Origin of the sequence: Arthrobacter sp. MYb23, from assembly GCF_002979775.1 — a bacterium.
Classification (GTDB): domain Bacteria; phylum Actinomycetota; class Actinomycetes; order Actinomycetales; family Micrococcaceae; genus Arthrobacter.
Genome location: NZ_PCPR01000003.1, coordinates 57,672 through 173,014 on the forward strand (window position 1 = coordinate 57,672; position 115,343 = coordinate 173,014).

A 115,343-nucleotide genomic window follows, 5' to 3' on the forward strand; every position below is an offset into this window, starting at 1 on the left:
CGCCCCACCATGACCCCGCAAGCAGTTCAGCCTCTGGCCGTCATGGTGGCTGATTGTGTCCCGGTTCTGCTCGTTGGTACCGGCCCGGGTGACAGTCCCGTCCTGGCTGCTGCCCATGCCGGGCGTCCCGGTGTCGCTTCAGCGGTGGTACCTGCTACCGTCGCGGAAATGCGACGCCGGGGAGCTGTGGATATCAGCGCTTGGCTGGGGCCCTCCATTTGTGGGTCCTGCTATGAGGTCCCGGAACAGCTGCGTGCTGAAGTGGCAGCAAAGAATCCAGAGACCTGGTCTTCCACCTCGTGGGGAACGCCTGCCCTTGACTTGCCGGCGGGTGTCCGGGCCCAGCTGGCCGCGCTGGATGTCCCCGTGGAGTATTCGGGGGAATGCACCCTCGAGAACGACTCCCTTTTTTCCTACCGGCGGGATTCCCTGACCGGTCGATTCGCAGGTTTGGTGTGGACGCATGACTAGCTTTGAAGATGGCGACGAACAGCGGGAAGAGTCAACTGGCGACCCCCGCGCCGCTGAACTCGCTGACCGGCTGGGGTTGGTGCGGCAGCGGATTGAGTCGGCCGCCCGTGCTGCAGGTCGTAGTGATCTGCCCACACTGATGGTGGTGACCAAGTTCCATCCCGCGGATGATGTCCGCCGCCTGGCAGCCCTTGGCGTGAAGGACGTCGGTGAGAACCGTGACCAGGAAGCAGCCTCCAAAAGTGCTGAACTTTCAGGGATTGACGTCCGGTGGCATTTCATCGGCCAGCTTCAGAGCAATAAGGCGAAGTCCGTGGTCCGGTACGCCGCCTCGGTCCAGTCCGTTGATCGTCCGCAGCTTGTGGAGGCTTTGGCCAAAGCGGTCGCCCGGGAGAAGGATGCCACCGGCCGCGGTGATCTTGACTGCTTCATCCAGGTCAGCTTGGACCACGACGCCGGGGCGCACCGGGGTGGCGCCAGCCCCTCGGATGTTGAGCTGCTTGGCGAAAAGATAGCGTCGGCGGACGGACTCGTATTGTCCGGACTGATGGCTGTGGCACCGTTGGGGGTTGATCCGAATGCCGCGTTTGAGCGGCTGGCGGGGATTTCCGAGGCGCTCCGGGCACTGCATCCGGCCGCAGTGGGAATTTCTGCCGGAATGAGCCAGGACCTGGAAGCCGCGGTGAGGTTCGGGGCGACACACCTGAGAATTGGCTCCGATATTCTCGGTTCCCGTCCAGCCGTGGGGTAGCGTCAAAGTATTGGAATGACGGGCCGGGGTTCCAATATGTCAAGTCATGGCGGCCCGCCTACTGCAGAAACGATAGGAGTGCACCATGGCTGGCGCTCTGCGCAAGACAATGATCTATCTTGGGCTCGCCGACGGCGATGAACACTACGAATCTGAGCAGTCCGTCGCCACGCACCACGATGAAGAACGCCCCCAGGCACAGGAAAGGGAAGAGCGCCGTGCGCCTGCTCCCGTCCGGGAAGTTGTCCGTGAAATGCCCACTGTAGATGCCGAAGAGGAATACCGCGCACCCGTGACACCCATCAAGCGTGCGGCGTCCAGCCGCGAAGATGCCTCGGGCCTGAGGCAGATCACCACCGTTCACCCGCGTTCTTACAATGATGCCAAAGTCATCGGTGAGAGCTTCAGGGATGGCATTCCGGTCATCATGAATGTCACTGACATGGGCGAATCCGATGCCAAGCGGCTTGTGGACTTCTCGGCCGGCCTCGTGTTTGGCCTCCACGGCAGCATCGAGAGGGTGACCAACAAAGTCTTCCTGTTGTCGCCGTCGTACGTTGAGGTCATCGGGGATGACAAAAAGGCCAGCGAAACGCAGGCCAGCTTCTTCAACCAGAGCTGACAATAGTTTTTTGCGGATGCCAGGCGGGTCAACCCGCCTGGCATCTGTGTTGCAATAGTAAGGACCGATCGGCATTCCGGAACAAGTGGGAGATCTGAGCTAACTCGTGGGCATTGTTTTCGGCCTTATCTATATTGTGTTGTTGCTGTTCTTCATTGCCCTGATCATCCGACTCATCTTTGAATGGGTCCAGATGTTCGCCCGCCAGTGGCGGCCCAGGGGTGTGGCGTTGGTTACAGCCCATGTGGTCTACTCCGTTACTGATCCTCCGCTCAGCAGGCTCAGGAAGCTGATACCACCCCTTCAGTTGGGTGGAATATCCCTGGATTTGGGGTTCTTGATCCTGATTATTGCCGTGAGCATTGCCATGGCAGTGACGAGGAGCTTGGCGTAGCTGCTCCGCGGAACCGGGGCCACCGATGGTCCATAGGCCGCAAATTCTCCAAATCAACACGATGGTGTTGAATTGGAGGAACAAGATGATATTTAGGTACCGTAGTTTTGAACGGCCGGAAGGCCTACTGACTAACTAGACCAACGAGGTGACCAGATGGCTTTGACGCCAGAAGACGTTGTCAACAAGCGCTTTCAGCCGACCAAGTTCCGCGAAGGCTACGACCAGGACGAGGTTGATGACTTCCTCGACGAGATCGTGGTGGAACTTCGCCGCTTGAACCAGGAGAACGACGAACTTCGCAAGAAGCTCGGCGAAGCCGGCTCGGCCGTTCCCGCTGCAACTGCTGCGGCTCCGGTCGTCGAGAAGGTTCCGGCCCCGGTCAAGGTTGACAAGGAAGCTGAGGCGAAGGCTGAAGCCGAAGCCAAGGCCGCAGATGCAGCCAAGAAGAAGGAAGCCGAGCAGGCTGCAGCCGCTGCTGCAGCGCCCAAGGCTCCCGCTGCAAGCAACAGCGTCACCCCGTCCGCTGAGTCCGCTGCGGGCCTGCTGGCCATGGCGCAGCAGATGCACGACAAGCACGTTTCCGACGGCGCACAGCAGAAGGAAAAGATCATTGCCGAGGCTCAGATCGAGGCTTCCAGCCTCGTCAACGACGCCCAGGAGAAGTCCCGCAAGATCCTTGGTGCCCTTGAGCAGCAGCGCTCCGTTCTCGAGCGGAAGGTTGAGCAGCTCCGAGGCTTCGAGCGTGACTACCGTTCACGCCTGAAGGCTTACATCGAAGGTCAGCTCCGCGACCTCGACGCCCGTGGTTCCGTCGCTGCCCCTGAGGTTGGCGAAGCAACCGCTGACGTTTAGCAAGTATTCTGAAAGCCGGTGGCTGAGGACTCCTCGGCCACCGGCTTTCGCTGTTAAAGACTGACAGCGGTTAAAAGCTGACTGCAGCCCGCACGCTTCCCGAATGAAAGCACTATGACCGACGACTTCACCGCTGACGCCACAGAGCCGACGCCTGCCGAGCGCCGTAAGTGGCGTCCTGCCATGCTCTGGCTCTTCGCCGGCTTCGCCGTGTTCGCTTATGTTTTTGACCAGCTCACCAAACTCTGGGTGACCAGCACCATGACGGAGGGGGAGCGCATTCCGGTGCTGCCGCCTTTACTGCATTGGTACTACATCCGTAACTCGGGAGCTGCGTTTTCCATCGGGGAGAATGTGACGTGGATCTTCACGATCGTCATGGCAGCCGTCTCCGTGGCGATTCTTTTTCAGCTGCGGAAGTTGGGCTCGGCCTGGTGGTCACTTTCCCTTGGGCTGCTTTTTGGCGGCGCACTCGGCAACCTGACCGACCGTTTGTTCCGTGAGCCGTCCTTCGCCATGGGCCATGTGGTGGATTTCATTCAGTTGCCGAACTTCGCCATTTTCAACATCGCAGACTCCGCGGTGGTGTCCGGCGTCGTCATTATCTGTCTTCTGACCCTGAGGGGAGTGGGCATGGATGGAACGCGTCACGTGGCCGGCCCCAAAGCAGCCAAAGATGCCAAACCTGCCGAACCTGCCAGTGGCACCACCGGGGAGCCCACCGGTGAGTAAATCCGTGGTGATTCCCGAAGAGCTGGCCGGGGTCCGTGTTGACGCCGGTTTGGCACTGCTCCTGGACATTTCCCGGTCCGCCGCGGCCCTGCTGATTTCAGAGGGAAACGTCACCATCGACGGTGTTGCGCTGGGTAAATCGGCCAAGCTCGTCGCTGGCGCATTGCTTGAAGTCACGGTTCCTGAGCGGCCGGATCCCCTGGAAATCGTGGAGGAAGTTGTGGAAGGCCTGAAGATCCTGCTGGATGACGAGGATTTCGTTGTCATCGACAAACCCGTGGGGGTCGCAGCCCACCCTTCACCCGGCTGGGTTGGGCCCACAGTAGTGGGTGGCTTAGCCGGTGCCGGATACAGGATTTCCACGTCAGGGGCGCCAGAGCGTGCTGGGATCGTTCACAGGCTTGATGTGGGGACGTCCGGTGTCATGGTGGTGGCCAAGACCGAGCACGCCTACACGGTGTTGAAGAAGGCGTTCAAAGAACGCACTGTGGACAAGGTCTATCACGCAGTTGTTCAGGGTTTGCCCGATCCCCTCCAAGGGACCATTGATGCCCCGATTGGACGCCATCCGGGCCACGATTGGCGGTTCGCTGTCATCGAGGACGGTCGGCCCTCAGTGACCCACTACGAGGTCATGGAAGCATTCGGCAAGGCAACACTGGTGGAAGTGCATCTGGAGACCGGACGCACCCACCAGATCCGCGTCCACTTCTCAGCATTGCGGCACCCCTGTGCTGGAGATCTCACGTATGGCGCGGATCCGCGTCTCGCAGCGACCCTGGGGCTCACCCGCCAGTGGCTGCACGCCCGCCAGCTTGGTTTTACCCACCCCCGCACGGGCGAGTGGGTGGAAGTCAGCAGCGAATACCCCGCAGATCTCCAATACGCGTTGGATTTGCTCGCTACCGGTTCCGCCTAGGACAACCTCGCCGCCCGGGTCCGAATTCTGTCTGACCCGGGACGGTAGACTGTCGTGGTGACTTCCAGCAATGATTCGTTCGTCCATCTGCACACCCACACCGAATACTCCATGCTGGATGGAGCTGCGAGGCTCGGTGAGCTGTTTGATGAAACCGAACGCTTGGGGATGCCCGCCCTGGCCACCACGGACCATGGATATCTGTTCGGTGCATTCGACTTCTGGCGCAAAGCCACGGACAAGGGCATCAAGCCGATCATCGGCGTCGAAGCCTATGTAACCCCCGGCACTGCCCGCGGTGACAAGGAACGCGTGCGCTGGGGCGACGAAAGCCAGCGCAAGGACGACGTCTCCGGTGGTGGCTCGTACACCCACATGACGCTCCTGAGCTACAACAATGTGGGCATGCGGAACCTCTTCAGGGCTTCTTCCATTGCTTCCCTGGACTCCGTCTTTGGCAAATGGCCGCGGTTGGACCGGGAACTGCTCAATACCTATTCCGAGGGTCTGATCGCCACCACGGGTTGCCCTTCCGGAGAAGTCCAGACCAAACTGCGTCTCGGCCTCTACCGCGAGGCTGTGGAGGCTGCAGCAGAGTTCCGCGACATTTTTGGGGCGGAGAACTACTTCTGCGAACTAATGGACCACGGCCTGGACATTGAGCGGCGCGTGACCGGCGACCTCCTGCGCTTGGCCAAGGAACTCAACCTCCCGCTGGTGGCCACCAATGACCTCCACTACACGCATGAGCACGATGCCAAGGCTCACGAAGCGTTGCTGGCCATTCAGTCCGGTTCCACCCTCCTGGAACCAACGTATGACAACGGCGGTTCCCGTTTCGCGTTCTCCGGCAGCGGCTACTACCTGAAGTCTCCGCAGGAGATGCGGGAGCTGTTCCGTGATCACCCGGAAGCCTGCGACAACACGCTGCTCATCGCCGAGCGCTGTGAAGTGTCGTTCAACACCGGGGCCAACTACATGCCGCGTTTCCCTTGCCCTCCCGGGGAAGACGAGACCTCCTGGCTGGTCAAGGAAGTTGATACGGGCCTGAAGTACCGCTATCCCCAAGGCATTCCTGACAAGGTCCGGAAGCAGGCGGACTATGAGCTGGGCGTCATCACCTCCATGGGGTTCCCCGGGTACTTCCTGGTGGTTGCCGACTTCATCAACTGGGCCAAGAACAATGGCATCCGCGTAGGTCCCGGCCGTGGTTCCGGTGCAGGTTCCATGGTGGCCTATGCCATGCGCATCACCGACCTTGACCCGCTGCAGCACGGCCTGATCTTTGAACGCTTCCTCAACCCGGACCGCGTTTCCATGCCTGACTTCGACGTCGACTTCGATGATCGCCGCCGCTCCGAGGTGATCGACTACGTCACCAAGAAGTACGGCGATGAACGTGTGGCCATGATCGTCACCTACGGAACGATCAAGACCAAGCAGGCGCTCAAGGACTCCTCCCGTGTGCTGGGCTACCCGTTCAGCATGGGCGAGACGCTCACCAAGGCCCTTCCGCCTGCCGTCATGGCCAAGGACATTCCTCTGGCAGATATCCAGAACAAGGAATCAAAGCGGTACAGCGAAGCAGGGGATTTCCGGCAGCTGATTGCCACTGACCCCGAGGCCGCCAAGGTCTTCGAGACCGCGTTGGGCATTGAGGGCCTGAAGCGCCAGTGGGGTGTCCACGCTGCCGGCGTCATCATGTCCTCGGACCCCATCATCGATGTCATCCCCATCATGCGCCGTTTCCAGGACGGCCAGGTCATCACCCAGTTCGATTACCCGACGTCTGAAGGCCTCGGCCTGATCAAGATGGACTTCCTGGGCCTCCGAAACCTGACGATCATTTCGGACGCCCTGGAGAACATCAAGATGAACCGGGGCGTTGACCTCGATCTTGAAAATCTGGAACTCGACGACGCGCCCTCCTACGAACTCCTGGCCCGTGGTGACACCTTGGGTGTGTTCCAGCTCGACGGTGGACCCATGCGGTCCTTGCTCAAGCTGATGAAGCCTGACAACTTCGAAGACATTTCAGCAGTCCTTGCGCTTTACCGGCCCGGTCCCATGGGCGCCAACGCCCACACCGACTACGCCTTGCGCAAGAACGGGATCCAGGAAGTCATTCCCATCCACCCGGAGTTGGAAGAACCGCTCAGGGAAATCCTTGGCGGGACCTTCGGCCTGATCGTGTATCAGGAGCAGGTCATGGCCGTAGCCCAGAAGCTGGCCGGCTACTCACTTGGCCAGGCAGACATTCTCCGCCGTGCCATGGGTAAGAAGAAGAAGTCCGAGCTGGACAAACAGTTCGCCGGCTTCTCCCAAGGCATGCAGGACAACGGCTACTCCATGGCCGCCGTCAAGACCCTCTGGGACATCCTGCTCCCATTCTCCGACTACGCCTTCAACAAGGCACACTCGGCAGCGTACGGCGTGATCTCCTACTGGACGGCCTACCTGAAGGCGCACTATGCGCCGGAGTACATGGCCGCCCTGCTCACTTCAGTTGGTGATGACAAGGATAAGTCCGCTATCTACCTCAATGAATGCCGGCGTATGGGCATCACCGTCCTGCCGCCGGATGTCAACGAGTCCTCGTTGAACTTCACTCCTGTGGGCACAGACATCCGCTTCGGCATGGGTGCCATCCGTAACGTGGGCGTCAACGTGGTGGATGCCATGGTGACCGCCCGTACTTCCGAGGGCAAGTACACGTCCTTCAAAGACTTCCTCCTCAAGGTGCCGGCCGTGGTGTGTAACAAGCGCACCATCGAATCGCTGATCAAAGCCGGAGCGTTCGATTCGCTGGGCCACCATCGGCGTGCCCTGGCGATGATCCACGAAGAAGCCATTGACTCGGTGATCACGCTCAAGCGCAACGAAGCGATTGGCCAGTTCGATCTTTTCGCGGGCTTTGAAGACCAGGAGCCCGAAGCGTCGCTGACCACCGAGATCCCGGACTTGCCCGAGTGGGAGAAGAAGGACAAGCTGTCCTTCGAACGGGACATGCTGGGACTTTACGTTTCAGATCACCCCCTGCAGGGGTTGGAGGGCGTCCTTAGCCAGCACGCGGAACAGTCCATTACGTCGATCATCGGCGAGGATGGACCGCACGACGGCGCAATCGTCACCATTGCCGGCATGATCACCTCGCTGAGCCGAAGGATCGCGAAAGCCAGCGGAAATGCTTACGCCCGAGCGGAGATTGAGGACCTTGGCGCTTCCATGGAAGTCATGTTCTTCGGGCAGGTGTACGGGCCCATTGCCTCAGTCCTGGCGGAGGATCTGATTGTTGTGGTCAAGGGACGCCTGCAGCGACGCGACGACGGTGCGGTCACTCTCAACTGCATGGAGCTTTCCGTTCCGGACCTCAGCGAAAGCGTGAACGGTCCCGTGGTGATCACCATTCCCACGTTCAAGGCCACCGAAGCGGTGGTAACGGACCTGCGTGACGTGCTGCGCACTCACCGTGGGAACTCCGAGGTCCGGCTCAAGCTCATGGGGGATACCAAGGTGGAAGTCATGGGCCTGCCCGTTCATATGCGGGTCAACCCGAGTCCATCGCTCTTCGGTGATCTCAAAGTCCTGCTGGGTCCGGCCTGCCTGGATAACTAGCCTGCCTGGGTAACCAGAGGGGTGGCTGGTGCGCCCGGTCAGATCTCGTAGTCGAGCGGGGCAGGCTTGCTGTAGCCGCCGCTGTGGTAAAGCAGGGGAGTACCGTCGTCGCCGACTTGCCCGTCAACAACCTCCACCACCACTACTGCGTTGTTCTCGAAAGACAGGCGCATCTGGATCCTGCCCACGAGCCAGCCGCTGACGTCCTTGAGGATGGGGACGTCGTGGGGGCCCGGCTCCCAGTGGTCGCCGTCGAACCGGTCGCGGGTCCGCGCGAAGCGATTGGCCAGGGCCTGGTTGTCCAACCCCAGCATGTGGACTCCGATGTACTCCGCGTTGGCCACGGCCGGCCAGGAACTGGAGCTCCTGGCCATATTGAAGGTGAAGCGGGGTGGCTCTGCGGACAGGGAGGCCACGGAGGTGGCGGTGAATCCAAACGGGCTTCCGTTGAGGTTTGCCGTGATGATCGCCACGCCGGCCGCATGCCGACGGAACATTTCCCTGAAAGTCTGATCGAAGCCGGATGGTTCGGTTGACACGTGGGTATTCTCCTGAACTGTGGCGGTACATCTCACCTTCAGGGTATTCCTCCCATCCTGTGAGACCCACATTTTGTTGAGTAGGCGTGAACCTTTGTTAATGTGAGTTGCATGACCGAGCCAACAATGCACGCCCCCGCCGTGGCAGAACCGAAATCCATCGTGAAGCCGCGGGCGTCGAAGGACGTTCTTTGGCTGGTCCTTCCGGCTGCTTTGGGCGTGGTGGCCGGGGTGATCTGGTGGCTGCTTGCTCCGGGCGGGCTGAACCTGGTCTCCGGCAATCCGGATCTGGCGAACGCGGCCAATCCTGATTCCTGGCTTCCGCGGGACCTGGTTCTTGGAGCTTTGATGTTGCTGGCAGGCTGCCTCACCGGCGTCATGCTTGACGGCAAGCTGCAGGGTGAGGGTTCCGGACGACGTTTGGCCTTTGCCCTTGTTGGCGGCGCCGTGGGAGCTCTCATCGCGTGGCTGGTTGGTTTGCTTACCGCCCAGGTACTGGGTCCAGCCCCGGACCCGGCCCTTGGCCCGGGGTTTGGTTTTACTCTTCGCTCTTACGCCGTGCTGGTTCTGTGGCCTGCTGCGATCGCCTTCATCACGTTCGTCCTGGCGCTGTTCGGGGTTCTGTCAAAGAAGCCCGTAAAATAGCCGGGTGACCACTTCCTCGGATACTTCTGCCCCCTCCACTGACGCCCTTGACTTCCGGAGCATCGATTTCCGGGGCCGCCACCTCTCCTTGGCGGAGCTGCGGGAGGCCGTGCCCAGGGCGCAGCATCAGACCATGGCAGACGCGGAGCAGAAGGTCCTGGACATCATTTCCGAGGTCCGTAGCCGGGGGTTTGCCGCCCTGGGCGAACTGGCAAAGAAGTTCGACGGCGTGGAACAGTCCCACCCCAGGGTCCCGGCAGAGGCACTCACCAGGGCCCTGACCGAACTTGATCCCAAGGTGCGGGCCGCCTTGGAGGAGTCCATCAAACGCGCCCGGCAGTTTGCTGACCAGCAACGCCCTGCCAACGTTGATGTTCAACTCGGCGACGGCGCTGTCGTCAGCCAGAACTGGATCCCGGTGGGGCGCGTCGGGCTCTACGTCCCAGGTGGACTCGCGCCCTTGGCGTCATCGGTCATTATGAACGTGGTCCCCGCGGTTGCTGCCGGCGTCGAGTCCATTGCGCTGGCCTCTCCGCCGCAGAAAGACTTCGATGGCCTGCCGCACCCCACCATCCTGGCCGCCGCGAAGCTCCTGGGCATCAACGAGGTGTATGCAATCGGTGGTGCGCAGGCGATTGTTTCGTTTGCCTACGGCATCCCGGGAAGCGGAGATGAGCTGCCCCTTGAGCCTGTTGACGTGGTCACGGGACCCGGCAACATTTTCGTGGCCACAGCCAAGCGGCTGGTCAAGGGTGTGGTGGGCATTGACTCGGAGGCAGGAACTACGGAGATTGCCATTCTCGCCGACGCCACTGCACACGCGCCCTTGGTGGCTGCCGATCTCATCAGCCAGGCAGAGCATGATCCCAAGGCAGCTTCTGTCCTGGTGACGGACTCGCCTGAACTGGCTGACGCCGTCGTGCTTGAACTGGCGCGGCAAGCCGGTGCCACCAAGCACAGGGCCCGCGTTCTTGAGGCGCTCTCCGGACCGCAGTCCGGTGTGGTGCTGGTGGATGATCTTGAGCAGGGCATTGCGGTCTGCAACGCGTACGCCGCTGAGCACTTGGAAATCATGACGGCGGACGCAGCCGCTGTTGCGTCGCGGATCCGTAACGCCGGGGCGATTTTCGTGGGCGATTTCAGTCCGGTGAGCTTGGGCGACTACTGCGCCGGGTCCAACCACGTACTGCCCACCAGCGGGACGGCGGCCTTCTCATCGGGGCTCAATGTCACCACCTTCCTCCGCGCAGTCCAGGTCATCAATTATGACCGCGCCGCTTTGGAGCAGGTCAGCGGACACATAGTGAGCCTGTCCGGCGCTGAAGACCTCCCTGGCCACGGTGACGCTGTCCGTATCCGGTTCACTCAGGAGCCTTAACCACTACATATAAGGGTGCCCACTACTACATGTAGTAATTACACGCTTGTCATTACAGGACGGCTGACCGTAAACTGGTGCCGGAAGTGAATCTTCCGGCACCTTTTGCGTATCCGGCGTCCTGCCGCATTCGATTCGGTGCCGGAGCTGTTAGGGGAGGCCCAGCGTGTATTGTCCGTTCTGCCGGAATCCCGACTCCCGCGTCGTTGACAGCCGCATGGCTGACGATGGCTCTTCCATTCGACGCCGCCGCCAATGTCCGGAATGTGGACGCCGCTTCACCACCGTGGAGACCACCAGCTTGTCTGTCATCAAGAGGTCGGGCGTGGGCGAACCGTTCAGCCGGATCAAGGTCATCAGTGGAGTGCGCAAGGCATGCCAGGGGAGGCCCGTCACCGAAGACGACCTCGCCATGCTGGCCCAGGAAGTCGAGGAGAATATTCGTTCCTCAGGCGCGGCGGAAATCGATGCCCACGAGGTTGGCCTGGCGATTCTGGGTCCGCTGAGAAAGCTTGATGAAGTGGCGTACCTTCGTTTTGCGAGCGTCTATCAGGCGTTCGAGTCTTTGGAAGACTTTGAGTCAGCCATTTCGCTGCTCCGCCATGAGGCAGAAGAGGCCAAAGCAGGCACCCAAGAAGCCACAGGTTCGGAAAAGAGCCAACTCTAGCTCCGGTGGCGGCAGCGGAGGGGAAGCCGCAGCCGCCACCGGCACCAATCCTGGACCGGCGTCATCGCCCGCCGGACACCGGGAGCACCGCTCCCGTAATGTAGCCGGCGCCGTCGGACATGAGCCACATCACTGCATCAGCCACCTCTTCAGGTTCAGCTCCACGACCCATCGGAATGGTGGGGTTCAGTCTCTCCACCCGGTCCGGCATACCGGCAGCTGCATGGAGGCCGGTGTTGGTGCTTCCGGGGGCAACGGCGTTGACGCGGATGCCCTGCTTGGCCACTTCTGCTGCCAGACCCACGGTCAGGACGTCAACGGCGCCCTTGGTGGCTGCGTAGTGGACCCATGTGCCGGGGGAGCCGGCTTTGGTGGCTGTGGAGGAGATGTTGATGATGGATCCGCCGCTGCCGCCGTTGTGCGTGGAGAGCCTCCGCACCGCTTCCTGGCACATGAAGATCATGCCGGAGACGTTGACGTCAACAACGCGCTGGACCGTTTCGGCCGGTACTTCCACCAAGGTGCCGATCAGATTCCCGGTGATAGCGGCGTTGTTGACGACGGCGGTCAGTGCACCCCAACCGGCAGCGGCGTCGAACAAGCGTCCGACGTCGGCGGGTTGGCTGACATCGGCCTGGACGCTGCGGGCACTGCCGCCTAGAGCCAGGATGTGGTTGACCACAGCCTCTGCGCCTTCGCTGTCAACAGAGTAATTGACGACGACGTCATAGCCGGCGGCCGCCGCGGCCTTTGCCACGGCGGCACCGATCCCGCGGCTGGCGCCGGTGACGATTGCGACTCCCGGTTCGTCGCGCCGGGAAGTAGCCCGGTCCTCGGCCATGCCGCGGCTACTTCGCGAGTTTGTGGTGCAATGCGACCTCAAGCGCGGCGCCCACGATCCCGGCGTCGTTCTTCAACTTTGCCGTGACTATTTTGGTCCTCAACTGAAGGTGCGGGAAGTACTCGTCGGAGCGCTTCGAGATGCCGCCGCCCACAATGAAGAGTTCCGGGGAAAACAGGAACTCAACATGCTGGAGGTAGCGGTTCAACAGGACGCCGTACTCATCCCAGCTCAGGCCATCGCGTTCGCGGGCAACAGCCGAGGCCTTGGTCTCGGCGTCGTGTCCGTCCACCTCCAGGTGGCCGAGCTCGGCGTTGGGGACCAACTGACCGTTGAAGATGAATGCCGATCCGATCCCGGTACCCAAGGTGATCACCAGGACGGTGCCGTCCACACCTTCGCCGGCGCCATAGCGGGCTTCGGCGAGGCCTGCTGCGTCGGCATCATTAATGACCTCTACGGGACGGCCCAGGCGCTTGGTGAAGGTGGCATCGATGTCGGTGCTGAGCCAGGTCTTGTCCACGTTGGCCGCGGAGTTGACCACGCCGTGCTGGATGATGCCGGGGAAGGTCACGCCCACCGGTGTGTCCGCTGCCGGGGCGTCGGGACGGCTGGAGAGTTCCTCCACGATTTGGGCAACTACCTCAGCCACAGCCTCCGGAGTGGCGGGTTGCGGAGTGGGGACGCGGAAGCGATCGCCAATCAGCTTGCCCTTCTTCAGGTCGACAATGCCGCCCTTGATGCCGGTGCCACCGATGTCGATTCCGATCAACGGGGCGTTCTTGTGGGTCTTCTCATCCTTCTTGGACAATGCATTTCCGATCATGGCAGGAGGGGATGGGCATGGCACAGCCGCCCGGGCTGCGGGGACCTTCCGTAAGCTCAGGGCTCAGGGAAGGGTAAGGATTTCCGCGCCGGTCTCGGTGACCAGCAGGGTGTGTTCGAATTGGGCCGTGCGTTTGTGGTCCTTGGTGACAACAGTCCAGTCATCGGACCACATCTCCCATTCGATGGTGCCGAGGGTCAGCATGGGTTCGATGGTGAAAACCATGCCTGCCTCGATCACTGTGTTGTACGCCGGGGCTGCGTCGTAATGCGGAATGATGAGGCCGGTGTGGAAGGCCTCACCCACGCCGTGGCCGGTGAAATCCCTGACCACGCCATAGCCGAAGCGTTTGGCATAGGACTGGATTGCTCGGCCGATTACGTTGATTTCGCGGCCAGGGGCCACGGCCTTGATGGCCCGGTTGAGCGACTCCTGCGTACGCTCAACCAGCAGACGGGATTCTTCATCCACGTCGCCAACCAGGAAAGTGTAATTAGTGTCCCCATGCACTCCGTTGATAAAAGCGGTGATGTCAATGTTCAGGATGTCGCCATCCTGGACCACGGTTGAGTCGGGGATTCCGTGGCAGATGACTTCGTTGAGGGAGGAACACAGCGATTTGGGGAACCCGCGGTATCCGAGCGTGGAGGGGTAAGCATGGTGGTCCAGAAGAAACTCGTGTCCCACTCTGTCCAGCTGGTCCGTGGTGACACCGGGCTGGAGGTGCTTGCCTACCTCAACGATCGCTTGCGCGGCGATCTTTCCCGCGATCCGGATCTTCTCGATGGTCTCGGGAGACTTCACCTCGGAGCCGGTGAACTTGGCCGGTGCCTTCTTGCCTACATACTCCGGCCTGGGAATGGACGCCGGGACGGGACGTTCAGGGGTGATGGTTCCCGGGGTGAGGGCGCCAATGGGTGCAGTCGAAGCAAGAGAAGGCATAGATTGATCATATAAGGCACACAAGAGACGCAAGTAACAAAGTGTGGCCGGGTTCCCGTGACCCCGCCAACGTTACGCGTCGAAGGGCCCCGGACGGAGGAGGAGACGTGACGGAGTACTGGTACAACGTCAAAACGCACGAGATCGAAGAGGACGCGATGTCCGATTGGACCCAGCTGATTGGCCCCTATAAAACAAGGGAAGAAGCTGAGCACGCCTTGGAGAAGGTCAAATCACGCAATGACGCCTGGGACGCCCAGGACGACGACTAGCCGCGCGGGTAACGGGTCCGGGCGACTGGAAGGCTGCGGCTAGAAGGAGTGCTCCGGTCCGGGGAACTGACCGGATCGGACATCCTCCCCGTAGGCGGCCGCGGCGTCACTCAGCGTGGTGCGAAGATCTGCGTACTGCTTGACGAACTTTGCCATCTTGCCGCCACGCAACCCTGCCATGTCCTGCCACACAAGAACCTGCCCTGTGGTGCTCTTGCCAGCCCCGATACCGACCGTGGGTACCCGCACTGCGGCATCCACGGCTGCTGCGGTCTCGGCAGGCACCATTTCCATGAGGACACTGAAAGCGCCCGCGTCCTGCAGCGCGAGTGCATCATCCACGAGCCGCTGGGCGTCATCGCCACGGCCCTGGACGCGATAGCCGCCGAGGGAATGTTCGCTTTGGGGAGTGAAACCGATGTGGGCCATGACCGGGATTCCTGCTTGGACCATGGCTTTGACAGTCTCGGCGTAGTAAGCGGTTCCCTCAATTTTGACGGCGTGCGCCAGTCCTTCCTTGAGGAACCGGACGCCGGTGGCGACGGCCTGGCCGGGGGAAACTTCGTAGCTGCCAAACGGCAGATCCGCCACTACCAACGCGCGCTTGGCCGCCCTGCTCACCGCCCGCGTCAAGGGCAGGAGCTCGTCCACCGTGACGGGAAGGCTCGTCTCATTGCCGAACACGTTGTTGGAAGCGGAGTCGCCCACCAGCAGGACTTCGATTCCGGCCTGATCAAAGATCTCCGCGGTGTACTGCTCATAGGCGGTCAGCATGGCAAAGTGCTCGCCGTTGTCCTTGGCCTGCTGAAGGTGGTGTATCCGGACCCGGCTGACTGGCTTCCTGCCGCTGGTCGACGGCACAGGGGCAGCGCCTGCAGGTCCCGTGCCGTAGGGTGCGGGAACTTCGGCGGGCGTGGTGGACTCAGGAAGGTTGCTCGGGGCCATGGATAGAGCCTAAGCGGTGCCGACGGCGGCTGCCACCAGTGTGCCGGGCGTCACCTTATGTAAACGCTGTGTTACGCGCAGGCACTGCTGCGGCATTAGCTCGGAACTCTTAGTAGAGTGAAGGCTGAACTGTCGTGGCTTCTCTCCAATGAAACCAGCGGCATGGACACCGAATCGGAAAAGAGGCCCTATGGACCGCCAGCAAGAGTTCGTTCTGCGGACGATCGAAGAGCGTGACGTGCGCTTCGTACGCTTGTGGTTCACCGACGTCGTGGGTTCCCTTAAATCGGTGGCGCTAGCGCCGGCGGAAGTTGAGGGTGCCTTTGAAGAAGGCCTTGGCTTTGACGGGTCCGCCATTGAAGGCCTGGCCCGCGTGTTCGAGTCGGACATGCTCGCGCAGCCGGACCCGTCCACCTTCCAGATCCTGCCGTGGCGTGGAGAGACAGAGCAGACGTCCCGCATGTTCTGCGATGTCCTCACTCCCGACGGTGAGCCATCTGCCGCGGACCCCCGCAACGTCCTCAAGAGGACCCTTGCGAAGGCCGCTGACATGGGCTTTACCTGCTACACCCACCCTGAGATTGAGTTCTACCTGCTGAAGTCCAAGGACCTGGGTCCGGACGGCGCTCCCGTGCCCGTGGACGAAGGCGGCTACTTTGACCATGTACCGGGTGGTGTAGCGCAGGACTTCCGCCGCACAGCGGTCACCATGCTCGAATCCGTCGGCATCTCGGTGGAGTTCAGCCACCACGAGGCCGGCCCTGGCCAGAACGAGATCGACCTCCGCTATGCGGATGCGCTTCAGACCGCGGATAACATCATGACGTTCCGGACGGTCATCAAGGAAGTGGCCCTTCAGCAGGGTACGTACGCCACCTTCATGCCCAAGCCGTTCACGGACCACCCCGGTTCAGGCATGCACACCCACTTCTCGCTCTTTGAGGGCGACACCAACGCATTCTTCGAAGCCGGCGCCGAGTTCCAGCTGTCCAAGACGGCGCGCCAGTTCATTGCCGGAATCCTCAAGCACGCTCCTGAATTCACCGCCGTCACCAATCAGTTCGTCAATTCCTACAAGCGCCTCTGGGGTGGCGGCGAAGCCCCCAGCTACCTGAGCTGGGGCCACAACAACCGCTCGGCATTGGTTCGCGTTCCGCTGTACAAGCCCGGCAAGGGCCAGTCGGCGCGCATCGAATACCGTGGAATCGACAGCGCAACCAACCCGTACCTGGCTTACGCCGTGCTGCTGGGTGCCGGTTTGAAGGGCATCGAGGAAGGCTACGAACTTCCCGCCGCAGCTGAAGACGACGTATGGTCGTTGACCACCGCGGAGCGTCGGGCCATGGGGCACGCACCGTTGCCGGCCAGCCTCCACGATGCCATTCGAGCCATGGAAGAATCCGAACTGGTGGCTGAGATCCTGGGAGAGCAGGTGTTCGAACACTTCCTGCGCAACAAGCGTGCGGAGTGGCAGGACTACCGCCTCCAGGTCACCCCGTACGAGTTGCAGCGCAACCTCGGCATTCTCTAGGCCGGGCCAATGAGCCTTGCGCGTCGGCTCATCTCAGCCGGATTCAGTGACCTCGAAAAAGGCGAACGGTTCCTCGCTGCCCCGGAACTTGAAGGGATAGACGAGGACGCCCTGTTCGCCGGGCTTTCCTTGTCCGCAAGCCCGGATACCGCCCTCCAGTCTTTGGTCCGCCTGATCGAGAAGAACCCGGGGCTGAAGAAGCTGGCCGCGGCTGATCAGGACATCAGCGAGCCCATGTACCGGCTCCTGGGTGCCTCCGAGGCTCTGGGTGAGTTTCTCATGCGGCGGCCGGAGCATCTGGATGTGTTCAACGTCCGGGTCAGTCCGGAGCCGGTTCAGGCCTCCAATGAAGAGCTTCGGGCCGGTCTGCTGCGCTCCGTGAAAGCCGAGCCCAATGCACAGCGCCCGGTGGCCGGAATGACAGGGCTGCCAGCCTACGCGGCCCTGCGGAGTGCGTACCGCCGTGGTTTGACAGAGCTGGCCATCAAGGACATCTGCGCTGCATCACCAACGGACTTCATGCCCGCGGTGGGCGCAGAGTTGGCCGACCTCGCAGGGGCCGCCATCGAGGCTGCCCTCGCGGTGTCCCGGGCCGAAGCTGAGGCCCAGTTCGACGCGGCCGAAATTGCCGACGTCGGGCTTGCCGTCATGGGCATGGGCAAATGCGGCGCCAGAGAACTGAACTACATTTCCGACGTCGACGTCATTTATGTCATCGAAGCAGGGGAGTTGGACGACGCCCGCGCGTCCACCATCGGCACTGCTCTTGCCTCCGGTATCTCCAGGGCCATCTCTTCCTCCGCGCCGGAACCGGGACTGTGGGAAGTTGACGCCAACCTCCGTCCAGAAGGAAAGTCCGGCCCGCTGGTTCGCACGCTGCCCTCGCACTTGAGCTATTACGCCCGCTGGGCCGAAAGCTGGGAGTTCCAGGCCCTGCTGAAGGCGCGGACCATTGCCGGTGACCGGGACCTGGGCCAGCGCTACGAGAAGGCTGTGGAGCCTCTGGTCTGGGCCTCCGCAGGCCGTGAGGGTTTTGTGGAGTCGGTTCAGGCCATGCGCCGCAGGGTGACCGATTACATTCCGGCGGCCGAGGAACAGCGCCAGATCAAGCTGGGGCGCGGCGGACTCCGCGACGTTGAATTTACGGTTCAGCTGCTGCAATTGGTGCACGGAAAGTCTGACGAGTCACTTCGTCGCCGGGACACCACCTCCGCCATCGCTGCCTTGTCTGCCGGCGGTTACATCGGACGGACGGATGCCGCGGCCTTTGACAACGCGTACCGCTACCTGCGCCTGCTGGAACACAGAATCCAGCTCTTCCAATTGCGTCGGACACACCTCATGCCTGTTGCTGAGGATGCCCAGCGCTTCCTTGCCAAGGCCGTCCTGGGGCCGTTCGCCCTGGAGCGGCCGCACCCTGACCAGCTGATGGCCACATGGCAAAAGACCAAAAAAGCTGTCCGTGAGCTCCATGAGCGGATCTTCTACCGTCCGCTGCTCAACACCGCAGCAAAGCTGAGCAGCGAGGACGCGAAGCTCAGCCCCGAGGCTGCCCAAGGCCGTCTCGCCGCACTTGGCTACGTGGACCCTCAAGGTGCCATGCGGCACATAGAGGCACTCACCGCAGGCGTCAGTCGACGCGCTGCGCTGCAGAGGCAGCTCTTGCCGATCCTCTTGGGATGGCTTGCCGAGGGTGTTGATCCCGACGCCGGGCTCCTCGCCTTCCGCAGGGTCAGTGAAGCCCTCGGAACCACTCATTGGTACCTCGGTCTGCTCCGGGATTCTCAAGCGGCCGCCGAGCGGCTCTGCCAAGTGCTGGCCAATTCCCGGCTGATTTCGGATCTGTTGGAAGTTTCTCCGGAGTCCGTTGCCTGGTTGGGCAGTGACAAGGACCTGGTGCCGATACCTTTTGAAGCCCAATGGCAGGAGATCCGGTCCAAGCTCTCCCGTCACGCGGATCCCGAGAGTGCCATGAGGCTGGTCCGGCTGATCCGGCGTCGGGAGATCCTGCGGACCGCGATTGCGGATAGCGCCGGGTTGCTCGATCAGGATGCCGTGGGGTTGGCCTTGTCCGAAACGGATCGGGCGGCGGTTCTCGGGGCTTTGCATGTGGCGGAGGGCGTCATCGCGGCGACTGGGCCGTTGAAAACCGATGTGCTGGTGGTGGCCATGGGCCGGCAGGGTGGCCGGGAGATCGGCTACGGCTCAGACGCGGACGTCATCTATGTACACCGTGCCCGCCCCGGATTCAGTGATGCGGAGGCCCAGGAACAGGCGACCACCATTGTGGCCAAGGTATCGAGCTTCCTCACCCAGCCGCTCAAGCCCGCCATCATGGCCGAACGAGTGCTCATGGTGGACGCCGACCTCCGTCCGGAAGGCAAGAACGGCGCCATGGTGCGGTCCTTGGATTCGTATGCGGAGTACTACCGGCGGTGGTCCCTTATCTGGGAAGCGCAAGCCCTCCTGCGGGCCCGCCCGATGGCAGGCTCGGATGAGCTTGCCGCTGACTTTCTCCGTCTCATTGATCCCCTTCGGTACCCGGAGCAACTCGCGGACAACGATCTCCGGGAGATTCGCCGCGTCAAGGCGCGGGTGGAGTCCGAGCGTCTGCCTCGCGGCGCTGATCCAGCCCGGCACGTCAAGCTTGGCCGGGGCGGCCTGAGCGACGTTGAATGGCTGGTCCAGTTGATTCAGCTTCAGCACGCCGGAAAACACCCGGAGTTGCGGACATCGTCAACCCTGGATGCACTGGCTGCTGCGGAAAAGTTGGATTTCATCGCCGAAGACGACGCCACGCTCCTGCGGGAGGCATGGCGGCTCGCCAGCCGTATCCGCTCCGCCAACGTCATCGTGACCGGCCGCGCCTCGGACCTGCTGCCCTCATCCCGTAAGGACCTGGAGGCTGTGGCCCGCTGGTGTGGCTACCAACCTGGAAACGCAGGTCATTTCGAAGAGGACTATCTACGGCTCAGTCGCCGGGCCCGGGGCGTTTTTGAGAAAGAGTTCTACGGCCACTGAAGCGTGGCCGCGGATGCCTTTTCACGGGCGTGCCGCAGCATGGCCACAACCTGGGCTCCGGGCGTGAGGGCCCCGTCAACGACGTAACCTTCTTCGCGGTCCCGGAGCGTCTCCACCATCCGCTGCCGCCAGGACGGCAGGTCTCCGAGATTGGCGGGGTCGTCGGCGAGGTTGTGCCGTTCCTGGGGATCGGCGTCGAGGTTGAAGAGTTCTTCCGTTCCCTCGCCGGACCCCCAGATGTATTTGTGGTGGCCATCCGTCAGCCAGTGCAGGTTCTGGCCCCAGTACACGTGTTCGCCATGAAGGACCTCCCGCACCGCTTCGCTGCTCTCGCCCCGGACGATGGGTGCCAGCGACCTTCCGTCCACGGAGTCCGGGATGGGAAGCCCCGCAAGGTCCAGCAGGGTAGGCATGATGTCCCTGAGTTCCACCACGTGATCCACCACCGCGCCACGTGCGGCTTTCGGGGCGGCCGGAGAATTGGCGATGATGAACGGTACGCGGGAGGAACCTTCGTACGGCACAGCTTTTCGGAACATATGGTGATCGCCCATCATTTCGCCGTGGTCGCTCGTGAACGCAAGCACGGTGTTTTCGTGCAGGCCGAAGTCTGCCAGGGACTCTTTGATGCGGTTGATCTGTAAGTCAATCTGGGCCATGAGGCCGTAGTAGCCTGCCCTGGCCCGATGGACTACGCGGTCCGGGATTCTGCCGTAGCTGGCCTGATAGTTTCCGTCCTGTCGATGGTCATCCCAGTGCTGTTCCCAATCGCCTTCCACAGCTTCATAGGGCGGTATGTTGAGGTACTGCTCGAAGGCCCACGACGGCGGATCGTACGGCGGGTGCGGGCGGTGGAAGGAAAGGTAGAGGAAAAAAGGTTTGACGGGATCGCGCCTGTGCATCCACTCGATGGCTTGGGTGCCGATCCAATGCGTAGGATGCAGGTTTTCGGCCTTGTCCCAGGGGCGGGCGACAATTGAATTGCAATTGACGCCGTGATCGAAGTACTCCACGTCCGGGCCCATCCCTGGTTGGCGGCGGAGCCACGGAACATAATCGTCAAATTTTGCGAAATGCTGCTGGTGTTCCTGCCTGGCATGGTGCAGATATCCGTCATGGAGGATGACGTCGTCAAAGTCGAGCCTGGAGCGTTCCGGCCACACATGCATCTTCCCGATGGCTTGGGTGTGGTAGCCGCCCTTCCGGAATTCGCCCTGTACCGTCACGGGATGGACTGCATGGAACGGCACGCCGTCGTTGTAGCCCACGCGGCCATGCCGTTCCTGCGATTGCCCGGTGAACAGGGCCACGCGGGCTGGCACACACGATGGTGTAGCAGAATAGCCCTTGGAAAACCTGACACCGTTACGGGCAAGGTCATCGAGGTGGGGTGTCTCCACATAGGGATGCCCGTCCGCGGACAAGCAGTCGCCCCTCCACTCATCAACGCAGATCAGGATGACGTTGGGCTGGTTCATCGGAAGTGGTCCCTTCATGGCACTAACGGTTGTGACAATCCTAAGAGGAGAAACACGAAAAATGCTTGAACATGACTCAGAAGAAGCATTTTCAATCGAGAGTGATCACTCTGAGCGCGGCGATATTTGGCTGATTCCCCTCAAAATGCTCGACGGCGACGCCCGGGCCATTCACCTTGGCGCGGTAGCGGAGTTGGCTGTTGAACCGGGGCAGCGGGATTTCGTAGGCGAACCATTGCGCATGATGCTGATTTCCCTGGAAGAGGAATCCCGATTCCCGTACGTCATTGAGTCGGGGGGAGTCGCGGTTGGCGTTCTCACCCTCCAGTCCGCAGCTGCCACGCTGGCGGGTTGGCCCGATGACGAGTCCGTGTGGTTGTTGCGGGGATTCCTCATCGACTCAAAAAGCCAAGGACGCGGACTCGGCACCTTGGCTGCGCGGGCGGCATCCGAGGAGGCGCGCAAGCTGACGTCCAGGCTGGGTGGCGGACAGGCCGGCGTCGTACTTTCCGTCAATGAGCGCAATCCCGCAGGGCTGGCCGCGTACACAAAGGCGGGGTTCGTGGATTCCGGACGATATTTGGGCGGCAGTGCGGGACCGCAGCGGACCATGTACAAAGCCTTCGCGTGACCATGGCGTCCGGACCCTCATCAGTCTTGGTCCAGCGGGGGCTGGGTGACATCCACTGCCCCAAAGCTAAGTATCCTTATAGACTTCTTTTGTCTCTGATCTCAATGCATAGGGGAAGTACATGGAATACAACGGAAATCCGTCTGAGAGGGCCATTCCTGCCGGAGAGCTGGACAGGCGTCACGTGGGCCATTCTGTGAGCTTTCAGCCCAACGAGTTCACCGTCGTCTTCGGGACGATCGCGGGTATCGCCAGGACCGAAGCACTTGTGTACCTGTCACTGGCTGGCGTATCCGGCGGTACTCATCTGAAAGACGAATACGATCTTCCCATCGATAAGAACGTCTACCTTCAGTTGGACCCGCTGGGTAGCGCGGAAAAGGGGATTTCGGATGCCGCCAGTTTCGTCAAGGACAAGTTGGACGAGATCAGCAAGAACCTTAGGGACCGCGACCAAGGCAGATCCGAGTAATCCACACATCAAAAAGAGGCCAGCCTCAGTCCGTTGGGACTGAGGCTGGCCTCTTTACTGCGTGGTGATATTAGACGCCGTAGTAGAGCTCGAACTCGTAGGGGTTCGGGCGCAGTGACAGCGGGCGGATCTCATTCTCGTACTTGTAATCAATCCAAGTATCGATCAGGTCCTGGGTGAAGACGCCGCCGGCCTGGAGGAACTCGTTGTCCTCGCGCAGGGCCTCAAGGGCTTCTTCCAGGGAGCCCGGAGCCTTGGGGATGTCCTTGGCTTCCTCGGCCGGGAGCTCGTAGAGGTCCTTGTCGATGGGAGCCGGGGGTTCAATGCGGTTGCGGATGCCGTCGATGCCGGCCATCAGCTGGGCAGCGAACGCCAGGTACGGGTTGGACGAGGGGTCCGGAGCGCGGAACTCGATGCGCTTGGCCTTCGGGTTGGTGCCCGTGATCGGGATGCGGATACCAGCGGAGCGGTTGCCCTGCGAGTAGACCATGTTCACGGGGGCTTCGAAGCCCTTGACCAGTCGGCGGTACGAGTTGACCGTCGGGTTGGTGAAAGCAAGGACTGCGGAGGAGTGCTTCAACAGGCCGCCGATGTACCAGCGAGCCATGTCGGAGAGGCCCGCGTAGCCCTTCTCGTCATAGAACAGCGGATCGCCGTTGCTCCACAGCGACTGGTGGCAGTGCATGCCCGAGCCGTTGTCACCGAAGACAGGCTTCGGCATGAACGTGACGGACTTGCCCCAAGCATCTGCAGTGTTCTTGATGATGTATTTGAACTTCTGCAGGTCATCAGCAGCCGCGGTCAGCGTGGTGAACTTGTAGTTGATCTCAGCCTGGCCGGCGGATCCAACTTCGTGGTGGGAGCGCTCAACCTCGAGGCCGGCCTTGTCCAGTTCGATGCACATGGCGTCGCGAAGGTCGGCCTGCTTGTCGGTGGGGGAGACCGGGAAGTAACCGCCCTTGACGGGGGTCTTGTAACCGAGGTTTCCGCCCTCTTCCTTGCGGCCCGTGTTCCAGTGAGCTTCTTCAGAGTCGATCTTGTAGAAGCTGCCCTGCGGGGAGGACTCGTACTGGATGTTGTCGAAGACGAAGAACTCGGCTTCGGGAGCAAAGAAGGCGGTGTCGGCGATGCCTGTTGATGCCAGGTACGCTTCAGCCTTCTCTGCCACGCCGCGGGGGTCGCGGTGGTAAGGGTCACCCGTGCGGGGGTTCACGATGGAGAAGTTCAGCGCGAGAGTCTTCTCGATGCGGAAGGTGTCGATGAAGGCCGAGGTCACATCCGGGATGAGCTGCATGTCGGACTCGGCGATGCCCTGGAAGCCGCGGATGGAAGATCCGTCGAAGAGCTGGCCGTGGACGAAGAAATCGAGGTCGACGCTCTTTGCCGGCACGTTGAAGTGCTGCTGGACACCAGGGAGGTCGGTGAAGCGGATATCGACGAATTTGACGTCTTCGTCTTTGATGAACTTGAGGACTTCGTCCGCAGTCTTGAACATCTATGCTCCTTATGCATATCAAGTAACAGGCCCGGAAGGCCGCGTGGTGCAGCCCATTCCAAGGGGCCGGAGACACAAAGAGATCCCCGTGCCATGGTGGCTGGCAACTCATACCACCATAGGGAGATGGGATTTCCCGGGGGTGTCAGTATTGTTTCCGGCAGGTTACAGAATCATCTGTTGTGTAAACGGTAGTCGGCTGTCCGGTGTCCAGTCCATCCGGGTCCGGTGGGCGAACACCCCGGGGCGTTGAGCGCCGGCCATTGTTCCGGAGGGCCGTCACCAGGCAGGCCAGCCGTTAGGCTTGGACTGTGGTAGATCGAAAAGACATAGGCTCCTGGTTGAGCGGCCCGGATACTTCCGGAATCTCCAAGTATCCCGGTGAACGGCTGGGCTTGCCCGAATCCGGTCCTGGCTCCATGGCGCGGGCCGGGCGCCGCATCCTGGGCATCGTTGTGGACTGGACCATCGCCTTGGTGATCAGCAACTTCGCCTTCGGCGGTGACTCATGGGCCACCTTGGCCATTTTTGCTGCAGAGCAAATCCTCCTGATCGGAACACTGGGATACAGCATCGGACACAGGATCGCCGGTATCCATGTGGTCCGCCTCGGCGGTGGCCCCGCAGGGCCTTTGGCCGCTGTGGTGCGGACCATCCTTCTCTGCCTGGTCATTCCTGCAGTGGTGTTCGACCCCGACCAGCGCGGTTTGCATGATAAAGCGATGAACACCATCCTCATCAGGATGTAGCGCACCTTGGGCTGCGGGCTCGGCGATAGAGCAACCCCAACGCGACAGAGCAATCCCAACAAAAAAACCGCCCCTGTCTCTCAATCAGAGAGACAGGGGCGGTTTCAGTTTGTGGATCAGCGTCCGCGAGCGGCCTTGCGGTCCGGACGGGCCTTGTACGGGTCAATGCCCTTGGGGATCGGCAGGCGGTTTCCAAGAGAGTTAATGCGCTTTGATACTGCGTTAACTTCCACCTTGGTGAGTTCATTCTTCAGTTTGCCCATGGTCTTGGCCAACTTGTTCAGCGGCACCTGGCCTTCACCGCGACCGGATTCCATAACGTGGATGGTCACATTGGGCAGGATGCGCGCGAGACGCTTGCGCTCGGCGTCCACCAGAGGCTTGACGCGGTGCGTGGGCCCTTCGCTGACCAGGACGACGCCAGGACGGCCAATGGCCATGAAGACAGCGTCTTGAGTGCGGGGGTTGACGGCAACCGGCTGATCCTGGGTTACCCAGCCGCGGCGAAGAGTACCCAGCGCTGCACCGGAAGCTCCGGGCTGGTTCTCAATTTGAGCGAAAGCGGCCTTCTCAGCCCGGCGGGAAAGAATGAAGACCGCAGCGAGCAGACCCAGTGGGATGCCAATGATGAGGCCGGTAACCCAGTTCTCCAGCAGGAAGCCGACGAGGAGGGCCACGGCAACCACGGCAAGGAATGCCAGCAGCATGACCCACACAACCTGCGGATCATTTCGCCGGGTCATTTTGAAGACTTCAGCGATCTGCTTCAGCTGGCTCGGCTTCTTGGCCTTGGCTTCCTTGGGCTTGCGCTTGAACAGCCCACGCTTGGGTGCGTCGGCCGAGGGGGTCGAATTGCTGGAATCAGAGGAGTTCGCCATAGTGCCTTAATTCTACGTGATGGACGCCGAAGGACCGGACGCCATGACGTAGGCATCCGGTCCTTCAATAGTGCTTGGTGGTGCCGCGAGTGGTGTTTAGCCGTGGGCGGCGAGGATGGTGGAGGCTTCCTGGCGGGTGGTGCCGGAGTCCTGGATGCCGTCGGCGATGTGGGCGAGTTCGGCGGGGATGTCGCGGCCCTTCTTCCGCATCGCGGTGGCCCACAAACGCCCGGCACGGTACGAGGACCGCACCAAGGGACCGGACATGACTCCGAGGAACCCGATTTCCTGGGCTTCTTCCTGGAGGTCAACGAACTCCTGGGGCTTGACCCACCGGTCCACCGGCAGGTGCCGCTCGGACGGGCGCAGGTACTGGGTGATGGTGATCAAGTCACACCCGGCCCCGTGCAGGTCCCGCAGTGCTTCGGAGATTTCCTCGCGGGTCTCGCCCATGCCCAGGATCAGGTTGGACTTGGTCACCATGCCCAAGTCCCGGCCCTGCGTAATGACATCCAAGGACCGTTCGTAGCGGAACGCCGGACGGATCCGCTTGAAAATCCTCGGTACGGTCTCCACGTTGTGCGCGAACACCTCGGGCTTGGAATCACAGATCGCCGCGATGTGCTCGGGCTTGCCGGAGAAATCGGGGATCAGCAACTCCACCCCGGTGCCCGGGTTCAGTTCGTGGATCTTCCGGACCGTTTCGGCGTACAACCAGACACCCTCATCGGCGAGGTCATCACGGGCCACGCCGGTCACCGTCGCGTACCGCAACTGCATCGCCTGGACACTGCGGGCCACCTTGGTGGGTTCGAACATGTCCACCGGGGAGGGTTTACCAGTATCGATCTGGCAGAAATCACAGCGCCGGGTGCACTCGGACCCGCCGATCAGGAACGTCGCTTCCTTGTCTTCCCAGCACTCAAAAATGTTCGGGCAACCGGCCTCCTCACACACCGTGTGCAGGCCTTCCTTCTTCACCAGGTTCTTGAGCTGAACAAACTCCGGCCCCATCTGGACCTTGGCCTTGATCCACTCAGGCTTACGTTCAACCGGGACCGCCGAGTTACGCTGCTCAACGCGCAGCAACTTACGGCCTTCAGGTGCCAAGGTCACTGGAGTGCTCCTTCGGGTGTGGAAACGAGTGCTTCTTCATGCTTGCTGAATTCTTCAACGAAGCGGTCAACGATGTCGGCAGGGTTGATGGTCCGGCCGGATTCCAGCGACATGGTGGTGACGCTGGCGTCGGTGATGCCGCAGGCGATGATCTGCGCATAGGGTGCGAGGTCATTGCTGCAGTTGATGGCCACGCCGTGCATGGTGACGCCATCCAGGACACGAATGCCGATCGCGGCGATCTTGCGGTCAGGTCCCTTGTCGTCAGCCAGGATCCAGACTCCCGCCCGGCCCTTCACCGTGACGGCCTTGATGCCGTAGTCGTCCATCACGGCAATCATGATGGCCTCAAGACGTTCCACGTAATCGCGGATGCCGGCGCGGTTCTTGAGTTTGAGGATCGGGTAGGCAATAAGTTGCCCTGGGCCGTGCCAGGTCAGTTTCCCGCCGCGGTCCACGGGCACTACGGGAGTGCCGTCAAAGGGGCGTTCGTGGTCCTCCGTGAGTTTGCCGGCCGTATAGACGGCGGCGTGCTCAAGGATCAAGACGGTGCTGTTCTTCTCGCCCGCAACAACTTTGTTGTGGATTTCGCGTTGCAGGTCCCAGCCCTGCATGTAATCAACGAAGTCCGGGGCAAGACCCAGTTGTGAAAACTCAAGAGTCATGGGTTCAAGCTTAGACCCAGCAGGAGACTGGCCCTGGTTTTGTGGTGAAGCTCTCAGTCGCATCCCGGGTGGTCGGGATGGGGCCGCAGGCGAGGAAGCGCCTGTGGATAACTTCTGCGCAATCTCCCGCATTCCGGTACACCTTGTTTATGGAAACTCTGGACACCCCCGAGGCCGTGGCTCCCCACGTTCCGGGCTATTCGATAACCCGTCCGCTGGGGCACGGCAGCAGCTCGACTGTTTGGCTTGCCACGAGAAATAGGGACGGTGCGCGTTTCGCGGTCAAGTGCGCCAGGCCTGGTCCCGGCACTGGCGGGTCAACGGAATCGGCCGGGATCCCTGAGGACGCAGCCCGCGAGATGAAGCTTCTCTCCGGACTTAAGCACCAGCACCTTATCCGCGTCCATGAAGTCCTCCAGCTGGGCGGGACGGGCGGGGGAACCCTGGGGATCGTCATGGACTACGCAGCGGGAGGTTCGCTGGCCAACCTCATCTCCGCAAGAGGGAAGCTCCGGATCGGAGAAGCTGTGACTATCCTGACACCCCTTGCCCAGGCCTTGGACTACCTGCATGCCAGCGGCGCGGAACATGGGGATGTGTCACCTGGAAACGTCTTGCTGACGGCGGAAGGGATGCCTCTGCTGGCAGATCTCGGCGTTGCCGCCACGGTGGGCGACAAGCCTCGCGGCCCTGGAGTCGGAACGCCGGGATTCATGGAACCCCCGGGGCTGGCTTTCGGTGACGACGACCTTTCCCGGGACAACCTACAGCCGCAACGCGACGTCTATTCGCTCGGGGCAGTGGGGTGGTACTGCTTGACAGGCACAACGCCGGGGCCGGAACAGGATCGCCCACCCCTGTCACTTCTGGTGCCTGAAGTACCCAAGGCCTTGGCCGCGGCCCTGGAGGCTGCCTTGGATCTGGATTCCGGAATTCGTCCCTCGGCCAGGGAACTAGGCACCGCGATTTTTAGAAGTGCTGCTCCCGAGGCCCTTGACTTGTCCGGCGTCGTGCACGAGTCGGTGATCCCTGAGTTGCTGACCAGGCGTGAGACATTGGGGCGTGGACCCCGCCGTCCAACCGGGTGGTTGAAGACATGGTGGAGACTGTTGCCGTCCCTGCGCAGGGCGCGGCTTCCAGCTTCACGCCGTTCGCGTGGTCAACGAGGCCGTCCCGGTCGAGGGGTGGCCCGCAGGCTGGTTCTCATGGTGGCGATGGTGGCGCTGATTGGCGTCCTGTCATGGATCTCCTGGCAGCAGAACGGACCAACGACGGCGATGATGCACCAATCAGCGACGGACACCGGCGCTGCCGATTCCGGTGAGGCGGATCTTCGGACCGCCAGCGATCTCCCCGCCACCCCTGTTCTTCCGCAGGCGCTTTCTGAAGGTCTTCTATCCGAGGATACCTTGGTTGCCGTTGCGGCGTTGTCAGCGGTGCGCGACATCGCTTTGGGAGAACGGCGCCTGGATCTTTTGGAGGCCGTCAATGCGCCAGGTTCGCAGGCCGAGGCCAGTGATAAACACTTGGGAGACTATCTGCGTGGCGCTGGAACAGCGTTCGAAGGTCTGCGGACAACGTTGACTGCACTGACCCTGGAGGGACCTCCGCAAGCAGACCATGTGCTGGTAACGCTGACTGCCACTACGTCTGGATATAAGGAACGACTGGCCTCAGGGGAGGTTGTCAGGACCGAAATGGCCGGACCACCACAACAACTAGCGCTGGATGTGGTTCGTTCTGAGGGACGCTGGCGAATTTCAGGAGTCCTGGGCGCCGTTCCCTCAAAGTGATGACAAAGGAGAGCGATGACCGGGACAGGCCACGACCAGCCCGGGCCAGGGATTCGTTAGTCGCTCTTTTCCTGTCGTAGCCATTCCATGGCGTCCGAGAGGGTGGGATGCAACCAACTGAAGCCGGCTTCCTGCAACCGTGCGGGCTCCATTCGCTGATTGGCCATGACGAGCTCGTCCGCCAGCCCACCCAGAACCAGTTTCAGGGCTGGTCTGGGCACGCGAAGGAAGGCTGGCCTGTGGAAGGCTTTGGCGAGTTCCGCAACGATCGTATTGACGTCAGCACTTTCCGGGGCGCAAACATTAGCCGGGCCTTCAAGGCTGGCTGTCATCAGGAATGCGAGGGCGCGGGCTTCGTCGGCCAACGTGATCCACGGCCAGTACTGGCGGCCGTTGCCGAACGGTCCTCCCAGCCCCAGCTTCAATAAGGGCAGCAGCGGCCCCAGCGCCCCGCCGTAGGTGCTGAGCACAACGCCGGTCCGGGGAGTCACCACTCTAACTCCCGACGGCGCTGTCCTGGCCATTCGCTCCCATTCAAAGGTCAGATGCCCCAGCACGCCGGTGCCTTGGCCTGCATCTTCCCGCAGGACCCCTTCGCGGGAAGCGCCATAAAAGCCCGAGGCGGATTGGCTGATGAAGGTGGCGGGCGGTGTGCCGAGTCGCCGCATGGCAGCGGTCAGGGTCTGCGTGGGCCGGAGGCGGGATTCTGTGAGAACTTGTATCCGGCGTTTTGTCCACGGGCGGTCACCGATGCCCGCGCCGGATAGGTTGATCACAGCGTCGGCTCCCTCCAGGACAGCTTCATCAAGCTCACCCTTGGCCGGGTCCCACGTCCATTCGAGTGCCGCTTTGGCTGGGCGCCTCACCAGCCGGACAACCTCATGGCCTTCAGACGTCAACTGCTCGGACAAGGCCGTCCCGATCATTCCCGAAGCTCCGGACATCACGATTCTCATGACCCATCTCACCATGGCGAACGCTTGTGGTGGAAACGACCGGCGGATGCCGCAACTGAGGGGTGCCTCTTGACTATGATCGAACAATGACCTCCTCCAGCTACCTCCGTTTCCCGCATGTGCACGGCGATCTGGTCACCTTCGTGGCCGAAGACGACGTCTGGATCGCACCCCTTTCAGGCGGCCGCGCCTGGCGGGTTTCCTCCCAGCAGCTTCCGGCCAGGAACCCGCGGTTCACTCCGGACGGAGGGAAGTTGGTCTGGACCACTGTTGTGGGCACATCACCGGAGGTGGTCACGGCAAACGTCGACGGCGGCGGGTACAGGCAGCTGACCTACTTCGGGCACAGCACCACCAAGGTCAAAGGCTTCACACCCGCAGGGAACGTGGTGGTAACGAGCGCCTTCCAGCAAGCCGAAAGCCGCCACACTCACGCGTACAGCCTCCCTTTGGACGGCGGCGCCGCCGTCGAACTTCCCTTCGGCCCGGTGGAGTCGGTCGCCTTTGGTCCCGAAGTTGGCGACGAGAAGCCCGTTGTCCTGGCAAGTGTGCTCTCCCGGGAGCCCGCATGGTGGAAGCGCTACCGTGGCGGCACCGCCGGGAAGCTTTGGATCGATGCTGACGGCAACGGCGAGTTCGAGCGGTTGGTCAAGGAGATCGACGGAAACCTGACCGACCCCCTGTGGATCCAGGGGCGGATCGCCTTCCTGTCGGATCACGAGGGTTACGGAAACCTTTATTCGGTGCTCCCCGATGGTTCCGGACTGCGCCGCCACACGGATCACGAGGATTTCTACGTCCGGCATGCCAGCACAGACGGTTCCAGGGTGGTTTTTGAGTCGGCAGGCGAGCTCTGGATGCTGCCGTCATTGGATGCCGAAGCCGAGCCAGATAAATTGGAGATTACTCTTGGCTCCGCATCACCGGGCCGCCGCCCCGCGCCACTCAAGGCTTCAGCCCACTTGGGAGACGTGTTCCCGAACGTCACCGGAACTGCCAGCGCCGTGGAATCTCACGGCACCATCCATTGGCTCCGCCACAAGGATGGACCTTCACGGGTGGTTGAGGCGACACCGGGTGTCCGCGCGCGGTTGCCCCGACCCCTCACTGACGGACGGATAGCCTACATCGCAGACCACGGGGGAGTGGAAGCGTTGTATATCAAGCGCATCGCGGCCCGCCTTGTGCCCGTGGTGGTTCCCACCATCAAGGCTGAACAACCCGCGCCCGCTGCAGAAGAATCAGCTCCTCTGCCGAAGCCCGTTTCCGCCTCCAACGTGCTGGGACAAGCAACCGCTCCCGCGCAGCCCGGCACCCGGGATACGCCGGCAACCGGATCGCAAGCTCAGGCCAGCCCGGGGGAGGCAGCCGACGCCGAACCATCCGCAGACACCGTTGGCGGGACCGGTAGGCCCGTAGTTCCGGCGGCTTCGGAAGACTCCGCGGATCTCCGTTGTGAATTCCCTGCCCCTACCCGGACCAGTGCCTTGGAAGCCAGCCCTGATGGCCGCTGGATTGCTGTGGGCACGTCCTTCGGCGACGTTTTCGTTGCCGATACCACTACGGGAACACTGGCGCGCCTTGTCAGCGTCGGCGAAGGCAGCATTGAGCAACTCGCGTGGTCCAGCGACTCACAGTGGCTCGTCTGGTCCGAGCCAGTGACGTCCTTCGGTTCGCGGAGCAAGCTCCGGATCGCCCGCCCGGCAGAGCCCGACTCGGGCATTATCGATGTCACGGACGGACGCTTCTGCGACGAGTCGCCAAAATTCACGCCGGACGGAAAGTTCCTGGCTTTCCTGTCCAACAGGAGCTTCGACCCCGTGTACGACGGACACTCCTTCGACCTCTCCTTCCCGAGCCCCATCAAGCCGTACATGGTTGCGTTGGCTGCGGATACGCCGTCACCGTTTGGGCCTTCCATAGACACGCTGGAGGACGCCTCACCCTCCGTGGCTGCAACAGACGCGGCCAAGGCCGACGACGACGGCGAAGCGCCAGCTGTGCGCGTGGACCCGGACGGGCTCGCCCACAGGGTGATCGCTGTGCCGGTGCCCCAGGGGAACTACTCCGAGCTGGCTGTAGGTGACGGCGCTTTGCTGTGGCTTGACACCGAACTTTCGGGTGTCATGGGCGATGGCCGGGGAACCCTCCAGGACAAGAAGACAGCGCCGTCCCTGGTCCGTTACGACCTCGCCAAGCGCAAACCGCTCACACTCGTCAAAGCAGTGGACAGCTACCGCCTTTCGGGTGACCTTAGCCGCATTGTTTATGTACTCGACAAGCAGGTGACGTCCGTCCCTTCGGAGAACAAGGTGGAAGAAGATTCCGCAGAACTTGTGAAGGTGGAGCTCAACAGGATTCGGGTCACCATGGACCCCGTGGCTGCCTGGGGACAGGCCTTCGATGAGGCATGGAGGCTGCAGAGGGACTTCTTCTGGACCGCCGACATGGCTGGCCAGGATTGGGACTCCGTGCACAAGCGCTACCGTCCCATTGTGGACAGGCTCGGTTCCCACGATGACCTGGTTGACCTGCTGTGGGAAATCCATGGTGAATTGGGAACGTCGCACGCCTATGTCAAGCCGACGGCTGTCACCGAGCCCGGGCGAAACGGCCAGGGCAGGCTGGGAGCAGAGTTCCAGCTCGGCGCCAAGGGGTGGGAAATTACGCGGATCCTCGCAGGAGAGTCTTCCGACCCCCTGGCCACGTCACCGTTGACGCGTCCCGGGGCGGATGCCAAGGTGGGCGATGTCCTTTTGGCGATCGACGGCGTCGGGCTTTCGGCGGTCTTGACTCCGGCAATGCAGCTGGTGGGTTCGGCAGGCAGGACCGTTGAGCTGACGCTCTTGAACGGTGAAGGCCATGGTGGAGCTGCCGGTGCCCAACGACGGGTTGCGGTGGTTCCCGTGCGTGACGAGGAAAGGCTGCGATACCAGGATTGGGTCAGGGCCAACCGACGTACAGTCCGTGAGGCGTCGGATGGCAAATTCGGCTACCTGCATGTCCCGGACATGATGGCCAACGGCTGGGCGCAGCTCCACCGCGACCTCGACACGGAGACGGCTTTGGACGGCCTGATTGTGGATGTACGGCGCAACCGCGGTGGACACACCTCGCAGTTGGTTGCCGAACTGATCGGGCGCAAGGTGACGGGGTGGAGCATGCCGCGCGGTGAAAAGCCGCGGACCTACCCGCACCATGCGCCACGTGGACCGGTAATTATCCTTGCCGATGAATTTGCCGGATCCGATGGAGACATCATCACCCAGGTGTCCAAGTTGAGGGGCATCGGCCCCGTCATTGGTACTCGGACGTGGGGCGGCGTAGTGGGCATCGATAATCGCTTCTCACTTGCCGATGGCACCGGTGTGACGCAGCCTCGATACGCCACGTGGTTCAGTGGCGGGATCGGTTGGGACGTGGAAAACCGTGGTGTGGAGCCGGATATTGAGGTACTTTTCCCGCCTCATGCCTACGCGGCCGGGACTGATCCTCAGCTGGAGTACGGAATTGGTGCGCTCAAGGAAATGATCCAGGAACTCCCCACCGACCGTCCACCCTTGCGTGAGGGCTACCGCAAGCTTCGCCCGGCACCGCTTCCGTCGCGTCCCCGGAAGAGCTAAGAGACACGCGTAGGAAGGCGAAGAGCCCCGACACTCCCTCAGGGAGCGTCGGGGCTCTTCCATGTTTCCAGGGCGGTGATATTCAGCCCTGCGTCATGCTATGCGGCGAGGGTGGCATCCAAAGTGATTTCGATGCTGGCCAGAGCACCGGAAACCGGGCAACCGGTCTTGGCGTCTTCAGAGATGCGGCGGAAGTCTTCCTCGGAGAGACCCGGAACCTTTGCGGTCATGGTCAAGTGGCTGCCGGTGATGCCGGTTCCGGGAACGAAGATAACGTCAGCTTTGGTGTTCACTTCTTCTGCCGTGAATCCTTCGCCTGCCAAAGCGTGGCTGAACGCCATGGAGAAGCATGCGGAGTGGGCCGCGGCGATCAGTTCTTCGGGGCTGGTCTTGCCGCCGGACTGCTCGGTGCGTGCCTTCCAGGTGACATCGAACGTGCCCAGTCCTGAGCTGTCCAGCGTTGTGTTGCCGGCACCCTCAATCAGGTTGCCGTTCCAAACCGTGTGTGCGGTGCGTGTTGCTGCCATGTCCACTCCTTGGGATCGTTGTGAGTCGGCAACCAGCCTTCGGCAGGTGCCACCGGGATCAATCCTATGGATTTGCCCGCCGGACCGCACGGCCATTCCGCTGACGGTGGATTGTGACCCCTAGACTGGCGCAATGGATACCGAAGAACTCACACAGTCCGGGAAAAACAGCGGCCCCAGAATCGCGTCCATTATGATCAACGCCGTGGATGCCGCCCGCCTGTCATCATTCTGGTCAGAGCTGCTGGACATGCCCGTGTCAGCCGAACACGAAGGTTTCATCTGGCTACGGCCAGCTGAACCTGGCCATCCGCAACTGGCATTTCAACAAGTCTCAGCACCCACGGAGGGGCGACGCCGCCTGCACCTGGACCTTCACGACGCCGACCCCTCAGCGCTGCGGCGCAAAGCTGAGACTTTGGGAGCTGCTTTTGTTGAGGAGCACAACATCGGAGATTTTCACTGGGACGTTATGCAGGATCCCGAGGGCAACGAGTTCTGTATAGCCCAGGACTAGTCGGCCTGCAGGCCCGGGACTAGTTCCAGAGGGTGGCAATGGCGATGTTGACCAACGCCAGGCCACCTACGCCATGGGCCAGCCCGGTGGAAACCGGCTCGCCGTTCTTCACCTTCCGCGAGCCGATAACCGCGAGAACAGCGACGGCCACGCCAATGGCGAACTTAACACCCAGCTTGAAGTAGTTGGGATCGGCGTCCGGCAGCAAGGGAAACAGGCCCATCATGGCGATGCCTGTGAGGAGCTGAAGGAAGGCGCCGTCGCGCTGGCGGGGGTGGACTGTTGGCGTCTTGAGAGTGGCGATCCAGTAGCCCACAATCATGGCTGCGCCGACGATGTGCAAGAACACCAGAATGTTGAAAAGAATACTCATGGACCCAGCTTATCCAGTTGGTTCTACGTCCCGTAGCAAAGCCACGCGGACGCCCTCAGGCAGGGGGTACATACAGCAGAAGGGCAGGTTACCGATGTCCGGTAACCTGCCCTTCTGGTTCAGCAAGCTGTGCTTATTGGCGCCTAAGTCTTAGAGACCGAGGTCTGCTTCGAAAGCACCTTCTTCAAGGCGGGCCTTGAGTGTCTGCAGGAAGCGTCCGGCATCCGCACCGTCAACCAGGCGGTGATCGTACGTCAACGACAGGTACATCATGGAACGGATGGCAATCGAGTCGTCGCCATTCTCGTCGGCAACCACGACGGCGCGCTTGACGATCGCGCCGGTTCCGAGGATGCCCACCTGAGGCTGGTTGATGATCGGGGTGTCAAACAGTGCACCAACAGAACCGATGTTGGTGATGCTGAAGGTGCCACCGGAAAGCTCGTCCGGGCCGATCTTGCCGTCGCGGGTACGGCCTGCGACATCGGCGATCTTGCTGGCCAGGCCGGCGAGGTTGAGGTTGCCGGCGTCGGAAATGACGGGAACCAAAAGGCCCTTGTCGGTGTCGACCGCGATCGCCAGGTGCTCGGCGTTGTGGTACGTGATTTCCTGCTTCGACTCATCGTAGGCGGCGTTCAGCTTGGGGTGCTGCTTCAGGGCTTCGGCAACAGCCTTGGCGATGAACGGCAGGAACGTCAGCTTGACGCCGTTCTGGGCCTGGAACGAGTTCTTGGCCTTGAGACGGAGCTTGGCGATCTTGGTCATGTCGACCTCGTGCACCTGGGTCAGCTGAGTGGAGACCTCAAGGGACTCGCGCATGCGGCGGGCAATAACCTGGCGGATACGCGGGGCCTTCTCGGTGGTGCCACGCAGAGAGGACGCCACTACGGGGGCAGCGGCCTTGGCGACCGGAGCTGCTGCGGCCGGAGCAGCAGCAGGGGCAGCAGCTGCCTGCTTGGCTTCCGCTGCAGCCAAAACATCCTGCTTGCGGATGCGGCCACCGACGCCGGTGCCGGAAACCGAAGCGATGTCCACGCCGTGCTGGTTGGCAAGCTTGCGAACCAGGGGAGTGACATAACCGGATTCCGAGGAGCCTTCAGCCGCGGGAGCAGCTGCGGGTGCCGGTGCGGCAGCGGGAGCCGGAGCAGCGGGAGCCGCGGCAGGTGCCGGTGCGGCAGCGGGTGCAGGAGCTGCAGGAGCGGGAGCGGCGGCGGGTGCCGGAGCGGCCGGAGCTGCTGCGGGCGCCTCGGCTGCGGGAGCAGGAGCGGCTGCCGGGGCAGCTGCACCGGAACCGATGACGGCCAGAACGGAGCCAACCTCAGCGGTCTCGTCCTCGCTGACACGGATTTCCTGCAGCGTGCCCGCTACCGGGGAAGGAATCTCGGTGTCAACCTTGTCGGTGGAAACCTCCAGGAGCGGCTCGTCAACCTCGACGGTGTCGCCCACGGCCTTGAGCCAGCGGGTGACAGTACCTTCGGTGACGCTTTCGCCCAGTGCAGGGAGGGTTACTTCATGGCCTTCGCCACCGGAAGCAGCGGGGGCCTCAGGGGCAGGTGCTTCTTCAGCTGCGGGGGCAGCAGGAGCCTCTGCGGGTGCAGCCTGCTCGGCGGGAGCAGCGGGTGCTTCCTCAGCCGGTGCGGCCTCAGTTGCAGAGCCGGAGCCGTCACCGATCCGGACCAGGGGGGCGCCAACTTCGGCCGTCTCGTCTTCAGCGACGAGGATTTCTTCGATGACGCCAGAGATCGGAGAAGGGATTTCAGTGTCTACTTTGTCGGTTGAAACCTCGAGCAACGGCTCGTCGATCTCCACCCGGTCACCAACCTGCTTGAGCCAGCGGGTGACGGTTCCTTCGGTGACACTCTCACCGAGGGCGGGCAAGTTAACGGATTCAGACATGTCGTCCCCGTTCTCCTTATTGATCTTTGTGCGGATGAATTCTGCTGGTCCGGGTCAGGTGCATGCGGCATATTTCGCCGCATGCACCTGACCCGTGGGTCTTGGTAAGACTTAGCCGTGGAGAGCTTTGCCCGCGAGGGCAAGGTGGGCTTCGCCCAGGCTTTCGTTCTGGGTGGGGTGGGCGTGGACCAACTGGGCCACGTCCTCCGGGTAGGCTTCCCAGTTCACGATCAGCTGGGCTTCGCCGATCTGCTCGCCCATGCGGGAGCCGATCATGTGGATGCCCACCACGGGGCCATCCTTCTGGCGCACGAGCTTGACGAGCCCGCCGGTGCCGAGGATTGAGCTCTTGCCGTTGCCGGCCAGGTTGTATTCCTGGGTCTGCACCTGGTCGTCGCCGAATTTCTCCTTGGCGGCCTTTTCGGTGTAGCCCACCGTTGCGATTTCAGGCTCGCAGTAGGTGACCTTGGGGATGTTGATGTCCTCGACGATTGCCGGGTTCAGGCCGGCGATTTCCTCGGCGACGAAAATGCCCTGCTGGTAGCCACGGTGTGCAAGCTGGACACCGGGGACGATGTCGCCAACGGCGTAGATGTTGCCGACGCCCGTGTGGAGGCGTTCGTTGGTGATGACGAAGCCGCGGTCGATGGTGATACCGGCTTCTTCGTAGCCGAGGTTGGCGGTCACGGGACCACGGCCAACAGCAACGAGCAGGAGGTCGGCTTCGAAGGTCTGGCCATCAACCAAGGTGACCTTGACGCCGTCGTCGTTCTGCTCAACACCCTGGAAGAAGATGCCGGTGGTGAACTTGATGCCGCGCTTCTTGAATGCACGCTCAAGGTTCTTGACGATCGCGGCGTCCTCGTTGGGGACCAAGGAGGGGAGGCCCTCAATGATGGTGACGTCCACGCCGAAGGACTTCCAGACGGAAGCGAATTCGACACCGATGACGCCGCCGCCCAGGACAATGGCGCTCTTGGGGATGTAGTCCATGGTCAGGGCCTGGTCAGAGGTGATGACCTTGCCGCCGATTTCAAGGCCGGGCAGTGAACGGGAGTACGAACCCGTGGCCAGGACGATGTTCTTGCCAGTGTAGGAGGTGCCGTTCACGACGACGGTGTTGTTGCCCTGGAGCTTGCCTTCACCCTCGATGACGGTGATGCCCTTGGACTTGATAAGTCCCTGGAGGCCCTTGAACTTACCGGCAATGATGCCGTCCTTGTACGCGTTCACTGCCGACATGTCGATGCTGTCGAGTGTGACGTTCACGCCGTACTTGGCGGAATCGCGTGCATGGTCGGCAAGTTCAGCCGAGTGCAGGAGTGCCTTGGTGGGGATACAACCGTTGTGCAGGCAGGTTCCGCCGAGCTTTGCCTTTTCCACAAGGCCAACGGTGAACCCAAGCTGAACGGCCCGCAGGGCGGTGGCGTAGCCGCCGCTGCCGCCACCGAGTACCAGGATGTCGAATTCTTGCGCAGTTGCCTGATCGGCCACTAAAACGCTCCCTCGCGTGAATGATGACACGGGACTGGTGTCATCTGGTCTTTGGAACTTGTTCTGCCGTGATTATGCCAGCACCTAAGTTCTCTTGCATTTGTGACTATCGAGTTCACCTTAGCGAACCACCTACCCATGCTCCACCCTCTGCGGGCGTTTTGGGGAGCGCTTGTGTCGAGACTCACGTTCACTTGTGACACAGCGCTACACCCCGCATAATTCCGGGGTTGTGCAGGCCCTCGCCGGGGATCCGGCAGGGGCCTGCGCAACCCGGAAGGGCAGAGCGGTGCGTTAGGCGGAGACTGCCAGGAGATCCTCGGCGTAGGCAAGCAGGGTGCGGACGGTGCATCCGGTGCCTTGCTTGGGCGTGTATCCATAGGGAGCGCCGTTGTTGAACGACGGCCCGGCGATGTCCACGTGGGCCCAGGGGATCTGCTGCCCGGCGTCGTCCTTGCCCACGAATTCGCGGAGGAAGACGGCTGCGGTCATCATGCCACCGTTGCGCTCACCAATGTTGGCCAGGTCCGCCACCTGTGAATCCAGGCTGGGACGGAGTTCCTCAGGCAACGGCATGGGCCAGACAAGTTCGCCTGCCCTGTCAGCGGCTGACTTCAATGCAGCGGTGACGGAGTCGGATCCCATGATCCCGGCCGTGCGCAAACCCAGGGCGATCAGTTGAGCACCCGTCAGCGTAGCGACGTCAATGATGGCGTCCGGCTTCTCCAGGCTGGCAGCGACGATGCCGTCGGCCATGACCAGACGCCCTTCAGCGTCTGTGTTCAAAACTTCAACTGTCTTGCCGCCGTAGATCGTGAAGACGTCAGCGGGCCGGGCTGCGGCTCCGGACGGCATGTTTTCCGCAATGCAGAGCCATGCAGTGGCCTTAAGAGGCAGTCCGAGCGAGGCGATGGCCAGGACAGTGTTAAGTACGACGGCGGCACCGGCCATGTCGCTCTTCATGTCGCCCATGCCGAGGGCCGGCTTAATGGAAATACCGCCAGTGTCGAACGTGATGCCCTTGCCGACGAGGGCAATCTTCTTTGTAGCCTTTGCGGGGGCGTATTCGACCTTAACGAGGCGCGGCTGGCGGGTGGAGCCCTTGCCGACGCCGAGAATACCCCCGAAGCCTTCCTTTTCCAGACGCTTTTCATCCCAGACGGTGATCTTGACCGGAAGTCCCTTGGCCAGTTCCTTTGCCGATTCCGCGAAGGACTCCGGGTACAGGTGGCTCGGGGGCTCGTTGACCAGAGTCCGGGTTGAGTTGACGGCCCGGGCGAGCACGATTGCCCGATCCAGCGCGGGCTGGGCCGACTTGGCGTCGATATCCGAGAAGATCAGAGCCTTGGCCACAGGCGCCTTCAGCCCATCCTTGCTGGAACGGTGCTCCGTGTAGGCGTACGCGCCCAAGGCGGCTCCTTCGGCGACAGCGGTGACATCCGCCAGGGTCGCCGTCGGGAACGCCAGCGTGACCGAAGCGGTACCCGCCAGCTGGCGTACGGCGGATCCAGCGGCACGCCGCAGAGCTTCTCCGCCAAGGCTTCCGTCATCGGAAAGCTTTCCCACTCCGGCAAGGACAAGAATCCCTGAGCCTGTCTCCGGCAAGCCCGGAAGCCGGTGCGCCTGGTCGGCAGCGCCGGTGATCCCCAAGGGCTTCAGCGACCCTGCAACGGATTCGGCGGCTTTCGCGCTCAGTGGGTTGGACAGCAGTACCGGCCCGTCCGCGCCTTGGGCAACGCCAATCACAAGTGCGTCGCTGGGGGACTTTTTCAGGTCCTTGGCGATGATTCCCAGGATGATGTCAGTAGTCTTGACCACGAGGATGTGTCCTCACTTCTCTCTGCATTGCATGGCGGGGCCGCATGTTTGGCGGCCTGCCCCGGTAGGCGCCCGACGTCCTCTTGCGACGGCGGCCTTGGTCTTCAGGTCTAGCGTCGCAAAGCGCGCCGACCCTTTTTCGATCGTAGTCTCTAGAGTGCTGCGAACAGCAATTAAATGAGAGCTGCCGCACATCCGGGGCAGGAATGCCCGTTGGACGTGCAGCGTTGTATCGATTAGTAGAGTCCCGCAGCCAGGTGTTGGCGCCTTTTGGTGTCAGGTTGCCGGCGCCCCGGGACCTTCCCGAACTTTGTCATTGCGAAAGGAAAACGCCGTGTTTGAACGGATATCCGGCTCCCTCCTGGACCCTGAATCGCTGTACGCACGAAACATCGAGACCTTCCACAGCCCCGAGCTGCGTGGACTGAACATGGTCATGGGATTCACGGGCTTTGCCGATGCCGGTCAGGTAGTCCGGCAGATCAACGCGGAACTGTTGGATGAACTGGACGCTGAGGTGGTGGCCATGTTCGATGCCGACCAACTCATCGACTACCGCTCAAGGCGGCCCCACATCAGCTTCGTGGAGGACCATCTTCAGGACTACCAAGCGCCAAAGCTCGGCCTGTACAAGCTCAATGACGGCCTCGGCCAACCGTTTCTGCTCCTTGCCGGCTTCGAACCCGATCTGCAATGGGAGCGTTTCTCGCGGGCCGTGGTGGGAATCGTGGAAGAACTCGACGTCAACCTGGTGACCTGGATCCATTCCATCCCCATGCCCGTCCCGCATACGCGGCCCGTTGGTGTGACGGTCCATGGCAACATGCCCGAGCTCATTGCGGGGATTTCGAGCTGGAAGCCCACCGTTGATGTTCCCGCCGCCATTGGCCACATCCTCGAACTGCGGCTCACCGAGGCGGAACGCAACGTGGCCGGGTATGTCATCCATGTCCCGCATTACCTCTCTGAAGCCGAGTATCCGCCAGCAGCCGTGGCCGGTTTGGAATACCTGGGGGCGGCAACATCCCTCATGCTGCCCACGGACAGGCTCAGGGAAGCAGGCCGTGAAGTGGGCCGGCAGATTGCCGAGCAGATCGAGGCCTCTGAGGAAGTACAGGCAGTGGTGACGAATCTCGAGACCCGCTACGACGAGAAATCCGAGGGCGTTGTCCGCCGATCGCTGCTGGCTGATGAGAATGATGAACTGCCCAATGCTGAAGACATTGGAGCCGCCGTCGAGGCCTATCTGGCACGTAAAGACTCGCCTCAATAAATCAGCTTTGAGTAGCCGGCAGGCATAATTGGGGGGTGAATGCTCCCCGCGCCTGGCTCATCTGGACGATCGGCGTATTCGCCTACCTGGTGGCGGTGGCGCAGCGGACCTCCTTTGGCGTTGCAGGTTTGGAAGCCACGGACAGATTCCATGCCAGCGCCTCTGCCATCTCTTTTTTCACGGTGCTTCAACTCCTGGTCTACGCAGGGTTGCAGATCCCCGTGGGCGTCTTGGTGGACAGGTTCGGTTCGCGGGCCATGATTGCCGGCGGTGCAGTCCTCATGGGATTGGGACAATTGCAGCTGGCCTTTGCGGACAGTGTTCCCGGCGGGGTCCTGGGCAGGGTCCTGGTGGGTGCAGGAGATGCGATGACCTTTATTTCGGTGATCCGCCTGGTCCCTTTGTGGTTCGCTCCTGCCAAGGTTCCGTTGGTCACCCAGTTGACCGGCATGTGTGGCCAACTTGGTCAGCTCTTCAGTGTTGTCCCGTTTGCGCTGCTTCTCCACGCGGCCGGATGGACGCCCGCTTTCCTGACCCTGGCAGCGATGTCCGTGCTGGCAGTGGTTCTGGTGCTGGCAGTCCTTCGCGATGCCCCACCCGGGCACCCGCCGCGGGAAACGGGTCAAGGCCTCCGTGCCACCGGCGTTTCCCTGTCCCGCGCGTGGAAACAACCCGGAACCCGGCTGGGACTCTGGAGCCACTTCACCGTTCAATTCAGTGGCAACCTTTTTGCGATGACCTGGGGGTATCCCTTCCTGTTGTCTGCCCAAGGACTTGATGCCGGTACCGTCTCCGGCCTCATGGCGTTGTTCGTGGCCACCGCGATCATTGCCGGGCCGGGGTTCGGACGGTTCGTGTCCAAACACCCCATGCGAAGGTCCGCCATGGTTTTGCTGATTGCTTTGGCGACAACCCTGGCTTGGGCTGCCGTGCTCATTCTTCCCGAGCGCGCCCCTCTGTGGCTCCTGGTTATTTTGGTGGTGGTGTTGGCTGTGGGCGGGCCCGGATCCATGATCGGATTCGACTTTGCCCGAACATTCAATCCCTCGCACCGGATCGGCACAGCCACCGGTATTGTCAACGTCGGCGGTTTCATCGCTGCGCTCGTTGCCATTTACCTCATTGGCCTGGTCCTCGACCTCCTCTACGCCAGTGGTTTCTCAGACGGTGACCTCTACGGTCTTGCACCGTTCCGTATTGCCCTCAGTGTTCAGTTCGTACTGCTTGCCCTTGGTACGGTGCTCATCCTGGTGACACGGCGGAAGGTCCGCCGCCAAATGGCAGCCCAAGGGATTCACGTGCAGCCGCTCCTGGCCGCCCTCGCAAGGCAGCGCCGGGAACGGATCGAGCGACGACGTGCTCCACGCCCCACGTCTCCGGACGAAGAGTAGTACCAGCCCCTGGGTGGCTTTTCCACGGCAGCTTGTCCACATAAGCATGATGGTCACTGTTCCCTCCGGGGGGAGTTGCGCAGGGTGGAACCATGACTTCCAACAGAACGCTCAGCATCCACCAACCCGAAGACATCCTTGGCTACATACCCCACATGTTGGGGTACTGGCCCGAGGACAGTCTTGTAGCGATCACCATGCAGGGGAAAGTCCTTGGAGCCACGCTGCGCGTGGACCTGCCAAACCTTGCATCACTTGAGGCCCGTGCGGGTTTCGCAGACCAGATCCGGAGCTTCCTGATTGCCGATGAGGAGGCCAACGGGGTGGTGCTCGCGGTCTACACGGACTCAGGGTGGGAGGACGGCACCGTGGTCCGGCAGGCAATTCCGCTGCTCAAGGCCCTGCAGCTGAGTCTCGATGAAGTTGACTTGTCGGTCCGCGATGCCTGGCTGGTTGGTTCCGAGTACTGGCGCAGCGCTTACTGCACAGATCTTCAATGTTGTCCGGTGCCGGGATTGCCTGTTGAGCGCATCAAGAACAGCAGGCTCAGCGCAGAGCTGGTGTACAGCGGGAGTTCCATAGGGCCGTCCCCCAGGAGCGCCCTCGAAAGACCCCGGCTTGCCAGTCCCGGGGCCGTTGATCCTTTGGTTTTGGCAGCAGAGTCACGCTACGGCAAGCAGATTCTTGGTCGATGGCGGAGCGAGCGCTGCCTGGACGCCATCCTTGCCGTGTGGCACCACGTGCTGAACCGGGTTGAAGCCGGCCGCCCTCTGCGGTCCGGCGAGGATGCACGCATCATGGGCTTCCTTAGAACAACCCTCAGGGTCCCTGCCTGGCGGGACGCTGTGGTGGTTATGGCGGCAGCAGGAATGGATTCTGCGAAGTCCGGTGCATCGGCCTTCGGACTCTTCGTTGACGACGACAATGACGGCAACACGCCGTTCGACCCACAAGAACTCGGAGTGGAAGAGCCTGTTGCCGCCACCGCCAAAGTACTGCCAGAACTAAGTACCGACGAAGACGTCTTCACCTACGGTGACGTCCTGCTTGGCATGCGGCCGGACATGCCTTGCTGGACAGCTCTGGATGCACTGCAAACGGTCCTTGCCGGGCTGTGCGTCGATGACGAATCCGGTGTCGTGCCCGCAGCGGCACTGACTCTGCAAGGCTGGATCGCCTGGTGCAAGGGGCGCGGATCCATTGCCCACGCGTGCCTCAGCGGGGCGGAGGCCGCCCAACCGGGCTATCGACTTGCCGAGCTGCTGATGGATCTCCTGGGCACAGGGACCATTTGCCCGTGGGCGCGAAGTTCCAGCACTGCCTGGCGCGGATACAGGGACACGGTCGTGTAGGGGGTTTGGGTATTCATCAGGCGTAGGTTTCGCAAAACCGTGAGACAATGGATGCCGAGACCCGGTTGGGTCCGCGTTCGAATGCCTGAATTGGCCCCTTCGCCGGGAACAATACAGTGTCGTCGAGAGTTCTCTATAGAGACTCTGCAGACGGCGATTGCATTTGAAATTGATCGCGGACTTGACAGGGTCATAGTGGTGTTGCCCGTATGGTGATTCCACAGACCGCCGCTAGAAAGGTTTTCTGTGACCCCGTCTTCCGTCGAGAAGGAACCCGCCGCCCAGGCCGAATTGTCCGCTGAGGAAAAGAAGGCGGCAACATCGGCAAAGCGCGCAGCGACACGTGCTGCCAACAAGGCCTCAGAGGGCGACTCTGACAAGCCGGCACCTAAGAAGCGTGGACCCAAGCCCGGTGCCAAGGCCGCCGCTGAAGCCGCGAACAAGTCCTCAGGCTCTGACGCTGAGGACTCCAGCGGCGAGGATGAAGACTTTGATCCCGCAGCTGCCGAGGAAGTCGGAGACGACGAGGACGGCGCTACGGCCACCAAGGACAAGGCTGCGCCATCCGGTTCGGGATTCGTTTACTCGGATGCCGACGACGACGACGCTCCTGTCCAGCAGGTCATGTCGGCCGGCGCTACAGCCGACCCCGTCAAGGACTACCTCAAGCAGATCGGCAAGGTTGCCCTGCTGAATGCAGAGCAGGAAGTTGATCTCGCACTTCGGATTGAGGCCGGCCTCTTTGCTGAGGAAAAGATCAACGCTGACGACGGATCCATGGATCCCAAGCTCAAGCGTGAGCTTGAATTCGTCATTCACGACGGCAAGCGTGCCAAGAACCACCTGCTCGAAGCCAACCTGCGCCTCGTCGTTTCCTTGGCCAAGCGCTACACCGGCCGCGGCATGCTCTTCCTGGACCTGATCCAGGAAGGCAACCTGGGCCTTATCCGCGCAGTAGAGAAGTTCGACTACACCAAGGGCTTTAAGTTCTCCACCTACGCCACATGGTGGATCCGCCAGGCCATTACCCGCGCCATGGCAGACCAAGCCCGCACCATCCGTATTCCGGTGCACATGGTGGAAGTCATCAACAAGCTGGCCCGCGTACAGCGCCAAATGCTGCAGGACCTCGGCCGTGAACCGACACCTGAGGAGCTGGCACTCGAACTGGACATGACGCCTGAGAAGGTTGTTGAGGTCCAGAAGTACGGGCGCGAGCCGATTTCACTGCACACCCCGCTGGGCGAGGACGGTGACTCGGAGTTCGGTGACCTGATCGAGGACTCGGAGGCGGTTGTTCCCGCCGACGCCGTCAGCTTCACGCTCCTGCAGGAGCAACTGCATTCCGTTTTGGACACACTGTCCGAGCGCGAGGCCGGGGTCGTCGCGATGCGCTTCGGTTTGACTGACGGTCAGCCGAAGACTTTAGACGAAATCGGCAAGGTCTACGGCGTCACGCGTGAGCGCATTCGTCAGATCGAAAGCAAGACCATGTCCAAGCTGCGGCACCCGTCCCGCTCGCAGGTCCTTCGGGACTACCTGGACTAAACAAGCAGAGTCATGGGAAGTGGCCCGGCCGGATTTCCGGCTGGGCCACTTTCTTGAGCGCATTCAGCTGAGTTTCTGCCTTCAGTTGAGCTTCTCGGTACGAAACCAGTTAAACGCAACAAGGCCCCTCCCTGAAGGGAGGAGCCTTGTCATGTCATCACATCGGTTGTCCGGTGAGCCGGGTTGCCTAGTCGACGGGGACAGGAGCCTTCTCGGTGAGGCGCTCGGTCTCATCGTGCCAGTCGGAAGTCATGGGCCGGAGCGTGGCTTCAACTGCGCGGGCGTGGTGGCCGCAGAAGAGCAGCTCACCGCCGGAGGACTCGAGTACAACGCGGACGTACGCTTGGGCTCCGCAACGGTCACAGCGATCAGCTGCGTTCAGCGTGCGGTCTGCAACTGCTGTTGTCATGTCGGCCTCCTTAGTAGTTCTGTACATCCATATAACCAGCATTCGACGCAGATCCATGGCAAGGATGGGTCACTTTCGCTGTCCGCGTATCACATGTGCGTAACGTAACCGGGAAGGCTGCGCCTGCAGTGGAGTGGCAAACGGGGCTTGTTCCCTTCCCCGGCTAGGCTGGTACGGGCAGTGTTTGCCTTGATTTACCAGTCAGAGGCGGCTGGGAAGTACCCCCGAGATATACCCCGAAGGAGCACACCGCGAGTGGCACCGAGTTCTGAATACAACGCCCGGCATTTGTCTGTCCTTGAGGGCCTGGAAGCTGTTCGAAAGCGCCCTGGCATGTACATCGGCTCCACGGACTCCCGCGGTCTCATGCACTGCCTGTGGGAAATCATCGACAACGCCGTGGATGAGGCCTTGGCCGGCTTTGGACATGACATCAAGGTCATTCTGCATGCGGACAACTCGGTGGAGATTCACGACGACGGTCGAGGCATTCCCGTGGACGTCGAACCCAAGACCGGCCTCTCCGGCGTCGAGGTGGTCTTCACCAAACTGCACGCAGGCGGCAAATTCGGCGGCGGTTCCTACACTGCCTCGGGCGGTCTGCACGGTGTGGGCGCCTCTGTGGTGAACGCGTTGTCAAGCCGCTTGGACGTCCAGGTGGACCGAGGCAGCAAGACGTACCAAATGTCATTCCGTCGCGGCGAGCCTGGACGTTTCGTGGATGCCGGGGCAAAACCCAGCCCCGATGCGCCCTTTGAACCGTTCGTTGAGAAGTCGGTGCTTGATGTTGTGGGCAAGGCAAAGCGCGGTGTCACGGGAACCCGTGTGCGCTACTGGTCGGACCGTCAGATTTTCACCCCTGATGCCAAGTTCTCATACGATGATCTGGCGTCAAGGGCGCGTCAGACCTCCTTCCTTGTGCCGGGCCTGAAGATCACGGTGCGCGACGAACGCAAGCTGGCCGGCACGCCGGGGGAGTCCGGCGTCCATGAGGAGGTGTTCCACCATGACGGCGGCATCTCCGAGTTCGTTGAGTTCCTCGCGGCCGATTCCGGAGTGACGGACGTTTGGCGCCTTCATGGGTCCGGAAAGTTCAAGGAAACCGTCCCCGTGCTCGATGAAAACGGGCACAGCAAGATCGCCGAGGTTGAGCGTGATTGTGAGGTGGACATCGCCCTGCGCTGGGGCATTGGTTATGAGACCACCATGCGCAGCTTCGTCAACATCATCGCCACGCCCAAGGGCGGCACGCACCAGTCCGGTTTTGAAACTGCCTTGCTGAAGACCTTCCGCAAAGCTGTGGAGACGAATGCACGCAAGCTGAAAGCCGGGAACGACAAGGTAGAGAAGGACGATATTCTCGCCGGGCTGACGGCTGTCCTTACCGTCCGGCTGGCGGAGCCGCAGTTCGAGGGACAGACCAAGGAGATCCTTGGCACCTCCGCGGTCCGGGCCATTGTTGCCAAGGTGGTTGAGAAGGAAATATCCGCGAGGCTGAATTCGGCCAACCGCAACGACAAAGCCCAGTCCGCGCTCCTGTTGGAGAAGATGGTGGCGGAGATGAAGTCGCGCATCTCGGCCCGTGTGCACAAGGAAACCCAGCGCCGGAAGAACGCACTGGAAACCTCGTCGATGCCCACCAAGCTCGCCGACTGCCGGACTGATGACGTAGCACGCTCCGAACTGTTCATCGTAGAGGGCGACTCGGCTCTCGGTACCGCCAAGCTTGCGCGGTCCTCTGACTTCCAGGCTCTGCTGCCTATCCGCGGAAAGATCCTGAACGTTCAGAAGGCATCGGTTGGAGACATGTTGTCCAACGCTGAGTGCGCCGCGTTGATCCAGGTGGTAGGCGCCGGCTCGGGTCGAAGCTTCGATATTGACGTTGCACGGTACGGCAAAGTCATCCTGATGACCGACGCCGACGTTGACGGCGCGCACATCCGGACCCTCCTGCTGACGCTGTTCTTCCGTTACATGCGGCCCATGGTCGAGGCAGGCCGTGTGTTTGCGGCTGTCCCGCCGCTGCACCGGGTGGAGGTTATCAATCCTGGCCAGAAGGCCAATGAGATGATCTATACCTATTCGGAGGCCGAGCTCCACGTGCTTCTCTCCAATCTCGCGAAGGAAGGCAAGCGCTACAAGGAGCCCATCCAGCGGTACAAGGGTCTGGGTGAGATGGACGCACAGCAGCTGGCCGAGACCACCATGGACCCGCGCCACAGGACTCTTCGGAAGGTGGGGATCGAAAGCGCCCAGCGCGCCGAGGAGGTCTTCGACCTCCTGATGGGCTCCGACGTTGCACCCCGCAAGGAATTCATCATTGCAGGTGCAGCTACCCTGGACCGGGAACGCATCGACGCTTAGCTTGGGGTCCGCGGAACCGGGGCATCGTCAGTGGCTGCTTTGGTGCTTGCGGGGGCGGCGAACGCAGCGGCACCCACCACCAAAGCCAACGCTCCCAGACCCCAGGGCAGCCCTGCCGCTACGGCAACACCGCCCACCAGCAGCGGCCCACCGGCGTCGCCAAGTTCACGGCCCAGTTCGGCTGAGCCCATGGTCCTGCCGAGGCGTTCGGCGGGCGTGGCATCGGCCAGGTGGGCGAAAGCGAGAGGCGTGGAAACGCCGATTCCCACGCCGATGAGCACAGCCGCGCAGTAGATCCAGACCGCGCCGGGCAGTACTCCGGCCAGCAGGGTTCCTGCCGAGATGGCGAGCAGGCCGGCCACCATCCCTGGCCTGTCGGCGAGTTTTCCGTGATCGCGTAGCCGTCCGACGCGGGGCTGTATCAGTGCGGAGGCTACCGCAAGCACCGTGACGACAGCCACGCTGCCCGCTGTCCCCAGACCCTCCCGTGCAGCCAGGGCAGGGAGAAAACCAACGGCTGCCCCAAGGGCTCCCGTGGCGGCGGCCAGTACCAGTGTTGGCCCAAGGAATGACCGCTCGGTGCTCTGCCGCCACACATCCACGATGGTGTATCTGGGGCGGGGGAGCGGCTGCAAGCGGGGTACCGATGCCAGTGCCCACGCAGCCACCGCCAGGCCCAACGCCGCCAGAATACCGAACAGGAGGCTGAACCCGCCGATGATGATGGCCAAAGCTCCCAAGAGTGGGCCGATGGCGTAACCGAGCCCTTTCCATGAGCCGTACCGTCCAAAGTAGTGTCCGGTCTTTCCGCCTGCGAGCCGGGCGACACTGGCGGACGAAGCCGGTGAAAAGGCGGAGGCGGCCATCCCCTGCCCCAAGCGGGCAGCGGCGAGCAGTGCGGGCTGATCGGCCCACAAGCCAATCAACGAGGCGGCCGAGAAGGCCACCAGCCCTCCCACGATGACCGGTTTGGGTCCAATACGGTCGCTGAGTGCACCGAAGACCGGTTTGAGAAACACTTCCGCGACGTCGTACAAAGCCAGCAGGACGCCCAGAGTCAGCAAGCTGAGCCCGATGTCGGCGCTTTCAGCCCCCAGGCCAGCAGCCACAGCATGGGCGCCGAAGGCGGTGGTAAAGCCCGCGGCATAGAGGGGCCAACGCTGGCTGGCCGGAATATCGGGACGAAGTGCTTGGTGGGCTTTCACACTACTGAATGTAACAGCTGCTACATTCAGTAGTGTGATTGATGATCGATGGCTGCTGATTTTGGTCCAGGTTCCTGCACAGCCTTCCCGCCACAGGGTGGCCGTGTGGCGGGAGTTGCGCCGGACCGGGGCGGTTCCGTTGTCGCCGGGGACGTGGGTTCTCCCTGCCCACCCGGCCTTTGATGAGGGCCTCTCCCGAGCTGAGGCGCTGGTAGCGAAGGGTGAAGGATCCTGGACGCTGGTGGATGCTGCGCCCCGGGATCAAGGGGCGGGTACGTTCCGTAACGCGTTCGAAGCAGCCCGGCTGGAGGAATGGAAAGAGTTCACGGCCGATTGTGGCAAATTCGAGCAGGAGATAGCCAAAGAAATCTCACGGGAGAAGTTTACTTTCGCCGAACTGGAGGAAAAAGAGCAGAGCCTTGAGCGCTTGAGGCGCTGGTTCAGGGAGCTGAAATCGCGCGATGTCCTCCGTCTGTCCCAGGCGGAGGACGCTTCTGCACATTTGGCACGATGCGCCGAAGCCCTGGAAGCCTACGCGTCCCTGGTGTACGACGCGACGCTGCCCCAGTAGGCGCTGCTGAAGGGCTGCTGCGGTGTGAGCCGCGCGGCAAGTCAGCCCAGCAACCCTGGAACGATCAAAAGAGCCGTGGGCACCGCAAGCAGCAGGGCCGAGGCCAAGAGGACCAGCACGCGCACAGGTTTGGTGAGCGGCGGCTTCGGTGAGAGCAGGCGGCTGACGCGGGACGCCGTCGTGCGCGGTGAGTCGGCACCGCCGGTAGCGCTGACAGCATTGCCCTCCACGACGGCGCCACCAGCACTGAGTGCCTGGCCGCCAGGAACATGCCCGTCCAAGGCCGGCTGCGAGGTTCCGCTGGCAACAATGGCAATGGCCTTGATCAGCGTGCCTTTGCTCTCGGTGCGGAGTGCGACGTCGTCGGCCAGCATTTCGATCAGTGAGTTCACGGCGGTCTGGGCCAGCCGGGTGGTGGGGAACCAGGGCAGTGCCTGGCGCCAGGCAGCAAAAGCCCACAGCAGGAGGTCGTGGCGCTGGGACAGGTGGGCATTTTCGTGAATGAGGACAGCCCTGAGCTCAGCAGGCTCCAGTGCTGCCATGAGGCCATCGGACAGCACTGTTACGGATCGGGCGCCGCCGGGCAGGCAGTAGGCGACGGGGGAGTCGTGGTTGATCACCACGGTGCCGGGGCCGTCGTCGGACGGTGATGCCAGCAGGGCGAGCAGTTCGCGGTGGCGTCGCCGTTGGCGTTCAATTTTGTAATAGGTCAGCAGCAGGGTGAAGACCAGATGCGCGGTCAGCAGTGCTGCTGCAGAGAGCGCAAAGAGGTGCCAAAAGCCCAGCGCGGTGGTGGGTTCGTTGTTGAATACCATCCCGGCCAGGCTCTTGAGCCCTGCTATGAGGTTGTCCCCGATTGGCTCCAGTCCGTAGACGAGCATGGCCCCGATCATGGACAAGCCACCGGCGAGAGCGATCGCCTGCCACAGCACCATGGCGGTGAACGGGGATCGCGCCGGCCATTGTGCGCGCGAGAGCAGCACGGGTACCGGCCACGCCAGAATCAATGCCAGGACCGCAAGCAGGTATGAGGTCCAGAACATAGTGGCTAATTGTAGCCGAGCAGTTTGCGCAGGGTAGCGGCTTCACTTTCGGTGACGGAACCAATGAAGCGGGCAAGCACAGCCTCGCGGTCCGGAGCCGAGCCCAGGACTTCATGCATGAGTTCGGCGGTGTGGTCAGCGCGGCTTGAAACGGCTTGGTAGCGGTGCGGCCGCGTTCCGCGTTCGCGCTCCACCAGACCCTTCTTTTCCAGGCGCGAGAGCACAGTGAGGACCGTGGTTACCGCCAGGTCCTTGCCTTGATGACCCGCAGTGCCGTCGCCGGCCTCGGAATCCTGCGCCAAGAGATCGCGCAGTGTGTTGGCAGTTGCAGCCTCCTGGCCTGCCCAGAGCAGATCCATCACTGCCCGTTCCAGTTCCCCAAGACTTGCCATTGATTCGTCCCTACCTTCCGCTTTCCGGTGCAGCGTGCCTGCTGCCGGAAGCGATGATCCAACATTCCACAATAAATCTACCGCTTTTTATACCTTCATTCTACGTGAGGTAGAACTATCGGCGCGCCGCTTCCGGAGGAAGACCCTTGCGCGTGGGTTACGCCACTTGAAGAATGGGTTTCGTCGGCCTCCGTTTGTTCTACACTGTGTAGAAGAGAAGTTTTCTACGTGACGTAGAAGTAAGGTCATCGTACTTCGGTCCACCGCACAAAGGACAGCCATGGACGCCTTGGAAATCGCACGCTGGCAATTCGGTATCACTACCGTCTACCACTTCATGATGGTGCCGCTCACTATTGGCCTCGGCCTGGTGGTGGCCATCATCCAGACCATCTGGTACCGCACCGGCAAGCCCGAATACCTGCGGATGACCAAGTTCTGGGGAAAGCTCTTCCTCATCAACTTCATCATGGGTGTAGCCACCGGCATCGTCCAGGAATTCCAGTTCGGCATGGCATGGAGCGAGTACAGCCGCTTCGTCGGAGATGTTTTCGGCGCACCGCTGGCCCTCGAAGCATTGTTGGCCTTCTTCGTTGAATCCACCTTCCTGGGGCTGTGGATCTTTGGTTGGAAGCAGCTCAAGCGCGGCGTGCACCTGGCCTGCTTGTGGATCGCCGTGATCGGCTCGGTCTTCTCCGCATACTTCATCATCGTGGCGAACTCCTGGATGCAGCACCCTGTGGGCGTCGAAATGGTGGACGGCCGGCCGGTGATGACGGACGCCTGGGCTGTGTTCACCAACAACACAGCGCTGGTTGCAGTGCCCCACACCTTGTTCGGTGCACTCGCCGTAGCGGGTGCCTTCCTCCTGGGCATTGCCTGGTACCACCTCTGGCGTCGACGTCACGACGGCGTGGACGTTGTAGGCAAGGACGGCAAGTTGGTCCCTGGCGAAGCTTCAATCCCGGGTCGCGACAAAACCGATTACACAGTGTGGATGACGTCCCTGCGCATCGGTGCAGTGGTGGCCATGATCTCCTTCGCGGGTACTGCCATTACGGGTGACCTGCAGGGCAAGCTCATGTTCGAGCAGCAGCCCATGAAGATGGCTGCCGCTGAAGCTGCCTGCCACGACGGCACGGGTTTCTCGGTACTGAGCGTCGGTAACCTGGGTGCCAAAAACTGCGACGACATTGTGGCTGTCATTGAAGTACCCGGAATCCTCTCCTTCCTGGCCAAGGGCGACTTCACCACCGAAGTCAAGGGTGTGAACAGCCTGCTGGGTGAGTACAAGGAGAAGTACGGCACCCACCTGCCGGACAATCCCTTGTACGGGGAACGCGCCGGACAGGAAATCCAATACGTTCCGGTAATGGAAGTTACGTACTGGGGCTTCCGAATGATGATCGGTTTCGGTGGCATAGCAGCCTTCGCCGCCCTGCTGGCACTCTGGGTGACCCGCAAGGGTGCAGTCCCGGAGTCCAAGTGGCTCATGCGGCTGGCCGTCTTTGGGATCCTTGCCCCGTTCGGTGCCAACGCCGCCGGCTGGATCTTCACCGAAATGGGGAGGCAGCCGTTCGTGGTGGCCCCCAACCCGGATATGAACGGCATCGACCAAGTGTTCATGTTCACCGCCGCTGCGGTGTCGCCTGGCGTCAGCGCAGGTGAGCTCATGACCTCGCTGGTGGTGCTTACCGCCATCTATGCCGTGCTGTTGGTGGTGGAAGTGAAGCTCTTGGTCAAATACATCCGTGGGGGCGTGGCCTCGGCGATGCCTGAACTGGCGCATGCACAGGACTCCAAGGATCAAGACGACAAGAATGACGACGGCGCGGGCCCGGACAAGTCCGGCGACGACGTCCTGGCATTCGCCTACTAGAAGCCAAGGGGTAATGACAATGGAACTGTTGCCAACCATCTGGTTCGTGGCCATCGCGGTGTTGTGGACCGGCTATCTCTTCCTGGAGGGTTTTGACCTCGGCGTCGGCATGCTCATGAAGCTGTTCGCCCGCAACAACACGGACCGCCGTGTACTGCTGAACACCATTGGCCCGGTATGGGACGGCAACGAGGTGTGGCTGCTCACCGCAGCCGGTGCCACGTTCGCTGCCTTCCCCCTCTGGTACGCCTCGCTGTTCTCCACCCTCTACCTCCCGCTCCTTGCAGTCCTGGCTGCTTTGATCTTCAGGGCAGTTGCCTTTGAATACCGCGGCAAGGTGGACTCAGAACGCTGGCGCAACCGGTGGGACTGGGCGATCGCCGTCGGGTCCTTCCTGGCCGCCTTCGGCATCGGCGCCGCACTGGCGCTCACCACCACGGGATTGCCCCTGAATGAGAATGGAGACCGTGTTGGTGGCCCCATGTCCTGGTTCAGCGGCTACGCACTCCTAGGTGGTTTCGGCGTGGTGGCGTTCGCACTGGTTCACGCCCTGGCGTTCCTCGCCTTGAAGACCGACGGCGACGTGCGGCACCGCGCCCGCCGCTGGTTCGTGCGATTGGTGCCGTTCGCCGTACTACCGATGTTCGGCTGGATGGTGGCTGTCCAGTTCCTGAGCGGCAAGCCTTGGACCTGGGCTTTGGTGGCGGCCGCGGTACTCGCCGTCGTCCTGGCCTGGCGACTGGCCCGTGCGGGGTCCGAAGGGCGGGCTTTCAGTGCCCTGGGCGCCTTCATTGTCTGCGCCACAGCGTCCATCTTTGGAGCGGCTTTCCCTGTGGTCATCCCCTCCACGATCGATCCTGCCTTCAATCTGACCATTTCCAACGCATCGTCCTCGGACTACACACTGGGCCTCATGAGCATCGTTGCAGCCGTTGGCCTGCCATTGGTTATTGCCTACCAATCCTGGACGTACTGGGTGTTCCGGCGGCGTGTCAGCGCAGCCCACATCCCTGAAGCCCACGGATTCCTGCCCGCCATTGCTGCGAAAGTGATGGTATCCAAGGACAGTTCCTCGTCCATTCCAAACCAAGCGGGAGACTAGCCGCCCCATGAAACCCGTGTTCCCTTCCGGCCCGGCAACGCGATCGGCGCTGTACGCCATCGGTCTCATGTCCGCCCTCAAGGCACTGTCCCTGGTTCTCATGGCGCAGGCCGTAGCGGGGATGTTGGCAGGGCTCGCCTCCGGATCAGGGGACTGGCACAACGGACTTGTCTGGGGTGCGGCCGGTGCTGTCCTGAGGTCGTTGACCGTGTGGGGTCAAGGCATTGCGTCCCGGCGGGCTGCCTTGGGCGTCAAGGAGGAACTGCGGGCACGGCTGCTGAGGCGCTCCCTGTCCGACGCCGGTTCGTCACCGGTAGCGGGAATGAACGACGGCGGCTTGGCGATCCTGGCCACGCGGGGCCTGGACGCGCTGGACGACTATTACACCCAGTACCTGCCTGCAATCGTGAACTGCGCCACGGTCCCTTTGCTGATCGGAGCCCGGATCCTCTTTGCAGACTGGGTCAGTGCCGTGGTGATCGTCCTGACGGTTCCTTTGGTGCCTCTCTTCATGGTCCTGATCGGCAGGCACACCGAGGACACTGTCCGGGAGGCGCAAAGCACGCTCCGGAAACTGTCCGGCCACATTCTTGAACTCGCCAAAGGACTTCCCGTTCTGGTGGGCCTTGGGCGTGCAACCGAGCAACGGGCAGCACTGGAAGACCTTTCCGAGCAATACCGCACCCGAACCATGGGCACCCTCCGCACTGCGTTCCTCTCCGCGCTGGCCCTGGAACTCATCGCAACCATCTCAGTGGCCGTGGTGGCGGTGTTCATCGGCGTCCGGCTGGTTCATGGCGACATGGCCCTTGAAGCCGGGCTCCTGGCCCTGATCCTGGCCCCGGATTGCTACCTTCCCCTCCGGGAGCTCGGCACCGCCCACCATGCCAGTGACGACGGCAGGGCGGCACTCGAGACCACCAACGCTGTACTGGACGCCCCCACGCACCATCGGCTGCAAGAGGGCGGCCCATCCAGCTCGGGTCAGGTATCCAGCTCGGGTCAGGCATCCAGCACAGTTCAGGTGTTCAGCACAGTTCAGGTGTCCAGCTCGAGTCCGGCCGGGGTGGCGGTGAGCGGACTGACGGTGACGTACCACGGAAGGTCCGCACCCGCCGTCGGGCCCCTCAGCTTCACAGCCGGGCCAGCGCGCGTCACGGCCCTCGATGGCGACAGCGGCGCTGGGAAGAGCACAGTCCTGGGCGTCCTCGCCGGACTTATCGGGCAAGGGCCGGGCGCCTCGGTCGCCGGGACCATCAGCGGTGCAGCTCCGGGAACAGTGGCGTGGGTGCCGCAACACCCGGTCATGGCCACTGAAACTGTTCAAGCAGAGATTGAGCTCTATCTGGAGGGATACCGGGGGGACACAGCCGAAGCCGTCACGCGGGTCCTTCGGAAGGCCTCCGCCGAGCACCTGGCAACCGGGAATCCAGCGGAACTGAGCCCCGGAGAATTGCGGAGGGTTGCCCTGGCCCGTGGATTGGCCCGCGTGGAAGCCGGCGCCACAGTCCTCCTGCTCGACGAACCCACTGCCCACCTGGACCACTATTCGGCAAGCGTGGTCCGCCGCGCCATAGAGTCGCTTCGCGGCAGCGTCACTGTGATCCTGGTGGCCCACGACGCCGCCACCCGTGCACTCGCCGACCACGTGGTTGCTGTAGGGGAACAGCACCGAAACTCAACGCCTTCAGCGGCCGGAGCGGGCAGTTCGCACGGGGCCACCACTGCTGTACCGGCCGCAACAGTCCCCTCGAAGGACCCCGCACCAAAAATCGACCTCCCGTCCGCTCCCTCGGCCAGCAGCCTGCAAGGTCTTCTCCGGACACTGAAGCCCGTGCGCTGGAAGTTCGCCGCCGCCGGTGTAGTGGCCGTCCTCGCCGCCCTCTTCGCAGTAGCGTTGTCAGGCTTGTCCGGGTGGCTCATCATCAGGGCCAGCGAAAAGCCACCCATTCTCTACCTGCTCGGCGCGATCGTCGGAGTAAGGTTCTTCGGCATAGGAAGGGCCGTGCTGCGATACTGCGAGCGGCTTTTGACCCACGATGCCGTCTTCGCTGCCATGACCAGCCTCCGCGGTGCGCTCTGGGCATCGCTGAGCCGCAGGGCACTTTCCCTCCGCCGCCTTCTCCAAGGCGGGAACGTGTTGGGCTCCATCGTGGACGACGTTGACACCCTCCGCGACCTCCTTCCCAGGGTTGTCCTACCGCCCGTGACTGCCCTCGGAACAGGGATTGCAGCCATCCTCGCCACCGCCATCGTTTTGCCGGAGGCACTGCCGGCTGTTGTGGTGGCCGCCGTGGCGGGCCTTCTCGTTGCGCCAACCCTTGCCGTCCTGGCTGACAAGAACGCGGCCAAAGCCGAACAAAAGATGCGTTCAGTCGTATTGCGGGGAGTGGCCGCAGCCCTTGACGCCCGTGCGGAACTCAACGCCAACGGGGTGGCGGAGCCGGTCCTCAGTGCATTGCGCGCCAAGGACCGCAGCGCCACCCTCTCTGCGCAGCGCTCGGCATGGGCCGAAGGGCTCGGCCAGGCCGCGATTGTCCTGGCGTGCTCGATTGCTGCACTGTGGGCGGGCGCCCTGAGTGCACCCGCCGTGCTGAACGGCACCGTGGCCCCCGAACTCGCAGCAGTCATTGTGCTGATGCAACTCGCACTCGTTGAACCCTTCGGTGGAATCGTGTCCGCGGTACGCCAGGCCCCGGCGCTCGCAGCCGTCCTGGGCCGGGTGGCATCATCCGGCGCTTTGGACACCCCCGGCCCAACGAGCCTTTCGGGCGAGCAGGACTCAAAAGAGCACGGGCCGATAGAGCGGCACTCAAACCAGCAAGACTTGAAAGAGGACGACGACGGCGGCGCGCGGCACCTTCATGATGGTCCCGCTCGGGCAGGACTGGCGGCTCGGCCAGGACTGGAGCTGAAGGACGCGTCAGCGGCGTGGCCGGGTGGCCCGAACGTCTTTGCCGGTGTGAACGCGGTTGCCGGGCCGGGCCGTTGGCTTTCCGTGACCGGCCCGTCCGGCGCGGGGAAGTCCACGCTCCTCTCGGTGCTGCTGGGATTCCTGCCGCTGTCGGAAGGAACTGTGAAGCTCTCCGGCACGGCGGCGTGGTGCCCCCAGGAAGCACATCTCTTCGACTCCACTATCCGCGGTAACCTTCTGCTGAGCCGGCCGGCAGCAGCGAAGCCCGGCGAGGCCGAGATGCACAAGGCCCTGGCCGACGTCGGGCTTGACTCAGTGGTGAAAGAATTGCCGGACGGGCTCGACACCCGCATCGGGCCCGGCGGTTCTTTCCTCAGCGGTGGTGAACGCCAGCGCCTGGCCATGGCCAGGACGCTCCTGACCGGAGCATCCGTGTTATTGCTTGACGAACCGACAGCGCATTTGGATGCAGGCTCGGCACGGGAAATGATGGCCATTCTCCGCAACGGCCTCAAGGACGTCACCGTAGTCCTGGTCACTCACAACCCTGAGGACATTGACCCGGCAGATGTGCGGCTGGAGTTGCCCGGGGGACAAAGCTCCGGGGGAGAATCCTCCGTGGAGCCCGCTTCCGTGGAATTCACGCAGGGCGCGGCGGAACTGGTGGGAAGGCCTACTCCTCAGTAGCCTGTTGGCATGCCTTTCGAAACCTCCAGCCAAGACCTTCCTGATGACATTGCCACCGGGCTGAGCTGGCGGCCAGCCACCATGGACGACCTCGATAATTGGGCAGGGCTGATAGCCCGGACAGCCGCGGCCGAACATCCCGTCTGGTATGAGAAGCGAGGCGACCTGCTCCACGTCATGGAGTCCACCAAGAACCCGGCGGAGACAAGCACTCTCCTGGGCCTGGACTCCGACGGCGTGGCCCGCGCCTACGGGCGCATCGTCAAGAACCCGGAGGGGGACAAAGCCACCGGAATGGCATGCGTGGACCCGGAATGGCAACAGCGTGGCATTGGTTCCGCGGTCCTGGTGTGGCAGGAAGGACAAGTTCGCAGCCGCTTCCAAGCCGACGCGGCTGCCGGCCACACCACGGCACCGCCCCGTCTCCGGATCCAGACGGAGGAACAACACGAGCATCAGGCGACGCTCCTGATGGGGCACGGCTACGGTGCTGTGCGCTGGTTCAACGAAATGCACCGCCCTCTTTCCCGCGAACTGCCCCAGGCGCCCCTGAGTGCAGGACTTGAGCTGAGGACGCTGGACCCCTCGCTCTTTGAACCCGTTCGCCTGGCCCATAACGATGCGTTCAGGGACCACTGGGGAAGCGAGCCACGGGATGAAGAATCCTGGCGCTTCACTCTTGAGGAACCTACTGCCCGGCACGATCTCAGTGCGGTGGTCATCGATTCCGCAGCTGGGGAGGTGGCCGGATATCAGCTCACCAGCTTCGATCCCGACTCCGCCGCGGAGCGCGGTTTCGCAGAAGGCTATACGGAGCTCCTGGGCGTGCGGCGTGCTTATCGCGGCCGGGGCATAGCCCAAGCACTGCTCGCCGATGCCATGCAACGCTACGCTTCAGCGGGAATGGAGGTGGCGTCACTGGACGTGGACTCGGCCAACCCCACAGGGGCGCTGGAACTCTACCTTGGCATGGGCTACGCGCCCGTCAACCGCAGCATGACGTGGGAGAAGATGCTGTAGTTTCCCTAGCCGTCCACGTCATGAAGATGGTGAACAACATCGTGGAGGAAGTACTGGGAGAACGTCAGCACGGTAAAAGAGGATCCATTGCTTCGCGTCCCGGTGCGCTGCCAGTCATCCTCGGTGACCCGGGCGAAGGACTCCGCAATTTCCTTGCCCTCTGCCTCAAGTTCGTCGGCCACCGTTCGGGGATCCGCTGAAGCGTACCCGCCCTCGATCGCCGCCTGGTCCTGGTCCCAGTTGGCGAAGCGGGCGTCATCCTCTGTGAGCATCAGGTTCAGCCGCTGGTCGAACAGGCTGAAGACGTCGCGGACATGGCATGCGTACTCAAGATTGGACCACGTATGGTCATTGGGGCGCGTGGACACGCCTTCCCTGCGCAGCACCGCCCGCCAGCGGGGAAGCATGTTCAGGACGGTGCCGGGCACCGTGGAAGGAGTCACTGTGGCGGGGTCGAAGCCGCACTCGGGGCAGGGCTCTGAGAGCACCCAGGTCCAGTCTTTTTCATCAGGGATGATCGGCATGCGGCCAGTCTAAGCTGATCCGGCCCACACTCCTGTGCGGGCCCGGAAATATGGTGTCGTTTTCCGATTACGTACGCACCCTCCCGAGAGTAAAGTTCGTTCCGGGGGGAGAGCCGGAAAAGAGAAAACAATGCTCAAGGATCAGCAGGTTGGTGCCGTCCTACCGGCACAGGACATAGCCCGGGCACGCGCGTACTACAGCGAAAAACTCGGACTGGAACCCGAAAATCCGGACGACGACGACAACCTTCAGTACAAGTGCGGCGATGGAACTGGATTCTTCATCTATCAGACACCGAATGCAGGGACGGCCAAGAACACACAGATCGGCTGGATGGTCAGTGACGTCAAAGCCGCCGTGCAGGAGCTCCGAGGCAAGGGAGTTGCGTTTGAAGACTACGACTTCCCTGGCTTGAAGACCGAGGACGGCGTCGCCACCATGCCGGACGGTAGCGCTGCGGCCTGGTTCCTGGACAGTGAGGGAAACATACTGAGCCTCAACCAAACCGGCTAGCCCATGCGGTGGCCTTAAGGCCACGGCAGCACAAAGGCCGGCGGTCTGTAACCCCCGGCCTTTGCTGTGCCTGTTCGAACGAGTCTGCGGCTACTCTGTCGCGTCAGCCCACGCCATGCTCGGGCCGATCGCTTCCACGGGCTGGGACAGTGGAACCCCGGATCCATCCCTGCGGCCGTGTTCGTGCGGAAGTGCACGTGCCACGCCGGCAGCCGAGGACGCCTTGGCCGGACCGTGCCCGGCCCAAGCCAGGAGCAGAGTGTCCTCGCCCTTAAGGAATCGGTGGACCCGCACGCCGCCAGTGGCCCGGCCCTTGGCGGGATACTCCTCGAAGGCGGTCACCTTCGCAGTTCCCGGCGCCGTTCCGGGCAGAGCACCGTTGGTTCCGGCGATAGTCACCACGACGGCGGCAGGATCGTCCGCGCGAACGGTACCGAAGTGGATCACTTCGTCGTCGGCGGCAAGCTTGATGCCGGCCATGCCACCGGCCGTGCGTCCCTGCGGGCGGACGTTCGATGCACTGAACCGAAGCAATTGGGCCTGCCGTGTCACGAAGACCAGATCAACGTTGTCCTCCTGCGCCGGTTCAACCGCGAGCACCGAGTCCTTGTCCTTCAGGGCAATGATTTCCCAGTCCTCACGGTTCAGCGGGTAATCCGGTTGGACACGCTTCACTACGCCCTGGAGCGTGCCAATGGCGAGGACGGCGTCCAAAGGCACGAACGCCACCAAGGTTTCGCCCTTGAGTAAGGTGATGAAGTCCTTGGCGGGTACGCCGCCGGCAAGGTTGGGCAAGCCTGATACCGGTGGCAACACAGGCATGTCCATCACTTGGAGCCGCAGCATACGTCCCTGCGATGTCACCGCACCGATTTCGCCCCTGGCGGTGGTCTTCACCACGGAGCGGAACACATCATGCTTGGTACGGGGGCCCGCTTCGGCGAGCGGCTCCTGGTTGGATGTCCTGGCGATTTGGCCCGAAACGCTGAGCAGGGCCCAGCAGGGGTCGTCCGGAATTTCCAAGGGCAGCGCTGCGGCCTTGCCCTTGGGCCCGGGTACGGATGCCGCCAAGGCTGCAGCAACGGTGGGGGAGACTGCTTCTGATTCCAGGAGCACAGTGCGCCGGGGCGTGCCGTACTTCTCAGCGACCACAGCCAACTCGCCGGAGACAAGATCGCGGAGCAACCCGTCCGAGGCAAGGATGGCTTCAAGGGCCTCAATTTCGCGGCGGAGTTCGTCCTGTTCCTTCTCCAGTTCAAGGCGCGAGTACTTGGTCAATTGCCGCAGGCGCAGTTCCAGGATGTAGTTGGCCTGGATTTCGGTGAGGTCATAGATGGACATAAGGCGTTCACGCGCAGCCGAGGCTTCGTCGGAGGAGCGAATGATCTGGATGACTTCGTCGATGTCCACGATCGCGATCAGCAAGCCCTCCACCAGGTGGAGGCGGTCCTTCTTCTTGCCAAGGCGGAAAGAGGTGCGGCGCCGCACCACATTCAGGCGGTGTCCAACGTACACCTGGAGCAACTGCAGGAGACCCAACGTCTGCGGCTGGCCGTCCACCAAGGTGACGTTGTTGATGCCGAAGGAATCTTCCATGGGCGAGTAGCGGTACAACTGTTGGAGCACGGCGGTGGGATTGAAACCGTTCTTCAACTCGATGACCAGGCGCAGGCCGTGATTACGGTCAGTAAGGTCAACCACATCGCTGATGCCGGTCAGTTTCTTGGCGTTGACTGCGTCCTTGATCTTCTCAATGACCTTTTCCGGACCCACCATGTAGGGAAGTTCGGTGACCACCAGGCCAGTCCGGCGCGCGGACAACTGTTCCACCTCAACCTTTGCGCGGGTCTTGAAGGATCCCCGTCCCGTGGCATAGGCATCTCGAATCCCGTCCAGGCCTACGATCCGGCCACCCGTGGGAAGGTCCGGGCCTGGGATAAACCTCATGATCTCATCCAGCGTGGCAGCGGGGTTCGCGATCAGGTGGCGTGCAGCGGCGATGACCTCCACCAGGTTATGCGGAGGCATGTTGGTGGCCATGCCCACCGCGATGCCCGTGGTGCCGTTGACCAGCAGGTTGGGGAAAGCTGCCGGGAGGACATCGGGCTGCGTCAGTTGGTTGTCGTAGTTGGGGACGAAGTCCACAACGTCTTCGTCCAAGTGGTCCGTCATGGTCAGCGCGGCGGCCGCCAAACGTGCCTCTGTGTAACGCGGAGCTGCCGGTCCGTCGTCGAGCGATCCAAAGTTGCCGTGGCCATCGATCAGCGGCAGGCGGAGCGAAAAGTCCTGCGCCATGCGCACCATGGCGTCATAGATCGCGGTGTCGCCGTGCGGGTGGAGCTTGCCCATGACTTCGCCCACCACGCGCGCGCTCTTGACATGGCCGCGATCCGGGCGGAGGCCCATGTCGGACATCATGTACAGGATGCGCCGTTGAACGGGCTTTAAACCATCGCGTGCGTCCGGGAGCGCACGCGAATAAATCACCGAGTAGGCATACTCCAGGAAGGAGCCTTCCATCTCGGAAGTGACGTCGATGTCCACGATGTTCTCTGTGAAATCGCCAAGGGGCTCGGCTGTGCGTGCTGATTTTTGGCTGCGGGCCATGGGGTCGGTAAATCCTTGAAAGTTGAACTGCGGATGTTTTAGCTAGGCTAAGCCTATGGTGGATCAGCCCGGCGTCGGCATTTATCCGGAATATTGGGAGGCTGATGTCGTGCTGCGCGACGGCGGGACAGCCCACCTCCGTCCAATACGGCCCCAGGACGCCGACGCTTTGCAGGCGTTCCATGCCGGCCAGTCGCAGGCCTCCATCTACATGCGGTTCTTCTCCTTCAAGCCAAAGCTCTCCGGCAAGGAAGTCCGGCGCTTCACCGAAGTGGACCATATCAACCGCGTGGCGTTCGTGATTACCATCGGCGGCGAAATCATGGGGATCGGCCGCTACGACCGTCTGGACGATCCCACCGAGGCCGAGGTCGCGTTCAACATTTCCGACGCCCACCAAGGCCGTGGGATCGGTTCCATCCTCCTGGAGCATCTGGCCGTGGCCGCCCGGGAGAACGGCATCCGACGCTTTACCGCAGAGGTCCTCCCGGACAACCGGAAGATGCTGATGGTCTTTGCCGACGCCGGCTACGACCTCAAACGCCAATTCGATGACGGCGTCGTCAGCGTGGAATTCAACATCGATCCCACGGAGAAATCGCGGGCCGTCATGGAGTCACGCGAACACCGCGCGGAGGCGCGCAGCGTGCGCGACCTTTTGTCGCCGTCGTCGGTTGCGGTGATCGGAGCCAGCCGCAAGTGGGGCACCGTGGGTTACCAACTGCTGGAACACATCATTGAAGGCGGCTTCAAGGGGCCGGTTTATGCCGTCAACCCGGAAGCTTTCGAACTCGCCGGCATGATTTCCTTCGCAAAGTTGTCCGAGATCCCGGGACCGGTTCAGTTGGCCATCATCGCCGTCCCCTATGAAGAAGTACCCAAAGTAGTGGACGACTGCGCCGCCGCGGGCGTCAAGGGGATCGTGGTGGCCACGGCCGGGTTTGCCGACGACGGCGAGCGTGGACTTGCACGTCAGCATGAGCTGGTGCGGCGGGCCAGGGCGAACGGAATGCGCGTCATCGGCCCTGAGTCCCTTGGAATACTCAATACGCACCCTGCGGTGTCCTTGAACGCTTCCATGGCTCCCACGATGCCGCCGAGGGGCAGCCTGGGCTTGTTCAGCCAGTCCGCTGCCGTGGGTGTGGCTGTCTATGCCGCAGCCAGCCGCCGTCGGCTCGGTCTGTCCTCGTTCCTCTCCGCAGGAAACCGTGCGGATGTATCCGGCAACGATGCCATGCAGTATTGGGAGGACGACGCCGATACTTCCGCCGTGGGCCTCTACCTCGAGTCAATCGGCAATCCCCGCAAATTCTCCCGGCTGGCGCGCAGGTTGTCCCGCAGCAAACCCGTGATCGTTGCCAAGTCCGACGTCACGGGCCTCAGCCTGCCGCCCGGGCACGAAGTCCGCACCACCCAGGCGCCGGCAGCGGCAGTGGACGCGATGATGCGCCAGGCCGGTGTGATCCGTGTTGAGACGATCGAACAACTCATGGACATCGCCCAGATAGCGTCCTCGCAGGCGCTGCCCAAGGGCCCCGGCGTGGCCGTCTATTCGAATTCCGTGGCATTGGCCAAAGTGGTTGCCGATGCTGCCGGGCCCTTCGGGCTGGATGTGAGCAAGCTGGTGACGGACCTTGAGCTCGACGCCGGTATGTCGCTGGCACTTCCGGCACTGAGGGCCAGCCTCCGGGAAAACCTCGCGGACGACTCCGTACACGCTGTGGTGGCGGCCCTTCTCCCGGCACGCGGGCTGACCGTGGAAGCGCTCGCCGGAGTCTTTGCCGAGTGCGCCGCCGAGGCTGGCAAGCCCGTTGTGGCGGCGTTCACGGGAATCCTGGATCCTTCTGTTCAGGTTGAGGGCATGGTTGGTGCGGCCGGCCATCCCGTTCTGCCGTGCTACTCAAATGCAGGTGCCGCGGTGGCTGCTCTTGCGGCGATCGTTCGTTACGCGCAGTGGCGTGACCGGGACCAGGGGCTCTTTGTGGAGCCCGGGGACTGCGACGTTGACGGCACCAGGGACATGCTGAGCGCGATGCTGGCCGGCGTTTCGGGTGAAAAGATCAGGAAGCTCGACGCCGGTGCTGCCGCGGCGCTGCTGTCAGGCTACGGGATCGATGTGGTGCCCACTCTGGGATTTGGTACCGCTGATGAGGCAGTGCAGGCCGCTGAGACCGTGGGATGGCCGGTGGTCCTCAAGACCACCGATCCCGCGCTGCGGCACCGACTGGACCTCGGCGGGGTGCGCCTGGATATCCAGGACGCCGAATCCCTGCGGCAAAACGTGGCCCAGATGCGCCGCGCCCTGGAGCCTTACGGATCGCCGTCACTCGAAGTACAGGCGATGGCGCCGGTGGGGCAAGCCTGCACCTTCCGCGCCATGGAGGACCCAATGTTGGGGCCGGTCTTGTCCTTTGGGCTGGCCGGCGATGCCGTGAACCTGCTGGACGACTGGGCACATCGGGTGCCGCCGCTGTCAGCCGCCGATCTCCATGACGTCATCCGTTCACCACGGGCATCCAGAAAGCTCTTCGGTTACCAAGGACTGCCCGCCGTTGATGTGGCGGCCCTGGAGGACATCGCGGCGCGGCTTGCCAAGCTCAAAGATGACCACCCCGGGATCGCACTGGTGGAGTTCAATCCCGTCCTGGCGGGTCCCTCAGGGGCCACCATCCTGGGGGCGGATGTGTGGATCGGCAACGCAGCGCAGCGCACGGACAGTGCCCGACGCGCCATGCGGGGTTAGTCACAGGAGCGCACCTCACGGTTAGGTAGTCACCAACCGATCTGTGAAAATGGGGGAATGAGCACCCAGTCTCCGACGCCTCAATCCCGCCCGTCCAATGCCGGGCCCCACACCGCCCACCATCACAGCTCGCAGGGACAGAGCCTTGAGCAGGCGCTGCAGCAGTCAGGTTTCTACCCACGGTTGGTGGCCGACGTCGTTGATGACGCACTGGACGGCCGGGAGTGCCTCTCACACCTGGTCCACTTGGAGACCCACTTTGACCGGGCCGAGGTCCGCAGGCACATTACGGTGCTGGTGCTCACGGAAGACATGCTGGTGATTACCCACGTGGATGACCAACAGTTGGATGAGGCCGGAGAACAGATCGTTGCCCAGGTTTCCACGGAATCGGTACCGGTGGCCCAGATCCGTTCAGTGGTCCTCAGCTACATGTATTCGCAGCCCCAGGATTACAAGCCGTCTGATCCTGTCCGTGAAATGACGGTATCCATCGCCTGGTCCGGTGGCCAACGACTGGACATGGGCCCCGCAAGCTGCGGGGATCCCCAGTGTGAAGCCGATCATGGTTACAGCGGAACCATCGCCCAGGAAGACATTGTCCTGCGGATCAGCGCCGAGGCAGACGGGCTCCAGGCTGTTCAGGACGCCAAGATTTTTGCCCGCGCACTGCGGGCAGTAAATACGGGCAACCCAACACCCGCCCAGCATGCCAGCATCCCTGCGCCGAGGCCGCGTTCGGGCGTCTTCAGCAACCGCCTCAGCCGCGGACACCAGCGTTGAGGGAAACCGCACAGAACCCGGTGAACACCTCTGCGGGGAACACCCCGGCCGCAGACCTCCCATCGCCCCCGCTGTTCGGGAGCAAGTCCATAGCGGAAGTCCTTACCAGTTCGGCCGCATCCCTGGGCATGCCCGGCTTCACCAACCACCTTCACTTGCCACCAGCGCAGCGTGTCTGTGTGGTCCTCGCCGATGGCCTGGGCCGTAGCCTGTTGAAGCAGAAGTCTTCCCACACACCCTTCCTTCGATCGGTCATTGCGGGCGGACAACGCAACGTCCCCACGTGGATCGACGCCGCCTTCCCCACCACCACTGCGGCTTCCCTCGCCAGCCTCGGCACAGGTCTGCCTGCCGGACAGCACGGAATGGTGGGCTACGACGTCCTCGACCCCGACCAAGACAAGGTAGTCAACCTCCTGGGAAACTGGGATTCGCACGTTGACCCCGCGCAGTGGCAGCCTCACGCCACGGTCTTCGAAAGGCTGGCCGGGGAGCTGGACGTGGTTACGGTAAGCCTGCCGCAGTTCGCAAACTCACCGATGACCCAGGCTGCACTCCGGGGAAGCCGCTTTGTCGGCGGGACCACGCTGCATGCGCGGACCGCCGCGGCCGCTGAGGCAATGTCCGGCGGCGGCCGTTCGCTGATGTACTTCTACGCCAACGAGCTGGACAAGGCCGGCCACCGCTACGGCTGCCAGTCGGACCGCTGGGAGCACCAACTCGAAGAACTCGACTCCACAGTGAAAAGGCTCTCCACCACTCTGCCTGCCGGGACCACCATCCTGCTGACCGGCGACCACGGCATGTTGGACGTGCCTGAATCCCAGAGGATCGACTACTCCGCTGATGAAGCTCTGGTGGCCGGAGTCCGTCACACTGCCGGGGAGCCCCGCATGGTGCATCTCTATCTTGAACCGGATGCCACCCCTGCACACACGGAATCTTTGATTGAAGCCTGGCGTTCGCGCTTTGGTGAAAGAATCTGGGCCTTTACCCGGGAGCAGGCCGTTGACGCAGGCTTGTTCGGCGCGGTGCGGCCCGAGGTCGCTCCCCGGATTGGCGATGTCATGATTGCGGCTCGGGACACCTTGGCCCTTTATGACACGCGGCGGGCCCGGCCGGCTTCACTGGAAGTGGTGGGCCAGCACGGATCGCTGACCAAAGCCGAACGCGAAGTACCGTTGCTGTGTTTCGCCGCGGCAGGTAAAAAGGGCAAACGTGGCTGAGCTGGTCTTCTTCTCAGGCACCATGGACTGCGGCAAGTCCACCCTGGCTCTCCAAATGGACCATAACCACCGTGCACGTGGACGGGGAGGTGTCCGGTTCAGCTGTAACGACCGAGCAGGTGATTCAACCATCTCCAGCAGGCTGGGCCTTCAAACCGATGCCGTGGAAGTTGTGGACAGCACCGATTTCTGGGACGAAGTGGTGGCCCGGCGAACCAACGGGCTCCGCGTGGACTACCTGATTTGTGACGAGGCCCAGTTCTACTCGCCCGTCCAAGTTGAGCAGTTGGCCCGGGTGGTGGATGAGATGGAGGTGGACGTCTTCGCCTTCGGCATCACATCAGACTTCCGCACCCGCTTGTTTCCCGGTTCACAGCGGCTCATTGAACTTGCAGACAAAGTGCAGGTGCTCCAGGTTGAAGCTTTGTGCTGGTGCGGCCGACGTGCAACCCAAAACGCCCGCACCGTGAACGGCATCATGGTGGTGGAAGGTGATCAAGTGATGGTGGGCGACGTCGCACCCCAAAACGGCGGCGACGACGCCGTACACATGGAGGCGGTGCACGTGCAGGACACCCTGCCCATGGAGACAGTGCCCGCGCAGGTGGTGGGGTACGAGACGCTGTGCCGCCGCCACTACATGAGGCGTGTAACGGCCCATGGCGCTCATCTGATGGCCGGAGCAGACCAGCTGCTGCCGTTCGACATCGATGCCTGCCTCTGGCCCGGCGCAGGGGCTCTTCGGCAAAGCTAGCCGATCCTGCCCCGCCGGGATCCAGCGGGGCAGGTGACTAGCCAGCCGGTTTTCCACCAGCCGGTGAAGTCAGTCGCCGCGGGCTCCGAACACGATCTCATCCCAGCTGGGGATGCTGGACCGCTTGGGGCGGGAAGGCTGGCGTTCCGCAGGGGCATCAATGTCCTTGCGAGTCTCTGCGTCTTTCTGATCCTCCGACGGCGTCTCATCCCGGCTGACGTCATGGGCCGATGGCGCGCCGGCGGCTTCCTCGTCGGCCTGTGGCCTCGGTTTGCCACTGCCGCCCAGAAGTTCGTCAAGACCCGCAGGTTTACGGCCCGTCAGCGAAGTGACAGGCCGCAGTGGGCTGGCTACCACCGTTATTTCACGGGTGTCGGTGCTCACTCCATTGTGGAGCTTGAGGGAGTCATCATCAGCGTCGTGGGATTCGACGTGCTGCGGAGCAAGGCTCAGCCGCGACAACATTGAAGGGCGGCCGTCTTTACGTGCTGGCTCTTCAGCGCTGGTGGCCACCGGCTTGGCATCTTCGAGGCCGGTATCTTCGGCCGCCTCGTCAAGTTCTTCACCGGGCCGGGGGTGGGCGGCGGGGACGTTGCTCAGCAGTACAGCCAAGGCGTCGTCGCCGTCTTCGTCCACGCCCAGGCGTTGGCCACGCCGTGAACGGAGCATTTCAAGGAGGCTGTCAGATTCTTTCGCGGACGCGCGTGCGGCTGATTCGGCGTCGGACTCGAAATCGAACGGCCTGTCCGAGACGGCAGCAAGCCGCCGGGCGGGGACCGGGCCGTCCATCGGCTCAAGTTCACTGAGTTGCTGTGCCCAACGGTTGGCGTTCTGCAGCGACTTGCGTTGGGGACTGAAGGTCCACATGGCAGGCGGTTCTTCGCCGATGCTTCCGTGAGCGCCGGGAACAGTTTCGAAACGTGCGACCACTGTCCAAGTGCCGTCCGGACGTCGCCATGAATCCCAGTCCACCGTGGAGGAATCAATGCCGTGCGCCGAGAGCCGGTAGTCAACCATCTCGCCGAGAGTGGCCGGGTTATCGCCAAAAGCGGAGCGGTAGATCTCATGACCGGGAGCAGGGGAGGCAACCTCGATGTTGCGGGCCTGGCGGACGACGTACTCGCGCTCTGCAAGGACAGGGCCTTCATAGCGTTGGACGTTGGCAAGGGGGAGGCCGGACAGTTCGGCAACTTCGGTGGCCGTGGCACCGCTGCGGATCCTGGCCTGGATGTCGCGGGGCGACATGGCAATAGCCGTGTTGGAGGCGCGCGCCGCCACCTGGGCAGGGGTGCGGCTCGCCGCGGCCCTGAGGGCTTCGTCGATCGGAAGCTGGAACATCGCACCACCCGGGCCGCTCAAGAGCAGATGCCCGCCGTCGTCGTGGACGCCTACCAGTCGTAGATCCTGCATAACACCCTCCACCACATGGCATAACTGACATTCGAAACTCTGCCACCCGCGGGGGTCTTTTCCTACTAGGACAAAGGGCGTGCCGTGATATTCCGCTGAAAACAGTTCGATTCCGACGGGCTTTCCAGCCAACATTCACCCAAAACAACGCCTATGGACATTCGGGGCAGGGGGGAGGACAATCTGGCCGATATCGGGCACAAATCCGGGGCGTCCGGCGTTTCCCCGTTAAACCGGATGCAGGCAACTTCCAGCATCCGCTTTCCCACCCGGAACTGGTAAGGAGGACGAAGAAGGACCATGGCCACGGACTACGATGCCCCTCGAAAAACAGAGGAAGACGTCAGCGAGGATTCCCTGGAAGAGCTCAAGAATAGCCAATCAGGGAAGCAGTCCTCAGCGGTGGACGTCGATGAGACCGACCTTGCCGAAGGCTTTGAGTTACCGGGCGCGGATCTCTCCGGTGAAGAACTCCTCATTCAGGTGATGCCACCGCAGCCGGACGAATTTACGTGCTTCAACTGTTTCCTGGTCAAACACAAGTCCCAGATCGCCGCGGAAAGGGGCGGTCACCAATATTGCTACGAGTGTGAGAGCTAGCTCTTGGAAGGAGTCAGTGCCGAAACGAGCTCATCCGGACGTCGGGATGACGCCAACCAGTAAGGGGTCCGGTCTGCGGGGTCGGTGATTTCAATCTTGACCACCGGGTCAATCCACCCGCGGAAGCACATAAAGGCCAACCCATTCAGGCGGGGGCCGCGCTCGGCGGTGGCCTCGGCTTTTGTGAACGCCTGGACCGAGCCTACGAATTTGCGGTCAATGCTCGCCCGGCCCACCCTGACGGTGTCAGTGGTGACGGTGATGGTGGGAGTGGACAGCACCAGCATGATGGTCATGATGGCCAGCAGGACAACGGCAGCGATGATGCCGGTGGCTGCACTGATGGGACCAAACATCAGGACGCCCGCGCCGGACAGGCCAACAACCACAATCCAGATCCACACGGACGGCCACAGCTTCTCGGTGTACAGGACCTCGGAGGCCGATGGGGTGTTCCGGGCAGGAACGGGGGAGGACTGGTCAGGCGTAGGCATGGATCCAGCTTATCGGGCGTTGGCCCCCGGCTGCGCCCTCCTGCGCGGTCGGTCCCGGGTGGCTGGACCGGCTCAGGAGAATCAAGTCCCGGTAGAATGGACCACTGTGAGTAACGAGACCGCAGTATTCAGTAAAGATGCCGCTTCCGCAGTCGCGGACAGCAGCGAAACCACCGCAGCATATGGCGCCCCCACTCTGGAGGTGCAGTTGAAAATGCTCGACGCCGGCCTGGAGGCCCCGTCGTATGCCCACCCTGGAGATGCTGGTGCCGATCTCCGCTCGCGTGAGGATGTTCACCTTGCCCCCGGTGAACGCAAACTCGTTCCAACAGGTGTCTCCATTGCACTGCCGGACGGATTCGTGGCTCTGATCCACCCCCGTTCCGGACTCGCAACCAAACACGGGCTGACGGTTGTCAATGCTCCCGGGACCGTGGATGCCGGGTACCGTGGCGAAATTGCCGTCACGCTCCTGAATACCGACCAAAACCATGCCATTGACCTCAAGCGCGGCGATAGAATTGCACAGATGGTGATTCAGCGCGTCGAATACGCGCAGTTTGTTGCTGTTGACCAACTGTCCGATTCCGTTCGGGGAACCGGCGGCTTCGGCTCGACGGGCGGCTTCAACGCACCGAAGGCCTGAGAAACTACTGAACCTTGCGTACCGCACGCCGACGCTTGACGCATGGGAGCGGTTTAGCGAGGTTTAACGTGGTTGCGGTTTACTTGGGGATAGACCACTACTAAGGAGAAAACCCAATGCTTTTTGGGCGCGGCAAAAAGTCCAAGGACGGGCAACCGGAAACCGCCGGCACCGTCGAGGAATCCGGTACCGAGGCACCAAGTTCTGAACCAGGTGGTTCCGGCACTCCCGGTGACTTCCGGCTCGGCAAGGGTCCCTTGGACATCGACGAAATCGAAAGCCGCGATGGCTATGTGGACCTCGGTGCACTGCTGATCGCACCGGCCGAGGGTCTCCAGCTGCGGCTTGAGGTGGAAGAAGCCACCCAGCGCGTAGTCGCCGTGACCATGGACCTCAACGGTTCCAGCCTGCAGCTCCAGGCGTTTGCGGCACCACGTTCCGAGGGACTGTGGGATGAGATCCGTGAACAGATCACCCAATCGGTGGCGAGCCAAGGCGGGGAGACCGAAGAAGTTTCCGGAACTTTCGGCACTGAACTCGTGGCCAAACTGCCTGCCGAAGCGGCAGACGGCAGCAAAGGCTTCCGGGCAGCCCGTTTCATGGGTGTTGACGGGCCGCGGTGGTTCCTCCGCGGTGTCCTGGGCGGACAGGCTGCCTTGGAGCGTGATGCCGCAGCAGGACTGGAAGAGCTCTTCCGCAAGGTGGTAGTGATCCGTGGCGATAATCCGATGCCTCCGCGCGAGCTGCTGCAGCTGCGGTTGCCCAAGGATGCTGCGGTACCCGGCCAGGCCGGCGCTCCCCAAGGTTCGGTTCCTCCTGCAGATCCCGCCTTGCAGCAGCCGGAGCGAGGGCCGGAGATCACCCAGATTGGCTGATGAATCGGGCCGCAACGGGGTGGCCGGCCAAGGTCCCGAACGGCAGGGAGTGCGTGATCTCCCTGCCAGGGGCCGGGCAACGTGCACCGGCTTCATCGAGTCGGTCACACACCAGCCACCCAGCGAGCAGCCATTTTTCTCCGCTGTGGTGGTCGACTCCGTGCGTCAAGGACCTGTGCCGGACACAGGGGCTGGCAGAGTCAGGAAGCCCTACGACCGCCTCCGCGTGATTTGGCTGGGCAGGACCCGCGTTCCAGGCATTGAAGCCGGCGTGGAACTCCGCTTGGACGGCATGGTGACCCAGGTTGATGGCCTTCCGGCCATGTTCAATCCCCGCTACGAAATACTTTCCCGTCAGGAGCACCTATGACCGTGGCCAACGGTTCAGAACCGAAGGACGCGGGGCGCGATACGCCCCGCGAGAACGAAGAACTGCCCATGGATGCGCCAAAATCCGGCACGGAAGGGCCCACCGTGTCCGATCTCGCTGCCGGGTATGCCGAAAAAGCCGGACTGCACCGGAACAGCGCAGGCCACGTGGACATGCTGAAGTCCGCCGGCGGTGTGCAGGGCATTGCCGAGAGCATCCTCCCGGGATTAGTGTTCCTGGTGGTTTTCACCATCACGCGGGATCTCACGCCGGCCCTCATCGCGGCCTTGGCTGCGGCCGCCGTCTTCACTGTGGTCCGCCTGATCCAGCGCCGTCCCTTGACTCAAGCGTTGGCGGGCGTGGTGGGGGTGGGTATTTCTGCCTGGCTGGCAAACACCACCGGCAAGGCCGAGGACTTCTACGTGCTGGGCTTCTTCACCAACATCGCGTACATCGCAGCCATGGTGCTGTCCATCGCCTTCAAATGGCCGGTGGCCGGACTCCTCTTCGGCTTCGTACGGAACGAAGGACTGGAGTGGCGCAAAGATCCTGAGCGGCTCCGGGCCTACTCTTTGGGTACGTGGATCGTGGTGGCTGTGCTGGCCCTGCGCCTTGTGGTGCAGGTCCCCTTGTACTTCATGGGCGAGCCCGGCCTGACAGCGTTGGCTACCACCAGGCTCCTGATGGGCGCCCCGCTGTACATACTGGGACTCTGGGTGGCTTGGCTGGTCACCAAGCCGGCACCTCAGCCGTCGAAGCCGTCGTCCTCAGCGGACTGATCCACTGATTCGGAAGACCCCTCACGCGGTTCCTGTCCGTCGTCGGACGTTGGTGACAACAGGGACCGCAAGCCGTCCTCGGCAGCGATGGTGGTGACAAAGAAGAGCTCGTCACCGCCGTCCAGGACATCATCACGCGTGGGCGTAATGGGCGCCTGATCACGCAGGATGGCAACCAGGGTGGCATCCTCGGGCCACTGAATTTCACCCACCGTGCTGCCAATGACGTGGGAGTCATGCGGAACGGTGAATTCCACGATCGAGGCCACGCCCGTCTGCAAGGTCAACAGGCGCACGATGTCGCCGATTTCGACGGCTTCTTCGACCAACGCCGTCATGAGCTGTGGAGTATTTACTGCTACGTCCACACCCCAGGAGTCGTTGAACATCCAGTCGTTCTTGGGGTTGTTCACGCGTCCCACAGTGCGGCCCACGCCGAATTCCGTCTTGGCCAGCAGGGACACCACCAGGTTAACTTTGTCGTCGCCGGTGGCAGAAACCACGACGTCGGCATCCTCGAGTTTTGCGTCCTGAAGGGTGCTGAGTTCGCAGGCATCGCCCACCAGCCAGCGGGCGCCACGCAAGCCGCTGCGTCCAATCACTTCGGGCTTCAGGTCAATGAGGAGGATCTGGTGCTTGTGGGCCAGCAGCTCACGCGCAATGGACGAGCCGACGCTGCCCGCGCCAACGATGACAACTTTCACTAAGACTCCTTGGCGGGTGCTTTGGCGAGAATCCGGCTGATCTCGGACGTTCGGTCCAGGCTCACCATCGCGTGGACGGTATCACCCTCCTGGTATGCGGTGCCGGTTTGGGGCAACAGGCCTTCACCGAACCTGGTGAGGAAAGCGATGCGGATTCCGGCGGCGGACTCGATGGAGTCCAGGCTGTGTCCGATCCACGCTTCGTGCAGATCCACTTCGGCCAATACCAGTCGGCCGGAGGGCTCGCGGTAGTCGCCGGCGAGATGCTGCTCGGGAAGAATGCGCCGGAGTACCTGGTCAGCACTCCAGCGCACTGCTGCCACCGTGGGGATTCCGAGCCGCTGGTAGATTTCGGCACGGCCGGGATCGTAGATCCGTGCCACCACATGGGCAACATGGAAGGTCTCCCGGGCAACCCGCGTGGCCAGGATGTTTGAATTGTCGCCGCTGGAGACGGCGGCGAAGGCGTAGGCCTCTTCCACACCCGCCTGCTTGAGGGTGTCGCGGTCGAAGCCGACTCCGGTGACTTTGCGTCCCGTAAAAGTGTTGCGCAATCGGCGGAAAGCCCGCTCGTCCTGGTCGATGATGGCCACGGAGTGACCGGCATCCTCCAAAGTGTGTGCCAGGGTTGCGCCAACACGGCCGCAACCCATGATCACGAAGTGAGCCACCATGTCTCCTAATGTCCGTCGTCCGTCCCGCTCGGTATGACTTTACCTTTGCGGCGGGCTTATCCCTGCGACGACCGTCATGACATCCCTGGGGATTCAGAGTAGCTTTGCGGAGTGCTGACAATTCTGAATGCCGCGAAGCGGGTGTTGGTGGGCAGGCCGGTCCGGAATGACCGACTGGCCCACACTTTGTTGCCCAAACGCATCGCTTTGCCGATCTTCGCCTCGGACGCCCTGTCCTCAGTGGCTTATGCCCCGGACGAAATCCTCTTAACCTTGGCCCTTGCAGGCGTCAGCGCGGTGGCATTTTCCCCGTTGGTCGGCCTCGCCGTCATGGTGGTATTGCTCACAGTGGTGGCTTCTTACCGCCAAAATGTCCACGCTTATCCGTCCGGCGGTGGCGACTATGAGATTGCCAATGTCAATCTGGGCAAGTACGCCGGCCTCACTGTCGCTTCCGCCCTGTTGGTGGATTACGTCCTGACTGTTGCCGTGTCCATGTCCTCGGCGGCCACGTACCTCACCACCGCCATGCCCGCTCTGCACGGCCAGCAGGCTTTGATCGCTACGGTCGGCGTCATCATCCTTGCGCTGGTCAACCTCCGGGGTGTCAAGGAAGCCGGGACTGTCTTCGCCATTCCCACCTATATCTTCATGGCATCCATTCTGGGCATGACTGTGGTGGGCATCTTCCAAGCCATCAGCGGCACGTTGGGGGAGGCTCCGTCCGCGAACTTCACCATAGTGCCCGAGCCTGGATTCGATGAGGGCCTGGTGGGGCTGGCCGGGGCATTCCTCCTGCTGCGTGCCTTTTCCTCCGGGGCCGCCGCACTCACTGGTGTTGAAGCCATCAGCAACGGGGTGCCCAATTTCCAGAAGCCCAAGAGCAAGAATGCGGCAACAACCCTTCTGCTGCTCGGCGTCATAGCGGCTTCCATGCTGGCAGGCATCCTCTATCTGGCCAACGCCACCAAGGTGCACATCGTCCTCGACCCGGCCCGTGAGTTCCTGGTGGACGGCAAACCGTTGCCCGAGGGTTACATCCAGACTCCCGCCATCAGCCAGATAGCCGACACCATCTTCGGTTCCGGCTCCATTCTTTTCTACGTCGTAGTTGCGGCCACGGGCATCATCCTGGTGTTTGCTTCCAACACGGCGTTCAACGGATTCCCCGTGCTGGGTTCCATCCTGGCCCAGGACGGGTACCTGCCCCGACAACTCCGTACGCGCGGCGACAGGCTGGCGTTCAGCAACGGCGTCCTTGCCTTGGCGGCAGGCGCTTTGGTCCTGATTCTCGCGTTCAACGCAGACGTCACCAAGCTGATCCAGCTTTATATCGTGGGCGTTTTTATTTCCTTCACCGCCAGCCAATTGGGGATGATCCGGCACTGGGGCCGCGAACTGAAACTTGCCAAGGACAAAGCTGTCCGTCGGCGCATCATCAAATCGCGGACCATCAATATGCTGGGTTTCGGGATGACGGCACTGGTCCTCGTCATTGTCCTCATCACCAAGTTCGAGCAAGGCGCGTGGATAGCGCTGCTCGCGATGTTCGTTCTCTTCCTCATCATGTGGAGCATCCGCGCGCACTATGACAATGTGGCCAGGGAGTTGGCGGTGGACGAGGACTCCTCGCCCCGCGCACTGCCCACCAGGGTTCACGCAGTCCTCCTTGTTTCACATGTCCGCAAGCCAGTCCTTCGGGCACTGGCCTACGCCCGGGCATCGAGGCCTTCGCGCTTGGATGCCGTCACCGTGGACATCAGTACTGAAGAGACGGCCCAGACCGTGCGGGATTGGGAGAAGCTGGAAATTCCGGTTCCCCTGACGGTGTTGGCCAGCCCCTACCGTGAAACCGTGACGCCCATCATGGACTACATCAAGAACATGCGCCGCGACTCACCGCGGGACCTGATTGTGGTGTACATCCCCGAATATGTGGTGGGCAAGTGGTGGGAGCAACTCGTGCATAACCAGACAGCACTCAGAATCAAGACGAGGCTCCACTTCGAACCTGGAGTCATGGTTGCCAGCGTTCCGTGGCAGTTGAAATCGTCCGAAGAAGCAAAGGCACTGCAGGATACCTAAATGACCTCCCACAGCAATTCCCCACAACACCAAGCCCACCACACCAGGGACCAGGGCATGCCCGGTACTGAACTGGTGGTGGACATCGGTCCCATCGCCCATGGAGGGCACTTCGTCGCGCGGCACGAAGGGCGCGTCATTTTCGTCCGGCACGCCATCCCGGGCGAGAAAGTCCGCATCCGCCTGACCGATTCCGGCGACTCGTCGCGCTTCTGGCGTGCCGACGTCGTCGAGGTCCTTGAAGGTTCAGCGGACCGTGTTCCGCACTTTTGGAAGCAGGCGGATTCGCTGGGCTCGTGGAGCCGCGGCACGGCGCCGGTGGGCGGCGCGGAGCTTGGACACATTTCCTTGCAGCGCCAGCGAGCATTGAAATCCGAAGTGCTGGCAGAACAGCTCAAGCGGCTTGCCGGCCTGGACCTCGCCGCCGAAGTGGAAGCTGTGGGAAACAATCACGACGGCGGACTCGGCTGGCGTACGCGCGCCAGCTTCGCTGTGACCCTCAAAGGCCGGTTAGGCATGCACGCGCACCGGTCAGATGTGGTGCTTCCCATCAAGGAGATGCCGTTGGCGCTGGCGAGTCTCAACGAGCTGAAGCTGTGGGACCTGGACCTGTCCGGCATCGCACGTGTGGAAGTGGCCGTCCCCGCCAACGGTTCACGGCCCTTGATCCTGCTGGCCCCCGAAGAATCCACGAGTCCCAAGCGCTTGCACAGCATCGTGTCTCAGTTACCGCCCGACGTTTCCGTTGCAAGCTTCGATCCCGGCAAGGGGGAGGTCCTGCAGCTACGGGGGAGGACCTGGGTGCAGGAAACTGCAGCGGGCCACGACTACCGGGTGACCGGCGAGGGTTTTTGGCAGATCCACAAGGACGCCCCGGACACACTGGTGGGCGCCGTGACGGGCTATCTTTCTCAAGGCGGGTACTTGCAGCCCGGCGCTTCTGTTGCTGATCTCTACGCCGGTGCCGGGCTGTTTACGGCACCTCTGGCGGACGCCGTCGGAGTGACCGGTTCGGTCCTGTCCGTGGAAGGCGCGCCAGGCACCAGCCGGGACGCCCGCAAAAACCTGCATGGTCAGTCCCAGGTGGAAATCGTTCAGGGGCGCGTCGAACGGGTCCTGCACCAACGCGCCCGCAGCTTCGACTCGCTGGTGTTGGATCCACCCCGCGCTGGAGCCGGCAAGGCTGTGGTGAAGCAACTGATGGCCACGGGGCCCCGCGCAATCGCCTATGTGTCGTGTGATCCGGCATCCTTCGCACGTGATCTGGGTTACTTCCATCAAGGTGGCTGGCGTCTGGAATCCCTGCGGGCCTTCGACCTTTACCCGCACACGCACCACCTGGAGACCGTCGGACTGATTGTCCCCGCGGCCTAACCGCCGCACAGTCCGCGTTCCATGGTGCAGAAGGCGGAACCGCGTGTTTCCGCAGCTACGCCTGATCAGTGACGCAACACCGGAGTATGCCACTACGATGGCAGTAGTAGCCCCGGTCAACGGAAATCAACGCCGCTGACCGGGGTGACCAAGAGAGATGCCGCCCGGCTAAGTAAGGTGCGCCTAACTGGCTAGCGGCCAACCACGCGACAAAGATGAAACTGTTGCGAGAGGAGTCCTGCCATGAGCACTGTGGACAGCTTCGGTTCCAAAGGCGTACTGAATGTAGCCGGCACCGACTATGAAATTTTCCGGTTGAACTCCGTAGAGGGCGCAGACAGCCTTCCGTTCAGCCTTAAGGTATTGCTTGAAAACCTCCTGCGGACTGAGGATGGCGCCAATATTACGGCTGACCATGTCCGCGCCCTGGCCGGTTGGGATCCCAATGCGGAGCCCGACACGGAAATCCAGTTCACCCCGGCCCGCGTCATCATGCAGGACTTCACGGGCGTTCCCTGCGTCGTGGACCTGGCTACCATGCGTGAAGCCGTCAAGGAGCTCGGCGGTGACCCCAAGCGCGTCAACCCGTTGGCGCCTGCGGAAATGGTCATCGACCACTCCGTCCAGATCGATGCCTTCGGTAACTCCGGCGCACTGGAGCGCAACATGGAGATCGAATACCAGCGCAACGGTGAGCGCTACCAGTTCCTTCGCTGGGGCCAGACCGCGTTCGACGACTTCAAGGTTGTCCCCCCGGGAACCGGCATCGTCCACCAGGTCAACATCGAATACCTGGCACGCACGGTCATGACCCGCGAGGTAGACGGCGTTGTCCGCGCCTACCCCGACACCTGTGTTGGCACCGACTCGCACACCACCATGGTCAACGGCCTCGGCATCCTGGGTTGGGGCGTTGGCGGCATTGAAGCCGAAGCTGCAATGCTTGGCCAGCCCGTCTCCATGCTGATTCCCCGTGTTGTGGGCTTCAAGCTCAAGGGCAGCATCCCCGCCGGCGCCACCGCTACCGACGTCGTGCTGACCATCACCGAAATGCTGCGCAAGCACGGTGTTGTTGGCAAGTTCGTTGAGTTCTACGGCGAAGGCGTTGCCGCTGTGCCGCTGGCCAACCGCGCCACCATCGGCAACATGAGCCCGGAATTCGGTTCCACGGCTGCAATGTTCCCCATTGATGACGTCACCTTGGACTACCTGCGCCTGACCGGCCGCTCCGAAGCAAACGTGGCCCTCGTGGAGGCATACAGCAAGGAACAGGGCCTCTGGCACGATCCTTCCCGCGAACTGCGCTTCTCCGAGTTCCTTGAGCTGGACCTGTCCACCGTTGTTCCTTCCATCTCCGGCCCCAAGCGTCCCCAGGACCGCATTGAGCTCACGGACGCCAAGGAGCAGTTCCGCAAGGACATCCACAACTACGTCTCCATTGAAGACGGCAGCGTGGATGAGTCCCTGGACGAGTCCTTCCCGGCCTCCGATTCGCCGTCCTTCACGCACGCCGATTCGCACACCACGGAAACGGACCGCGTTTACTCCGCCGCCAACGGTGCCCATGGCCGCCCGTCCTCGCCGGTCAAGGTCAAGACTGCCGATGGCCGCGAGTTCGAGCTGGACCACGGCGCAGTGTCGATCGCTTCGATCACGTCCTGCACCAACACGTCCAACCCGTCCGTCATGCTGGCTGCGGCCCTCCTTGCACGCAACGCCGTGGATAAGGGCCTGACCTCCAAGCCGTGGGTAAAGACCTCCGTGGCACCGGGCTCAAAGGTTGTCACTGACTACTACGAGAAGTCCGGCCTCACCCCTTACCTGGAGAAGCTTGGCTTCTACATTGTGGGTTATGGCTGCGCCACCTGCATCGGTAACTCCGGCCCGCTTGAGCCGGAAATCTCCGAGGCAATCCAGGCAAATGACCTCTCAGTCACTGCTGTCCTCTCCGGTAACCGCAACTTCGAAGGCCGCATCAACCCGGACGTGAAGATGAACTACCTGGCGTCGCCGCCACTGGTCATCGCCTACGCCCTGGCAGGCTCCATGGACTTCGACTTCGAAGCCGATGCCCTGGGCACGGACTCCGAGGGCAACGAGGTCTTCCTCAAGGACATCTGGCCGAACCCCACTGAGGTGCAGGAAGTCATTGACTCCTCCATTGACGAGGCAATGTTCGCCAAGGGCTATGAGGGCGTCTTCGACGGCGACGACCGCTGGAAGGCCCTCGACACCCCCGCAGGCGATACTTTCGCCTGGGCCGAGGACTCCACCTACGTGCGGAAGCCCCCATACTTCGAAGGCATGAAGGCTCAGCCGGATCCCGTCAAGGACATCTCGGGCGCCCGGGTTCTCCTGAAGCTTGGCGATTCCGTCACCACGGACCACATCTCGCCGGCCGGTTCCTTCAAGTCGGACACTCCTGCGGGCCAATACCTTCTGGCCAACGGTGTGGAGCGCAAGGACTTCAACTCCTACGGTTCACGCCGTGGCAACCACGAAGTCATGATCCGCGGCACCTTTGCCAACATCCGTATCAAGAACCAGCTCCTGGACAACGTTGAGGGTGGCTTCACCCGCGACTTCAGCCAGGAAGGTGCACCCCAGGCCTACGTTTACGACGCAGCCCAGAACTACCAGGCAGCAGGAACGCCGCTGGTTGTCCTGGCAGGCAAGGAATACGGCTCCGGCTCGTCCCGCGACTGGGCAGCCAAGGGCACGGCGCTCCTGGGTGTCAAGGCCGTCGTCGCCGAAAGCTACGAGCGCATCCACCGCTCCAACCTCATTGGCATGGGCGTCCTTCCGCTGCAGTACCCCGCTGGCGAGTCCGCAGCCACGCTGGGCCTGACCGGTACGGAAACGTTTGCAGTAGAAGGCGTTACCCAGCTCAACAACGGCACCACGCCGAAGACGCTCAAGGTAACTGCAACTGCTGAAGACGGCACCGCCAAGTCCTTCGATGCCGTTCTGCGCATCGATACCCCGGGCGAAGCGGACTACTACCGCAACGGTGGCATCCTGCAGTACGTTCTGCGCCAGATCTCGGCATAAGGAAGCGGCTGGTTTACAGCTGATTCAGTAGCCGGACAGCCCCGGCTGGTCGCCCGACCAGCCGGGGCTGTTGGCGTCCGGGGATCAGTCAGGGGACCAGCCAGGGGACCTCCCCGAAGAACAAAGCCAAGGCTCGAGGCCGCGGCGCATCGCGCGGGCCCGGGCACGCGCTAAAGTTAACAAGCACGTCATTCACCCTAAGGAGGGCCGTTGGGACTTTTGGAAACCGTCAAGGATCCACGGGACCTGGCCACATTGTCCGGCTCGGAGCTGGAACAACTGGCCGGGGAAATCAGGGAATTCCTGATCACCAACGTAGCCGCAACGGGTGGACACCTTGGGCCCAACCTGGGCGTTGTGGAACTCACTCTCGCTGTCCACCGGAACTTTGAGTCTCCACGGGACAGCGTCATCTTCGATACCGGCCACCAGTCCTATGTGCACAAGCTGCTGACCGGACGCCAGGACTTCACCACGCTCCGCCAGCAGGGCGGCCTTTCCGGCTATCCGGACCGTGCCGAGTCTGAGCACGACATCGTGGAGAGTTCACATGCGTCCTCCTCCCTGTCCTGGGCTGATGGCATCTCGCGCGCCCGGCAGCTGACCGGTGAAGGCGACCGGTTCGTCGTCGCTGTCGTTGGCGATGGCGCCCTGACCGGTGGCATGGCGTGGGAGGCCATCAACAACATTGCTGCCGACAAACGGCGCCGCGTGGTGATCGTTGTCAACGACAACGGCCGCTCCTACGCCCCGACGGTCGGCGGGTTTGCTGATTATCTGGCGTCATTGCGTCCCACCATTGACTCCCTGCGCACCACTCCGGCCTACGAACGCATGCTGGACTGGTGGAAGAAGAAGCTTCAGGACGGCGGCCCCGCCGGTCAGTTCACCTATAAGAGCCTGCATGCCATGAAGAAGGGCATCAAGGATTGGTGGGCCCCGCAGGGTATGTTCGAGGACCTTGGCATGAAGTACATCGGCCCGGTTGACGGACATAACCTCCAAGCCATGGAGCATGCACTCAACACCGCCAAGGCCTACGGCGGACCCGTCATTGTCCATGCCATGACGGAAAAGGGCCACGGTTATGCTCCCGCCCTGGCCAACGAAGCAGACCAGTTCCACGCGGTGGGAATCATCGACCCCGAGACGGGCGAGCCCACGGAAATGCCCGGAGCAAGGTCCTGGACCTCGGTGTTCGCTGAGGAAATCGCTGACATTGCCGATGAACGCCCGGACATTGTGGGTATCACCGGCGCAATGCTCATCCCCGTGGGATTGCACAAGTTTGCTGAACGCCACCCCGAAAGGGTGATCGACGTCGGTATTGCAGAGCAGCATGCCCTGACGTCCGCCGCCGGGATGGCCTTCGGTGGCCTCCACCCTGTGGTGGCGGTTTATGCCACGTTCCTGAACCGCGCCTTTGACCAGCTCCTGATGGATGTGGCCCTGCATAAAGCCGGTGTGACCATCGTCCTGGACCGTGCCGGCGTGACCGGCCCGGATGGGCCCAGCCACCATGGCATGTGGGACATGGCGATGGTTCAGATCGTGCCCGGTCTTCATTTGGCCGCTCCCCGTGACGCCACCAGGCTCCGCGAAGAACTGCGTGAGGCCGTGGCCATTGACGACGCCCCCACTGTGGTTCGGTTCTCCAAGGGCAGTGTTGGTTCCGAGATTGAAGCCATCGACCGGCTCCATGACGGTGTGGACATCCTCGCACGGCGACCGGAGGGTTCCACCGAAAACGATGTCCTGATTGTCAGCGTCGGAGCGATGTCCGAACTCGCACTCGATGTCGCCGCCCGCCTGGGCGCCCAGGGCATCAGTTCCACGGTGGTGGACCCGCGGTGGGTCCTTCCCGTCCGTAAGTCCATCATTGCCCTTGCTGCCCGTCACCGCCTGGTGATCTGCATTGAAGACGGAGTGCGGGCAGGGGGTGTGGGGTCCCGTATCCGTCAGGAGATGCGGGCTGCCGGTGTGGACACAGCATTGAACGAAGTGGGCCTGCCAGTGGAGTTCCTGGTGCACGGCTCCCGCAGCCAGGTCCTGGAGCGCGTTGGCCTGACGGCCCAGAAAATAACGCACGACGTCGTAGCCCAGGTTTTGGGGACGAAGGTCCCGTTCGCCAGGCCCCTCCCGGGCCAGGAACACCCGACCACCGGCAGCCTGCCAACGCTGTGACGGACGAGCGCGCGCCGGGCGAATTGCAGCCCGGTGACCTCGTGGTGTCGAGGAACAGGAAATGGGACGGCAAGGCCCACTGGGTGGTGCCTGGCCGCTACCTTGGCGAAGACATTCACGGGTGGTGGATATTTCAGGGCGCCGGCGAGTTCTGCGCACGCCCTGGCGCAGCTTTCTACACGGCGTCGGATGCAATTTTGTTGGTTCCGCGGACTGGTGAGTTTGTGGCCACCTTCTACGACGACAGCTATCCGGGCGACTTCAGGATCTACGTTGACCTGGCCACCGGCCATGACTGGAATCCCATCAAGCCGGGCGTTACTGAATTCCACATGATTGATATGGATCTGGATGTTATCCGTTCCACCAAGCATGGGGTGTTCGTGGACGATGAGGACGAATTTGAGCAGCATCGGATGGTCATGGGCTATCCGCAACAGACGGTGGACGCTATGCGCGCAGAATGCGCGGCCCTTTTTGAGGCAGTGAACACCATGAAAGCGCCCTTCGACGTCAATGGAGCCACCAGCACCAGCGCCGAGTGGTTCAGGAAAGGACGAGCATGAGCGGAATCATCCGAGCGTACAAGCGCGACGACGACGGAGTACTTCACTTCCGGGAGGCGTGGTACGACGAGGAAGACCAGCAGTTCGTCGTGAACCACGGTGCAGTGGGCCACCAGAGCAAGACTGACGAAGCAGACGTTGACGACGAATCTGCCGTGGATGGCCTGATGACAGCTTTTGCTGCGCAGTGCGAGGAAGATGGCTATGCCGAGATTCCCGAGTCTGAGCAGTTCTGGGTAGTTGCCCAGATTGCGTTGAAGTCCAAGGACGGCACTGAACGTGACCGGCACCTTGAGCGGAAAGCCAAAGCCGCCCTCACCGGCGAATTGGCGTGGCGTGGGCTGGGAATCGTGGATCGCTCGGAAATCGGCAACGGCCACCTGAATATCTTCTGCCTCTGCCCGGACGTCAACAAGGCTGTGAATGCCATCAAGATCTGTGTCCGCGGTGAGGATCTGGACTTCACCAAGCTCACGGTCGCAGCAGCGCCCCACAGTGACCCCACGGCATTCCGGGTGAAGCACTCGCCCAAGCAGGGTGTGGGCTTTACTCTCTAAGTAGCACCCCAACGCACCAGAAGGGATCCCCATGGCGTCCAAGAGCAACTGGCCCGGACATACGCCCCTGCCCAAAGGTCTCGCCGCTCCGGCGAGACGGGCTCTGGCGCATGAGGGGATAGAGACGCTGGAGCAGTTGGCCGAGTTCGGCGAGGCCGGGCTGTCCAAGCTCCACGGGATGGGTCCGGTGGCTGTAGCGCAGCTTGAGGATGCCATGGAGGAATCAGGGATCTCGTACGGAACCAGCTAACTGTTCTGCCGAGGGAGTTTGTTGCCTTGGGTGACAATCATTGCCGGGACGCGTATTAGGCTGAATTCATGACTGAATACCGACGCCTTGGCCATTCCGGACTGACTGTCTCAGCTGTAGGGCTGGGCTGCAATAACCTGGGCCGCGCCAATACTCCCACGGAGTCCCAGGAAGGCACGGACGCTGTTGTCCACGCCGCGCTTGATGCCGGGGTGACCTTCTTCGACGTCGCCGATGTTTACGGCCGCGAGCCCGGCCTGAGCGAAGTCATGCTGGGCAAGGCGCTGAAAGGCCGCCGTGATGATGTGGTCATCGGCACCAAGTTCGGCATGGACATGCGCGGAGTCAACGGCAACGATTTCGATGCCCGTGGTTCGCGCAGATACATCGTCCAGGCCGTGGAAGCTTCCCTCCGCCGTTTGGATACTGAGTGGATTGACCTCTACCAGTTCCACACCCCGGATCCGCGCACGCCTATCGAGGAGACGCTGGCAGCCTTGGATGACCTGGTATCCAGCGGCAAGGTCCGGTACATCGGCCACTCCAACTTTGCCGGCTGGCAGATCGCCGAAGCCGAGTATGTTGGCCGGCAATCAGGTGGCGTCCGCTTCATTTCGACCCAGAACCACTACAACCTCCTGGACCGCCGCGCCGAGCTCGAAGTGCTGCCGGCGGCAGGAGCTTTCTCCCTGGGCGTCCTTCCGTACTTCCCCTTGGCCAACGGGCTGCTCACCGGAAAATACTCAGCGGGCAAGGCTCCCGAAGGTTCCCGTTTGAGCCACACGCGCACCAACCTGGTGCACGACGCCGATTGGGAGCAGCTGGGCCGCTTCGGCCAGTTTGCCAAGGAACGGGATATCAGCGAGCTTCAGTTGGCCTTCTCCTGGTTGGCCGCACAGCCGGGAGTCAGCAGCGTCATCGCGGGAGCCACCCGTCCCGAGCAGATCCGCGAGAACGCCGGGGCAGTGTGCTGGGTACCTACTCAGGAGGATCGCGCGGAACTGGATGAGATCTTCCCGCGGGCACCGAAGGTCGCTCTCTTCTAGCCCTCTCTCACACAACAGCCCTTAAACCGGAACGCTCTCTCACCAAGGTGAGAGAGCGTTCCGTTTTAGGCCGCGGGACGTGAGAGAGCGTTCCGTTTTAGGCCGCGGGACGTGAGAGAGGGACGGTTTAGGCCGCGGGACGTGAGAGAGGGACGGTTTAGGCCGCGGGACGTGAGAGAGGGACGGTTTAGGCAGGTGCGGATGCGACGCCAGGGGCGAGGAACCGCTTGCCGTTGACCCGCTCGGAAGCTCCCACTCTGTCCAGGTACGGGGTGATGCCGCCCAGGAACATAGGCCATCCGGCTCCCATGATGACGCAGAGGTCAATGTCTTCAGGACCGGCTACGACGCCTTCTTCCAGCATCAGCCCGATTTCCTCGGCCAAGGCGTCCTGGGTGCGCCGGAGGACTTCCTCGCCAGCGGACGGGCTGTTGCCGAAGGACAGGAGGGCCAGCGTCTCGGCCGGGATGACGGGAGTTCCGTCCGGTCCCGGAGCCCAGAGGCTCTTCACGCCGTTGTCTATGAGTTTCTGGAGGTTTTGCGAGACAGGGAACCGTTCGCCGAACGCAGCATGCAGTGACTCCTGGACGTGTTGTGCCACCGGCAGGCCAACCATGGCACTCAAGGTGAAGGGCGACATTGGCAGGCCCATGGGACGCAGGGCGCTGTCCGCAACCTCTGCCGGGGTGCCTTCGTCGAACGCAGCGATGACTTCTCCCATGAGACGGAGAAGGATGCGGTTGACCACAAAGGCCGCAGCATCCTTGACCAGCACGGCGGTCTTCTTGAGTCCCTTGGCCAGCTCGAAGGCGGTGGCGAGGACGGCGTCATCGGTCTTGGGTGCCCGAACGATCTCCAGGAGCGGCATGACAGCTACGGGGTTGAAGAAGTGGAAGCCCACCAGGCGTTCGGGGTGCTTCAGGTCTTCTGCCATAGCCGTTACGGACAGTGAGGACGTGTTGGTGGCCAGGATGCATTCGGGGGAAACGATCGCTTCAACCTCGGCGAAGACTTGTTTCTTGATGTGCAACTCTTCGAAGACGGCTTCGATGACGAAGTCGGCGTCGGCAAAAGCCTCCTTGGAGACCGAACCTGTGATGAGCGCTTTGGTCCTGTTGGCAGCGTCCTGTTTGATGCGATTCTTCGCCAACATCTTGTCGACTTCGGCGTGGACATAGGCCACGCCCTTGTCCACGCGTGCCTGGTCGATGTCCGTCATGACCACGGGGACTTTCAGCTGCCGGGCGAACAGCAGTGCCAGCTGGCTGGCCATGAGCCCTGCACCCACCACGCCGATTTTGGTGACCGGGCGGGCCAGCTTACGGTCAGGCGCGCCTGCGGGGCGCTTGGAGCGTTTCTGGACGAGGTCAAGGAACGCGTACACCGTTGAGCGGAACTCGTCAGTCTGCATGAGACCTGCGAGGGTCTCGCACTCGAGTTCGGCGGACTCGGCTTGGGTCATGGTGCGGTTGGCTTCCATGACATCCAGGACCTTGCCGGGAGCGGGGGAGGCGTTGGAGGTCTTGGACTCCACAAATGCCCGTCCTGCAGCGACCGCGGCTGCCCATCGGTCCCTGACTGCTTCATCAGTGACATCAACCGAGTTCTTCCGCTCAGGCTTTACGTGGCCGGAGATGACCCGGGCTGCCCATGCGAGCGACTGTTCCACGAAGTCGGCGGGTTCGAACATGGCATCCGCTACGCCGAGCTTGTAGGCCTCCGGCCCGGTGAGGGTCCGGTTGTTGCTGAGGGGATTCTCGATCATGACCTTGACGGCATTCTCCGGGCCGATGAGGCGGGGCAGGATGTAGACGCCGCCCCAGCCTGGTACCAGGCCAATGAACGCTTCAGGGAGGGCAAGTGCGCCAGCGCCCGTGGAGACGGTGCGATACGTGGACTGCAGGGCGATCTCCAGCCCGCCACCCAAAGCAAGCCCGTTGATGAAGGCGAAGCTCGGAACACCCAGGTTGGCCAAGGTGCTGTAGACGGCATGGCCAAGCTGCGCCATCCAGAGCCCATGCTCGCGTTCCTTGAGTGTTTTCACTGCCGAAAGGTCTGCGCCAGCCACCAGGAAGTAGGGCTTGCCCGTGACGCCGACACCCACAATCTCTCCACGTGCAGCCCGCGTCTTCAGGTCCTCCAGGACGCTGCCGAGTTCCACCAGAGTGTTGGGGCCCAGTGTTGTGGGCTTGGAGTGGTCCAGGCCGTTGTCCAGGGTGATCAGCGCAAAGGTTCCGGTACCGCCCGGCAGCTGGATGTCCTGAACGTAGGAGTGGGTCACCACTTCATCCGGGAAAAGGGCGGCAAGTTTTTGGAATTCGGCGGCGCTCATGCGGCGGCTCCTTCGGTGGTGGCTGTGGTGGCCTGGTCAGCGGTGAAAGATTGGTAGGCGGCGTGGTGGGGGTTTTCCCAGATCACCGTGGCACCCATGCCCAATCCAATGCACATGGTGGTGATGCCGTAACGGACCGAGTGATCTTCCTCGAACTGCCGCGCGAGCTGGTTCATCAGGCGCACACCTGAGGAGGCAAGCGGATGTCCGACGGCGATCGCCCCGCCGTAGCGGTTGACCCGGGAATCGTCATCGGCGATGCCGAAGTGGTCCAGGAAGCTGAGGACCTGGACGGCGAAGGCTTCGTTGATTTCGAAGAGTCCGATGTCCTCGATGCCCAGGCCTGCGTTCCTGAGAGCCTTTTCGGTGGCTGGAACCGGACCGATGCCCATGACTTCGGGCTCAACGCCGGCGAAGGCGTAGGAGACCAGGCGCATTTTGACCGGGAGGCCCAGTTCCTCAGCGGCTTCGGCGGAGGCAAGAACAGCGGCAGTGGCGCCGTCGTTCAATCCTGCGGCATTGCCCGCGGTCACCCGGCCATGGGCGCGGAAGGGGGTCCGCAATTCGGCGAGGTCGGCAACAGTGGTGCCGGGGCGCGGCGGCTCATCGGTGGTGTGCAGTGCCCAGCCCTGGCCGGGCTTCATGGTGGCGACAGGGACGAGGTCTTGCTGGATTTGCTCTTTGGCGTACGCTGCGGCGAGCTTGGCCTGGGAGGCTGCAGCATAGGAGTCCGTGCGGTCCTTGGTGATGGCCGGGAAGCGATCATGCAGGTTCTCCGCTGTGTTGCCCATGTTCAAGGCAGCAGGGTCCACCAGGCGCTCGGACATGAAACGGGGATTGGGATCGGCACCGGCGCCCATGGGGTGGTTGCCCATGTGCTCCACGCCGCCTGCAATGACCACGTCATAGGCGCCGAAACCGATGCCGCTGGCCGTCGTCGTAACTGCCGTCATGGCACCTGCGCACATGCGGTCGATGGCGAAGCCGGGTACCGTGCGGGGGAGTCCGGCCAACAGTGCCGCTGTGCGGCCGATGGTGAGGCCCTGGTCCCCGGTTTGGGTGGTGGCGGCGATGGCAACCTCGTCGATTCGCTCCGGGGGAAGTGAGGGGTTCCGCCGCATCAGTTCGCGGATACACTTCACCACGAGGTCATCGGCACGGGTGCCAGCGTAGATGCCTTTTTCGCCGGCCTTGCCGAAGGGTGTGCGAACACCATCCACAAAGACGACGTCGCGGACGTTCCTCTGGGCACTGCGTGATGGACTCATGTATTAACTCCTCGTTGAGACATGGCGCCGAATCCCGCGTCGCGGGAGCTTCGGCTGGCATTGATACAATGTTACTCGTGGGTAACTTAGCTTGCAAGATCCGTGCCGCGCCTGGTGTCCGTGTCTCTCGGGACGCAAAAGGCCTGCCTCCACGAACCATGGTTCGCAGGGACAGGCCTCAACGCGGGGGTGCTTAGCCGGCATCGCCGGAAGCTTGCCCGTCCTTGGCTGCTTTGGCTTCCTTCGCCTTGGACTCTTTGGCGGGAAGCGGAGCGGGGTTCAGGCACGCTTCGGTGAGTATGGGAGCTGCGAAGGAGATCTGCCACTCGCGGGCACCCAGCGACCGCAGTTCCGCAGCCACTGATTCGAGGGAAACCTCGGCCGGGGGCCGCCAGGCCACCCGCCGTAAGTAATCCGGCGTCAGCAGGTTCTCCACCGGCAGCTTCAGCTCATCCGCTGTTGCCTGCAGCGCCGGCCTGGCGGTGGCCAGGCGTGCCGCAGCCTCCGGATCCCGGTCCACCCATACCCTGGGCGGTGGCGGCGCATTGGTGGGCAAGTGAAGGGGTGGGAGATCCGTGAGGGTCCGGGCGTTGGTGATGCAGCGCAGCCAACGTGGGGCTTCCCTTTGGGCGGAGCGTCCGTGGAATCCTTTGGTGGCCAGCAACTGAGGCACCGTGGTGGGCATGGCCTTGGCGGCGGCTACCAGCGCTGAGTCGGGGATGAGGCGGCCAGGTGCTACGTCCCGTTTGCGGGCCAGCTGATCCCGTTCGAGCCACAACTCACGAACGGCTGCCAGCTGGCGGCGGTCGCGTATCTGGTGAAGCCCGGAGGTCTTCCGCCAAGGATCCACCCGCGGGGCCGAGAGGCCTGCGGCGAGTATCCCGGCAAACTCCTGTTCGGCGTATTCGAGTTTGCCGTCGGCTTCCAGCAGCTCCATGAGTTCCTCGCGGAGCTCCGCAAGGACTTCGACGTCGAGGGCTGCGTAACGCAGCCAGGGCTCCGGCAGCGGGCGCGTGGACCAATCAGCCGCGGAGTGTTCCTTGGCCAGGCCAAAGCCGAGGAGTTGTTCAATCACTGCTGCAAGGCCAACCCGGGGGAGTCCCGCGAGGCGGGCCGCAAGTTCGGTGTCGAAGAGTTTGTCCGGCCACATGCCCAGCTCGGAGAGGCAAGGGAGGTCTTGCGAGGCAGCGTGCAGGATCCATTCGACGCCGCGGAGGGCGTCATTGATGATGTCCAGGTTCTCGAAGGGTTCGGGATCGATCAGCCAGGTTCCGGCACCTTCGCGCCGGATCTGAACCAGGAAGGCCCGCTGGCCGTAGCGGAACCCGGACGCGCGTTCCGCGTCCACTCCGGCCGGCCCTGTTCCGGCGGCAATGGCGGCTGCGCACCGCTCCAGCCCGGACGGGGTGTCGATGACCTGGGGTACTCCTTCACGGGGAGTATCGAGATCGATGATTTCAGGGACGTGACTATCGAAGCCGTCTACCTTGATGTGGGTGGTGGGATCAGCAACCGGGTCGCCGGCCGTGGTGTTTTCCGGATATTCAGGGGTCATGGTGGCTTAAGCTTACCGATTCCGGCCGCAGCGGGGTGTTTCCAGTGCTTTGCGGGTACCCGCCGACGCATTTCTCATACTCAATTGAGTCTCCTGTTGGGTAGCCCTGTTACCCCTGGTGGCAGAGGTGGCAGGCCCGCGAAGGTGCACACCATGTCAGACCAGGCTTCGAGGTGGGCTTGTACATCCTGGCTGGCCGGCGTCCAGGACGCCCGGAGCTCGATGTCTATGGTGTCCGGCCGTTCGGCCAGAGTTCCGAAGCTCTCGGAAAGGATCCTTGTTGCTGTTCCACCGGCAGCGCGGTAGGGGGCTGCATGGTTCTCCAATGCATCCACGAGCCAGGTCCAGGCAACAGAGCCGAGCATGGAGTCGTTCCCCATCTCTGCGTCCATTTGGGCCCGAATGTAGGTGACGATGCGGAACTCACCTTCCCAGACGGCCGAGCCGTCGGGGTCGTAAAGGAGGATGAAGCGGCCGGTTGCGAGTTCGTCGTCCTCTTCGCTTGAAGGACTGCTGCCTTGGTTCGCGGCGAAGGCCTTGGCTGCAGGACCATGGACGGGAACCTGGCGGGTTGCTGCCGTGGGGCTGAAAACCTCAGCTCCCAAGGCGACCGCATAGGGGGCAAGCCGGGCAGGAGCGGGGATCTCGTCAAGGCGCAGCTCGCTGCGGCACTGTGCTTTTCGGAGTGATCCCAAGGCGAAGAGAAACTCCGAGGGAACCTGTGCGAGGGCGTTCACCATCGCAGATTATGCGTCCGGGGCGGCGAATCTGTGCAGGCTCGCCGCCCCGGGGTGCACGTCTTATGTGTTAGGCCAACTCGCGCTTGATGGCCGCTACGAAGGCATCGATGTCTTCCTCCGTGGTGTCGAAGGAGCACATCCACCGGACTTCGCGGCGGGCAGCATCCCAGTCGTAGAAAGCGAAGGACTCCCGCAGCTTGTCCGCCGCTCCTTCGGGAAGGATGGCGAAGACCCCGTTGGACTGCGTTGCCTGGGTAGGCTCCACGCCGTCGATTCCCTCGATGGCCGTCCGCAGGCGAGCGGCCATGGCGTTGGCGTGGGCGGCGGAACGCAACCACAGGCCATCCTCAAGGAGGGCGATGAACTGGGCTGAGATGAAGCGCATCTTCGAGGCGAGCTGCATGTTCATCTTGCGCAGGAATTTCAGGCCATCAGCTGCTTCCGGGTTCAGCGCCACCACGACTTCGCCAAAGAGAAGCCCGTTCTTGGTGCCGCCGAAGGACAGGATGTCCACCCCGGCGTCGCGGGTGAAGACCCGCAGGGGTACGTCCAGGTGCGCGGCGGCGTTCGCCAGCCGGGCGCCGTCCATGTGAAGCTTCATGCCCTTGGAATGGGCGTGGTCTGCGATGGCCCGCACTTCATCCGGCGTGTAGCAGGTCCCGAGTTCAGTGGTTTGGGTGATGGAGACAACCAGTGGCTGCGCGCGGTGCTCATCGCCCCAGCCCCAGGCCTCGCGATCGATCAGCTCAGGTGTGAGCTTGCCGTCCTCGGTGGGAACCTGCAGGAGTTTGATCCCGCCTACCCGTTCCGGCGCGCCGTTCTCATCCATATTGATGTGTGCCGTGGAGGCGCAGATCACCGCTCCCCAACGGGGAAGGAGGGATTGCAGGGCTAGGACGTTGGCGCCAGTGCCGTTGAAGACCGGAAAGGTCTCGATGCCCGGGCCGAACTGCTGCTCCAGCACCTCCTGCAGCCGCGCGGTGTACACGTCCTCGCCGTAGGAGACCTGATGCCCGCCATTGGCCGTTGCCAGTGCCGCAAGGATCTCCGGGTGCACGCCGGAGTAGTTGTCGGATGCGAACCCGCGAACCGCAGGGTTATGCAGTTGGCCCGCGCCCGGGGTGTCCGTGGCGCTGTGGATTGCCTCTGTTGTGCTCGTCACTTGTTCATTCACGCTTTCAAGTCTATTTGGGCGGCAGGAGTCTATGTGGCCAGCAGGATGCGCTGGCCGTTAAGAGCGGCGGCCGGTTGTTCAAAGAGCCCGACGGCGGCGGCGGCCACTTCTTCGACGTCAGTGAAGCCGGGGAATCGCCGTTCAGGATGGGCCTTCCGCATGGCTGCGTCGACGAGAGCTTTCACCACGAAAATCACCGCCGCGCTGTGCTGCTCAGTGGGAGCATCTGGGTTTCCGGCGTTGCCGGATTGCGCCCGGCTGAAACCGTCGGCTACGGCCAAGGTCCAGGCCTCCGCGGCAGCCTTTGCAGCAGCGTAGCTGGCGGCCGCAGCCGTCGGGGCAGCTGCAGTGGTTGAGGACACCATGGCCAGCCGGCCGTGCGGAGATGCTTCGAGTTGGCTGTAGAAGACCCGGGAGACGTTTCGGAGTGTGGTGACAGCGCTGCGTTCCATGGCCTCCCAATCCTCGTCCGTTTGGTCTTCAATGCCCTTCGCGCCCCGCCAGCCGCCCACCAGGTGGATCACGCCGTCAATGCCCTCAATGCCGAGGCCATTCACAGTGGCAGCAAGCTCGCGGACAGACTCCAGGCTGCTGAGATCGCAGAGCAAAGGAGTTGCTCCGTGGCCGGCCTCGCTCGCAGCCGCCTTGATCCGGACGTCATCCGAGCCCACCGTGAGCACCCTGTGACCGGCGGCCCCCAACGCGCGCGTCACGGCGATGCCGGAAGCGCTGCTTCCGCCGGTCACGAGGATAGTCAGTGTGCTCATCAGGCGGCAGTCGCGCCCGTGATGCCGGTGGTGGACTCGATGACGGGACGCATTTTCTTCTCCAGTGCTTCGTAGAACATGGACAGGGGGAATTCGTCGTCCAGCACCTGGTCCGTCAGGCCGCGGGGCGGACCGTCCAGGGGTAGTGCCTCGGGGCCCTTGGCCCAAACAGATGCCGGGTGCGGAGTCACCGTGCTCGAAATGAGCTCGTATGCGGCCAGCCAGTGGGCAGCCTTGGGGCGGTCGATCGAGCGCCAGTACAGTTCTTCGATTTTGGCGCCGAGTTCCACCACAACCGCGGCAGCTTCGTCCCAATCAATGGAGAGCTTGCTGTCCGTCCAGTGGAGGACGTGGTGCTGGTGCATCCAGGCGAACAGCAGCTGGCCGCCCAGGCCGTCGTAGTTGCGGACACGGTTGCCGGTGATGGCGAACCGGAAAATGCGGTCGAAAATCACCGCATACTGAACCAGCTTTGCATGCTTGCGGGCATCGGGATCGGCTTCTTCGTCCTTTTCAATGCGCACCGACTCGCGGAACGCGGTCAGATCACAGCGCAGCTCCTCCAGCGAGTACAGGAAGAACGGCATGCGCTGCTTGATCATGAATGGATCGAACGGAAGATCCCCGCGCATGTGGGTGCGGTCGTGGATCAAGTCCCACATGACAAACGTGCGCTGGGTCAGTTCCTGGTCCTCGATCAGCTGCGCCGCGTCGTCGGGCAGTTCCAGGGATGTGGTTGCCGCCGCTGCCTTGAGGACGCGGCGGAAGCGGGCGGCCTCACGGTCGGCGAAGATGGCGCCCCACGTGAATGTGGGTGTCTCGCGGACTGCCACCGTCTCCGGAAAGAGCACGGCCGAGTTGGTGTCGTATCCGGGCGTGAAGTCCACAAAGCGGATGGGGACGAACAGCTTGTTGGAGTACTCGCCTGCCTCCAGGCCGCCTATGAACTCAGGCCAGATGACCTCGATCAGGACTGCTTCCACCAACCTGCTGGTGCTGCCGTTCTGCGTGTACATGGGGAAAACCACAAGGTGCTGCAGACCGTCAACGCGCTGCTCCTGGGGCTGGAACGCTTGAAGGGAGTCCAGGAAGTCCGGTACTCCGAAGCCTCCCTGAACCCAGCGGCCAAAGTCTTCCACCAGGAGCTCCAAGTAGCGGGCATCGTGAGGGAAGTGCGGCGCCAGCGCCGTGATGGCGTCAGTCACCGTGGACACCAGAGTTGCCGCCTCGGCATGAACGTCAGAATCGGCAATGGAGCCGTCCTGTTCCTGATGTGCCTGGAGGGCGGTGGCTGCAGCCTTCAAGGACATCCACTCAGCGTTGTCGGCAGTGACACGCTGGGAGATAGCGGTGGTGATAGTGGTCATGGAGCTCGGCCCTTTCGAAGGAGGATTGCTTCTGGGCCGAGCGTAGCAAGCAAAAAGCATCGCTAATCCAAAATTGCCTCGAGCATAAGAAACTCTTGGCCATTGGGTGAGTGGAGGCCGTTCGAGGTCCAGTCCCGGCATATGAAACCTTCCGGACGGGCGGGGCCAAGCCCCTGCCCGCCCAGGAAGGCCTAGTTCTCTTCGGGCTTCACCAGACGCAGTGAAACAGAGTTAATGCAGAACCGCTGGTCCGTGGGCGTTCCATAGCCTTCGCCCTCAAAAACGTGCCCCAAATGGGAATCACAGTTCGCGCAGCGCACCTCCACACGATCCATTCCCATGGTGCGGTCATGAAGGTACCGCACAGTGCCCTCTGCAAGCGGCGCCCAGAACGACGGCCAGCCACAGTGGGAATCGAACTTCTCCCGGCTGGTGAACAACTGGCTGCCACAGGCGCGACACTGGTAGACGCCCTCTGTGTGGGTGTCCCAGTACTCACCTGTGTACGGCCGCTCAGTGCCTGCCTGCCGTAGCACCCGGTACTCCTCGGGCGTCAACTCCTCGCGCCACTGAGCATCGCTCTTTTCCACGGGAACGGCAGCCCCCTCGGGCGCAGAAGTCGTCTTGCTGGTGTTATCAGGAGTGTTCATGTCTACTGCAACGCTTACGAGTCGCCGATAAATCCCGAGCCCGCATACAGGTGCAAGACCGGAAGCCCCAGCTGATCCTGTGCCTTATTGGCCCAGTCAGTATGGAACGTGTCCGCAATGGCATGGGGGCGGGTGATAACCACAGCTTGGGCAGCATCCACTGCCCGGACCTTCGCCACCAGGCCGGCCACGGCACCGCCGTCGAAAACTTCCCCCGTCACGCCTCCACCCAAGCCAGCCAACGCCGCCAGCGACGCGGCCAGGGTCTCGGAGGCCTCCGCACGCTCAGCCTCAGGGTCCGGATGCTGCGCAGTGAGCTCCCGGAACGCCTTCGCAATATCAAGCAACGACAGATTCTCCAGGAAATCCACCAGAAGGTGTCGTTCAGTGTTGGACGGAACCAGAACAATAAGGGGAGCATCACCGCCGTCGAGAAGTTTGGCGATGTTAACGCGGTCGTCGGGGCCAAGGGGCTCTTCAGTCAGGATGACGATGGGATCACTCATGGCTACAGCGTAGTCCCGGCCAAGGGCAGTCCGCAGACTTTTGGGAGCTGAACCGCGCGTCAGGATTCCCGGGCGAGTGCGCCGCGCGGCCCACGCCTGCACCAGCCAGTGCCAGGGAGCAGCAACAATGGAACCATGGCATCGACTACCCCGCCAGCGAGCGACGCTGCAGACAAGAAACTCTCCCTCCGCACCAAGTGGGCCATCGCCGGCTTCCTGGCAGGCGGCACCATCGCCGGTTTGGTGGGGGCAGGGTCCTCGGCGCTCGCCGTGTATTTTGCCCGCCGTGTCATTACCCCTGCTGCCAGGCACGAGGACCAGGAAGTCCTCGCCGTGATCCGCGGCGACAAGGGACCGCAGGTGATTCTGGCGGCCACCCCGGACAGCACCATTGACGGCGTGTTCAGCCTGTTCTTCTCGGGCGGCAAAGGTCACGCCAGGATCGGGCGGATTGTGTCGTATTCGCCCGCCGAGCAGACAGTACTGCGCGAAGTTGAGGAGGTCTACAGCGGAGACCTCTCCGAGGCCCGCCGCGCATGGTGGAGCGGGGCAACGTACCCGGATCCTGCTGCGATCGGCCTGGCTGCCGAGGACGTGGACATCGTGGTGGACGGCGGGAAGGCGCCTGCGTGGTTGATCCGGGCCGAAGCATCGGCTGCATCGCCGGTCTGCGCCATCATGGTCCATGGCCGTGGCGCGACGCGCCTGGAAGGGCTGCGGGCAGTCCGCACCGCACGCGAGCTGGGGATGGACAGCCTGCTGATCTCCTATCGCAACGACGGTCTGGCACCCTCCGCGCCGGATGGACGGTATGGGCTGGGATCCACGGAATGGCGCGACGTGGAGGCCGCGATCGAATACGCAGTGGACCACGGCGCCCAGGAGATCGTGCTGTTCGGCTGGTCCATGGGCGGGGCCATCAGCCTGCAAACAGCTGATCTGTCCAAGCACCGCCACCTTATCCGGGCCTTGGTCCTGGATGCCCCGGTCATAAATTGGGTCAACGTGATGGCCCATCACGCTGAGATGAACAGAATTCCCTACAACGTGGGGCGCTACGGGCAGATGATGCTGAGCCATCCGCTGGGGCGCAGGCTGACCGGACTGTCCGCGCCTGTGGACCTGAAGGCCATGGACTGGGAAGCCCGCGCCGTTGAATTGCGGACACCCACCTTGCTGATCCACAGCGTGGACGACGACTACGTGCCCTTCGGGCCCTCCGCCAGCCTGGCGGAAAAGAACCCTGAGATGGTCACGTTTGAACCCTTCGACGGCGCCCGGCACACCAAAGAGTGGAACGTCGATCCGGAACGCTGGGAGCGCCTCGTCCGCGCCTGGTTGCAGCGGCAACTGGCTCCGCGGAACAACCCGGGACAGGCGGGCGCCGCCGGGGTGCAGGCTGGCTGAGCAATTCCATTGCGCAGGCCGGTTGAGCAGTCCGGTCCCAGGTGGTTCGAGGTCAGCCTCGGCGCTTGTCGTTGGTGCCGATGGGAGCAGTGAGGGCCTTGGTGAGCCGGATGAGGTCTGCCGGGGCCAGCTCAATATCCAGGCCGCGGCGGCCTCCTGAAACGAGGATGGTGCTGAAAGCCAAGGCGGACTCGTCGACCACCGTGGACGAGGCCTGCCGCTGTCCCAGCGGCGATATGCCTCCCACAACGTAACCGGTGCGTCGTTCCGCAGCCTTGGGGTCCGCCATGACGGCTTTCTTGACTCCGAGAGCTGCAGCAACCGACTTCAGATCCAGGTTTCCGGATACCGGAACAATCGCCACTGCCAAGTGGCCCTCAACCTCCACCATGAGGGTCTTAAAAACCCGTTGGGGTTCGATGCCAAGGACTTCTGCTGCTTCCAGTCCGTAACTGGCTGTCCCGGGATCATGGGCGTAGGGGTGCAGCACGAAGGAAACGCCGGCCGCTGCAAGTGCTGCAGTTGCCGGCGTTCCCTGTGAAGCTGTCTTTTTGGCCATCTCCGTGGTGCCCTTCGGTTTCCAACCAGTCAGTTTCGCAACCGGTCAGCTTTCCAGCCGGGTGGCTGCTGCGACTTTCCGCTTGATCCGGCCAAGCATGGCCGTCATTCCCCGCATGCGCAGGGGAGTGATGGCCCGGGTCAGGCCCAGCAGCTCCGGCATGTCGTCAGGAACGGCAAGGATTTCCTCGGCCGTCAACCCATCCAAGCCCTCGTGCAACACCCCTGCGAAGCCCCGGGTTGTGGGTGCTTCCGGAGGAGCTTTGAAGTAGAGCCGGTAGGCGCGGGCGCCGCCGTCGGGATTTTTCTCGGACTCGATAGTCAGAAACAGCGGTGACTGGCATTCCACAACCTGTTCCAGCAGCTCAGGGTGGTCCTTCAAGCGCTCCGGAAGCTCCGGCAGGCCCTTCGAGAATTCGAGAAGGAGTTGCAGGCGGTCAGGCTCCGTCAGTGCTTGGAAGTCATCGACGATTTCCGCCAGGGCGGTGGGCAAGGTGTTGGTACTCATCACTTCCAGCTTACGCACAACAGCGGCCAATGCAGCTTGTGTGCCGGAACACTACGGACGCCATTTACGTGCGGACTGGACGCGACTGAAGCTAGCTGCGGACGAGGGAAGCCGGAACGGAACCGCGATCAGCGCCCTTGACGATGGGAACCCGCACAGCGTTGCCCCACTCGGTCCATGAGCCGTCGTAGTTACGGACGGAGTCAAAGCCCAACAAGTACTTCAGTGCGAACCAGGTGTGGCTGGAACGTTCGCCGATGCGGCAGTAAGCCACCACGTCAGCGCCGGGCTCCAAGCCGGCCTCGCCCAAGTAGAGCGCCTCCAGCTCTTCACGGCTCCGGTACGTACCGTCTTCAGCAGCGGCGCGTGCCCACGGGATGGACGCGGCCGTGGGAATGTGGCCGCCACGCAGTGCGCCCTCTTCCGGGTAGGCCGGCATGTGCGTGCGCTGTCCGGTGTATTCCTCAGGGGAGCGGACGTCAACAAGGGGGTTTCCCAGGTGGGCCAGGACGTCTTCCTTGAAGGCGCGGATCGGAGCATCGTTGCGCTCCACTTCCGGGTACTCACCCACGGCGGGCCGGGAAACGTCGGTGGTCAGCTCGCGGCCTTCGGCGATCCACTTGTCGCGGCCGCCATCGAGGAGACGCACATCCTCGTGGCCGAACAACGTAAAGACCCACAGAGCGTAGGCAGCCCACCAGTTGGACTTGTCACCGTAGATGACCACGGTGCTGTCGCGGGAGATGCCCTTGGAGGCAGCGAGGGCGGCAAAGGCGGCGCCGTCCACGTAGTCGCGGGTGACCTCGTCATTCAGGTCGGTGTGCCAGTCAATCTTGACCGCGCCCGGGATGTGGCCTGTTTCGTAGAGGAGAACGTCTTCGTCGGACTCCACAACCACAAGCTTGCCGTCGGAAATGGCGCCGTCGGCAATGGCTGCCGCGAGCCACTCAGTGGACACAAGGCGTTCTGGGCTTGCATACGCTGCAAACTTTTCGTTCTGTTCAACTGGGTAGGACATGGTGATGGCCTTTCACTGACAACGGTCGGAGCCAGGCCGTAGATAAGTAGTGCAGGTGCCGGCCGGGCGTGCTTCAACACTAACCACGGGCGGCGGGGAATGCTTCCCGGCGGTCATACGGTGAAACATGGGCTTGGTCACGTGAAGGTTTCCGGGCGTCAGATGCCGGTATTCTTGCTGGGGACCTAAAACCGAAGGAACGGACCACCGTGGTAAAGATCGAACAACTGGCTGCCCGCACACCGGCAGTCTCTGTGGAGGAACTCCTCAAGGGTTTCTACCCGTCTCCGCGATTCGGAGAGGTATCATTCGACAGCTACCGGCCCGACCCTTCGCAGCCGAGCCAGGCCAACGCCGTGAAGCTGCTGTCGGCTTTCGCTGATGGTGTGGGCTCCGATGACGGCGGCGGTCTTTTCAAGAAGTTGTTCGCCAAGAAGGCCCCGGCAACAAGGGCGGGAATCTACCTCGACGGTGGCTTCGGTGTGGGCAAGACCCACCTTCTGGCATCTCTCTGGCACAGGTCGCCGGGGCCCAAGGCATTCGGCACGTTCGTCGAATACACCAACCTCGTGGGTGCACTGTCCTTCCGCAAGACCGTGGAAGCCCTGAGCAGCTACAAGCTGGTGTGCATCGATGAGTTCGAACTTGATGATCCGGGCGACACCGTGCTCATGTCCCGGCTCATGCGTGAACTGGCCGACGCCGGCGTAAAGCTGGCAGCGACGTCCAATACCCTTCCCGGTTCACTGGGTGAAGGGCGTTTCGCTGCCGTGGACTTCCAGCGCGAAATACAGGTCCTCGCTGACCAGTTCGACGTCGTCAGGATCGACGGCGAAGACTTCCGTCACCGAGGCTTGCCCGCGGCCCCCGCGCCGCTCAAGACTGAAGAGCTCAAGCACCGGATGCGTGCTGAGTTCGACGGGAAGACCGTAGCTGTTGATGATTTCGGCACTCTCGTCAACCACCTGGCCGCAGTCCACCCCAGCCGCTACCGGCAGCTCATTTCCGGCGTGGAGGCTGTGGTGTGGAGCGACGTTGAAACCATTACCGAGCAGGCTGTCGCGCTCCGCTTCGTGGTTCTCGCGGACAGGCTCTACGACAAAGATGTGCCGATCCTGGCCAGCGGCGTACCCTTCGACAAACTCTTCACCGATGAGATGATGACCGGCGGCTACACCAAGAAGTACTTCCGGGCTGTTTCCAGGTTGACGGCGTTGGCACGCGAGGCCCAAAACCACGAGCCCGCCTGAACTATGCCCCGCCTGAACTACGCGGCCCGCCTGATTCAGGGCTTCTGAAGGGGCTCGCGGCTCTTCAGCATCCAGCGAACCAGGATGCCACCGGCCAGAGCCCAGAAAGCAGCGCCGACACCGGCGAAGCTCAAGCCTGATGCTGCCAGCAGGAAGGTAATGCAGGCGGGAATACGCTCCTCGGCCACCGCCAATGCTGACGAGATCGACGACGCCAGGGTTCCCAGAAGGGCCAGCCCTGCCACCGCTTCAAGGAGCCCCGACGGGGCCGCGGCAACTAATGTAACAAGCGCTGCTGAGAGCGCTGCGAGTACCAGGTACGCCAGGCCGGAGACGAACGCAGCGATCCATCGCCGGCTGTGATCCTTGCCTGCCTCCTCACCCGCGGCCAGTGCCGCACTGAGGGCAGCCAGGTTGATTGCGTGGCCTCCGAACGGTGCACCCACCATGGTTCCAGCCCCCGTGACCAGCATTGATGACCGCCACGGAGTGGTGTATCCGAAGGACTTGAGCACTGCGACCCCGGGAATGTTTTGCGAGGCCATGGTGACGATGAACAAGGGCAGGGCCAGCCCTACCGCAGCCTCCACGGTAAATATGGGCGTGGTCCACTCCAGCCTGGGCAGGAGGCTGTCACTGGGGACATGGACTCCGTTGGACACGATGTGGATGCCGATGGCGGCCAAAGCCACCAACAGTGACGCTGGGACGGACCAACGGGGTGCGAATTTCATCAGGACAACCCAGCACACCACCACGGGGGCAACAAACAATGGCGCTGAGCCCAACGACTTGAAGGGTGCCAGGCACAGGGGGAGAAGGACACCGGCCAGCATGGCCTGCGCCAAGGCGGTGGGTATCTTCGCCATGAGGCGTCCCAGAACAGGCAACAAGCCCGTCAGGACGATCAGGGCCCCCACCATCAGGAACGCCCCGACGGCGGCCGGCCAACCGCCGTCGACCATTCCGGCGGAGGCCAGAAGAGCCGCTCCAGGGGTGGACCACGCCAGCGTTACCGGCATCCTGGACCGCCACGCCAGCCAGAGGATACCCAAGCCAAAAGTGAGGGTGAGCGCCAGCAAGCCACTGGATGCCTGAGTCTGATTGGCGCCTACAGCCTGCAATCCGGCAAGGACTACGGCGAACGAGGACGTGAACCCCACCAGCGCTGTGACAATCCCCGCCGTGATCGGTGGCCCCAGCGTCTCGCGGGTGGCACGGTTTCGGGTGGCCCGGTTGCGGGTAGACGGGGAGGCGGAAGGCATAGGGTCCAAAATACCTGACCAGGCAGGGCTTCCTGCGACGGTGGGGATGCCTATGGAGCCGAACCTCCATTAACGCGGGTATCCCGTTAAACGCCAAGGGCACCGGTGGCGCCTCGCGGCGGGACCGGTGCCCCCTTGACGTATCTGGTACGGCGGCTCAGGCAGCTACGGCTGCTTCGGCTCATCCGTGACGGGAGCCTCTGCAGGCTTGCCGTCGTTCTTGGCCACGAAGTCGGAAGCGGCGTTCTGGACTTTGTCGACGTGACCGGCGTACTTGCCGCCCGTCTTCTGGTCCACAAAATCCCCGGCTTTGTCGATGCCATTCTTGATGGCTTCTTCGTTGCCTTGAATGAGACCCTGAGCCTTGCCCTTCAGGTCGTCAATTAAACCCACGGGCACCTCCCTTCCATCGCGGAGCCAGTTCGCTCCTCCGCGTCAGACACTAACACCAGTTTTCCGAGGTGCCAAGAGGTCAGCGGAGGCTTGTGGACAAACTACGCCAAGGGCTTACTTTCCACCGCGTGGCGCGGGCTGTTCGGGTTCATGAGGGAGTGCCGGCGACCGTAGGCAAAGTAGATGATCAGGCCGATGACCAGCCATGCGCCGAACCGGACCCAGGTTTCCCAATGGAGCTGGAACATGAGGAAGGCCGATGCCAGGACGCCGAACGCGGGGACCACAGGCATGAATGGCAGGCGGAACGTGCGCGGCGCATTGGGCTTGGTGTAGCGGAACACGATCACGGAGATGCAGACCACCACAAAGGCGGCCAGGATGCCGATGTTCGTGAGGTCGGCAACTTCCTTGATGGGGAAGACGCCGGCAAGGAACGCCGAGGCAACACCGGCGATCCACGTGACGCGCTGCGGAGTGCCATGCTTGTCAGTCTTGGCAAACCAGCCCGGGAGCAGGCCGTCACGGCTCATGGAGAACCACACGCGGGTGACGCCGAGCAGGAAGGTCAGCATCACGGTGAGGATGGACAGGACCGCGAACACCGAAATGATGGTGGCGATGACGGGCAATCCGACGCCGGTGAACGCAGAAGCGAAACCTGCGGTGGGATCGATGTCCTTGTAGTTCTGCATGCCGGTGAGCACCAGTGTCGCGGCTACGTAAAGCAGCATGGCCACGATCAGCGACAAGATGATGGCCTTGGGCATGTGCTTCTTGCCGTCCTTGGCCTCTTCCGCGGCGGTGCTCATGGCGTCGTACCCGAAGACTGCGAAGAAGACGGTTGCTGCACCGGCCAGGACCGGGCCGAAGCCGCTGGGCATGAACGGGTTGTAGTTCTCGGTGTTGATGTAGAAAATGCCCAGGCCGATGATGAACAGGATCAGAACCACCTTGATGGCAACGGCCACCAGTTCAAAGCGGCCAAACGCCTTGGTGCCACGGCTGAGGATCCAGGTCACCAGGAGGCAGACGAGGATGGCGGGGAGGTTGATGATGCCGCCTTTGCCCTCATCCGCGGTGGAAGTCATCCATGTGGGCATGTGGATTCCGATTCCGGAAAGGAAGGCATCGAAATAGCCTGAGATGCCGATTGCCACCACAGCCACGATCGCGATGTATTCAAGCAGGAGGTCCCAGCCGATGAACCAGCCGATGATTTCGCCCAGGGCCACATAGCCGTAGGTATAGGCAGAACCGGCCCGGGGAATCATGCCCGCAAACTCGGCGTAGGACAACGCTGCTGCAGCCGAAGCGAGGCCGGCGATCAGGAAGGAGAAGAGAACAGCGGGACCCACGCCCGGGCTGCTGTCACTGCCGTGGGCAACCAGCCCTGCCAGCGAAAAGATGCCGACGCCGATAATTCCGCCCACACCAATCGCTGTCAGTTGCCAGAGGCCAAGACTTTTAAAAAGCCCGCTGTGTTTGTTTTCTTCCTCAATATCGTCGATGGGCTTGCGCCTTAGGACAGACTGGGAAGCAATCTGTTGGTTCATGGGGGTACTCCTGCCGGTTGGCGTGGAACGGTGATGAGCTCGCAGTACATTATGCGAGCCGAATCACATGAGATAAAGCGATTTCTTCCGAGGGGTACCGGTTACTTCCTTGAATGAATTGAGAATTCGCCGTATCCGGGCATAAAAAAAGCAGCTCCGGGGAGCTGCTTTCTTTATTTTGGAGCGGACGACGAGATTCGAACTCGCGACATCCACCTTGGCAAGGTGGTGCTCTACCAGCTGAGCTACGTCCGCACATGCTGCCAGCCGGGCATATGCCTGGCTAACAACTTCAAACAAGTTGCCTTGTTCTGGTGGGCGATACTGGGATCGAACCAGTGACCTCTTCCGTGTCAGGGAAGCGCGCTACCGCTGCGCCAATCGCCCGTTACCGGGTCCTTCAATAGGAGAGCGGACGACGAGATTCGAACTCGCGACATCCACCTTGGCAAGGTGGTGCTCTACCAGCTGAGCTACGTCCGCACATGCTGCTTGCCAGGCATATGCCTGGCCCTCAACAACAAACAAGTTGCCTTGTTCTGGTGGGCGATACTGGGATCGAACCAGTGACCTCTTCCGTGTCAGGGAAGCGCGCTACCGCTGCGCCAATCGCCCATGCATCCAGCAAAGAGCTGGAAGACATGGTTTTCACCGAGGTGGGTACGGGATTCGAACCCGTGTATACGGCTTTGCAGGCCGCTGCCTCGCCTCTCGGCCAACCCACCGTGTAAGCAGATTTCCGAAGAATTCGTGCCTTGACAGTGCCTTGCGAGCGGACGACGAGATTCGAACTCGCGACATCCACCTTGGCAAGGTGGTGCTCTACCAGCTGAGCTACGTCCGCAGTGTCGTTTCGGCGGGCAGCCTTGCAGGCATTCCGTCGCTTTCCGACGAGTAAAAACTCTATAGGAGGTTGCTGCAAACTCCAAATCGGTAGCTTGCCTTTGAATGCGGAGGTGGCTGGATCCTTGTATTTACGCGGTTCCGGCGAAGTTTCATCGCTGTAATTCCACTGTTGTAGTTCTCCCGGACTTCGGTGCCGGGCCGGAGGCCGCGATCCGTTTTGTATTCCGGCGATGGTCCGTTAGTGTTTTCTATGCACCGGGCGATTGGCGCAGTGGTAGCGCGCTTCGTTCACACCGAAGAGGTCACTGGTTCGAACCCAGTATCGCCCACCACCGGTTTGCAAAGATGAACCCCGTTGGGACTGATTGAGTCAGTTCAAACGGGGTTTTTCTTTTGCCCCTGGCCGGCTTGAAGGTCCTGTGGTGACCTTCAGGATGACGGGTTTCGCGTCACGAACCACGTGGACGCCGCACCCATCAGCATGCACGAACTCAACGAATCGGAAGAGCCTCCAGCTTCCACCATCCCTGCCGCGTCTTTGGTGGCGCTGTCCGTGACCGCCCCGATCCTCGCAGGCAAGCTCGCCAGGCTCTCCCCGGAGCAGCTGGCCCTGATCTTTCCGCGGATGAATTCTGTCGGTCCTCTGTGACACAGTCTTTGTATGACTGCTCCACTGCTTGCCCACGCTACTGACTACGGCCGGATGTACGCCCGCTCCACTACCGAGCACTTTTCCGTGCCGTCCATCACCACAGTGATCGGACAACAGGCACATGCCTTGGATGGGTGGTTCAGTTACATGGGAGCAAGCAGCCTGGCCGCAGATCCTGAACTTGCTTCCATCCTTGGAAGTCCGGCCAAAATCCGCCAGGCAATCAACAAGGCTTCCAAAGCTGCCGAGATATACCGTGACGCTGCGGCAGCACGCGGTGACCGCGTGCATACCTACTGCGAACAGGTGGCATTGCGTGCCATGGGGCGGCCGCACCGCGTGGAGGAGTGCAGGGATGATCTCGCATCCCACGGAGAGCAGGCCTTTGCTGCCCGCTTTGACGAGTGGTGGGAGCTCTACCGAGTGGAGCCCCTCGCGCCGGAGATCACTGTTTGGAACAAGACGGTGGGGTATGCCGGGACATTGGACCTCGTGGCACGGATCAACGGCCGCATCTGCCTGATTGACTACAAAACCAAGGGCACTACCCGGGACGGCACAGTGAAAGCCCTGGATGACAAAGTGGTTATGCAGCTCGCGGCCGGGATGAAGGCCGAAGAAAGCCTGGTGGATCCGGTCGCGGGTGACTGGGAACCGTGGAAATACGGCGATAGCCCGATGCTGCTGGCCGTGGCCATCGGCGAGACCGAAGTCAGGCCGCAGCGGGCCAACCCGGAGATACTCAAACATCATTGGTGGAAGTTCTGCGCCCTTCGGAGGGTGTGGGAGATGTCCGCGGACGTCGTGGCGGCCGGGCAGCCGCTGCTGCCTGTTGCTCCTCCGGTCTTCGCGTCCGCCGGCGCAGCACCTGCGGCGGCCATGACCTCAACTAAACTGGCTTAGGCTCCGCAACAACCGGAACCTGGTTTGACGATCGTGAGGACTGACAGCAGATGGCAATTTTGAGTATCCGAATCATCGGGGACCCGGTGCTGCGCACCGTAGCTGACCCCGTCACCGATTTCGGTCCGGAGCTCGCCAAGCTGGTAGCGGACATGACGGAAACCATGGAAGATGTTGACGGCGCCGGCCTTGCTGCGCCCCAGGTGGGTGTCAGCCAGCGTGTGTTTACCTACCGGATCGGGGGAGTGGAAGGCCACATCATCAACCCGGTCCTGGAAAACAGTGAAGATTTCCAGCCGGACGAAGTGGAGGGTTGCCTCTCCATCCCCGGTTTGGGTTTCCCCGTGCGCCGCTTTCAGGCGACCAAGGCCACTGGCGTGGACCTGAACGGAAATCCGGTTTCGGTGGAGGCAGAGGGCATGCTGGCCCGCTGCTTCCAACACGAGACAGATCACCTTGACGGGGTCCTCTATACGGACAGGCTGGAAGGCGATGACCGTAAGGCCGCCCTCCGCGCCATCCGGAACGCCAATTACCACGACATTACGGAGCAAACCACCTCCAAGCGCGCTCATTCCGTAGGATCCAGCTTCGGGGGCGGCAGCTTCGGAGTTCCCGAGTGAGGGTCCTCTTCGCAGGAACGCCTGCTGTGGCTGTGCCGTCGTTGAACGTGCTGGTTCAAGCGGGATTTGAGATCGTTGCTGTCCTCACCCGGCCGGATGCCCCCGTGGGGCGCAAACGCGTCCTGACTCCTTCGCCGGTGGCGGCACGTGCCATGGAACTCGGTATCGAGGTCATCCGAGCAGCTAAGGTTGACACCGGGACCACAGCCAAAATCGCGGAATTCGACCCCGACGTCGCCGCGATCGTTGCCTACGGCGGCATTGTTCCCAGGGCTGCATTGGGTGTCCCGACGCACGGCTGGGTCAACCTGCACTTTTCTCTTCTGCCCGCCTGGCGCGGTGCTGCCCCTGTACAGCGATCCATCATCGCTGGGGACGACGTCACCGGGGCCGCTACGTTCCAGCTTGAAGAAGGCCTGGACACCGGTCCTGTGTTCGGGACACTTACTGAAACTGTTCGCCCAGGGGATACCGCTGGGGATCTCCTGGAGCGGTTGTCCATCAGCGGCGCAGTTCTGCTAAGCCAGACACTTTCGGCAATCGACGCCGGTCAGGCTGCTCCAGTGCCGCAGCAGGGGGAGATTTCCCTGGCCCCCAAGCTGACGCTCGACGACGGACGCCTGGACTGGCAGCAGCCGGCCCTTGCCTTGAACCGCCGCGCGCGCGGCGTTACCCCTGAACCCGGGGCCTGGACCACCTTGGAGGGCCAGAGGATCAAACTCGAACCAGTAGCGCTTCGGCCCGACATCAAGGATCTTCCGCCGGGAAATATTCGGGTGGATGGCAAGTCAGTCCTGGTGGGCACCGGGTCCCATGCAGTGGAGCTTGGCCGGATCCAACCGGCCGGTAAGAAAATGATGTCGTCCGCCGATTGGGCGCGCGGCTTGGCAACACCCGAGAGAGTGGTATTCGAATGAGCGAGTCCGGCCGGCGAGGCCCCAACAACAGCGGGAGCCGGGACGGTGGCGGGGCGGGAAACCGCGGCTCACAAGGCAACCGTGGAGGCGGCGGCGAGAGCAAACGCAACGCCCAGGGCCGGGAGCGGAACAGAGGACCTCAGAGGGGCTTCACCAATAACGCTCCCTCGCAGCGTACGCGTCGCGCTGATCCAGCCCGACTCGTGGCTTTCGAAGTTCTCCGCGCGGTTGCTTCCGAAGATGCTTACGCAAACCTGGTCTTGCCGGCTCGTATCCGGGAGCACCGCCTGGACCGTCGGGACGCCGGCTTCGCCACTGAATTGAGCTACGGGGCCTTGCGTGGGCAAGGAACCTATGATGCCATCCTGGCCCGTTGCGTGGACCGCCCTCTGGAGCAACTTGATCCCGCCATCCTGGATGCCTTGCGGATTGGCGCGCACCAGCTGCTTTCCATGCGTGTTCCCGCGCATGCGGCGCTGGACCAGACTGTCGGCCTGGCACGCGCGGTCATCGGAGCCGGCCCCTCCGCCCTCATCAACGCCGTACTTCGCAAGGTGACTGCCCACAGCATGGGGGAGTGGCTGGAGATTCTTCTGGATGGCGAAACCGACGAGACCAAGATCGCTGCCCTGCGCCACGCCCACCCGGAATGGATAGTCCGGGCACTACGTCAATCGCTGGTGAACCACGGGCGCCCCAAGACCGAGATTGATGCCCTCCTTGAGGCCGATAACGCGGCTCCGGTGGTTAACCTGGTGGCTTTGCCTGGCCTGGGTAACCTGGACGAGGCCTTCGACCATGGGGCCACAGCAGGTGAGTTGGTGGAGGATTCAGCTCTTTCTGCCGGTGGGGACCTTGGACGTTTTGAATCGGTCCGACGCGGCACCACGCGCGTTCAGGACGTGGGATCCCAACTTGTGGCCCGGGCTTTGGCAGGAGTCGAGCTGGGTGGCTCGCCTGCGCAGGGTGAGCGATGGTTGGACTTGTGCGCGGGCCCTGGTGGCAAGGCGGCGCTCCTGGCTGCCTTGGCATACCGCGACGGTGCAACCCTCCTGGCCAATGAGCCCGCCCCGCACCGGGCGAAACTTGTCCAGCAAGCCCTATCGGCTGTGCCGGATGAGGCTTGGACTGTACGGACAGGCGACGGCCGTGAAGTGGGTGCGGAGCAGCCTGAAACTTTTGACCGCGTCCTGGTGGACGTACCTTGCAGTGGTCTTGGTGCCTTGCGGAGGCGGCCGGAATCCCGGTGGCGCCGCTCTCCGAAGGACATCGGAGACTTGGGCCCCTTGCAGCGTGACTTGTTGAAGTCCGCGCTGGATGCCGTTAAGCCCGGTGGAGTGGTGGCCTACGTGACGTGTTCGCCGCATCCGGCCGAAACCACAGCGGTCGTTACCGACGTGCTGGCCAAGCGTGAGGACCTTGTACTGCTGGACGCCGGGCAAGCACTGGACAACGTCAGCCTTACCGGCAATCTAGACGCTGGTCACGAGCTCACGGCCCAGTTGTGGCCGCACGTTCACCAGACGGATGCCATGTTCATGGCGATCATCCGCAAGAAGCCGTAGCCGCGAAGGCCACGCTGCAGGGGTTCGTCTCCTTCGGCGCGGCCCACTCGTTCCCACCTCACCGACTCTTCCGACCATCACCGATCCCAAGGGGCTGCTTTGTCTCAGTGCTGTATCAACCCGAGCATTCTGTCAGCGGATTTCGTCAACCTTGAGGCGGAACTGCAGCGAATCAGCAATGCAGATGCTGTCCACGTGGACGTCATGGACAACCATTTCGTGCCCAACCTGACGCTGGGCCTGCCCGTGGTGCAAAGGATTCAAGCAGTCAGCCCGGTTCCGCTGGACGCGCATTTGATGATCTCCGACGCCGACCGCTGGGCTCCTGCCTACGCAGACGCGGGTGTCGCTTCGGTGACGTTCCATGCCGAAGCTGCCATGGCGCCAGTCAAGCTGGCGCGCGAACTGCGCGCCAGAGGCTCCAAGGCCGGCATGGCGCTGCGTCCGGCCACACCCGTGGAGCCGTACCTGGACATGCTCAGCGAACTGGACATGCTGTTGATCATGACGGTGGAGCCCGGATTTGGGGGACAGTCATTCTTGGACATCACCTTGCCCAAGATCCGGCGTGCCAGGGCAGCAATCGAGGGTTCGGGCATCGGTGTCGCCATCCAGGTGGATGGCGGCATTACCGAGGAGACCATTGCGCGGGCGGCTGAAGCCGGAGCGAACGTCTTCGTTGCGGGCTCGGCAGTTTACGGGCACCAGGATCCCGCGGCGGCGATCGATCGGCTCCGTGCAGCGGGTCAGGCCGCTGCTCGAACAACCGCCTGAAAGTCGTCACCACATGTTACGAAAATGGCCCGGGAATAGCCGGGGCACCTTCGTAGTTGTGGCAGAATAACAACACACATACGTGCTCCGGGGTCGGTGTAAGTCCGAACCGGCGGTTATAGTCCGCGACCCGCGAGCCATTGGCTTCCAAGAAATTGGATGTTCGGTGGCAGACGGTTGAACTGGTGAAATTCCGGTACCGACAGTTAAAGTCTGGATGGGAGAAGCACGTACAGTCATGCCTTGGGCGTTCCTTTTGCGACGCCCGGCATTGCGCTGTCGTACACCCCCGGAGTCATCGCGGCTTACTGGGAAGGAACGGCATGGACTTTCTGCGATGGCTCTTCGAAGCACAGATCCCCGTTGGAGGATCTGCTCTTGTCTTACGCGAAGTGCTTGGAAACATCTTTGGGCTACTCAGCGCCCTCGGCGGAATGCGCCGTAAAGTCTGGGCATGGCCAATCGGCATCGTCGGCAACATCCTCCTGCTCACGGTCTTCCTGGGCAACGTCTTTGGTGCAGCAGCGCCAGCCACGCTGTGGGGGCAGGCCGCGCGACAAATCATGTTCATCGCAGTGGCCGTGTATGGCTGGTACCGCTGGCAGCAGGGCCGGCAACCGAGCACCCAAGGGCGGGCAATCGTCCCGGGTTGGGCCAGCAACAAGGTTCGGATCGCACTGATTGCTGCGATGGTGGCGGGCACAGCGGCATTGACGCCCTTGTTCGATGCCTTGGGTTCCTACCCGCCGGTCTGGGCCGATGCCTGGACGTTCATGGGATCCCTGCTGGCAACCTACGGAATGGCACGCGGGTGGACAGAGTTCTGGCTCATCTGGGTAGCCGTGGACATTGTCGGCGTGCCCCTCTTGTTCAGCGCCGGCTACTACGCCAGTGCGGTCATGTACCTGTTCTACGGCTTCTTCACGCTCACCGGGTTCTTTGTATGGTGGCGCGCCGAAAAGCGTGAGCGGGGCAGTCGTGACGGCAGCGGTCCGGCCGGCGTCGCCGCACCTGTGGGAGCTGTCCAGTGAGCTCCGCCAACACGTCCTATACGGCAGCAGAAATTACTGCCATGGAAGCCGCACTGACGGCTGCCCTTGCCGGTCCCCGAGGAGCCAATCCGTTGGTAGGGGCGGTAATCCTCAGTCCGCAGGGCGAGCAACTGGCAACCGGTTATCACCGGGGGGCCGGGACGGCCCATGCTGAAGCCGATGCGATTTCCGAAGCCCGGAAGAAGGGCATCGACACAGTCGGAACCACCATGGTGGTCACTTTGGAGCCCTGCAACCACGTGGGCAGAACCGGGCCCTGCGCCCAAGCCATTATTGACGCGGGAATCGCCAGGGTGATTTACGCCGTCGACGATCCCCATGACCCCGCCGCGGGCGGTGCGCGCACGCTCACTGACGCAGGTGTTGTGGTCAGGTCCGGGCTGGAAGGCTGGAAGGCGCTGGATCTGAACCGTGACTGGTTCGACGCCGTTGCGGCAAAGCGTCCTTTCGTTACCTTGCATATCGCGCAGACACTGGACAGCAGGATTGCCGCTGTGGACGGCACCAGCCAGTGGATCTCCTGCCCGGAGTCACTTGCCGACAATCACGGACTGCGGGGACTCATCGACGCAATCCTCGTGGGTACCGGCACCGTGCTGATCGACAACCCGCGCCTCACGGCCCGGACGCCGGACGGCGAACTTTCGGCTCACCAGCCCCTGCGTGCGGTCATGGGCCTGCGGGAAGTCCCTGAAGATGCTGCAGTCCGTGGCACCGACGGGCTTTTCGTTCACCTGCCAACCCGGGATCCTGCGGAAGCCCTGGACTCCCTGTTCGAACAGGGAGTCCGGCACCTCATGGTGGAAGGCGGCTCATCGATTCTGAGTACCTTCCTTGCAGCAGAGCTGGTGGACGAACTGATCGTCTACGTCGCCCCCACGTTGCTCGGATCCGGAACGCCGGCACTCAACGACCTCGGTATCACCACACTGGCAGAGGCCCAGCGCTGGTCCTGGGACGACGCCGGTGGCGGCGCCGTCCGGGTTCTCGGCAACGACCTTCGGCTGCACCTGCGTTCCCCTCGGGGCGCCGCCAGCACCATCACGAATTCGGTTTCGCAGAAGAATTTGATTTCTCACAGTGAAGCTGCGGAATATCTCACAGGAGGAAACTGATGTTTACGGGAATCATTGCCGAGCAAGGCACTGTGCTGGGCATTGAACATGACGGCGATGCCAGCGCAACACTGCGTCTCAAAGCACCCACCACGGCGGAGGGATTGCCGTTGGGCGGTTCCATCGCCGTCAATGGGGTGTGCCTGACAGCCACTGAGATTGATGGCCAGGACTTCAGTGTGGATGTCATGGGCGAAACCTTGGTCCGCACCACCATCGGCGGACTGGCGCCGGGAGATGCCGTCAACCTGGAACGCTGCGTACCCGCCGGTGGACGGCTGGACGGGCATGTTGTCCAGGGCCATGTGGACGGTGTTGGTGAGTTGCTGGAGCGTGAGCCGCTGGGAAACTGGGATCGGCTCCGGTTTGGAGTGCCGGCCACGCTGGCGCGCTACATCGCCGAGAAGGGGTCGATCGCCGTCGACGGTGTCTCACTGACCGTGACCGCCGTCAGCCCTGCCGCCGAAGCGGCACCGTGGTTTGAAGTGGGGTTGATCCCCACCACGCTCGAAGAAACAGGCCTGGGTGCCAAGGAAGCGGGAGGCCGGGTGAACATCGAAGTTGATGTGCTGGCCAAGTACACCGAACGCCTTCTGTCCTTCGCGCCTCAGCAGGGAGGCACCCGATGAGTGCTCCTGCCAAGACAACTCCGGCCGGCGCGGGACGTACCGGGCTGGATCCTGTTGAATCAGCCATCGCTGCCATGGCCGCAGGCCAAGCCGTGATCGTGGTGGACAACGAGGATCGCGAGAACGAAGGCGACATCATCTTCGCTGCCGAACACGCAACGCCGGCCCTGATGGGATGGACCATCCGCTATTCATCCGGCGTCATCTGTGTTCCCTTGGATAGAGAGCGTGCGGACGCCCTCATTCTGCCGCCCATGGTAGAGATCAACGAAGACGCCAAGGGCACCGCTTACACTGTTTCCTGCGATGCCGCGATCGGCGTCAGCACCGGAATCTCGGCCACTGACCGTGCGTTGACGGCCCGGATCCTGGCGGATCCAAGCAGCACTCCGGCCTCGATCACCCGCCCCGGGCATATTTTCCCGTTGCGGGCGGTTAACGGGGGAGTGCGTGAACGCCCAGGTCACACGGAGGCTGCTGTGGACCTGTGTCGTCTTGCCGGGCTGGCCCCGGTGGGCGTGATCGCAGAGTTGGTACATGACGACGGTGAAATGATGCGGCTGGACAGCCTGCGCGATTTCGCCGCTGAACATGGATGCCCCCTCATCTCCATTGAGGATTTGGTGTCATATGTTGAGGCGGTAGAGTCCCGGGCGGCACATATTTCCCAGGAGGACGAGGAGAAGCGATGACCGCATCGACCACACGCAGCAGTGACCACACCGGTCCCGGACCGCACCCCGTCAGTGGTGGGCCGATCGTGCAACTGCCTACGGCTTTTGGTGACTTCGTGGCACAGGCGTGGACGGACCTCGAGACCGGCCACGAGCACCTTGCCGTGAGTTCCCCCAACCCGCCCAAGGGTGGCCGCGCGCCGCTGGTACGGCTGCATTCGGAGTGCCTGACCGGTGACGTGTTCGGTTCCTATCGCTGCGACTGCGGAGAGCAGCTGGCGTTTGCCCTGGAGCTCATCCATGCAGAGGGCGGGACACTGCTCTACCTGCGTGGCCAAGAGGGCCGCGGCATCGGGCTGGCCAATAAGATCAAGGCGTATGCGCTGCAGGAAGCCGGCTTTGACACCGTGGAGGCCAACGAGCAACTCGGCTTGCCTGTTGATGCGCGTTCCTACACTGCGGCAGGCCAGATCCTGGCGGAAATGGGACTGCATGAGGTCCGGTTGCTGAGCAACAACCCCGACAAGCAGAACCGCCTTGCCCAAGCCGGAGTCACGGTTGTGGAGATGGTGCCCACCGAGGTTCCTTCCCGCGAACAGAACCTCCGGTATCTGCAGACCAAGAAAGACCGGATGGACCACCGGCTGGCGCTCGACGTCGAGCCCGTCAGCAACGGCAAATCGCCGGCACCCCACCCCTTTGACAACAACCAAGACCGAACGGATTCCCAGTAACCATGAGCGGACACGGCGCGCCCACCATTGACCTCACCACCCTCAACCCCGAGGAAACTTCTCAGCTGAAGCTCGCCATTGTGGCCGCGAGCTGGCACACACAGATCATGGATGGTCTGGTTGACGGCGCCC

Annotated in this window: 103 protein-coding genes, 7 tRNA genes and 1 riboswitch (2 of these 111 cut by a window edge); of the genes, 63 read left to right on the forward strand and 47 right to left on the reverse strand. The window is 62.4% G+C overall.

Going from position 1 to position 115,343, the window contains the following annotated elements:
* The 8 genes from CQ020_RS05035 to dnaE all read left to right on the forward strand — a co-directional run.
* Positions 1–471, forward strand: the 3' portion of a protein-coding gene (locus tag CQ020_RS05035) for a polyphenol oxidase family protein (protein WP_105690837.1). The gene continues 303 nt to the left of window position 1, outside the view; the window shows 471 of its 774 coding nt (coding positions 304–774); its start codon lies beyond the left edge, outside the window; it ends in the stop codon at positions 469–471.
* Positions 464–1,222, forward strand: coding sequence for a YggS family pyridoxal phosphate-dependent enzyme (locus CQ020_RS05040; RefSeq protein WP_105690838.1), 759 nt, complete (start codon positions 464–466; stop codon positions 1,220–1,222). Before CQ020_RS05035 ends, CQ020_RS05040 begins: the two co-directional genes overlap by 8 nt.
* 85 nt (positions 1,223–1,307) lie before the next feature.
* Positions 1,308–1,844: a cell division protein SepF gene (locus CQ020_RS05045; RefSeq protein WP_062067920.1), complete on the forward strand. Its 537-nt coding sequence runs from the start codon at positions 1,308–1,310 to the stop codon at positions 1,842–1,844.
* Positions 1,845–1,950: 106 nt separating this feature from the next.
* The gene (locus CQ020_RS05050) at positions 1,951–2,238 is read left to right on the forward strand and encodes a YggT family protein (RefSeq protein ID WP_105690839.1); all 288 of its coding nucleotides are present in this window, start codon (positions 1,951–1,953) and stop codon (positions 2,236–2,238) included.
* Between the two features lie 156 nt (positions 2,239–2,394).
* Positions 2,395–3,093 carry a DivIVA domain-containing protein gene (locus tag CQ020_RS05055; protein WP_024820480.1) on the forward strand — a complete coding sequence of 233 codons (699 nt, stop codon included), beginning with the start codon at positions 2,395–2,397 and terminating at the stop codon, positions 3,091–3,093.
* A 114-nt stretch (positions 3,094–3,207) separates the two neighbouring features.
* Entirely contained in the window at positions 3,208–3,825 is a 618-nt protein-coding gene (gene lspA / locus CQ020_RS05060; RefSeq protein WP_105690840.1) for a signal peptidase II, read from the forward strand.
* On the forward strand, positions 3,818–4,744 hold the full coding sequence (locus CQ020_RS05065; protein WP_105690841.1) for an RluA family pseudouridine synthase: 927 nt from the start codon (positions 3,818–3,820) through the stop codon (positions 4,742–4,744). Before lspA ends, CQ020_RS05065 begins: the two co-directional genes overlap by 8 nt.
* Positions 4,745–4,801: 57 nt before the next feature.
* Positions 4,802–8,359 carry a DNA polymerase III subunit alpha gene (dnaE, locus tag CQ020_RS05070; protein ID WP_024820483.1) on the forward strand — a complete coding sequence of 1,186 codons (3,558 nt, stop codon included), beginning with the start codon at positions 4,802–4,804 and terminating at the stop codon, positions 8,357–8,359.
* A gap of 38 nt (positions 8,360–8,397) precedes the next feature.
* On the opposite strand, the gene CQ020_RS05075 is transcribed toward dnaE, so the two are convergent.
* Positions 8,398–8,898 (reverse strand): flavin reductase family protein, encoded by a 501-nt coding sequence (locus CQ020_RS05075; RefSeq protein ID WP_105690842.1) that lies wholly within the window; start codon positions 8,896–8,898, stop codon positions 8,398–8,400.
* A gap of 111 nt (positions 8,899–9,009) precedes the next feature.
* Here CQ020_RS05075 and CQ020_RS05080 point away from each other — a divergent pair, with 111 nt between their 5' ends.
* From CQ020_RS05080 to nrdR, 3 genes are all read left to right on the forward strand, one after another.
* Positions 9,010–9,543, forward strand: a complete 534-nt coding sequence (locus CQ020_RS05080; RefSeq protein ID WP_105690843.1) for a hypothetical protein — start codon at positions 9,010–9,012, stop codon at positions 9,541–9,543.
* A gap of 4 nt (positions 9,544–9,547) precedes the next feature.
* On the forward strand, positions 9,548–10,921 hold the full coding sequence (hisD, locus tag CQ020_RS05085; protein ID WP_105690844.1) for a histidinol dehydrogenase: 1,374 nt from the start codon (positions 9,548–9,550) through the stop codon (positions 10,919–10,921).
* A 166-nt stretch (positions 10,922–11,087) separates the two neighbouring features.
* Complete coding sequence (gene nrdR, locus CQ020_RS05090; protein ID WP_105690845.1) at positions 11,088–11,588, forward strand: transcriptional regulator NrdR; 501 nt, start codon at positions 11,088–11,090, stop codon at positions 11,586–11,588.
* A 61-nt stretch (positions 11,589–11,649) separates the two neighbouring features.
* Here nrdR and CQ020_RS05095 read toward each other — a convergent pair whose 3' ends face one another.
* The 3 genes from CQ020_RS05095 to map form a co-directional block, all read right to left on the reverse strand.
* A complete protein-coding gene (locus tag CQ020_RS05095; RefSeq protein ID WP_105690846.1) occupies positions 11,650–12,429 on the reverse strand; it encodes an SDR family oxidoreductase in 780 nt (259 codons plus the stop codon).
* A gap of 7 nt (positions 12,430–12,436) precedes the next feature.
* Complete coding sequence (gene ppgK / locus CQ020_RS05100) at positions 12,437–13,240, reverse strand: polyphosphate--glucose phosphotransferase (protein ID WP_062067940.1); 804 nt, start codon at positions 13,238–13,240, stop codon at positions 12,437–12,439.
* A gap of 78 nt (positions 13,241–13,318) precedes the next feature.
* On the reverse strand, positions 13,319–14,197 hold the full coding sequence (map, locus tag CQ020_RS05105; RefSeq protein ID WP_105690847.1) for a type I methionyl aminopeptidase: 879 nt from the start codon (positions 14,195–14,197) through the stop codon (positions 13,319–13,321).
* Positions 14,198–14,304: 107 nt separating this feature from the next.
* On the opposite strand from map, the gene CQ020_RS23980 reads away from it, so the two are divergent.
* The gene (locus CQ020_RS23980) at positions 14,305–14,469 is read left to right on the forward strand and encodes an SPOR domain-containing protein (RefSeq protein ID WP_146116671.1); all 165 of its coding nucleotides are present in this window, start codon (positions 14,305–14,307) and stop codon (positions 14,467–14,469) included.
* Between the two features lie 39 nt (positions 14,470–14,508).
* On the opposite strand, the gene panB is transcribed toward CQ020_RS23980, so the two are convergent.
* Entirely contained in the window at positions 14,509–15,414 is a 906-nt protein-coding gene (gene panB, locus CQ020_RS05110; protein ID WP_105690848.1) for a 3-methyl-2-oxobutanoate hydroxymethyltransferase, read from the reverse strand.
* Between the two features lie 190 nt (positions 15,415–15,604).
* Between panB and glnA (CQ020_RS05115) the strand changes: the two genes are divergently transcribed.
* Together glnA (CQ020_RS05115) and CQ020_RS05120 are read left to right on the forward strand one after the other, a co-directional pair.
* Complete coding sequence (glnA, locus tag CQ020_RS05115; RefSeq protein WP_024820492.1) at positions 15,605–16,945, forward strand: type I glutamate--ammonia ligase; 1,341 nt, start codon at positions 15,605–15,607, stop codon at positions 16,943–16,945.
* Between the two features lie 9 nt (positions 16,946–16,954).
* Positions 16,955–19,966 (forward strand): bifunctional [glutamine synthetase] adenylyltransferase/[glutamine synthetase]-adenylyl-L-tyrosine phosphorylase, encoded by a 3,012-nt coding sequence (locus tag CQ020_RS05120; protein ID WP_105690849.1) that lies wholly within the window; start codon positions 16,955–16,957, stop codon positions 19,964–19,966.
* On the opposite strand, the gene CQ020_RS05125 is transcribed toward CQ020_RS05120, so the two are convergent.
* Positions 19,954–21,462, reverse strand: coding sequence for an arylsulfatase (locus CQ020_RS05125; protein WP_258141717.1), 1,509 nt, complete (start codon positions 21,460–21,462; stop codon positions 19,954–19,956). The genes CQ020_RS05120 and CQ020_RS05125 overlap by 13 nt on opposite strands.
* Before the next feature lie 43 nt (positions 21,463–21,505).
* On the opposite strand from CQ020_RS05125, the gene CQ020_RS05130 reads away from it, so the two are divergent.
* Entirely contained in the window at positions 21,506–22,075 is a 570-nt protein-coding gene (locus CQ020_RS05130; RefSeq protein WP_105690851.1) for a GNAT family N-acetyltransferase, read from the forward strand.
* A gap of 121 nt (positions 22,076–22,196) precedes the next feature.
* Positions 22,197–22,547, forward strand: a complete 351-nt coding sequence (locus CQ020_RS05135) for a hypothetical protein (RefSeq protein WP_105690852.1) — start codon at positions 22,197–22,199, stop codon at positions 22,545–22,547.
* Between the two features lie 70 nt (positions 22,548–22,617).
* Here the strand turns inward: CQ020_RS05135 and glnA (CQ020_RS05140) are convergent, their stop codons facing one another.
* Positions 22,618–24,042: a type I glutamate--ammonia ligase gene (gene glnA / locus CQ020_RS05140; protein ID WP_024820496.1), complete on the reverse strand. Its 1,425-nt coding sequence runs from the start codon at positions 24,040–24,042 to the stop codon at positions 22,618–22,620.
* Between the two features lie 311 nt (positions 24,043–24,353).
* Between glnA (CQ020_RS05140) and CQ020_RS05145 the strand changes: the two genes are divergently transcribed.
* Positions 24,354–24,791 (forward strand): RDD family protein, encoded by a 438-nt coding sequence (locus CQ020_RS05145; protein WP_105690853.1) that lies wholly within the window; start codon positions 24,354–24,356, stop codon positions 24,789–24,791.
* Positions 24,792–24,907: 116 nt separating this feature from the next.
* Here CQ020_RS05145 and CQ020_RS05150 read toward each other — a convergent pair whose 3' ends face one another.
* The 3 genes from CQ020_RS05150 to lipB all read right to left on the reverse strand — a co-directional run bounded on the left by CQ020_RS05150 (position 24,908) and on the right by lipB (position 27,450).
* Positions 24,908–25,669, reverse strand: coding sequence for a DUF4191 domain-containing protein (locus tag CQ020_RS05150; RefSeq protein WP_105690854.1), 762 nt, complete (start codon positions 25,667–25,669; stop codon positions 24,908–24,910).
* 96 nt (positions 25,670–25,765) lie between these two features.
* Positions 25,766–26,785, reverse strand: coding sequence for a lipoyl synthase (lipA, locus tag CQ020_RS05155; protein WP_024820499.1), 1,020 nt, complete (start codon positions 26,783–26,785; stop codon positions 25,766–25,768).
* Positions 26,782–27,450, reverse strand: coding sequence for a lipoyl(octanoyl) transferase LipB (gene lipB / locus CQ020_RS05160; RefSeq protein ID WP_105690855.1), 669 nt, complete (start codon positions 27,448–27,450; stop codon positions 26,782–26,784). Before lipB ends, lipA begins: the two co-directional genes overlap by 4 nt.
* Before the next feature lie 149 nt (positions 27,451–27,599).
* On the opposite strand from lipB, the gene CQ020_RS05165 reads away from it, so the two are divergent.
* Positions 27,600–29,243: a serine/threonine-protein kinase gene (locus tag CQ020_RS05165; RefSeq protein WP_105691064.1), complete on the forward strand. Its 1,644-nt coding sequence runs from the start codon at positions 27,600–27,602 to the stop codon at positions 29,241–29,243.
* A 56-nt stretch (positions 29,244–29,299) separates the two neighbouring features.
* Here CQ020_RS05165 and CQ020_RS05170 read toward each other — a convergent pair whose 3' ends face one another.
* A complete protein-coding gene (locus tag CQ020_RS05170) occupies positions 29,300–30,199 on the reverse strand; it encodes a TIGR01777 family oxidoreductase (RefSeq protein ID WP_105690856.1) in 900 nt (299 codons plus the stop codon).
* 86 nt (positions 30,200–30,285) lie between these two features.
* On the opposite strand from CQ020_RS05170, the gene CQ020_RS05175 reads away from it, so the two are divergent.
* Positions 30,286–33,822, forward strand: coding sequence for a S41 family peptidase (locus CQ020_RS05175; protein WP_105690857.1), 3,537 nt, complete (start codon positions 30,286–30,288; stop codon positions 33,820–33,822).
* 98 nt (positions 33,823–33,920) lie between these two features.
* Here the strand turns inward: CQ020_RS05175 and CQ020_RS05180 are convergent, their stop codons facing one another.
* Entirely contained in the window at positions 33,921–34,349 is a 429-nt protein-coding gene (locus CQ020_RS05180) for an OsmC family peroxiredoxin (protein ID WP_105690858.1), read from the reverse strand.
* A gap of 133 nt (positions 34,350–34,482) precedes the next feature.
* On the opposite strand from CQ020_RS05180, the gene CQ020_RS05185 reads away from it, so the two are divergent.
* Positions 34,483–34,866 (forward strand): VOC family protein, encoded by a 384-nt coding sequence (locus CQ020_RS05185; RefSeq protein ID WP_105568148.1) that lies wholly within the window; start codon positions 34,483–34,485, stop codon positions 34,864–34,866.
* Positions 34,867–34,885: 19 nt separating this feature from the next.
* On the opposite strand, the gene CQ020_RS05190 is transcribed toward CQ020_RS05185, so the two are convergent.
* From CQ020_RS05190 to CQ020_RS05205, 4 genes are all read right to left on the reverse strand, one after another.
* Positions 34,886–35,239, reverse strand: coding sequence for a hypothetical protein (locus tag CQ020_RS05190; RefSeq protein WP_024820506.1), 354 nt, complete (start codon positions 35,237–35,239; stop codon positions 34,886–34,888).
* A gap of 150 nt (positions 35,240–35,389) precedes the next feature.
* Entirely contained in the window at positions 35,390–37,135 is a 1,746-nt protein-coding gene (gene sucB, locus CQ020_RS05195) for a 2-oxoglutarate dehydrogenase, E2 component, dihydrolipoamide succinyltransferase (RefSeq protein WP_105690859.1), read from the reverse strand.
* Positions 37,136–37,246: 111 nt separating this feature from the next.
* The gene (gene lpdA, locus CQ020_RS05200; RefSeq protein ID WP_024820508.1) at positions 37,247–38,629 is read right to left on the reverse strand and encodes a dihydrolipoyl dehydrogenase; all 1,383 of its coding nucleotides are present in this window, start codon (positions 38,627–38,629) and stop codon (positions 37,247–37,249) included.
* Positions 38,630–38,923: 294 nt separating this feature from the next.
* Entirely contained in the window at positions 38,924–40,447 is a 1,524-nt protein-coding gene (locus CQ020_RS05205) for a leucyl aminopeptidase (RefSeq protein WP_105690860.1), read from the reverse strand.
* Positions 40,448–40,781: 334 nt separating this feature from the next.
* On the opposite strand from CQ020_RS05205, the gene CQ020_RS05210 reads away from it, so the two are divergent.
* From CQ020_RS05210 to CQ020_RS05225, 4 genes are all read left to right on the forward strand, one after another.
* A complete protein-coding gene (locus CQ020_RS05210) occupies positions 40,782–41,720 on the forward strand; it encodes a proteasome assembly chaperone family protein (protein ID WP_105690861.1) in 939 nt (312 codons plus the stop codon).
* A gap of 35 nt (positions 41,721–41,755) precedes the next feature.
* Positions 41,756–43,111, forward strand: coding sequence for a nitrate/nitrite transporter (locus CQ020_RS05215; protein ID WP_105690862.1), 1,356 nt, complete (start codon positions 41,756–41,758; stop codon positions 43,109–43,111).
* Positions 43,112–43,203: 92 nt separating this feature from the next.
* Complete coding sequence (locus tag CQ020_RS05220; protein WP_105690863.1) at positions 43,204–44,463, forward strand: DUF4192 domain-containing protein; 1,260 nt, start codon at positions 43,204–43,206, stop codon at positions 44,461–44,463.
* 246 nt (positions 44,464–44,709) lie between these two features.
* Positions 44,710–46,011 carry an RNA polymerase sigma factor gene (locus CQ020_RS05225; protein WP_105690864.1) on the forward strand — a complete coding sequence of 434 codons (1,302 nt, stop codon included), beginning with the start codon at positions 44,710–44,712 and terminating at the stop codon, positions 46,009–46,011.
* Between the two features lie 187 nt (positions 46,012–46,198).
* On the opposite strand, the gene CQ020_RS05230 is transcribed toward CQ020_RS05225, so the two are convergent.
* Positions 46,199–46,420, reverse strand: coding sequence for a hypothetical protein (locus CQ020_RS05230; protein WP_024820514.1), 222 nt, complete (start codon positions 46,418–46,420; stop codon positions 46,199–46,201).
* Positions 46,421–46,675: 255 nt separating this feature from the next.
* Here CQ020_RS05230 and CQ020_RS05235 point away from each other — a divergent pair, with 255 nt between their 5' ends.
* The gene (locus CQ020_RS05235) at positions 46,676–48,784 is read left to right on the forward strand and encodes a type IIA DNA topoisomerase subunit B (RefSeq protein WP_105690865.1); all 2,109 of its coding nucleotides are present in this window, start codon (positions 46,676–46,678) and stop codon (positions 48,782–48,784) included.
* On the opposite strand, the gene CQ020_RS05240 is transcribed toward CQ020_RS05235, so the two are convergent.
* The gene (locus tag CQ020_RS05240) at positions 48,781–49,989 is read right to left on the reverse strand and encodes an MFS transporter (protein WP_105690866.1); all 1,209 of its coding nucleotides are present in this window, start codon (positions 49,987–49,989) and stop codon (positions 48,781–48,783) included. The genes CQ020_RS05235 and CQ020_RS05240 overlap by 4 nt on opposite strands.
* A gap of 34 nt (positions 49,990–50,023) precedes the next feature.
* Here CQ020_RS05240 and CQ020_RS05245 point away from each other — a divergent pair, with 34 nt between their 5' ends.
* The gene (locus tag CQ020_RS05245; RefSeq protein ID WP_105690867.1) at positions 50,024–50,560 is read left to right on the forward strand and encodes a Chromate resistance protein ChrB; all 537 of its coding nucleotides are present in this window, start codon (positions 50,024–50,026) and stop codon (positions 50,558–50,560) included.
* A 41-nt stretch (positions 50,561–50,601) separates the two neighbouring features.
* Here the strand turns inward: CQ020_RS05245 and CQ020_RS05250 are convergent, their stop codons facing one another.
* Together CQ020_RS05250 and CQ020_RS05255 are read right to left on the reverse strand one after the other, a co-directional pair.
* Positions 50,602–51,603 (reverse strand): M56 family metallopeptidase, encoded by a 1,002-nt coding sequence (locus CQ020_RS05250; RefSeq protein ID WP_105690868.1) that lies wholly within the window; start codon positions 51,601–51,603, stop codon positions 50,602–50,604.
* Positions 51,604–51,608: 5 nt separating this feature from the next.
* The gene (locus tag CQ020_RS05255; RefSeq protein WP_011774471.1) at positions 51,609–51,995 is read right to left on the reverse strand and encodes a BlaI/MecI/CopY family transcriptional regulator; all 387 of its coding nucleotides are present in this window, start codon (positions 51,993–51,995) and stop codon (positions 51,609–51,611) included.
* 280 nt (positions 51,996–52,275) lie between these two features.
* On the opposite strand from CQ020_RS05255, the gene CQ020_RS05260 reads away from it, so the two are divergent.
* The 4 genes from CQ020_RS05260 to CQ020_RS05275 are packed head-to-tail and all read left to right on the forward strand — an operon-like array spanning position 52,276 to position 59,597.
* Positions 52,276–53,874 (forward strand): cytochrome ubiquinol oxidase subunit I, encoded by a 1,599-nt coding sequence (locus tag CQ020_RS05260; protein WP_105690869.1) that lies wholly within the window; start codon positions 52,276–52,278, stop codon positions 53,872–53,874.
* Positions 53,875–53,893: 19 nt separating this feature from the next.
* A complete protein-coding gene (gene cydB, locus CQ020_RS05265; protein WP_105690870.1) occupies positions 53,894–54,976 on the forward strand; it encodes a cytochrome d ubiquinol oxidase subunit II in 1,083 nt (360 codons plus the stop codon).
* 7 nt (positions 54,977–54,983) lie between these two features.
* Positions 54,984–58,577, forward strand: coding sequence for a thiol reductant ABC exporter subunit CydD (gene cydD, locus CQ020_RS05270; protein ID WP_105690871.1), 3,594 nt, complete (start codon positions 54,984–54,986; stop codon positions 58,575–58,577).
* Positions 58,578–58,586: 9 nt separating this feature from the next.
* Positions 58,587–59,597: an N-acetyltransferase gene (locus CQ020_RS05275; RefSeq protein WP_105690872.1), complete on the forward strand. Its 1,011-nt coding sequence runs from the start codon at positions 58,587–58,589 to the stop codon at positions 59,595–59,597.
* A 5-nt stretch (positions 59,598–59,602) separates the two neighbouring features.
* On the opposite strand, the gene CQ020_RS05280 is transcribed toward CQ020_RS05275, so the two are convergent.
* Positions 59,603–60,121 carry a DinB family protein gene (locus CQ020_RS05280; RefSeq protein WP_105690873.1) on the reverse strand — a complete coding sequence of 173 codons (519 nt, stop codon included), beginning with the start codon at positions 60,119–60,121 and terminating at the stop codon, positions 59,603–59,605.
* A gap of 130 nt (positions 60,122–60,251) precedes the next feature.
* Here CQ020_RS05280 and CQ020_RS05285 point away from each other — a divergent pair, with 130 nt between their 5' ends.
* A complete protein-coding gene (locus tag CQ020_RS05285) occupies positions 60,252–60,635 on the forward strand; it encodes a VOC family protein (RefSeq protein WP_105690874.1) in 384 nt (127 codons plus the stop codon).
* A gap of 90 nt (positions 60,636–60,725) precedes the next feature.
* On the opposite strand, the gene CQ020_RS05290 is transcribed toward CQ020_RS05285, so the two are convergent.
* Entirely contained in the window at positions 60,726–63,242 is a 2,517-nt protein-coding gene (locus CQ020_RS05290) for a DNA topoisomerase (ATP-hydrolyzing) subunit A (RefSeq protein ID WP_105690875.1), read from the reverse strand.
* A gap of 55 nt (positions 63,243–63,297) precedes the next feature.
* Here CQ020_RS05290 and CQ020_RS05295 point away from each other — a divergent pair, with 55 nt between their 5' ends.
* From CQ020_RS05295 to CQ020_RS05310, 4 genes are read left to right on the forward strand one after another with little or no spacing between them, the layout of a single operon-like run.
* Entirely contained in the window at positions 63,298–65,985 is a 2,688-nt protein-coding gene (locus CQ020_RS05295; protein WP_105690876.1) for a bifunctional GNAT family N-acetyltransferase/acetate--CoA ligase family protein, read from the forward strand.
* Between the two features lie 57 nt (positions 65,986–66,042).
* Positions 66,043–66,768 (forward strand): DUF5998 family protein, encoded by a 726-nt coding sequence (locus CQ020_RS05300; protein WP_105690877.1) that lies wholly within the window; start codon positions 66,043–66,045, stop codon positions 66,766–66,768.
* Positions 66,765–67,994 (forward strand): alkaline phosphatase family protein, encoded by a 1,230-nt coding sequence (locus tag CQ020_RS05305; RefSeq protein ID WP_105690878.1) that lies wholly within the window; start codon positions 66,765–66,767, stop codon positions 67,992–67,994. Before CQ020_RS05300 ends, CQ020_RS05305 begins: the two co-directional genes overlap by 4 nt.
* A complete protein-coding gene (locus tag CQ020_RS05310) occupies positions 67,987–68,748 on the forward strand; it encodes a thymidine kinase (protein ID WP_105690879.1) in 762 nt (253 codons plus the stop codon). Before CQ020_RS05305 ends, CQ020_RS05310 begins: the two co-directional genes overlap by 8 nt.
* 69 nt (positions 68,749–68,817) lie before the next feature.
* Here the strand turns inward: CQ020_RS05310 and sepH are convergent, their stop codons facing one another.
* Positions 68,818–70,158, reverse strand: a complete 1,341-nt coding sequence (gene sepH / locus CQ020_RS05315; protein ID WP_105690880.1) for a septation protein SepH — start codon at positions 70,156–70,158, stop codon at positions 68,818–68,820.
* A gap of 300 nt (positions 70,159–70,458) precedes the next feature.
* On the opposite strand from sepH, the gene CQ020_RS05320 reads away from it, so the two are divergent.
* A complete protein-coding gene (locus CQ020_RS05320) occupies positions 70,459–70,758 on the forward strand; it encodes a DUF4193 domain-containing protein (RefSeq protein ID WP_105690881.1) in 300 nt (99 codons plus the stop codon).
* Here CQ020_RS05320 and CQ020_RS05325 read toward each other — a convergent pair.
* Entirely contained in the window at positions 70,755–71,252 is a 498-nt protein-coding gene (locus CQ020_RS05325) for a DUF3093 domain-containing protein (RefSeq protein ID WP_105690882.1), read from the reverse strand. The two genes, CQ020_RS05320 and CQ020_RS05325, sit on opposite strands and share 4 nt — an antisense overlap.
* A 106-nt stretch (positions 71,253–71,358) precedes the next feature.
* Between CQ020_RS05325 and dut the strand changes: the two genes are divergently transcribed.
* From dut to CQ020_RS05345, 4 genes are all read left to right on the forward strand, one after another.
* On the forward strand, positions 71,359–71,898 hold the full coding sequence (gene dut, locus CQ020_RS05330; RefSeq protein WP_105691065.1) for a dUTP diphosphatase: 540 nt from the start codon (positions 71,359–71,361) through the stop codon (positions 71,896–71,898).
* A gap of 116 nt (positions 71,899–72,014) precedes the next feature.
* The gene (locus CQ020_RS05335) at positions 72,015–72,773 is read left to right on the forward strand and encodes a DUF3710 domain-containing protein (protein ID WP_105690883.1); all 759 of its coding nucleotides are present in this window, start codon (positions 72,015–72,017) and stop codon (positions 72,771–72,773) included.
* On the forward strand, positions 72,766–73,143 hold the full coding sequence (locus CQ020_RS05340) for a hypothetical protein (RefSeq protein ID WP_258141720.1): 378 nt from the start codon (positions 72,766–72,768) through the stop codon (positions 73,141–73,143). Before CQ020_RS05335 ends, CQ020_RS05340 begins: the two co-directional genes overlap by 8 nt.
* The gene (locus CQ020_RS05345) at positions 73,140–73,922 is read left to right on the forward strand and encodes a DUF3159 domain-containing protein (protein WP_105690884.1); all 783 of its coding nucleotides are present in this window, start codon (positions 73,140–73,142) and stop codon (positions 73,920–73,922) included. Before CQ020_RS05340 ends, CQ020_RS05345 begins: the two co-directional genes overlap by 4 nt.
* Here CQ020_RS05345 and CQ020_RS05350 read toward each other — a convergent pair.
* On the reverse strand, positions 73,889–74,626 hold the full coding sequence (locus tag CQ020_RS05350) for a TrkA family potassium uptake protein (RefSeq protein WP_105690885.1): 738 nt from the start codon (positions 74,624–74,626) through the stop codon (positions 73,889–73,891). The two genes, CQ020_RS05345 and CQ020_RS05350, sit on opposite strands and share 34 nt — an antisense overlap.
* Positions 74,626–75,297: a TrkA family potassium uptake protein gene (locus CQ020_RS05355; protein ID WP_105691067.1), complete on the reverse strand. Its 672-nt coding sequence runs from the start codon at positions 75,295–75,297 to the stop codon at positions 74,626–74,628. Before CQ020_RS05355 ends, CQ020_RS05350 begins: the two co-directional genes overlap by 1 nt.
* 114 nt (positions 75,298–75,411) lie before the next feature.
* Here CQ020_RS05355 and CQ020_RS05360 point away from each other — a divergent pair, with 114 nt between their 5' ends.
* The 8 genes from CQ020_RS05360 (at position 75,412) to CQ020_RS05395 (ending at position 86,413) form a co-directional block, all read left to right on the forward strand.
* A complete protein-coding gene (locus CQ020_RS05360) occupies positions 75,412–77,385 on the forward strand; it encodes an APC family permease (protein WP_105690886.1) in 1,974 nt (657 codons plus the stop codon).
* On the forward strand, positions 77,386–78,759 hold the full coding sequence (locus tag CQ020_RS05365; RefSeq protein ID WP_105690887.1) for a class I SAM-dependent RNA methyltransferase: 1,374 nt from the start codon (positions 77,386–77,388) through the stop codon (positions 78,757–78,759). It abuts the gene before it with no gap.
* Positions 78,760–79,002: 243 nt separating this feature from the next.
* The gene (gene acnA, locus CQ020_RS05370) at positions 79,003–81,810 is read left to right on the forward strand and encodes an aconitate hydratase AcnA (RefSeq protein WP_105690888.1); all 2,808 of its coding nucleotides are present in this window, start codon (positions 79,003–79,005) and stop codon (positions 81,808–81,810) included.
* Between the two features lie 210 nt (positions 81,811–82,020).
* A complete protein-coding gene (dxs, locus tag CQ020_RS05375; protein ID WP_105690889.1) occupies positions 82,021–83,994 on the forward strand; it encodes a 1-deoxy-D-xylulose-5-phosphate synthase in 1,974 nt (657 codons plus the stop codon).
* A complete protein-coding gene (locus CQ020_RS05380; RefSeq protein ID WP_105690890.1) occupies positions 83,991–84,560 on the forward strand; it encodes a DUF402 domain-containing protein in 570 nt (189 codons plus the stop codon). Before dxs ends, CQ020_RS05380 begins: the two co-directional genes overlap by 4 nt.
* Positions 84,557–85,117, forward strand: a complete 561-nt coding sequence (locus CQ020_RS05385; protein ID WP_105690891.1) for a hypothetical protein — start codon at positions 84,557–84,559, stop codon at positions 85,115–85,117. Before CQ020_RS05380 ends, CQ020_RS05385 begins: the two co-directional genes overlap by 4 nt.
* A 31-nt stretch (positions 85,118–85,148) precedes the next feature.
* The gene (locus CQ020_RS05390; protein ID WP_024820545.1) at positions 85,149–85,367 is read left to right on the forward strand and encodes a hypothetical protein; all 219 of its coding nucleotides are present in this window, start codon (positions 85,149–85,151) and stop codon (positions 85,365–85,367) included.
* 68 nt (positions 85,368–85,435) lie between these two features.
* Positions 85,436–86,413 carry an aldo/keto reductase gene (locus CQ020_RS05395; protein ID WP_105690892.1) on the forward strand — a complete coding sequence of 326 codons (978 nt, stop codon included), beginning with the start codon at positions 85,436–85,438 and terminating at the stop codon, positions 86,411–86,413.
* A gap of 187 nt (positions 86,414–86,600) precedes the next feature.
* Here CQ020_RS05395 and CQ020_RS05400 read toward each other — a convergent pair whose 3' ends face one another.
* From CQ020_RS05400 to CQ020_RS05440, 9 genes are all read right to left on the reverse strand, one after another.
* Entirely contained in the window at positions 86,601–88,745 is a 2,145-nt protein-coding gene (locus tag CQ020_RS05400; RefSeq protein WP_105690893.1) for a 3-hydroxyacyl-CoA dehydrogenase NAD-binding domain-containing protein, read from the reverse strand.
* Positions 88,742–90,013: an acetyl-CoA C-acyltransferase gene (locus CQ020_RS05405; RefSeq protein WP_105690894.1), complete on the reverse strand. Its 1,272-nt coding sequence runs from the start codon at positions 90,011–90,013 to the stop codon at positions 88,742–88,744. The genes CQ020_RS05400 and CQ020_RS05405 overlap by 4 nt, the downstream gene beginning before the upstream one ends.
* A gap of 193 nt (positions 90,014–90,206) precedes the next feature.
* Positions 90,207–91,568 carry an HRDC domain-containing protein gene (locus CQ020_RS05410; protein WP_105690895.1) on the reverse strand — a complete coding sequence of 454 codons (1,362 nt, stop codon included), beginning with the start codon at positions 91,566–91,568 and terminating at the stop codon, positions 90,207–90,209.
* 80 nt (positions 91,569–91,648) lie between these two features.
* Positions 91,649–92,308 carry a DUF3000 domain-containing protein gene (locus tag CQ020_RS05415; protein WP_105690896.1) on the reverse strand — a complete coding sequence of 220 codons (660 nt, stop codon included), beginning with the start codon at positions 92,306–92,308 and terminating at the stop codon, positions 91,649–91,651.
* A 67-nt stretch (positions 92,309–92,375) separates the two neighbouring features.
* Positions 92,376–93,482, reverse strand: a complete 1,107-nt coding sequence (locus CQ020_RS05420) for a threonine aldolase family protein (RefSeq protein ID WP_374955184.1) — start codon at positions 93,480–93,482, stop codon at positions 92,376–92,378.
* A 29-nt stretch (positions 93,483–93,511) separates the two neighbouring features.
* Positions 93,512–94,249, reverse strand: coding sequence for an SDR family oxidoreductase (locus CQ020_RS05425; protein ID WP_105690897.1), 738 nt, complete (start codon positions 94,247–94,249; stop codon positions 93,512–93,514).
* Entirely contained in the window at positions 94,249–95,616 is a 1,368-nt protein-coding gene (locus tag CQ020_RS05430) for a DUF6421 family protein (RefSeq protein ID WP_105690898.1), read from the reverse strand. Before CQ020_RS05430 ends, CQ020_RS05425 begins: the two co-directional genes overlap by 1 nt.
* Before the next feature lie 191 nt (positions 95,617–95,807).
* Complete coding sequence (msrB, locus tag CQ020_RS05435) at positions 95,808–96,266, reverse strand: peptide-methionine (R)-S-oxide reductase MsrB (RefSeq protein ID WP_105690899.1); 459 nt, start codon at positions 96,264–96,266, stop codon at positions 95,808–95,810.
* A 14-nt stretch (positions 96,267–96,280) separates the two neighbouring features.
* Complete coding sequence (locus tag CQ020_RS05440; RefSeq protein ID WP_105691069.1) at positions 96,281–96,772, reverse strand: hypothetical protein; 492 nt, start codon at positions 96,770–96,772, stop codon at positions 96,281–96,283.
* Positions 96,773–96,907: 135 nt separating this feature from the next.
* Between CQ020_RS05440 and CQ020_RS05445 the strand changes: the two genes are divergently transcribed.
* The gene (locus tag CQ020_RS05445) at positions 96,908–98,179 is read left to right on the forward strand and encodes a S9 family peptidase (protein ID WP_105690900.1); all 1,272 of its coding nucleotides are present in this window, start codon (positions 96,908–96,910) and stop codon (positions 98,177–98,179) included.
* Positions 98,180–98,231: 52 nt separating this feature from the next.
* Here CQ020_RS05445 and ybaK read toward each other — a convergent pair whose 3' ends face one another.
* The 3 genes from ybaK to CQ020_RS05460 all read right to left on the reverse strand — a co-directional run bounded on the left by ybaK (position 98,232) and on the right by CQ020_RS05460 (position 100,263).
* Entirely contained in the window at positions 98,232–98,738 is a 507-nt protein-coding gene (gene ybaK, locus CQ020_RS05450; protein WP_105690901.1) for a Cys-tRNA(Pro) deacylase, read from the reverse strand.
* A gap of 45 nt (positions 98,739–98,783) precedes the next feature.
* Complete coding sequence (locus CQ020_RS05455) at positions 98,784–99,245, reverse strand: SufE family protein (protein ID WP_181151765.1); 462 nt, start codon at positions 99,243–99,245, stop codon at positions 98,784–98,786.
* 91 nt (positions 99,246–99,336) lie between these two features.
* A complete protein-coding gene (locus CQ020_RS05460; protein WP_105690902.1) occupies positions 99,337–100,263 on the reverse strand; it encodes a sulfurtransferase in 927 nt (308 codons plus the stop codon).
* 209 nt (positions 100,264–100,472) lie between these two features.
* On the opposite strand from CQ020_RS05460, the gene zapE reads away from it, so the two are divergent.
* Positions 100,473–101,513, forward strand: a complete 1,041-nt coding sequence (zapE, locus tag CQ020_RS05465; RefSeq protein WP_105690903.1) for a cell division protein ZapE — start codon at positions 100,473–100,475, stop codon at positions 101,511–101,513.
* 35 nt (positions 101,514–101,548) lie between these two features.
* Here the strand turns inward: zapE and CQ020_RS05470 are convergent, their stop codons facing one another.
* The 9 genes from CQ020_RS05470 to CQ020_RS05510 all read right to left on the reverse strand — a co-directional run bounded on the left by CQ020_RS05470 (position 101,549) and on the right by CQ020_RS05510 (position 105,571).
* The gene (locus CQ020_RS05470) at positions 101,549–102,778 is read right to left on the reverse strand and encodes a benzoate/H(+) symporter BenE family transporter (protein ID WP_105690904.1); all 1,230 of its coding nucleotides are present in this window, start codon (positions 102,776–102,778) and stop codon (positions 101,549–101,551) included.
* A gap of 165 nt (positions 102,779–102,943) precedes the next feature.
* Positions 102,944–103,177, reverse strand: coding sequence for an antitoxin (locus CQ020_RS05475; RefSeq protein WP_105690905.1), 234 nt, complete (start codon positions 103,175–103,177; stop codon positions 102,944–102,946).
* A 95-nt stretch (positions 103,178–103,272) separates the two neighbouring features.
* Positions 103,273–104,727: an amino acid permease gene (locus CQ020_RS05480; protein ID WP_105690906.1), complete on the reverse strand. Its 1,455-nt coding sequence runs from the start codon at positions 104,725–104,727 to the stop codon at positions 103,273–103,275.
* Positions 104,728–104,906: 179 nt separating this feature from the next.
* Positions 104,907–104,982, reverse strand: a tRNA-Gly gene (locus CQ020_RS05485).
* 57 nt (positions 104,983–105,039) lie between these two features.
* Positions 105,040–105,114 (reverse strand) — tRNA-Val (locus tag CQ020_RS05490).
* A gap of 23 nt (positions 105,115–105,137) precedes the next feature.
* A tRNA-Gly gene (locus tag CQ020_RS05495) sits at positions 105,138–105,210 on the reverse strand.
* A gap of 57 nt (positions 105,211–105,267) precedes the next feature.
* A tRNA-Val gene (locus CQ020_RS05500) sits at positions 105,268–105,342 on the reverse strand.
* Positions 105,343–105,381: 39 nt separating this feature from the next.
* Positions 105,382–105,452 (reverse strand) — tRNA-Cys (locus CQ020_RS05505).
* 46 nt (positions 105,453–105,498) lie between these two features.
* Positions 105,499–105,571 (reverse strand) — tRNA-Gly (locus CQ020_RS05510).
* A gap of 259 nt (positions 105,572–105,830) precedes the next feature.
* Between CQ020_RS05510 and CQ020_RS05515 the strand changes: the two genes are divergently transcribed.
* The 13 genes from CQ020_RS05515 to ribH all read left to right on the forward strand — a co-directional run.
* A tRNA-Val gene (locus CQ020_RS05515) sits at positions 105,831–105,905 on the forward strand.
* Positions 105,906–106,033: 128 nt separating this feature from the next.
* Positions 106,034–106,222, forward strand: a complete 189-nt coding sequence (locus CQ020_RS05520) for a hypothetical protein (protein ID WP_105568112.1) — start codon at positions 106,034–106,036, stop codon at positions 106,220–106,222.
* Between the two features lie 12 nt (positions 106,223–106,234).
* A complete protein-coding gene (locus CQ020_RS05525) occupies positions 106,235–107,128 on the forward strand; it encodes a cytochrome (protein ID WP_105690907.1) in 894 nt (297 codons plus the stop codon).
* Between the two features lie 50 nt (positions 107,129–107,178).
* Positions 107,179–107,751 carry a peptide deformylase gene (gene def, locus CQ020_RS05530; RefSeq protein WP_105690908.1) on the forward strand — a complete coding sequence of 191 codons (573 nt, stop codon included), beginning with the start codon at positions 107,179–107,181 and terminating at the stop codon, positions 107,749–107,751.
* Positions 107,748–108,668: a methionyl-tRNA formyltransferase gene (gene fmt, locus CQ020_RS05535; protein ID WP_105690909.1), complete on the forward strand. Its 921-nt coding sequence runs from the start codon at positions 107,748–107,750 to the stop codon at positions 108,666–108,668. The genes def and fmt overlap by 4 nt, the downstream gene beginning before the upstream one ends.
* On the forward strand, positions 108,665–110,233 hold the full coding sequence (locus tag CQ020_RS05540) for an RsmB/NOP family class I SAM-dependent RNA methyltransferase (RefSeq protein ID WP_105690910.1): 1,569 nt from the start codon (positions 108,665–108,667) through the stop codon (positions 110,231–110,233). Before fmt ends, CQ020_RS05540 begins: the two co-directional genes overlap by 4 nt.
* Positions 110,234–110,332: 99 nt before the next feature.
* Positions 110,333–111,007, forward strand: a complete 675-nt coding sequence (rpe, locus tag CQ020_RS05545; RefSeq protein ID WP_105690911.1) for a ribulose-phosphate 3-epimerase — start codon at positions 110,333–110,335, stop codon at positions 111,005–111,007.
* Positions 111,008–111,085: 78 nt separating this feature from the next.
* A riboswitch (FMN riboswitch) is annotated at positions 111,086–111,241 on the forward strand.
* An 89-nt stretch (positions 111,242–111,330) separates the two neighbouring features.
* A complete protein-coding gene (gene pnuC, locus CQ020_RS05550; protein WP_105690912.1) occupies positions 111,331–112,038 on the forward strand; it encodes a nicotinamide riboside transporter PnuC in 708 nt (235 codons plus the stop codon).
* Positions 112,035–113,174: a bifunctional diaminohydroxyphosphoribosylaminopyrimidine deaminase/5-amino-6-(5-phosphoribosylamino)uracil reductase RibD gene (gene ribD / locus CQ020_RS05555; protein ID WP_105690913.1), complete on the forward strand. Its 1,140-nt coding sequence runs from the start codon at positions 112,035–112,037 to the stop codon at positions 113,172–113,174. The genes pnuC and ribD overlap by 4 nt, the downstream gene beginning before the upstream one ends.
* Positions 113,174–113,803, forward strand: coding sequence for a riboflavin synthase (locus CQ020_RS05560; RefSeq protein WP_105690914.1), 630 nt, complete (start codon positions 113,174–113,176; stop codon positions 113,801–113,803). Before ribD ends, CQ020_RS05560 begins: the two co-directional genes overlap by 1 nt.
* Positions 113,800–114,495 (forward strand): 3,4-dihydroxy-2-butanone-4-phosphate synthase, encoded by a 696-nt coding sequence (gene ribB / locus CQ020_RS05565; RefSeq protein ID WP_105690915.1) that lies wholly within the window; start codon positions 113,800–113,802, stop codon positions 114,493–114,495. The genes CQ020_RS05560 and ribB overlap by 4 nt, the downstream gene beginning before the upstream one ends.
* Entirely contained in the window at positions 114,492–115,211 is a 720-nt protein-coding gene (ribA, locus tag CQ020_RS05570) for a GTP cyclohydrolase II (RefSeq protein WP_105690916.1), read from the forward strand. Before ribB ends, ribA begins: the two co-directional genes overlap by 4 nt.
* A gap of 2 nt (positions 115,212–115,213) precedes the next feature.
* On the forward strand, positions 115,214–115,343 hold the start of the coding sequence (ribH, locus tag CQ020_RS05575) for a 6,7-dimethyl-8-ribityllumazine synthase (RefSeq protein ID WP_105690917.1). Its footprint extends 356 nt past the window's final position; 130 of the gene's 486 nt are visible here — the first part of the coding sequence; it begins with the start codon at positions 115,214–115,216; the stop codon falls past the right edge of the window.

Excerpts from the sequence above, each read along its gene's own strand:
- CQ020_RS05540 (WP_105690910.1), top strand. The coding sequence starts at position 108,665 with ATGAGCGAGTCCGGCCGGCGAGGCCCCAACAACAGCGGGAGCCGGGAC.
- ribA (WP_105690916.1), top strand. The coding sequence starts at position 114,492 with ATGACCGCATCGACCACACGCAGCAGTGACCACACCGGTCCCGGACCG.
- CQ020_RS05470 (WP_105690904.1), bottom strand. The coding sequence starts at position 102,778 with ATGCCTTCCGCCTCCCCGTCTACCCGCAACCGGGCCACCCGAAACCGT.
- CQ020_RS05335 (WP_105690883.1), top strand. The coding sequence starts at position 72,015 with ATGCTTTTTGGGCGCGGCAAAAAGTCCAAGGACGGGCAACCGGAAACC.
- CQ020_RS05415 (WP_105690896.1), bottom strand. The coding sequence starts at position 92,308 with ATGGTGAACGCCCTCGCACAGGTTCCCTCGGAGTTTCTCTTCGCCTTG.
- CQ020_RS05365 (WP_105690887.1), top strand. The coding sequence starts at position 77,386 with ATGACCTCCCACAGCAATTCCCCACAACACCAAGCCCACCACACCAGG.
- CQ020_RS05525 (WP_105690907.1), top strand. The coding sequence starts at position 106,235 with ATGACTGCTCCACTGCTTGCCCACGCTACTGACTACGGCCGGATGTAC.
- CQ020_RS05460 (WP_105690902.1), bottom strand. The coding sequence starts at position 100,263 with ATGTCCTACCCAGTTGAACAGAACGAAAAGTTTGCAGCGTATGCAAGC.
- CQ020_RS05410 (WP_105690895.1), bottom strand. The coding sequence starts at position 91,568 with ATGACCCCTGAATATCCGGAAAACACCACGGCCGGCGACCCGGTTGCT.
- CQ020_RS05130 (WP_105690851.1), top strand. The coding sequence starts at position 21,506 with ATGCTTGAACATGACTCAGAAGAAGCATTTTCAATCGAGAGTGATCAC.
- CQ020_RS05400 (WP_105690893.1), bottom strand. The coding sequence starts at position 88,745 with ATGAGCGCCGCCGAATTCCAAAAACTTGCCGCCCTTTTCCCGGATGAA.
- CQ020_RS05300 (WP_105690877.1), top strand. The coding sequence starts at position 66,043 with ATGAGCACCCAGTCTCCGACGCCTCAATCCCGCCCGTCCAATGCCGGG.
- CQ020_RS05190 (WP_024820506.1), bottom strand. The coding sequence starts at position 35,239 with ATGAGTATTCTTTTCAACATTCTGGTGTTCTTGCACATCGTCGGCGCA.
- map (WP_105690847.1), bottom strand. The coding sequence starts at position 14,197 with ATGCCTTCTCTTGCTTCGACTGCACCCATTGGCGCCCTCACCCCGGGA.
- CQ020_RS05165 (WP_105691064.1), top strand. The coding sequence starts at position 27,600 with ATGGAAACTCTGGACACCCCCGAGGCCGTGGCTCCCCACGTTCCGGGC.
- CQ020_RS05095 (WP_105690846.1), bottom strand. The coding sequence starts at position 12,429 with ATGGCCGAGGACCGGGCTACTTCCCGGCGCGACGAACCGGGAGTCGCA.
- lipB (WP_105690855.1), bottom strand. The coding sequence starts at position 27,450 with ATGACTCTTGAGTTTTCACAACTGGGTCTTGCCCCGGACTTCGTTGAT.
- acnA (WP_105690888.1), top strand. The coding sequence starts at position 79,003 with ATGAGCACTGTGGACAGCTTCGGTTCCAAAGGCGTACTGAATGTAGCC.
- CQ020_RS05290 (WP_105690875.1), bottom strand. The coding sequence starts at position 63,242 with ATGGCCCGCAGCCAAAAATCAGCACGCACAGCCGAGCCCCTTGGCGAT.
- CQ020_RS05220 (WP_105690863.1), top strand. The coding sequence starts at position 43,204 with ATGACTTCCAACAGAACGCTCAGCATCCACCAACCCGAAGACATCCTT.
- CQ020_RS05440 (WP_105691069.1), bottom strand. The coding sequence starts at position 96,772 with ATGAGTGATCCCATCGTCATCCTGACTGAAGAGCCCCTTGGCCCCGAC.
- panB (WP_105690848.1), bottom strand. The coding sequence starts at position 15,414 with ATGGCCCCGAGCAACCTTCCTGAGTCCACCACGCCCGCCGAAGTTCCC.
- lspA (WP_105690840.1), top strand. The coding sequence starts at position 3,208 with ATGACCGACGACTTCACCGCTGACGCCACAGAGCCGACGCCTGCCGAG.
- CQ020_RS05185 (WP_105568148.1), top strand. The coding sequence starts at position 34,483 with ATGGATACCGAAGAACTCACACAGTCCGGGAAAAACAGCGGCCCCAGA.
- CQ020_RS05560 (WP_105690914.1), top strand. The coding sequence starts at position 113,174 with ATGTTTACGGGAATCATTGCCGAGCAAGGCACTGTGCTGGGCATTGAA.
- CQ020_RS05345 (WP_105690884.1), top strand. The coding sequence starts at position 73,140 with ATGACCGTGGCCAACGGTTCAGAACCGAAGGACGCGGGGCGCGATACG.
- sucB (WP_105690859.1), bottom strand. The coding sequence starts at position 37,135 with ATGTCTGAATCCGTTAACTTGCCCGCCCTCGGTGAGAGTGTCACCGAA.
- CQ020_RS05150 (WP_105690854.1), bottom strand. The coding sequence starts at position 25,669 with ATGGCGAACTCCTCTGATTCCAGCAATTCGACCCCCTCGGCCGACGCA.
- CQ020_RS05320 (WP_105690881.1), top strand. The coding sequence starts at position 70,459 with ATGGCCACGGACTACGATGCCCCTCGAAAAACAGAGGAAGACGTCAGC.
- glnA (WP_024820496.1), bottom strand. The coding sequence starts at position 24,042 with ATGTTCAAGACTGCGGACGAAGTCCTCAAGTTCATCAAAGACGAAGAC.
- msrB (WP_105690899.1), bottom strand. The coding sequence starts at position 96,266 with ATGAACACTCCTGATAACACCAGCAAGACGACTTCTGCGCCCGAGGGG.
- CQ020_RS05250 (WP_105690868.1), bottom strand. The coding sequence starts at position 51,603 with ATGTTCTGGACCTCATACCTGCTTGCGGTCCTGGCATTGATTCTGGCG.
- CQ020_RS05280 (WP_105690873.1), bottom strand. The coding sequence starts at position 60,121 with ATGCCGATCATCCCTGATGAAAAAGACTGGACCTGGGTGCTCTCAGAG.
- CQ020_RS05180 (WP_105690858.1), bottom strand. The coding sequence starts at position 34,349 with ATGGCAGCAACACGCACCGCACACACGGTTTGGAACGGCAACCTGATT.
- CQ020_RS05055 (WP_024820480.1), top strand. The coding sequence starts at position 2,395 with ATGGCTTTGACGCCAGAAGACGTTGTCAACAAGCGCTTTCAGCCGACC.
- ribB (WP_105690915.1), top strand. The coding sequence starts at position 113,800 with ATGAGTGCTCCTGCCAAGACAACTCCGGCCGGCGCGGGACGTACCGGG.
- CQ020_RS05285 (WP_105690874.1), top strand. The coding sequence starts at position 60,252 with ATGCTCAAGGATCAGCAGGTTGGTGCCGTCCTACCGGCACAGGACATA.
- CQ020_RS05395 (WP_105690892.1), top strand. The coding sequence starts at position 85,436 with ATGACTGAATACCGACGCCTTGGCCATTCCGGACTGACTGTCTCAGCT.
- CQ020_RS05135 (WP_105690852.1), top strand. The coding sequence starts at position 22,197 with ATGGAATACAACGGAAATCCGTCTGAGAGGGCCATTCCTGCCGGAGAG.
- ybaK (WP_105690901.1), bottom strand. The coding sequence starts at position 98,738 with ATGGCCAAAAAGACAGCTTCACAGGGAACGCCGGCAACTGCAGCACTT.
- CQ020_RS05445 (WP_105690900.1), top strand. The coding sequence starts at position 96,908 with ATGGCATCGACTACCCCGCCAGCGAGCGACGCTGCAGACAAGAAACTC.
- CQ020_RS05080 (WP_105690843.1), top strand. The coding sequence starts at position 9,010 with ATGACCGAGCCAACAATGCACGCCCCCGCCGTGGCAGAACCGAAATCC.
- sepH (WP_105690880.1), bottom strand. The coding sequence starts at position 70,158 with ATGCAGGATCTACGACTGGTAGGCGTCCACGACGACGGCGGGCATCTG.
- CQ020_RS05040 (WP_105690838.1), top strand. The coding sequence starts at position 464 with ATGACTAGCTTTGAAGATGGCGACGAACAGCGGGAAGAGTCAACTGGC.
- CQ020_RS05275 (WP_105690872.1), top strand. The coding sequence starts at position 58,587 with ATGCCTTTCGAAACCTCCAGCCAAGACCTTCCTGATGACATTGCCACC.
- def (WP_105690908.1), top strand. The coding sequence starts at position 107,179 with ATGGCAATTTTGAGTATCCGAATCATCGGGGACCCGGTGCTGCGCACC.
- cydD (WP_105690871.1), top strand. The coding sequence starts at position 54,984 with ATGAAACCCGTGTTCCCTTCCGGCCCGGCAACGCGATCGGCGCTGTAC.
- cydB (WP_105690870.1), top strand. The coding sequence starts at position 53,894 with ATGGAACTGTTGCCAACCATCTGGTTCGTGGCCATCGCGGTGTTGTGG.
- CQ020_RS05385 (WP_105690891.1), top strand. The coding sequence starts at position 84,557 with ATGAGCGGAATCATCCGAGCGTACAAGCGCGACGACGACGGAGTACTT.
- CQ020_RS05390 (WP_024820545.1), top strand. The coding sequence starts at position 85,149 with ATGGCGTCCAAGAGCAACTGGCCCGGACATACGCCCCTGCCCAAAGGT.
- CQ020_RS05260 (WP_105690869.1), top strand. The coding sequence starts at position 52,276 with ATGGACGCCTTGGAAATCGCACGCTGGCAATTCGGTATCACTACCGTC.
- CQ020_RS05120 (WP_105690849.1), top strand. The coding sequence starts at position 16,955 with ATGAGCCTTGCGCGTCGGCTCATCTCAGCCGGATTCAGTGACCTCGAA.
- CQ020_RS05230 (WP_024820514.1), bottom strand. The coding sequence starts at position 46,420 with ATGACAACAGCAGTTGCAGACCGCACGCTGAACGCAGCTGATCGCTGT.
- CQ020_RS05125 (WP_258141717.1), bottom strand. The coding sequence starts at position 21,462 with ATGAAGGGACCACTTCCGATGAACCAGCCCAACGTCATCCTGATCTGC.
- CQ020_RS05455 (WP_181151765.1), bottom strand. The coding sequence starts at position 99,245 with ATGAGTACCAACACCTTGCCCACCGCCCTGGCGGAAATCGTCGATGAC.
- CQ020_RS05175 (WP_105690857.1), top strand. The coding sequence starts at position 30,286 with ATGACCTCCTCCAGCTACCTCCGTTTCCCGCATGTGCACGGCGATCTG.
- CQ020_RS05295 (WP_105690876.1), top strand. The coding sequence starts at position 63,298 with ATGGTGGATCAGCCCGGCGTCGGCATTTATCCGGAATATTGGGAGGCT.
- CQ020_RS05045 (WP_062067920.1), top strand. The coding sequence starts at position 1,308 with ATGGCTGGCGCTCTGCGCAAGACAATGATCTATCTTGGGCTCGCCGAC.
- glnA (WP_024820492.1), top strand. The coding sequence starts at position 15,605 with ATGGACCGCCAGCAAGAGTTCGTTCTGCGGACGATCGAAGAGCGTGAC.
- pnuC (WP_105690912.1), top strand. The coding sequence starts at position 111,331 with ATGGACTTTCTGCGATGGCTCTTCGAAGCACAGATCCCCGTTGGAGGA.
- CQ020_RS05325 (WP_105690882.1), bottom strand. The coding sequence starts at position 71,252 with ATGCCTACGCCTGACCAGTCCTCCCCCGTTCCTGCCCGGAACACCCCA.
- CQ020_RS05255 (WP_011774471.1), bottom strand. The coding sequence starts at position 51,995 with ATGGCAAGTCTTGGGGAACTGGAACGGGCAGTGATGGATCTGCTCTGG.
- CQ020_RS05405 (WP_105690894.1), bottom strand. The coding sequence starts at position 90,013 with ATGAGTCCATCACGCAGTGCCCAGAGGAACGTCCGCGACGTCGTCTTT.
- CQ020_RS05425 (WP_105690897.1), bottom strand. The coding sequence starts at position 94,249 with ATGAGCACACTGACTATCCTCGTGACCGGCGGAAGCAGCGCTTCCGGC.
- CQ020_RS05430 (WP_105690898.1), bottom strand. The coding sequence starts at position 95,616 with ATGACCACTATCACCACCGCTATCTCCCAGCGTGTCACTGCCGACAAC.
- CQ020_RS05170 (WP_105690856.1), bottom strand. The coding sequence starts at position 30,199 with ATGAGAATCGTGATGTCCGGAGCTTCGGGAATGATCGGGACGGCCTTG.
- CQ020_RS05480 (WP_105690906.1), bottom strand. The coding sequence starts at position 104,727 with ATGAACCAACAGATTGCTTCCCAGTCTGTCCTAAGGCGCAAGCCCATC.